The sequence below is a fragment of the Dyella sp. 2RAB6 genome (genome assembly GCF_052115385.1).
Lineage (GTDB): Bacteria > Pseudomonadota > Gammaproteobacteria > Xanthomonadales > Rhodanobacteraceae > Dyella_D.
Window position 1 is genome coordinate 115344 of record NZ_JBFRGP010000006.1, and the last position, 115343, is coordinate 230686.

Genomic DNA, 115343 nt, shown 5'->3' on the forward strand with positions numbered 1-115343 from the left:
CGGGTGAAGGAGATCGCGCTGCAGCTCAACCGCGGCATCACCACCATCAGCAAGCAGAAGAGCGACGCCGCCCGCAAGCTCGGCATCCGCAACGACGTGGAGCTGTTCGACTTCCTGCGCCGCGAGGGCTTTTCCGGCTGAACGCCCCGGCCTGATGACGTGCTTCGACCTTGCAGCGGCGGTGATCGTCACCGCCGCTGCGTACGGCTTCACGATCGCCAGGTGGATGAAGCAAGAATCGCCGCACGCAGCATCTCAGGCTTTGCCTTCAACGCATTCGCGCATGGCACATCGGCCAACGCATGGTTGCCATGCGCGCTGCGGCGAGGAGCTGCCGAGTGGTGATAGGAATCCTCCCAAAAGCTGCGTGGGCACCGGATTCGACTCATTTTTACAATTCGTACTATGGATGAAAACGGAAGGCGTTTCCTATCATTCGGCCATCCAAACCCAGCAGGGATACAGCGCCTCGCGATGTATGCATGCCGAGCCGGAAACGCTACTGCTTCGAGCTGTCCATCCACACCTGACGTGACATGCGCCCGCACCAACGAACCGTGTGGCTGCCCAGGTTTTGGCCTGCGGAAGATGGACAGCAGGAACGAAGCAGGATGCCCCAGCCTTTGTCTTCGTGGCATTGCCGACGGACGACGAGGAACGCCGCGGAGGCGGTAGCAACACCCCACCCGATCCATCTCATTCAATGGAGCAACCATGAAGTACATCAAGACGGCCGTTCTCGCTCTCTCGCTTGCCGCCGCCGGTTCGGCCAGCGCCGATTCGGGACTCATCACCTTCGTCGGCTCGGTGTCCGACAGCACCTGCGTCGTCACCGGCGGCAGCGGCAGCAACGGCGCCCTGGGCAACTTCAGCGTGCCGCTGGATCCGGTGAAGACCACCGCGCTGAACGCCGCCGCCAAGACCGCTGGCCGCCGGGGCTTCGAAGTGGTGTTCAGCAACGGCCAGGGCGGCACCTGCGCCACCGCGGCGATCACCAAGGCGCATTTCCGTTTCGTCGGCAGCAGCCCCAGCGTCAATATCGATGGCCGCATGAAGAACGTGCTGGGCTTTATCGGCGCGGAGAACGTCGACCTGCAGATGCTCGACGAGAGCAATGCCGTGATCAACCTCACCAACCACACGCGCAAGGACGTCACGCTGGCCACCACCGGCCCGACGGCGATCAAGTTCGGCGTGCAGTACTACGCCACGGGCGTGGCGACGGCCGGCAACGTCCGTTCGGACGTCATCTACGAAGCCAGCTACGACTGAACCCGGCTTCGCCCGACCCGCGGGCGGCCTTGCGGCCGCCCGCGACCTGCACCTACGAGAAGTCTATGAAAAGCATGCTACGCAGCGGCCTGGCCGGCCTGTTGTGGCTGGCCGCGTCCTGGCCCGCCAGCAGCGAAGCCGACGTGATCATTCTGGGTACCAGGGTGATCTATCCCGCCGCACAGAACGAGGTGAGCGTGCAGCTCTCCAACCAGGGCGAGCGGCCGGCGCTGGTCCAGTTATGGATCGAGGAAGACGGCGTCATCACCACGCCGTCGGCAAGCAAGGCGCCTTTTATCGTGTCGCCGCCGCTGGCGCGCATGGAGGGCCACAAGGGTCAGGTGGTCCGCGTGCTGCATCGGCCGTCCGCGTTGCGCACGGACCGGGAGAGCCTGTTCTGGCTCAACATGCTGGAGGTTCCGCCCAAGCCGGCCGTCGAAGCGGAACAGAACCTGATGCAGTTTGCGGTAAAGACACGCATCAAGCTGATCTATCGCCCCGACGGCCTGCCCGGCGATCCCGCCGAGGCGCCCGGCCAGTTGCGCTGGTCGCTGGTCAGCGGCGGGCATGGCCAGGCGGTGCTGCAGGTAAGCAACCCGACCCCCTATTACGTGAACTTCGCGAGCATCGGCGTGCAGCTCGGCGCAGGCGAGGTGCTGCAGCGCGAAGAGGGCGGCGGCAAGGTTGAGCCGGGCGAGACCGGACGCTTTGCGTTTCCGGCGCTTTCCACGCATGGCGGCGGCGAGCTGAAGGTGGTCTTCACCGCGCTTTCCGATCTGGGCGGTCCGCTCACGCTTACCCAGCCGGTGGCCCGCTAGCGCTGTCGCTGCGCAGGGCCTGCCCATGGCGACTTCAAGATCTTCGTCTCCGCGCACGTGGGAATGGCGCGGATGGAATGCTGGCCTCTTCCCGGAGAACCGTTTGCTCACCCCGATCCATGCCGCATCGAACGGCAACCGTCACGGTCCGGCGCTGCCGCGCCCGAACCTGCGGCATGCTTTGCTGCCGGCCTTGATCCTCGGCGCCCTGGTCCGGCCGGCGCACGCTGCCGGCGAGGCGGCAGCGCCGGCGAATGCCGCCGCCAGGGCGGTGTCCTTCCATGAGGGGCTGCTCAACATGGGCGTGGGTCCGCAGGTGGACATCTCGCGCTTCGAGAAACCCAACGCCGTGCTGCCGGGACGCTACGCCAGCAACATCCTGCTCAACGGCGAATGGCGCGCGCGCATCGAGCTGCGCATCGCGGACGAGCCGGATCACCAGGGCACGCAACCGTGCTTCGAGCGGGACATGCTTGCGCGTATCGGCATCGCGCTGGCCAAGGTGGATGCTGTCGAGCCGGCGGCCGGCCAGCGCCAGGCCATGCCCGCCACCAGCGAGTTCTGCGGTCCGCTCGGCGATTACATACCCGGCGCGAGCGCGGCTTTCGACGGCAGCGACCAGACCCTCACCTTGAGCGTGCCGCAGATCTATCTCAGCCATGACGCGGGCGGCTATGTGGACCCGAAGTACTGGGACGCGGGTATCAACGCCGGCGTGGTCAATTACAACGCCTCGCTCTATCGCAATCGCGCCGGTCCCGGCGGTGCGCGCCTCAGCGGCTACGTCGGCATCAACGCCTCGGCCAACCTGGGCTCCTGGCACCTCAGCCACCTGAGCTCGTTCAACTGGACCGAGCGCGGCCGGACCAGCTACGAGACGGCCGCCAACTATCTGCAGCACGACGTGCCTTCGCTGATGTCGCAGTTGTACGTGGGCGACCTGTATACCTCGGGCACGCTGTTCAACAGCGTCAACCTGCGCGGCGCCGCACTGCTTGCGGACGACCGCATGCTGCCGGAATCGCTGCGCGGCTATGCGCCCAGCGTGCGCGGCATCGCCGAAACGCAGGCGCGCGTGGTGATCCGCCAGCGGGGTTACGTGCTGCTGGACACCACGGTGGCGCCTGGTCCATTCGTGATCGACGATCTCTACCCGACCGGCTACGGCGGCGATCTCGAGGTGGAGATCCACGAGGCCGACGGGCGGATCAAGCGCATCAGCGTGCCGTACGCCGCGGTACCGCAACTGCTGCGCGCGGGGCAGAGCCGCTGGGAGCTGGCCGCGGGCAAAGTCCGCCAGCCGGGACGTAGCCGCACGCCCGTGCTGGCCACGGCCACCTATCAACGCGGCATCACCGACCAGCTGACCGCCTACGGCGGCACCACCCTGGCGACCGGTTATCGCGCCGCGCTGATCGGCGGTGCGCTCAATACCGGCCTGGGCGCGTTCTCGCTGGATGCAACGCACACGCATGCGAGGATTGCCGGCCTGCCGCCCACCGAAGGCAGCAGCGTGCGCCTCGGCTACAGCCGGAACCTGCCGGAACTGGGCACCAGTTTCTCGCTCGCCGCGTATCGCTATTCCACGCGCGGCTACGTCGACGTGGCGGACCTGGTCGACCTGCGCGACGCGTCGAGCCGAGGCGGTGCTCCCGCCGGTGCTTCCCTGCGTTCCCGCGCGCGCAGCCAGCTCACCGTCAGCATCAACCAGCGCCTGGGTAACCGCGGCGGCCAGCTCTTTCTCAATGGGGTGCGGCGGGACTACTGGTCCAGGGATGGCCGGCAGCTCGACTTCACCGTGGGCTACTCCAATCAATGGCGCTCGCTGAGTTATTCGCTGTCGGCTCAGCGCACGCGCGAAACCATTCAGGGGCTGCGCCCGTCCGACGCGGCGCTGAATACCATTCCCGGCCTTGGCCTGTCCGGCGCGCGTCCGGGCTCGCGCCTCACCCGGAGCGATACCCGCGTCTTCTTATCCGTCAGCGTGCCGCTGGGACACAGCAGCGCAGCGCCGAATCTCTCCGCGCTGGTCGAGCGATCGAACCTGGCGGGCCGCAGCGGGCAGCTGGCCCTGAACGGGCTCGCCGGCGCCGAGCAGCAGCTCAGCTATAACGCCGCGCTAGCCCGCCAGGGCGGCAGCAACGCTTTCAACCTTTCCGGCCAGTACAACGGCGGACACGGCAATGTCCGCGCCGGCTACGGCCGGGGCGATGGCTATACGCAGGCCAGCCTGGGGCTGAGCGGCGGCCTGGTGCTGCACGGCGGTGGACCGACCTGGTCGCCGCCGCTGGGCGAAACCATCGGCCTGGTCCACGTGCCCGGCGGTCGGGGCGCGCACGTGGATGGCGGCCAGCGTTCGGTGGTGGACGCCAACGGATTCGCCGTGGTCCCCAGTCTCATCGCCTATCAGAGCAATCGTGTGGCTATCGATCCCCGAGGCATGTCGATGGACACCGAGCTGCAGATGGCTTCCCAGCAGACGGCGCCACGCGCTCGCGCGGTGGTGCTGCTCGACTACAAAACCACCGGCGGCCGCCCGCTGCTGATCGACGGCATGCTTGAAAGCGGCGAGCCGCTGCCTTTCGGTGCTGAAGTGTCCGACGAACAAGGCGCCGTGGTGGGCGTCACCGGCCAGGGCGGCCAGGTGCTGGTGCGCGGTGTCGAGCGCGCCGCCACGCTCACCGTGCGCTGGGGCGAAGGAGCTGGAGACAGGTGTCTTCTACGCATCGATCCGGCATCGACGCGCAAGCATGACGGTGAGCTCGAGCATATGCAGCGATCGTGCGAAGCGCCGCGGCCGCCGCATTGATCTCCTGCGCGACCTTCACTCGCAGTGTTCATGACCGCTGCGAACGCACACCGGTATCGCAGGGCACTCCATCAGGACGATAAGACATCGGTGTAGTCCGAAGTTCACTGCATTTAAGAGTGCTCTGATGGTCTTGCCTAGGTTCACTCGCTCAGAATCAACCCACTCGATGCAAGCACCGCTTGCCGCGAAACATCCCATCCATGCAGCACTGCGCTTCGCTTGGAATTTTCCACTGTCCAGCTGCTTCAACCACCTCATGTCTGTCCAACGCACGCCACTCGGATCTCATGCAACACCGCCGCACGCCAGGTCTGCGCCTGGCATTGCCGGCGATCGTCTTGAGCGCGGCTATCCCATGCGGACGTTGCCGCTGCTGCTCGCCCTGCTCGTGGCCAGCATCGCGCTCCCGGCGCGCGCGGGAATACTGATCAGCGGTACCCGTTTCGTGTATCCATTTCGCGCGCGGCTGCAACGCACGACCGGCAGCGTTACCGCGGGGCGTATCAACCGGCCGATCGCCGTGCGCGTCACGTTCCGCTGAGATGGCATCGCGCTGGTGGCGTGCCGGTGCTGGGGGATTGCACTGCGTCTGCGTCGGCTTGTTCGGCGCGTTGCTGGCCGCGCTGGTCCTGCTGGAGGCCGGCTATGCCATGGGCCTGCGCCTGAACTTCACGCGCAGCCTGCCGCTGGGCCTGTACCGGGTGGTGAACCGTCCGGTGGAGCGTGGCGCTTATGTGCGTTTCTGTCCGCCGCGCGGCGGCGCGATTGCACTCGGGATGGAGCGCGGTTACCTGCACGCCGGCGAAGTCTGCGCCAACGGCTACCTGCCCTTGCTCAAGCGGGTGGCGGCGGTGGGCGGCGCATGGGTCCTCGCACAGGACGATGGCGTGCGGGTGGATGGGCGGTTGCTGCCGCTCAGCGCTCACCTGGCGGTGGACGCGGCGGGCCGGCCGATGCCTAGACCTTCGCCGACGCAGTTGCAGCTGGCGCCGTCCCAGCTATGGGTGATGTCCGACACCAACAGTCATTCCTTCGACAGCCGCTACTTCGGGCCAATCGATCGTGCGTGGGTGATGGAGGTGATCGAACCCGTCGCGACCTGGGGGCCGGGCGGCACCTGGTCGGGCTAGCGCAACCGAAGGCCTGTGTCAGGTCGCGTTTCTTATCGAGTGAGATAAAGCTTCATGCGTAGCATCATGGTTCTTGCCGTACTCGCGGCATTGTTATCCGGCTGCCGTTCGTCGGAAGACTCGCACACCGCCCTGGCGGACGCGCCGCCGATGCCGGATATCCCCGCCGCTCCGTCCGGCGGCGAGACTGCGGTATCCGCGGCCGATCAACCGGACGCCGAGGATGCCCTCGACGCCGGCATGGACATGGTGGCCGCGCGCGACGTGTGCAAACTCCCCGCCGCGGAGCTGGCCAAGTTCGCGGCGTATAGCGAATGGGTCGTGCAGGGCGATCCGCAGCGCAAGGCGATCTTCATCACGGCGGCGAAAGAGGCGACGAAGCTGCACGAGTCCATGCTCAGCCAGGGCCGGCAGGAGGCCTATCGCAAGCAGACCTGCGCACGCCTGCGGCGCGTGCTTGCGACGATCGAGCAAGGCATCAGGACTTATCCGGCGCCGGGACACACATCGGGCAAGCCATGACAGCTACGCACGCTTTTGAAACCAAGTGGCTTATCCGATTTGCCGATACAGGCATGGCGTATGCAGAACCCGGCCATGCCGGCGCGGGCACGGCCGGTGGGATAGGCGCATGGCGTCGCACCGATCGCCGGATGCCGGTCCTGGCGCGCATCCTCCCGGCGCCCCCCGCCGGTCCCGAACGCCATCGCCGTTCGGCCGGCATGGACGGAGCGATGCAGGATTTCCTGCGCACCGTGCAGCGTTGCCGTGCGGTGGCGGGCGCCGGCCTGGCTTGCCTGCCGCTGGCGATCCAGGCTGCGGACGCTCCGAATCCCCGCGCGTTGTCCGCCGCTGGCGGCGTGGACGTTGCGCTGTGGTCGAGCGCGCGGCTGGCCCAAGGCGAGTTGATGATGGATGGCCTGCATCGCCGCCTGGGCGAGATCCGCAACGTGATGCCGACGCGCGATATCGGCGGTGAGGCGTTCGTGCGCCATGTCGGCGGCCATGTCGATCGCCTCGCTGGCGCCGGAGGCCGCGATGCGCATTCGCATGCCGGCGCCGTGCAACTCGGTGGCAGCCTGGCTGATTGGGACGAGGATGGTGCCAACCAGCGCATCGGCTGGGCGCTGGATCGGGGCAGGTTGAGCGTGCGAAGCGGGGGCATCGGGCATGCCGACGACCGGATCGACGGCCTTGCCGCCTGGTACACCCGCCAGCGCGATAACGGCGCCTATCTGGATGCCGTGGTGAGGCGTGCCAGCTACACCGGCCGGGTGCGCGGCGACGGCACGGCTGGCGCGCGAGTCAGGGCGAGCCAATGGCTGATCTCGGCCGAAGTCGGCGCCCCGCTGTCGATCAGCGAGAACGTGGCGGTGGAGCCGCAGGTCCAGTGGAAGCACCAGACGCAGCGCGCCGGTGCGCTGCGTGATGGCGGCGCCCTTCGCGCGCACCAGGCCACCCTTCGGCTGGGCGCGCGCGTCGCGCGCATCGACAACGAGCGCTTCGTGCCCTACGCGCAACTCGATCTGGAGCGCCAGTTCGCCGGGCGAAGCCGTGCTGCGGCCGCCGGTGTCGCGGCGAGCGACGCCTCCGCCATCGTGCGCAATGGCACGGTCATGCGATTGAGTGCCGGCGTGACCATCAAGGTCCATCGTTCGGTGGATATCTACGCGGATGCCGGGATACAGCGGGGCCTGGCCGATGGTGGCCGCTCGGGCGGATCGTTCAACACGGGCTTACGCATTAATTTCTGAGCGATCCAGCGACGCTCCATCGCGCTCCGCCAACGCACCCAGTCGCCCGGCCAGCACGCGCAGCGCCGTGCGCAAGCCCTCCGGCGCGCGCACGGTGAAATCGAACGGCTGCCGCGCAAGCTGGCGCGCGAACCAGTCCAGCTCGTCGACCTGCGCGCGCAGCAGCACGCCTGCTTCGATCGGTTCGAACAGGCCCATGGTGCCGCCCAGCCGTTCCAGCGCGTCCTGCAGCGTGGTGTGCAGGATCACTTCGGCGGTATGCGCGCGCGGCAGCGTGGCGATGCTGAAGGTCAGGTGCGCCACGGCGTCGAAATTGCGCGGACGCATGAACAGGCTTTCCTGCGCCACCACGTCCGCCACGCGATCGAGCCGGAACGAGCGCAGCCCGCGGCGCAGATGGCAGTGGCCCGCCATGTACCAGAAGCCGCCGCTGTGCGCGAGGCCGTAGGGATCGACCTCGCGTTCGCTCTCCACACCGTTCGCCGCGCGATAGCGCAGGCGCACCCGCCGGCATTGCTGCGCGGCGGCGCTCAAGGCGAACAAGGTGTCGCTGGTGCCGGCGGCCGCGGAGCGGGCCACGTCGAGCATCACCGTGTCGGCTACCGCGCGGGTGCGCGCCATCAGGCGCTCCGGCATCACGCGTTCCAGCTTGGCCTGCGCGCTGGCCACCGCCGCGGAAGCCTCGGTCAGCCCCATGCTGCGCGCCGCCAGCAGGCCGACCGACAGCGCCAGCGCCTCGTCGTCGGTGAACATCATCGGCGGCAGCTTGAAGCCGGCCACCAGCAGGTAGGCGCCGTAGCGGCCGCGCTCGGCCAGGATCGGGATGCCCAGCTCCTCCAGCGCGGCGATATAGCGCCGCACGGTGCGGCCATCCACGCCCAGCCGTTGTGCGATCTCGACGCCGCTGATGCGGCGATGCGTCTGGAGCAGTTCCAGCACTGCCAGGGCGCGGGTGGCGGGTCGGTACATGGCGCGCAGGTTAGCCGATAAACAGGACTGTCTTCGCCCTGATTCATGCCTAGGCTGTGAGCGTCTCCCGCGAGGTTGCCGCCATGATTCCTTCCATGCAGCTGGGCCTGTTCTTCCTGCTGGTGCTGGGCATCGTGGCGCTGCCCGGGCTGGACATGGCCTATGTGCTGGGCAGTTCGCTCAGCGGCGGGCGGCGCGGTGGCCTGGCGGCGGTGGCGGGGATCATGGCCGGCGGCGTTTGCCACGTCGTGCTGACCGGGCTGGGCATTGGCGTGCTGCTGCAATGGTCGCCGCTGTTGTTCCAGGCCATGTTGTGGATCGGCGCGGCCTATGTGGCCTGGATCGGCTACGGCATGTGGCGCAGCGAAGGCGGCGCGTTGCACGCCGCCGAAGTGGCCGGCCAGTCGCGCTGGACCACGTTCCGCCGCGGCGCCGTGACCTGCCTGCTCAATCCCAAGGCCTACCTGTTCATGCTGGCGGTGTTTCCGCAGTTCATGCGGCGCGAGCACGGGGCGTTATGGCCGCAGGCGGCAGTGTTGGGCCTGGTGATCGTACTGACCCAGCTGGCCGTGTATGGCGCGCTGGCCTGCGCCGCGGGCGGGGCGCAGGGGTGGCTGGCGGAGCGGCCGGGTTATACGCGGACGGCCTTGCGTGCGGTGGGTGCGCTGTTGATCGGGATCGCGCTGCTTACCGTGGCGGAGGGCATTCGCCGCCTGGCGTAGGTTGGGGTGAGCCGCAGGCGAACCCCAACATGGCTAGCTCCAAACGCATCGCATCGTTGGGGTTCGCCTGCGGCTCACCCCAACCTACGCCGGTCGTTTCACTCCAAAGGGAGGCTGTAATCGAACGTGTACGAATGCGCACCCTTGGCGTCGATATGGATCACCAGCGTCCCGCTCAGGCCGTCGAGCTCGCCCGTGCCGGAATCGGGCACCACCGTGATCGTCATGGCCGGCGCGCCGCGCGTCATCGTCGCGCTGTGCATCAGCACGAAGCTGCCCTGCCTGCCGCCCAGCGTGCCGGTGACCCGCTCCAGCGCCACATAGGCGCCGGAGCCGGTGGCCTTGTCCATCACCGCGAGCATCTCGCCCAGGCTGCTGCCATCCAGGTCGCCGTGGAAGCGCTTGTCGATGGTCTGCCGGCCCAGGGCGGCGGCTTCGATGCTCGGCGGTGCCGGTTGCGCGGCGAGCTTGACCTCGAACGTACCTTGGGCGTGTTTCATGCTGCTCTCCAATGCGTGGGATACCACCGGCGCGATCGCCAGGGCGAGTACGGCGACGGCGACAGGTAAGCGAAGACGAGGGAACATAGCGTGCTCCACGGGTGCGGGCCATCGCCGCGTTGGACGGCATTGCAACAGGAAGCCTCCTTGCATGATTGGAAAAACGCGACAGCCATGAACGCGAACGCACCCGAACCGCGCGGCGTGCTGCATCCACGCCTGCCGCACGGCGAGTTCCGGCACGAGCGCCGCCTGCCCGGCGCCGCGCTGGCCGGCTTGATCGAGCATTACTGGTACGTGGCCTGGGACCTGCGCGGCCTGCCGCCGCAGACCCAGGAAACCCTGCCGCATCCGAGCGTGCACCTGGTGGTCGAGCCGCCGCAGGCACGGCTCTACGGGGTGCACCAGGGGCGCTTCGAGCGCGTGCTCGAAGGGCAGGGTTGCGTATTCGGCATCAAGTTCCGGCCAGGCGGGTTTCGTCCGTTCCACACCGCGGAAGTGGCCAGGCTGATGGATAGCTCGATCGCCGCACGCGACCTGTTCGGCACAGCGGCTGATCGCTTCGAAGCCGCCGTGCTCGCCACCACCGACATGAACGAGATGGCCGCCGCCGCCGAACACCTGCTGCTGGCGCACCTGCCCGCGCCCGATGCCAACGTCGAGCGCGTCGCCAGCCTGGTCGCCGACATCGCCACCGACCGTTCCATCACCGCCGTCGAGCAGCTCTGCGAGCGCAGCGCACTCAACGCGCGCGCCCTGCAACGCCTGTTCAAGAACTACGTCGGCATCGGCCCCAAGTGGGTGATCAACCGCTATCGCCTGCATGAGGCGATCGCACAATTGCAGCAAGGGCAGCAGGCGGACTGGGTGGAGCTGGCGCTGTCGCTCGGCTACTTCGACCAGGCGCATTTCATCCGCGATTTCCGCGCCCTGGTCGGCTGCACGCCGGCGCAATACGCCAGGCGGCTTCAATCCACCGGATAAGGCATCTCGCCGAACGTCGCCGCGTGATAGCCCTTCGCACCCACGGCCAGCGCGAGCGGGCTGCGGAAATCGCGATCCGCCGCCAGGCAGGCCAGCACCTGGGCGAAGTGGTGGCGCGGTTGCCAGCCCAGTTCATGCCGGGCCAGGGCATTGACGTAGACGCGATCGATGCGCGGGAACATCCGCCAGCCGCGCGCGCCGTACAGCGCCTCGAACGCGGGAAACAGCCGCCGCAGCACGGCCGGCGCATCGCGGTGCAGCAGCGCGAGATCTTCCTGCGCGAACGGCGTGGTGGCCGAGACGATATAGCGGCCGAAGCCGAGCGCCGGTGCGCGCTCCAGCGCCAGCAAATGCGCGTTCGCCACGTCCTCGATATCCGCGCGGCGATACAGCAGTTCGTTGGCCTGTGCATTGGCGAGGTCATAGGCGGCGCGCTTGCCCGCATCGTCGTCCGCCTCGGGAAAGAAGCGCGAGGTGCGCAGTATCAGCAGCGGCAGGCCGTGGCGGCGGTGATACAGCTCGCATAGCTGCTCGGCGGCGAGCTTGGTGGTGCCGTAGATGTTCTTCGGTACCGGCGCCACGTTTTCCGTGATCCACGCGGCTGGTGCTTCCGCGGCCGGCGTCAGCGCCGCACCGAACACGCTGGTGGTGCTGGTGAACACGAAGGCCCGCACGCCTGCCGCCACCGCCTCTTCCAGCAGCGCCAGGGTGCCACTGATATTGGTGTCGACGAAATCCTGCGCCGGGTGCGTGGCGACATGCGGCTTGTGCAAGGTGGCGGTGTGGATCACGGCGCTTGCGCCGCGCATCGCCTCGCGCACGAAGACGCGGTCGGCGATGTCGCCGGTGTGCTGCGTAAACGGCGATGGCTTCAGATCGATGCCGACGGCCTCGCGCGAAGCGGCGCGCAGGCAGCGCATCAGCGCCTCGCCGAGATGGCCGGCGCTGCCGGTCACCAGGATGGTCATGGCTTGTTCCCGCGTGATGCTGGGAGCAAAAGCGTAGCGGGCGAGGCAACGCGTCCGCCACGCATAAAATATGCGCCGCTCAGGCCAGCGTGGTGACCAGCCGCCCCATGCTGCCGTCCGCCAGTGCGATGCGCTCCCACAGTGCGGTGCCGGGGCGGATCGGCAACTCCGCATTGGTGCCGGTGGCGATGCGCAGCGAGCCCTGCCGATCTTCGTACCAGCCGCGCGCGTCCAGCGTGGCTTCGGCGGCAAGGATTTCCGGCGTCGCGTAGACCAGCATGCAGGTGCCGATCAGCTCGGCGGCGGGCCGGCGCCAGTCGGCAAAACGCGCGGGCGAGACCGCCAGCAAGCGGTGGGTGCGGTCGCAGACCAGGTGCACCTTCTGCGTCGAGGTTTCCACCAATCGCTTCAGCGCCGCGTCCTGCGCCGGATCGGGCCGCGCCTCCAGCAGGCGCTGCACGGCCAGCCGCTGCGCCGCCGACAGCTCCAGGTCGCCGCGCTCCCAGCGCGACACGGTGGATTGGGTGACGCCGAGCAGGTCGGCGAGGTGGCTTTGTTTCATCCCGCGCAGCTGGCGCAGCCGCCGCAGGGCGCGTCCGAAGGGTGCCATGGCGGCCTCCGTCATCCGGTCAGTGACAGAAAGATAGCGCGAGCAGCCGCTCCAGCGTGCCGAGCCGGCGCGCGCGCTCGATCCACCAGCGCAGCGCGGCGCCGTCCTCGCCGGTGCGCCAGGCCAGGTAGAAGGTTTCGGCCGGCTTGGGTTCCTCCACCGCCTTCACGATCAGCTCGCCGCTCTGGATGGCGGGGCGCGCATACGGTTCGGGCAGGAAGCCGAAGCCCAGCCCGGCGCGCTGGAAGTCAAGCTTGCTGCGGATATCCGGCACGGTCATCGCGTCCTGCCCGTAGGCCAGGCCGACCGTGCGCGAGACCAGCTTGCGCGCGCTGTCGGCGACCGCGATGGCGCGGTATTGCTGCAGATCGAGCCGGCCCAGCGGCCGCTCGATCGCCGCCAGCGGATGCTCCGGCGCCACCGCGAACACGAACGGCAGCGAACCCATCGGCTCGGCCACGTAGCCGCCGCCGGAGGGGCCTTCGCCGGCCGCGCCGATGAGCAGGTCCGCACGGCGCTCCAGCAGTGCCTCCCAGGTGCCGGACAAGGCTTCCTGTCCCACCCGCAGGCGCGTGCGGTCGGCTACCGCGCAGAACGCCTCGATGTCCTCGCGCAGCGCGATGGGGGCGAACATCGAGTCGATCTCGATGGCGAATTCGGTTTCCCAGCCGGACGCCACGCGGCGCACGCGCGCTTCCAGGTCCTGCGCGGCGCGCAATAGATGGCGGCCTTCCTTCAGCAGCACGGTGCCGGCCTGGGTCAGGTCGGCGCGCGGGCCGGCGCGCTCGAACAGCTGCACGCCCAGTTCCTCCTCCAGCTTGGCCACCGTGTAGGAGATGGTGGAGGGCACTTTGTGCAGCTCCTTGCCGGCCGCGGCGAAGGAGCCGCGGCGGTCGATGGCGTCCAGGATCTGCAGGGCGTCGAGGCTCAGGCGCAACATTCGAATTTCTCGATGATAGGCCGGCAATCTATTCGCTTTTGGCTGCCGGGCAGGGCGCCCATACTCTCTCCATCAGGGCGCGATGACAAGCAAAACCGGGGCCTGTAGGTCGTTCTAGACCGGGCCGGCGAGTCATCGAATCCATTGCACATCACTACGGAGGCATCCCATGTTGGAAGTCCGCAAGAGCCAGGAACGCGGCCACGCCGAGCACGGCTGGCTGTCTTCCCGCCACAGCTTCTCCTTCGCCGAGTACCACGACCCGCGCCACATGGGCTTCGGCCCGCTGCGCGTGATCAACGAGGACCGCGTGACCGGCGGCCAGGGTTTCGGCACGCACGGCCACCAGAACATGGAGATCATTTCCTATGTCCTGGGCGGCGCGCTGGAGCACAAGGACAGCCTGGGCACCGGCTCGGTGCTGCGCTACGGCGACGTGCAGCGCATGAGCGCCGGCACCGGCGTGCGCCACAGCGAGTTCAACCACGACGCCGAGGAGCCGGTGCACTTCCTGCAGATCTGGATCATGCCGCAGCGCCAGGGCGTCGAACCCAGCTACGAGGAAAAGCATTTCGACGAGGCCTCCAAGCGCGGCCAGCTGCGCCTGATCGTCTCGCCCGACGGCCGCGACGGCTCGCTGCGCATGAACCAGGACGCGTATCTGTACGCCTCGATCCTGTCGGCCGGCGACAAGCTCAGTCGTGAGCTCGCCCCGGGCCGCCTCGGCTATGTGCACGTGGCGCGCGGCAGCCTCAGCGTCAACGGCACCGCGCTGAATGCGGGCGATGCGCTGAAGCTCGCCGATACCGCGTCGATCGAGCTCGAAGGCAGCGGCGACGCCGAAGTGCTGGTGTTCGACCTGCCGCGCTGAGCGCCAGCGCCTCCCCGTTTCCCGCCGCTTCCGCAGGCGGGACTTTCCGACCCTTCGCTCCGCATTGAGGAATCCGCCATGTCACAGCCAAAGACCGTTTCCGACGTCAGCCACGGCCGCCGTGCCCTGCTCGGCCAGGCCGCGCTCGCCACCACCGCGGCGATCGCGATGCCCGCACTGGCCGCAGCCGCCGAAGCTTCCAAGGGTGGCGCCGCCAGCCACGCCGGCAAGACCCCCGGTTCGCGTTTCGTCACCAAGGACGGCACCGAGATCTTCTACAAGGATTGGGGCAACGGGCAGCCGGTGCTGTTCTCGCATGGCTGGCCGCTCAGCGCCGACGCCTGGGACGGGCAGATGCTGTTCCTGGGCCAGCACGGCTACCGCGTGATCGCGCATGATCGCCGCAGCCACGGCCGCTCTGCGCAGACCTGGGACGGCAATCACATGGATCGCTACGCCGACGATCTGGCGGAGCTGATCGAGAAGCTTGATCTGCACGACATCGTGCTGGTCGGCCACTCCACCGGCGGCGGCGAGATCGCCCACTACGTCGGCCGCCATGGCACCAAGCGCGTGGCCAAGATGGTGCTGATCGGCGCGGTGCCGCCGATCATGCTCAAGACCGCCAGCCATCCCAACGGCCTGCCGCTGGAAGTGTTCGACGGCATCCGCAAGGGCGTGTCCGATGACCGCTCGCAGTTCTACAAGGATCTGACCCTGCCGTTCTACGGCTACAACCGCGCTGGCGCGAAGATCTCCGAGGGTGCGCGCGAATCGTTCTGGCTGCAGGGGATGATGGGCGGCATCAAGGGCCAGTACGACTGCATCAAGGAATTCTCGGAAGTCGACTACACCGAGGACCTGAAGAAGATCGACGTGCCCACCCTGGTCATCCATGGCGACGACGATCAGATCGTGCCCATCGACGGCTCCGCGCGCCTCACCGCCAAGCTGGTCAAGCACGCCACGCTCAAGGTGTATCCGGGCGCGCCGCACGGCCTGGCCACCACGCACCAGGATCAGCTCAACAACGACCTGCTGGCTTTCATCAAGAGCTGAGGAACGACCATGTCCATTACCGCCAGACCCACCCCCGGCAAGCTGCTGCTGACGCCCACCGATCATGCGTTGATCATGATCGACTTCCAGTCGCAGATGGCCTTCGCCACCCATTCCATCGACGCGGTCAACCTGCGCAACAACGCCGGCCTGGTGGCCAAGGCCGCGGCCAGCTTCAAGGTGCCGGTCATTCTCACCACGGTGGCGGAGAAGAGTTTTTCCGGCCCGATGTTCAGCGAAGTCACCGAGCCCTTTCCGGGCCAGGCGCTGCTCGACCGCACGTCGATGAATACCTGGGAAGACGCAGCCGTGATCGCCCGGGTCAACGAGATCGGCAAGAGCCGCATCGTGCTGGCCGGGCTGTGGACTTCCGTGTGCATCGTCGGCCCGGCGCTGTCGGCGCTCGACCAGGGCTTCGAGGTGTATGTGGTCGCCGATGCCTGCGGCGATGTCTCGACCGAAGCGCATAACCGCGCGATGGACCGCATGGTGCAGGCCGGCGCCCGCCCGATCACCTCGCTGCAATACCTGCTGGAACTGCAGCGCGACTGGGCGCGCGGCGAGACCTACGACAGCACCACCGGCATCGCCAAGAGCAATGGCGGCTCGTACGGCCTGGGCGTGATCTATGCCAAGACCATGTTTGGAGCGCACGAGGGCTGAGCCTCAGTACCCAAGCGTGAACCCTTCCCCCTTCGGGGGAAGGTGGCGGCAGCCGGATGAGGGTACGGCCGGAGCGAAGCACATCACCCTTGCGCTCCGCCCGTACCCTCACCCCAACCCCTCTCCCGGAGGGAGAGGGGCTCTAAACCTCACACTGAGGAAACACCGATGAAGCCCTACATCCTTTCCCTCGCCGCCGGCCTGCTGGTGGGCATCGTCTACGCCCTGCTCAAGGTGCGCTCGCCGGCACCGCCGGTGATCGCCTTGATCGGCCTGCTGGGCATCCTGGTGGGTGAGCAGATCCCGCCACTGGTCAAGCAGCTGCTGCATCGCGACAGCACGCAGACCACCTGGCTGCGCGGACAAGTACGCCCGCACGTGTTCGGCCAGCTGCCGCAAGGCCCGCACACTTCGCACGACACCGGCGCCACGGAACCGAAAGCATGAACGCCGCCGCGAAGACCCCCGAGCTGATCCTGCACCACGGCCTGATCACCACGCTGGACCGCACCCGCCCCACCGCCAGCGCGGTGGCGATTGCCGACGGCCGCTTTGTCGCGGTCGGCGGCGACGCCGAGGTGATGGCGCTGGCCGGTCCGGCCACGCGGGTGATCGACCTGCACGGTCGCCGCGTGTTGCCTGGCCTGATCGACAACCACCTGCACATCATCCGCGGCGGCCTGAACTACAACCTGGAGCTGCGCTGGGACGGCGTGCGCTCGCTGGCCGATGCGATGGCGATGCTCAAGGCACAGGTCGCCATCACGCCGCCGCCGCAGTGGGTACGCGTGGTCGGCGGTTTCACCGAACACCAGTTCGCCGAGAAGCGCCTGCCGACCATCGACGAACTCAATGCGGTGGCGCCGGATACACCGGTATTCCTGCTGCATCTGTACGACCGCGCCTTGCTCAACGCCGCCGCGCTGCGCGCTGTCGGCTACACGCGCGATACGCCGGAGCCGCCGGGCGGCCAGATGGTGCGCGACAGCGACGGCAACCCCACCGGCCTGCTGCTGGCCAAGCCGAATGCGGCGATCCTCTATGCCACGCTGGGCAAGGGCCCGAAGCTGCCGCTCGACTACCAGCTCAATTCCACGCGCCACTTCATGCGCGAGTTGAATCGACTGGGCGTCACCGGCGCCATCGATGCCGGCGGCGGTTCGCAGAACTACCCTGACGACTATGCGGTGATCCAGCAGCTGGCCGACGATGGACAGCTCACCATTCGCCTGGCGTACAACCTGTTCACGCAGAAGCCCAAGGCGGAGAAGGACGACTTCCTCAACTGGACGCGCACGTCCAGGTACAAGCAGGGCGACGATTACTTCCGCCATAACGGCGCCGGCGAAATGCTGGTGTTCTCCGCGGCGGATTTCGAAGATTTCCGCCAGCCGCGTCCGGACATGCCGCCCGAGATGGAAGGTGACCTGGAAGGCGTGGTGCGCATCCTGGCGGAGAACCGCTGGCCATGGCGCATGCACGCCACCTATGACGAGACCATCAGCCGCGCGCTGGACGTGTTCGAGCGAGTCAACCAGGATCTTCCGCTGCAAGGCCTGAACTGGTTCTTCGATCACGCCGAAACCATTTCCGACGAATCGATCGACCGCATCGCGGCGCTGGGCGGTGGCATCGCCGTGCAGCACCGCATGGCTTACCAAGGCGAATACTTCGTCGAGCGCTATGGCCCTGGCGCCGCCGAAGCCACACCGCCGGTGGCGCGCATGCTGGAGAAGGGCGTGCGCGTTTCCGCCGGCACCGATGCCACCCGCGTGGCCTCGTACAACCCATGGGTATCGCTGGCGTGGCTGATCACCGGCCGCACCGTGGGTGGCCTGCGCCTGTATCCGCAGCGCAACTGCCTGGATCGCGAAACCGCGCTGCGCATGTGGACCGAGTACGTCACCTGGTTCTCCAACGAGGAAGGCAAGAAGGGCCATATCCAGGTCGGCCAGCTGGCGGACCTGATCGTGCCGGACCGCGATTTCTTTGCCTGCGCGGAAAGCGAACTGGCTGACATCACCTCGGAACTAACCATGGTCGGCGGCAAGGTCGTCTATGGCGCCGGCCGCTTTACCGAGCTGGATGAAGCAGCGATTCCGGTGGCGATGCCGGACTGGTCGCCGGTGAACCGCTACGGCGGCTACGGCGCGTGGGCGGATCGAGCGCAAGCCCGCGTGGCCGCACCGGCGGCCTGCGGCTGTTCGCACGCTTGCGGCGTCCACGGGCATGACCACGCCACCGCCTGGTCCAGCCGCTTGCCGATTGCCGACCTGAAATCGTTCTGGGGCGCGCTGGGTTGCGCGTGCTGGGCGCTATGAACGCGGCACCCTTCACTGGCTGGAAAGTCGCGCACGCGATCGCGTTGCTGCTGCTGTGCGCCGCCTATCTGCAGGGCGGCATCGACAAGGCGCTGGACTTCACGGGTGCCCAGGCCGAGATGACGCACTTCGGTTTGTCGCCGCCGGCCTTGTTCGCGGCCTTGGTGATCGCGCTGGAACTGGGCGCGTCGCTGGCCATCCTCAGCGGCGTGCTGCGCTGGGCTGGTGCACTGGCGCTGGCGGTGTTCACGCTCGGCGCGACCTTCCTCGCCGCACGTTTCTGGGAACTGCCGCCAGCGCAGCGCATGCCGGCGGCCAACACGTTTTTCGAACACCTGGGCCTGGCCGGCGGCTTCCTGCTGGTGGCCTGGCACGATTGGCGCGAACGCCGCGCCGCCCGCTGACCGCATCATCGACACAAGGAGTTCTTCTCATGCACAAGGCTTCTCTTTTCTCTGTGCTCGCCCTGTCGCTGGGCCTGCTGGCCGCGCCGGCCGGTGCCCGCGAAACCACGTTGCCATCCGTGGCGGTGGCGCCGCAGTACGACACCACCCACGTGTACGTCGACCCCGCCGATGTCGATCGCTTCGTGCAGAGCTTCACCGCCACCTTCGGCGGGCAGAGCACCAGGCAGGTAGTGGTGCAGGTGACGCCCACGCCCAGCCAGACCAGCTCGCAGTTGCTGCAGACGCCGGCCGGCACGGTGTCGCTGTTCGGCTTCCGCACGCCGATCCCGTATCCGTTCGGCGCGGAGCGCACGGGTTATCTGGTGAAGGACATGGATGTGGCGATCCGTGCCGCGCGCGCGGCAGGCGCCGACGTGCTGGTGGCGCCGTTTCCCGATCCGATCGGCCGCGACGCCGTCATCCAGTGGCCCGGCGGCGTGAACATGCAGCTGTATTGGCATACCACTGCGCCGGATTACAAGGCGTTCGGCACGGTGCCGGAGAATCGCGTGTATGTCTCGCCGGATCGCGCCGATGCGTTCGTGCATGCCTTCCTGGCGTTCTCGCACGGCAAGCTGGTGTCCGACGACAAGCAGGCGCCCGGTGTGGAGATCGGCCGCGCCAGCGATCACTTCCGCCGCATCCGTATCGAATCGGACTTCGGCAAGATGTCCGTGCAGGTCACCGACGGCCTGTTGCCCTGGCCCTATGGCCGCGAGATGAGCGGTTATGAAGTGGCCGATCTGGCCGCCACGCTGGCCAAGGCGACGGCCAGCGGCGCGAAGGTGGTGGTCGAGCCGTACGAGGCCGGTGGGCGGCGGATCGCGATGGTGTCGTTCCCGGGCGGCTATGTCGCCGAGATCCACGCGTCGTCCAAGGGCGGTTGAGCATGCGTCGGCGGCTGCTGGCGGTTGCGCTGTTCGCATACGCCAGCACCGTTGCCGCGCAGGAGGCCGGACGGCCGGCCTTCGCCTCGAACCGCTGGCAGGAGGACTGGTCGGCGCTGGCCGATCCGGCACGGCGCACCGAACCGGGCGACGGGCTGAAGTACATCGCGCTGGATGAAGGCGATGCGGCCAGCTATCTCTCGCTCGGCGCCAACCTGCGCGAGCGTTTCGAGCGCAACGATGCAGCCGGTTTCGGCGCGAGCGGTGCACGTGCCGATGGCTATGTGATCCAGCGTGCGCAGGTCCATGCGGACCTGCGCATCGGCAGCCACTGGCAGGCGTTCGTGCAACTGGAGGATGCGCGCGCCTATGGCAAGCGCAACCCCATGCCCACGGATCGCAACCCGCTCGACGTGCGGCTGGCCTTTATCGCCTACGTGCACAGCTTCGACACGGGCACCTTCAAGGCCCGTGCCGGACGGCAGGAATTCGCCTTCGACCTGCAGCGCTTCGTCTCGCTGCGCGATGGCCCGAATGTGCGGCAGGCCTTCGATGCGGTGTGGGCGGATTGGGAAACCGGGCGCTGGCGCTTCATCGGTTTGCTCAGCCAGCCGGTGCAGTACAAGGACGACGCGCATTTCGACGATACGTCCAACCGGCACGTGCGCTTTCATCTGCTGCGGGTCGAGCGGCTGATCGATGGCAAGCACGAGCTGTCTGCCTATGCGGCGCTGTACCGGCGCGACAACACGCGTTTTATCGACGCCGCTGGACGCGAATCGCGCCAGGTGTTCGACACACGCTACGCCGGCAACGCGAACGGTCTGGATTGGGATCTGGAAGCGATGGCGCAGCGCGGTTCGGTCGGCGGCAAACGCATCCGTGCATGGGCCATCGGCACGCGCGGCGGCTATACCTTCGCGCAGCTGCCGTGGACACCGCGCTTCGGCCTGCAACTGGATGCCGCCTCCGGCGACAAGCGCCGTGGCGACGGCACGCTGGGCACCTTCAATCCGCTGTTCCCCAATGGCTATTACGTCACCTTGGCCGGGTATACCGGCTATGCCAACTTCATCCACCTGAAGCCGTCGATCAGCGTGAAACCCCTGACCGGCCTGTCACTGACTGCCGCCGTCGGTCTGCAATGGCGCCAGACCACCGGCGATGCGGTGTACACGCAGCCGAACCTGGCGGTGCCGAATACGGCGGGCCATGGCGGCCGCCGCAGCGGCAGCTATGGCCAGCTGCGCGCCGATTACGCCGTCAATCGCCATGTGGCGACGGCGTTGGAGCTGGTGCGTTTCGAGGTGAGCGACGCGCTTCGCCGCGCAGGCGGCCGCGACAGCGACTATCTTGGCGCCGAGCTCAAGTTCACCTGGTAACCCGTCACCGCACCCCCAGGAACCTCATGAAACTCACCGTCCCCACCCTGCTGAGCTTCGCCGCCGGCTACACCGACACCGCCGGCTACCTGGCCATGCATGGCCTGTTCACCGCGCACGTCACCGGCAACTTCGTCACCATCGGCGCAGCCCTGGTGATGGGTGCGACCGGCATCGTCACCAAACTGCTGGCGCTGCCGACGTTCTGCGTGGCGGTGATCCTGGCGCGGCTGCTGCGCTACCGGCTGATTGCCGCCGGCAAGCCGGTGTTCCGCACCTTGCTGGCGATCCAGCTCGCCCTGCTGGTGCTGGGTGGCGGGGTGGCGATCTGGCATGGCCATTTCGAACATGGCGATGCGCCGGCGGCAATGTTCGCCGGCCTGGTGCTGGTGGCTGGCATGGCGGTGCAGAACGCGGTGCAGCGCGTGCATCTGGGCAGCGCGCCGCCGACCACCATGATGACCGGCACCACCACGCAGTTGATGCTCGATGTGGGTGACTTGCTGCATGGCGTGCCGGACGAGCAGCGTGCGGCCGCGCGTGGGCGGATGGCACGGATGGGTGGGGCGGTGCTTACATTCGCCGCGGGCTGTGCGATGGCCGCGTTGTTGTATCGCTACGTGGGCATGTGGTGTTTTGCGCTGCCGCCGGTGTTGGTGTTGGCGGCGTTGTGTCATGGCGATACGGCGGGCGATGCCTGAGCGCCTGTCATCGCACCACACATGCCATCGACGCAGGTTGGGGTGAGCCGCAGGCGAACCCCAACGTGTGCGACGGCCATGCGCACCGCAGCGTTGGGGTTCGCCTGCGGCTCACCCCAACCTACGCCTGCGTCATTCTTCCACGGGGACCAGCACGCCGCGCTTCAGCGTTCCCAATGCCACGCGCGTCTGGAACCGCCGCACGTTGGCGTTCTCCGCCACCAGCTTCTGCATCAGCGCGTCGTAGTCCTCAACATCGCGCGCGCTGACCACCAGCACGTAGTCACCTTCGCCGGTGACGTACCACGCCTCTTGAACCGCCGGTTCCAGCGCGATCCATTGCTTCAGGCTGGCCAGCAGTTCCGGTCGCTCGCGCTCCACTTCCACGTCGACGATCAACGTGAGCGGACGCCCTGCGCGCTTGGCGTCGACGATCGCCACTTCGGCCACGATCACGGCTTCCTCGCGCAAGCGTGCGATGCGTCGCTGCACGGCTGACGCGGACAGGCCGATCTCCGCGCCAATCAGCTCGGCCGAGCGGCGCGCATCGATCTGCAGGATGGCCAGGATGCGGCGGTCGAACTTATCCAGTGCGGTGGGCATGGCCGCGTCACCTCGTCGAAGATCAGGGAGAAAACCCGCCGCTCTCGCAGCGGACGCGGCCCCGCCGCGCGGCGCCACCCTAGCATGGTCAGCCTTCGTCACCGAAGTGAGCGCATCGCATGGCCACCCCGCTGGATCTGGACGGAGTCTTCGCTGCCCCGTCGCTGATCGACCCCGTCTTCCTGCGCACGCCGATGCGTGTCAGCCCTGCACTCGACACGGCGCTCGGTTGCCGGTTGCTCGCCAAGGACGAAACCGATAATCCGATAGGCTCGTTCAAGGGGCGCGGTACCGAGCTGTTCGTCGCTACCGCCTTGCATCCCGGGGAGGCCGTTGTGTCCGCTTCGGCCGGCAATTTCGGGCAAGGGCTGGCGCGTGCTGCCACACGCCGTGGCCATGCCTGCACGGTGTTCGCCGCGGAAGCCGCCAACCCGGCGAAGCTCGATGCGATGCGCGCGCTGGGTGCGGATGTACGTCTTGCGGGTGCGGACTTCGATGCGGCAAAAGCGGCGGCGCGCCGGTATGCGGAGGAAATGAAGTTGCGCTTCGTCGAGGATGGCGCCGAGCCCGCGATTGCCCAGGGCGCCGGCACCATCGCGCTGGAACTGCTCGCCGAGGCCGCGCCGGAGGTGGTGCTGGTGCCGCTGGGCAACGGTGCGCTGCTCGAAGGCATTGGCTCGGTGCTGCGCGCACGCTTGCCTTCCGCCGAGATCGTGGCGGTGGTGGCGGCGGGCGCGCCGTCGATGAAGCTGTCGCTGGAAGCTGGGCGCGCCATCGAAACCGAACGCGCGGATACCATCGCCGACGGCATCGCGGTGCGCGTGCCGATCGCTTCGCGCCTGGCGCAGTTGCGCCGCTGCTGCGACCGCATCGTTGCGGTGGACGAAGCACAGCTGATGCGTGCGATGCGCCTGCTGCATCGTCATCTGGGCATGGTGGTCGAGCCGGCGGGCGCCGCTGGCGTGGCGGCCATCCTTGCCGAGCCGAAGCGCTATACCGGCCGCCTTGTCGCCACGGTGCTGTGCGGCAAGAACATCCATCCCTCGCTACGCCAACCACTGCTCGCCGACTGACTTATGAAACTTCTCTATCAGACGCACTCTCCCTACGCGCGCAAGGTTCTCGTCGCCGCCCACGAGATCGGCCTGGCATCGCGCCTTGAAGTGATTCATCACGAAACCAGTCCCACGCGACGCAACGAGGCGGTGTATGCGGTGAATCCGCTGGGCAAGGTGCCGGTGCTGCTGCGCGACGATGGCAGCGTGCTGTTCGATTCCAACGTGATCTGCGAGTACCTCGATGGCCTGCACGACGGGCCGAAGTTGATTCCCGCGCAGGCCACGGCGCACTACGGCGTTCTGCTTATTCAGGCCTTGGCGCAGGGCATTTCCGATGCAGGCATCGCGGCGCGTTGGGATATCGAGCGCAGGCCGGAAGCCTTGCGCTGGCCCGTGCTGGTCGAGGCCTATCGCGAGAAGATCGCCGCGACCTGCGATTACCTGGAGCGTGAGTTCGACGTCGATGCTGTCGATCTCGGCGCCATCGCATTGGCCACTGCGCTGAGCTGGATCGAATTCCGCGAGGTGTACGACTTTCGAGTCAGGCGCCCGCGCCTGGCTGCCTGGTACGAACGCTTCGCGCAACGGCCTTCGATGCGCGCCACCGCATTGAGCGGCGCGACACACGACTGACTGGAGCCCATCCATGACCTCAGATTCCCGCAAGCCTTCGCTATGGACAGCGCTGCTGTTCCTGCATGGCTACATCGTCGATCCGCAGCTGGCGCAGGGCCTGGTGGCCGAGGAAGCCACCGAACCGACCGATGCCGCGCCGGTCACCACCGGTGAAGCCATGCGTCATCTGCTCGAGCACGGTCGCAAGCTTTCGCTGCGCCTTTGTCAGGGTATCGGCAGCGGTCTGGTGCATCTGCAATAGCGCTTGATCGACACGCGAATCGCCACCGCTTCTGTGCGACACTCGGCGCCTTCCATCAGCGGCGTAAAGGGGGCGGCGCGATGCAATTCTTTGCTTTGGACCATTTCGCGGGGCACGTGGGCGAGACCTTCACGGTCGCCCTGGATCACGACGGCAACGCGCCGTTCGCACTGATGGAGGCGCGGCCCTTGCCGGTGCAGGAATACCAGGGGATGGTGCGTTCGCCGTTCTCGCTGCTGTTCCGCCACGAGGCGGCGATCGTGTTTCCGCAGAAGATCTATCAGATGAAGCACGCCAGCATCGGCGAGTTCGGCATCTTCCTGGTGCCGATCGCACGCGACCGCACCGGCTTTATCTACCAGGCGCTGTTCAACTGAGCTCGATCGCGGCGGCCATCCAGCGCATGCGCAGATGGCTGCCGATGTCTTCCTCGAGAGCGAAGCCCATGCGCTCGTAGAGCCGGCGCGCGCCGCTGTTGCGGTGCTCGACATGGAGCACGACGCTGGGCAGGCCGCCATGCTGCGCGGCTTGCTGCACCAGCCTCAAGAGTGCCGATCCGATACCGCGGCCTCGCGTTGCGGACAGCAGCGCGATGTCGATGACGTTGGCTTCGTGCTCGTTGCAATAAACGTACAGGCGGCCGATCGGCTCGCCGCCATCCTCGATCACCAGGTAATCCGCCGGCTGGTAGTGCGCGGTGTAGTGCTGGTGCTGCAGCACGAATTGACTGTCGAGAAAGGACTGGCGCACGGCGTCGGGCCATGGCGTGAACGCGAGTTCGGCGGCGCGGATGTCGGCGTAGAGGAGGCGGAAGAACGGCAGGTCGTCGTTGCGTGCCTCGCGCCAGCTCAGGCCTGGCGGAAGGTCCTTCCCTGTTGCGGGCAGCCAGGCTGCCCGCAACGAGGGAAAGGTCAGTGCATGGGCCGTGCTCACGGACGCTGCGGGAAGACACCCGACAGGCAGATGCAGAAGTTCAGTGTGAGGTAGGGCTGCTGGTTTTCGTGTGCCACGCCGCCACCGGCAACGCCGATCGTACCGATGGGGAAGGTCGAGTTGACAGTATTGGTGGTGGTGAACGGCGTCACCGTATCCGGCACGGTAAGGGCATAGTTAGCCGCCGGCGTGCCTTGCCGCTTGCTGGGATCGGTCTGGTTGTAGATGCGTGCGCCGTGGGTATGCGACGGCATCTCGTTCGACAGCAGCGTGACGCTGTCCGAGCCGAAGGTTTCGCCCATGACACGCGGCGTCAGTCCGGGCCCGCTGCCCTGGCCGCAGGCGATGTTGCCGATGTAGTTCGGCAACTGGTAGTTGGACGTGCCATTGCCGCCGAAAGTGGTGCCCAGCAGGGAGAAAAGAGCCGTATTTTGTTGAATAGGCATCAACTGTCCCGAGCATGCGGCCCAGTTGTAAGGCGCAAAATTAAAAGCGTAGATCTGGATCTCGCCAGTGAAGGGATCGCTCATGATGTGGGTCCTTGTAATCGATCGATGAGCGTCAGCCCTGCGACGGGAAGACGCCAGCCCATGCGATGCAGAAACGAGCGACCAGCGAAGGCATGGTGTTGTCGTGGGGCTGGTTGCCGACGGTGGAGCTGACGGCGGTCGATGCCAGGTCGGAGCTGTTGATGCTCGCTGTGCTGGTCGTATAGAGCGTGTTTCCGCTCACCGCACCCAGCTGGAGATTCGCTGCCGGCGTATTGGCGCTCCCGGTCGAATCCACGGCGTTGAAGGCGTGGGTGTGGGCCGGCATCTGGCTGGAAATCAGGGTGACCTCCTCGGTGCCGGCCAGTTGGCCCAGCACGTAGGTGCCCATGCCCAGTCCGGTGCCTTGGTGGATCGGCACGCGGCCGGACAGGTTGGGCAGGCCGAAGGTGGTCACGCCGTCGCCGCCGTAGGTGGTGCCGAGCAAGGTGTAGAGGACTTCATACTCCGCGATCGAAAGCAGACTGCCGTTGCAGTCGAACCAGCCGTTCGGCGCGAAGTTGTAGGGAAACAGACGGATCTCGCCAACATAAGGTTGAGACATGACAGACGCTCCGGTCAGCTGCGCGAGGGATAGATGCCATTGAGCGCGATGCAGAAATTCAGCACCAGGTATGGCTGCAGGTTGGGATGCGGGAGCGTCTGACCCGCGTTGTCGAGCACGTTGATCGGAATCTGCGTGCCGCCGGAACTGCCATACATCTTGAGCGCGCCCGAGCCGGAAAACACGCCATTGGTGGGAATGCGCGCGGCGCCGGCGGCCGTGTTCGCGTTGAAGGTGTGGTTGTGCTGCGGCAGGTTGTTGGTCAGCAGCGTGACGTTCTCGACGCCGCCGGTCTGGCCGATGTCCTGGCCATTGTTGGAACCCAGCGGCGTGCGGCTGCGCAGATCGGGAAGCTGGAAATTCGTGGTGCCGTTGCCGCCGTAATACGTGCCTAGCAGCGAAAACAGTGCCTGGTTTTGCGCGATAGGCAGCAGCTGTCCATTGCAGAAAGCAAATCCCTTGGGCGCGAAATTGAACGCCACGGGCATTACCTGCCCGAGAAAGGGTTGTGACATGAGTTATTCCCCCCTTGGTTGTGCCGGCGAAAAGATCCCCTGGCCGGATCGCTTAACTTTTGCGCATGATCCGGCATCTTGACAAGCACTTCGTGACGCAGCTCACAATATCGGGGTGCTTGCCCAAGGAGGGTAAGCACTTAGGGGAAGGTGCAGGACCGCCAGGCAAGGCTGACAGCTGTCCGGCGGAGGGGGGTCCGGTACCGCGGCTGCTCGTTAACGAGCCACGGCAGCTTTCACTTTGCGCCGCCAGGCGCACCGCCCGTTGGGAAGACGGGCAAGCAGGGGACAAGTCATGTGGCATACGGAGTCGAAGCATCGCGACGCGATGCGCCATGGGCTCGGCCGTCATTTATTCGGCCGTTGGACAGCATTCCTGCTGCTTTGCGTCATGCTGGCGATGCCAGGCATATCGCGAGCCGCCTGCACCAGCTTCACGGCACCCAATGCCACGGCCGGATCGCCGATGCCGTCGGGTACCCAGATCAGTGTGGACGTGAGCGCCTGTGACCTGGGCTTCGGCGTGACCAAGATCGCGGATCCTCAGCACGGATCCATCGTGATCAACAACGGCGTCCACTCAACGATTACCTACACGAACAATGGCGACGGCATTTCGCCGGACCATTTCTCGTTCGATGACGGCTCGGGCACCAACACCGTCGTCGTCACCGTCTATATCGCCGCGCCGACCTCGCCGATTTCCATCTCGCCGGGAACGATGCCCTCGATGACGGTAGGCGCTTCCTTCAGCGTCAACCTGAGCGCCACCGGCGGCACCGGGCCCTATACCTTCGCCGTGACCGGCGGAACCCTGCCCGCCGGTTTGACGCGCAGCGGAAACACCATCTCCGGCACGCCCACCACGCAAGGCGCTTATTCGTTCACGATCACCGCGACCGACAGCGCCAGCATTACCGGCAACCTGAGCTATTCCGGCACCGTCGACGCGCCGAACATCAACGTCACCAACTCGCCTACCACGGCGGCCCTCGCCACGCCCTACAGTTTCACGCTGACCGCGTCCGGCGGCACCGCGCCCTACACCTATGCGTTGGACGGAGGCACCACCCTCCCGCCCGGCCTGGTCCTGGCGAGCAACGGTACGATCAGCGGCACGCCGACCGGCTCCACAACCGGCGTGAAGAGCTTCACGGTGAAGGTGACCGACAGCAGCTCGCCCACGCCATTCTTCTCGGCCAACAACCTCACCATCAACGTGGTGACCCTGCCGCCCCCGATCGCCAACCCGGTCAGCGCGACAGTTGCCTACAACAGCACCAACAACCCGATCACGCTGAACCTCACCGGCGGTGCGGCGGCTTCCGTCGCCGTCGGCACCCAAGCCGCGCACGGCACGGCCACGGCAGCGGGCACCTCGATCACGTATACGCCCACGCCCGGCTACGCCGGCCCGGATAGCTTCACGTATACGGCCACCAACACCAGCGGCACGTCGGCACCCGCCACGGCAACAATCACCGTCTCCCCGCCGACCATCACCTACACGCCATCCAGCCCCGCGGCAGGCACGGTCGCCACGGCGTACAGCCAGTCGCTCGCCGGCGCCACCGGTGGCGCCACGCCGTACACCTACACGATCGCCTCCGGCGCCCTGCCGGCCGGCATCACGCTGGCGGCTAACGGCACACTGTCCGGCACGCCCACCGCGAACGGCAGCTTCAACTTCACCGTGAAGGCGACCGACAGCAGCACCGGCACCGGACCGTTCAGCGCCACCAGCGGCACGCTGACGCTGACCATCGCCGCGCCGACCGTCGTCTACACGCCAACCAATCCGTTGCCGGCGACCGTGGGCGTCGCCTACAGCCGCTCCCTGGCGAGCGCCACTGGCGGCACCGCGCCGTACACCTACACGATTGCCACCGGCAGCCTGCCGGCGGGCGTCACGCTGGCCAGCAACGGCACGCTGTCGGGTACGCCGACAGCGGGCGGTACCTTCAACTTCACCGTGAAGGCCACCGACAGCAGCGGTGGCACCGGACCGTTCAATGCCACCAGCGGTGCGCTGACGCTGACCGTGAGCGCGCCGACCATCACGATCTCGCCAACCTCGCTGCCCAACCCGACGGTAGCCACGGCCTACTCGCAGAACGTGACGGCCTCCGGCGGCACCAGCGCGTATACCTACGCGATTACCGCAGGCTCGCTGCCGCCTGGCCTGAGCCTGAGCGGCAGCGGTGCGATCACCGGCACGCCCAGCGGCGCCGGCACCTACAACCTGACCATCACCGCGACCGACAGCAGCACCGGCACGGGTCCGTATACCGGCAGCCGCGCCTACGCCATCACGGTGAACGCACCGACGCTGACGCTGACGCCTGCGTCCGGCGCCACCATCAACGGCACGGCCGGCGTGGCGGTGAGCGGCAGCTTCACCGCGGCCAACGGCATCTCGCCCTACACCTATGCGATCACCACGGGCGCGCTGCCGCCGGGCGTGACGCTGTCGTCCACGGGCACGCTGTCCGGCACGCCGACCGCGGCCGGCAACTTCAACTTCACGGTGGACGCGACCGACAGCTCCACCGGCACCAGCGCACCGTTCCATGTGTCGGGCAGCTACACGCTGGCCATCGTCGCGCCGACCATCACGCTGTCGCCGGGCACCTTGCCGTCGCCGGTGATCGGCACCGCCTATAGCCAGACGATCACCGCGTCCGAAGGCCATCCGACCACGTTCAGCTACAGCGTGACTTCCGGCATGCTGCCGGTGGGCCTGCAGCTCGACCTCAACTCCGGCGTGGTCAGCGGCACGCCGACGGCCGCGGGCATCTTCAACTTCACCGTTACCGCCACCGACAGCGGCGGCTTCACCGGCGGCCAGGCCTACGTCATGACGGTAGGCGCGGGCACGGTGGTGTTCACCTCCGCCGCGCCGGCCGGCGGCACGGCGGAAGTGGCCTATAGCCATACCTTCACCGCCAGCGGTGGCACGCCGACCTACGGCTACACGCTCAGCGTGGGCACCTTGCCGGCAGGCCTGTCGCTGTCCTCGGCCGGCGTGCTGTCCGGCACGCCGACGGTCGCCGGCACCTTCAACTTCACCGTGAAGGCGACCGACAGCAGCACCGGCACCGGCGCGCCGTTCACGGCGACCCAGCCGGTGGCGCTGGTGCTGGCCGCGCCGACGGTCATCGTGGCGCCGACCACGCTGCCGGCAAGTACCGGCGGTGTCGCTTACAACCAGACGATCACCGCGAGCGGCGGCAACGGCACCTATACCTACAGCCTCACCACCGGCGCGCTGCCGCCGGGCATCAGCCTGACCAGCGCCGGCGCGCTATCCGGTACGCCGACCACGGCCGGCAGCTACAACTTCACCGTGACCGCGACCGATGGGGTCGGCTTCACCGGAAACCGGGCCTATGCATTCACGGTGAACGCGCCGGCGATCACGCTCACCCCGGCCACGCTGCCGGCGGGCACCGGCGGTGCCCCTTACAGCCAGACGGTATCGGCCAGCGGCGGCAACGGCGGCTACACCTACAGCCTCACGGCAGGTTCGCTGCCGGCGGGTATCAGTCTGAGCAGCGCAGGCGTCGTGTCGGGTACGCCGACCACGCCGGGCTCCTACAACTTCACTATCAGGGCGACCGACGGTTTCGGTTTCACCGGCAGCCAGGCCTACAGCTACACGGTCAATGCGCCGACGATCAGCATCACGCCAGCCACGCTGCCCGCGGCCCCCGGCGGTGTCGCCTACAGCCAGACGGTCACGGCCACCGGCGGCAACGGCGGCTACACCTACAGCCTCGCGACGGGCGCGCTGCCAGCCGGCATCAGCCTGAGCAGCGCTGGCACGGTGTCCGGCACGCCGACCACGGCCGGCACCTACAATTTCACCATCAAGGCGACCGACGGCTTCGGCTTCACCGGCAGCCAGGCCTACACCCTCACGGTGAATGCGCCGACGATCGCCATCTCACCGGCCACGCTGCCGGCGGGCACGGGCAGCATCGCGTACAACCAGACCCTGACCGCCACCGGCGGCAACGGTGGCTACACCTACAGCCTGCTGTCGGGTGCGCTGCCGCCGGGTATCTCCCTGAGCAGCGCCGGTGTCATCAGCGGCACGCCGACCACCATCGGCCCCTACAGCTTCACCATCAGGGCGACCGATGGCTTCGGCTTCACCGGCAGCCAGGCCTACAGCGTCACGGTGAATGCGCCGGCCATCGTGTTCACCCGCACCACCTTGCCGGGTGGCCAGGTCTCCGTCGCCTATAGCCAGACGGTGAGCGCGAGCGGCGGCAGCGGCAGCTTCACCTACAGCCTCACCACCGGTGCGCTGCCGGCGGGTATCGCCTTGAGCAGTGCCGGCGTGATCAGCGGCACGCCGACCACGGCAGGCAACTTCAGCTTCACCATCACGGCGACCGACACCTTCGGCTTCACCGGCAGCCAGGCCTACACGGTCGGCATCAACCAGCCGGTGCCGGTGGTGGTCAACGACACCGCCAGCACGCCTGCCAACGCGCCGGTCACCATCAACGTGACTGCCAACGACACCGGCCCGATCACCAGCATCACGGTGGCGACGGCGCCCGCGCATGGCACGGCGACGGTCAACGGCCTCAATGCGCTGTACACGCCGACGAGCAATTTCTTCGGCACCGACACCTTCACCTACACGGCCACCGGTCCCGGCGGCACCTCGACGCCCGCCACCGTCACGGTCACGGTGACGCCGCTGGCCGTGCCGGTCGCGGCGGCGCAGAGCGGCACGGTGCTGGCCGGCCAGTCGGTCACCATCCATGCCACGGCTGGCGCCACGGGCTCGCCGTTCACCGGCGTGGCCATCACCACGCCGCCCGCCAAGGGCACGGCGGCGGTGAGCGGTACCGACATCGTGTACACCGCGCCGCAGGACGCCTCGGGCGCGGTGGGTATCGACTACACGCTGTCCAACCCGTTCGGCACTTCGACGCCGGCGCACATCACCGTCACTGTGAATCCGATCCCGCTGCCGGCGGCGCTGACCGCCAACGTGGTGGCCGGCCGCAAGGTGCAGGTGGATCTCACCACTGCGGCGCACGGCGGTCCGTTCACCGGCGCCACGCTGATCGCGGTATCGCCGGCGGGTGCGGGCAATGCGCACATCCACAACAGCGGCACCTCCGGTTACACGCTGGAATTCACCGCGGCCAACACCTACAGCGGCCAGGCGCAGGTCAGCTACACGCTGAGCAATGCCTACGCCACCTCGGCCACGGCGACGGTGACCATCACCGTGACCGGCCGCAGCGATCCGTCGAAGGACGCCGAAGTGCTCGGCATCCTGCAGGCGCAGGCCGATTCAGCACGGCGCCTGGCGGTGGGCCAGATCGACAACTTCCAGCGCCGCCTGGAAAGCCTGCACACCGGCGCCGGTGGCGGCGGCTTCAGCAACGGCATCAGCTTCAGCTCGGCCAGCGCACGGCAGAACCGCGATCCGATGGCAGGCCTGCGTGGGCGCGACGACGACTGGGGCCGCCGCTTCCTGGTGCAGCCGGACGAGCCGACGCCGGGCCAGGGCCAGAACCAGCGCTCCGGTTCGGCAGGCCAGCCGGGTACGTGGTCGGTGTGGACCGGCGGTGCGGTGAACTTCGGCAAGACCTTGCCGGGCAGCAGCACCGACGGCATCGACTTCACCACCTCCGGCGTCAGCCTGGGTGCGGATCGGGCCTTCGGCGACAAGTTCGCGGCGGGTGCGGGCATCGGCTACGGCCATGACTCCTCCGACATCGGCAAGCACGACAGCCGCAGCACGGTCGACGCCTACAGCGCGGCGGCGTACGGCAGCTATCGCCCGGTGCCGCTGGTGTATGTCGACGCGCTGATCGGCTACCAGAAGATGTCGTTCGACTCGCGCCGCTATGTCACCGACAACGGCAACACGGTGACCGGCAGCCGCGACGGCAAGCAGCTGTTCGCCTCGCTCTCGGTGGGCTACGAGCACCGCACCGAGGACGGCATGCTGATCTCGCCCTACGGCCGCTTCGACTTCGCCCGCGCCACGCTGGACAGCTACACCGAGCACGGCGACGACGTGTACGCGCTGCACTACGAGCGCCAGACCGTGAAGACCAGCACCGGCGTGCTGGGCCTGCGCGCGCAGTGGGTGGTCAAGCGCGACTACGGCGTGTGGATGCCGCAGCTGCGGGCGGAGTTCCGCCACGACTTCCAGGGCGCGAGCGTGGCGGCGATGCGCTACGCGGATCTGCTGGGCGGCCCGCTGTACCAGGCGGTGCTGGGCAACACCTCGCGCAACCACACCTTGGTCGGCGCCGGCGTGATGCTGCAGACGCTGAAGGGCTTGTCGGTACGCCTGGAGTACCAGAACCTGCTGGACAACAGCACGCGCGACAACCAGTCGATCCAGTTGGGGATCGAGAAGAAGTTCGATCCGTAATACGGAAGGCCGCGAGCGCGTCGCGCTCGCGGCCTCTGCGGCAAAACTTCCAAGAGCCGTCATTCCGGCGCAGGCCGGAATCCAGCAGCGATAATGCACGACTGTCGCGAAGGCGCCGGCTAGGCTCTTGGCGAAAATCAGGCGATATCGTTACTGGATTCCGGCCTGCGCCGGAATGACGGCCACGGGGGCGATCGCGCGTACCCCCTCGCCATGCCGCACCGCGGCGAATCGATAGCATCCCTATCGTTTGAACAAGCCAGCGCTGTACCGATCGCACGGGATCGCTGCCGCACACTACGGGCATGCCGATCCCGCCGCCGATCCTCCATGCGTAGCAAGCTGTTCGTGCCCGGAGGGCGGCCGGAGCTGTTCGCCAAAGCCTTGGCCGGCGAGGCGGACGCGCTATCGTTCGACCTCGAGGATTCGGTCACGCCCGAGCTCAAGGGCGCCGCGCGCACCGCGGTGGCGTCGTTCCTCGCCACCGAAGCGGTGCGGCAATCGCCCAAGCTGATGATCGTGCGCACCAATGCGCCGTCCACGCCGTACTTTGCCGACGACGTGGAAGCGGTGGTCGGCGACGGCGTCACCCTGATCAACCTGCCCAAGATCGAATCCGCCGAGGAGGTACGTGCGGCGGTGGACATCATCGCGCGGGTGGAAGCGGCGCGCGGTTGGCAGCGCCGCACGCGGCTGCTGGTGAATATCGAGACGCCGCGTGCGCTGGCCCGCGCCGCATCCATTGCCGGCGCGCATCCGCGCGTGGCGGGGTTGCAGCTGGGCCTGGCAGACATGTTCGAGCCGTATGGCATCGAGCGGCATGACCTGGGCAATGTGCATTCCGTGTTGTTCACCCTGCGCATGGCCGCGGCACAAGCGGATGTATTCGCGCTGGATGGCGCCTATGCCGACATCGCCAACAGCGACGGTTACTGCGCCGAAGCCGCACTGGCGCGGCGGCTGGGCTATCTGGGCAAGAGCTGCATCCATCCGCGCCAGGTGGCGCTGGCCAATGAAGTGTTCGCCGTCTCCGAGGCGGAGATCGCCAGCGCGCGCCGCATCGTCGAGGCCGCGCGCGAGCCGGCCAACCAGGGTCGCGGCGCCTTCATGGTCGATGGCAAGATGGTCGACCTGCCGTTCCTGAAACGGGCGCAGGCCTTGCTCGCCGCGGCACACAAGTCGTGACGGCGGCAGGCCCGTCGAGGGAATCCGCTCCGCGAACGTATCGAGAGGCCCGGCGCCACGTGTTCCGCTTGTGCATGTTCTTCCTGGCCTGGCTGGTGCTGGCGCCGCCATTGCATGCCGAAAGCCTCACGCCCTTGCGTGTGGCCGGGCTGCCCGCGCTGACGACTGCGCAACCGCTGCTTGGCATGGCGGTGATCGACGGGCGGACCGTGGCGGTTGCATCGGGGCAGGCGTGGCGCCTCGACGATGCGCGCAAGCAGTGGACTGCGCTGGCCTGGCCGGCAGCGACACCGAATGAGGTGTCGCTGATCCAGGATGGCACTCGCGCCTATCTGCTGTGGTCGGACCAGGGGCGCACCAATCTGGCGGAATTGCATCTGCGCAGCGATCGCCTGGAGGCAACCGGCTGGCCCGCGTTGCCCGCATCCGCGACGAACCCGCACGGCGCCGTTTCCGCCGACGCATTGTTCGTCGCCGGTATCGGCACTGACGGCAAGCCACGCGTATGGCGGGCAAATCCCGCCGATCCGCATGCGGGATGGAGCGATGTCCCCGCCTGGCCCGGCAACGCGCCCGCGCTGTCGCTGGTCGCGCAAGGTTCGAATCTATTCGTCGCCGTGCCACACGAAGGCAAGCAGCAACTGCTGCGCTGGTCGGCCACGAAAGGCTGGACCGAAGCCACCCTCGTCCCCGGCACACTGCTGCCGGCGGCCCCACGCGCGCTGGGCCAGGCGCATCTGCTCTACCTGGTCGATACGCCGCAAGGCGTGCGGCCGATGACCTTCCACAGCATCACCGGCTCCTGGGCCACGCTGCCGGGCGCGACGCCGGCGGCCGACGTCGTGATGGCCGCGTCGCCGGACGGTTTCACCTGGGCGCAGCGCGATGGCGGCGGCTACGCGGTACGGGCCGCGCAACTGCAGTCCGGCAAGCTGCTGCTGAAGTGGCTGGACTGGATCGTGATCCTGGTCTATCTCGCCGCGATGTTCGGCATCGGCCTGTACTTCTACCTGCGCGAGAAGCGCAACAGCACGGCGAACTTCTTCGTCGGCGGCCGCAGCATTCCGTTCTGGGCCGCCGGCGTCAGCCTGTATGCGGCCAACACCAGCTCGATCAGCTTTATCGCCATCCCCGCCAAGTCCTTCGAAAGCAACTGGACCTACCTCACCAACAACCTGATCGCCGTGCTCGGCCTGGCCTTCGTGGCGGTGTGGATCGTGCCGCTGCTGCGGCGGCTGGACCTGATGTCGGTGTTCGCGTACCTGGAAACGCGCTTCCATCCGGCCATCCGCATGCTGGCCAGCGCGCTGTGCATCGTCACCCAGATCGGCAGCCGCATGAGCGTGATCCTGTTCCTGCCGGCGCTGGCCATCGCCACCATCACCGGCATCAGCGTGACCTTGAGCGTGGTGATGATGGGCGTGTTCACCATCGTCTACACCGCGATGGGCGGCATGAAGGCGGTGATCTGGACCGATTTCGTGCAGGTGCTGGTGAAGATGGGCGGCGCGCTGTTCGTGATCGGTTTCATCGTGTGGCATCTGCATGGGGGCTTGAGCCAGTTCATGTCCACCGCCGCCGCCAACCACAAGATGCACCTGCTCGACTTCAGCTTCGACCTGACCAAGGCCACGGTATGGGGCTTCGTGTTCCTGGTGTTGTTCGACGTGGTGTTGACCTTCCCCAAGGACCAGGTGCTGATGCAGCGCACCTTGTCGACCGGGTCGGACAAGGAGGCAGGGCGTTCGATCTGGATGTTTGCCGCGATCATGATTCCCGGCGGCTTCGTGTTCTACCTGATCGGCACGGCGCTGTTCGTGTTCTACAAGGACAACCCGGACCGGCTCAATCCACTGCTGCCGATCGACGCCACGTTCCCGCTGTTTATCGCGGCGGAACTGCCGATGGGTGTGACCGGCCTGATCATCGCCGGCATCTTCGCTGCGGCGATGGCGACTCTGTCGGGCATCATGAACAGCGTGGCGACGCTGATCTCGGTCGACTTCTACGAGAAGCTGGTGAAGCAGCCGTCGCCGAAGAAAAGCGTGCTGATGGCGGAGATCATGACGGTGGCGGTGGGCTTGGTCGGCATTGCCACGGCGTTGTTGCTGTCGCGTTTCGATATCCACTCGTTGTTCGATGTGTCGATCGAGCTGGCGGGGCTGCTGGGTGGTGGTTTTGCGGGCGCTTATACATTGGGGATGTTTACGCGGCGGGCGAATTCGCCGGGCGTGGCGATCGGCATTGCTTCCAGCATCGTGCTGACCTTGATCGCCTGGTCGTTCCACCTGGTGCATCCGTACTTCTATCTCGCCATTTCGATCCTGCTGTGCATCGTGATCGGTTACTTGGCGAGCCTGCTGTTTCCAGCGCCGACGCGGTCGCTGGAAGGCTTGACGATCTACTCCCGCAAACCGAACCGTCCGCCGTAGGTTGGGGTGAGCGCAGCGAACCCCAACAATGCGGGGCGCCCGGCAATGTCGGGGTTCGCTGCGCTCACCCCAACCTACGACCCTTGACGGATGCCGAGGCGCTCTCCCATCGTCCCATTGGGGGCAAGACCGATGAGGGCGGCAAGTGGAAACGCAATTCCTGAATACCTTTGTCACCGTCGTCGACCAGGGGTCGATGGCGGCAGCGGCACGCGTGCTCAACGTGACGCCAGCAGCCGTGGCACAGCAGATCCGCACGCTGGAACGCGAACTCGGCGCCAGCCTGATCGCGCGCGTCGGCCGCACCGTCAGCGTCACCGAACAAGGCTCACGCATCCTCGAACGCGCACGCGAACTGCTGCGCAGCGTGTCCGACCTGCGCAGCGTGGCCAACGACAGCGCGGTGTCCGGCGAGCTGCGCCTGGGCGCCTGTCCCACCGCGCTGGCCGGCATGCTGCCGGACGTCCTGGCGCGAATGGTGGATGCCTTTCCGCAGATCAACGTCTTCATCAAGCCCGGCTATTCGGTCGACCTCTATCGCGCGGTGGAAGCCGGCGACCTGGATGCGGCCGTGGTGCTGCAGGCGCCATTCCCGCTGCCCAAGACCTGCGAATGGCTGCTGCTGCGCGAGGAACCGCTGATCGTGCTGGCGCCCAAAAGCATGGCCGGGCGCGATCCGCACGAACTGCTCGCCACCCAGCCGCTGATCCGCTACGACCGCAACCAATGGGGCGGGCGGCAGGCGGACGACTATCTGCGCGCGAACGACATCGTGCCGCGCGAACGCTTCGAACTGAACGCGCTCAATGCGATCGCCGTGATGGTCGACCGCGGCCTGGGCGTGTCATTGGTGCCGGACTGGGCGCAGCCATGGCCGGAAGGTCTGCAGCTGGTGCGCATTCCGCTGCCTAATCCCGCGGTGCCGCGGCGCATCGGCATCGTGTGGTCGCGCTCCAGCGTGCGCGTGCGCCTGGTCACCGTGTTGCTGCAGGAAAGCAGAAAGGCCATGCAAGTAAAGGCGCACTGATAAGAGCAGCGCTGACCCAGGCACATCGCCTGCTGCAATGCCGCATGGCAGAGCTTCCTTCGTAAGCAACAAAAACTAGCCTCTGAACATAGTCCGCGACGGTTCTACGCCGACAGCGAAGCGCATAGGCTCGCTCGCAATCCAACGTGGTTGCAGTACAGCCGCAGCAAAGCGGTTCGCATAAGAAGACATGGGCCGTCGGGACACCTGGGGGAGGGTGTCGCCAGTTCGAAGACGCAGCACCGTCCCCGGCGCGCCACGCGCGCCGACCCGCCGCAAGGCGGTACCAAGACGAGACAACAGATGATCAAGCCACTCACCGCCGCCATCAGCGGCATCCTGCTGGCCTACGCCGTCGGCGCGCCGGCGCAGGATGCGCCCGCCAGCGGCGCCGCGCAGACCGATGCCACGACCAGGAAGGACGACAAGGCCAAGGAAGCCGTCAACCTGCAGCAGGTGATCGTCACCGGCACGCGCAGCCCCAAGGCGATCGACGAGATCCCGGGCGCGATCACGGTGATTTCGAAGGAAGAAATCCAGCACACCTTGCTGGTGACGGAGGATGCGACCGCGGTGCTGGCGCGCTCGGTGCCGGGTTATGCCGAGTCGTCGCAGGCCATGAGCAACACCGGCGAGACCTTGCGCGGGCGCATTCCGCTGCGCCTGTTCGATGGTGTGCCGCAGGGTTCGCCGCTGCGCGAAGGCACGCGCAACGGCACCTTCACCGATATGGGCATCATCGGCCGCGTCGAGGTAATCAACGGACCGTCGGCCTCTGAAGGCATCGGCGCGGCCGGCGGCATCATCAACTACATTTCCAAGACGCCGACCAGGGATGGCGACGAAGTCACCCTGACCACGCGCTACCAGACCCAGGCCCATAGCGACAGCGCGGGCTGGAAAGTCGGCGCCACCTATTCGCACAAGCAGCAGGAGTTCGACGCGCTGCTGGCGGCTTCGTACATCGACCGCGGCATCAGCTACGACGGCAATGGCCGCCGCATCGGCTTGAATACCAGCGGTTCGCTGGCCGATTCCGAAACCAGGAACTTGTACGCCAAGGTCGGCTTCAACTTCGGCGCCGACAACGAGCAGCGCCTGCAGGCCAGCGTCAGCCGCTTCCGGATCGAGGGCAAGGGCGAGTACGTCCAGGTGCTCGGCTGCCGCGGCCCCACCGACGTCCCGCCATGCGCGGTACCGCGCACCAACACGTCGGAGAAGGGCCATATCTTCGGCGCCAAGGATGCATTCAACGACTTCAAGCAGTACCAGCTGCAATACACCAACGACAAGTTCTTCGGCGGCTATCTGGACATCAACGCCTACAAGGCCGACCAGTCCATGCGCTACCTGCCGGAAAACACCGAAGACAAGCAGGATCCGCTGATCGCCCCGCTCGGCACGCTGTACGACCAGTCGGAAATCGTGGTGCACAAGAAAGGACTGCGCACCTCGTGGACGCGGCCGGATATCTTCAACATCACCGGCCTGGAGCTGCACACCGGCATCGACTTCGGCAAGGACCAGGCGCTGCAACGCCTGGCCCTCAGCAACCGCCTGTGGGTGCCGCCGATGCACTACAAGAGCGTGGCGCCGTACGCCCAGCTCTCGTGGGATATCGGCCCGGTCACGCTCAGCGGTGGCTACCGCCGCGAGGACGACAAGCTGACCGTCAACAGCTACACGACTACGTATTACCGCAACCGCGTATTCGTGCAGGGCGGCGGGCTGAAGTACAAGGAAGGGCTGAAGAACCTTGGCGCGATCTGGCGCGTCGACGAGCAGTGGTCCACCTTCCTGTCCTACAGCGAAGGCTTCACCTTGCCGAACATCGGCATCCCGCTGCGCAATATCAATACGCCGGGGCAGTCGGTGGACAAGATCCGCGATCTCAATGCGATCGTGTTCAAGAACTACGAGGGCGGCTTCAACTGGCACGGCGAGCATGGCGCGTTCGGCGCCACGCACTACGTGTCCAAGTCGCCGTTCGGTTCTTCGCTGGCGGTGGACCCGCATACCGCCGACTTCATCCTCAGCCGCGCGCCGGTGCGCATCGAAGGCACCGAGCTGACCGGCGAGTGGCGCTTCGACAAGGACTTCAAGATCACCGGCCTGTACTCGCGCATCCGCGGCAAGACCGCGTTCTGGTCGGCCGATCCGGCCGGGCGCTACGGCTCCGGCGGCTTGAACAAACCGCTGGGTGTGCTGGATATCAATCCGGATAAGTTCGCCGCGGCGGCGACCTGGAGGTTCCTGCCGAACGCCGATGCCACGCTGGGCTTCACCACGCTGTTGAGCCGCCACGTCTCCGGCGATGACACGCGCGCCTACGACGGCGCCAAGTTCAGCTACTCCGAACAGACCAAGGGCTACACCTTGTTCGACCTGGGCGTGAACTACGACCTCGGCAAGCACGGCAAGCTGTCGCTGGGCGTGGAGAACCTGTTCAACCGGCAGTACATCCTCAGCTGGTCGCAGCTGGCGGGCTACCAGAACTACTGGGCGGGCCGCGGCCGCATGACCTCGCTGACCTACACCGTCACGCTGTGACGAAGTGGTTGGCGCATGGGCGAGGAGCCGTCCTGGTGGCGGCTTTCGCCTTTAGCGCGTGGCCGGCGGGGGCGGCGCAGATGCCGCTGCCTACCGCCACGGCGAAGCAGGAGGGGTTTTCTGCGGAGCGGATGGAACGTCTGCAGGCCTATCTGCGCGAGGCCACGGGTAGCGACGGCTATGTCGGCGCGGTGGCCTTGGTTGCACGCCATGGCCACGTCGTCGACTGGCAGGCTTATGGCTATCGCGATCTGGCCCGGCGCGAACCGCTGCGCCGCGATGACATCTTCCGCATCTACTCGATGACCAAGACGGTCACCACGGTGGCCGTGTTGATGCTGATGGAAGAAGGCAAGCTGGCGCTGGACGATCCGCTGTCGCGCTACTTGCCGGGCTTCGAGCATCCGCAGGTGCTGACGGATGGCGCTGCCGGGCGCCCGACGATCAAGCCGGTCACCCTGCATGCGCTGCTTACGCACACGGCGGGCTATCCGGCGGGATTGAAGGGTGACGAGCCGGCGGTGAAGCGCATGGAGCGGATTGATCCGCATGGCGCAAAGGACTTGCGCGGCTTTGCCGAACGCATGAGCCGCGTGCCGCTGGCGGCCGATCCCGAGACGCGCTTCGGTTATGACGGCGCTTCGCTGGAACTGGCGGCGCGCGTGGTCGAAGTGGTGTCCGGGGAAAGCTTTGAGCGCTTCCTGCAGGAGCGCATCTTCCAACCGCTGGATATGCACGACACGGGTTTCGCGGTGCCTGAAGCGAAGCGTGCGCGGGTGGTGGATATCACCACCATGGCCAGCAACGGCAAGTTGCGCATCGCCGATGGCGCCAGCGCAACGCACCCCGGCGCGCCGCTCAACGCCTACACCAGCGGTGCGGGCGGCTTGTATTCGACCGCGGCCGACTACGCGCGTTTCGCGCAGATGCTGCTCGACGGCGGCACGCTGGACGGCCACACCGTACTCGGCCGCAAGACAGTGGCGCTGATGCTGCGCAACCAGCTGACCATGCTCGATCCGCCGGTGAACCAGTTCAACGCGGGCGAGGGCTTCGGCTTCGGTGGTTACGTGGTGCTGGACCCTGCCAAGCGCGGCCAGCCCGGTTCGCCGGGGCAGTTCGGCTGGTCCGGCGCGGCGTCGACCTATTACATGATCGATCCGCGAGAAGACCTGCTCGCCATCCTGCTGCTGCAACACCTGCCGCGCGAAGACGGCGGCAAGGATCTGCCGCGCCTGAGCCGCAGCTTCTACGCGCGGGTCTACCAGGCGCTGCGGCCATGAGGCACGGCGTGCTGGTGGCCGGCTCGGCCAATCTCGATTTCGTGGTGTGCGCGGGACATGTACCGGCACCAGGCGAAACCGTGCTTGGCCATGGCTTCGCCACCTTTCCCGGCGGCAAGGGCGCCAACCAGGCGGTGGCCTGCGCGCGCGCCGGCGGTGCACCGACCCGCATGTTGCTGGCGCTGGGCGACGACCCGCATGCGGCACCGATCGAAGCTTCGCTGCGTGCGGCCGGCGTCGGCCTGGACATCCTGCGTGTGCGCGGCACGGCGACCGGCGTCGCCTTCGTCTGCCTCGCCGACGATGGCGAGAACGCGATCACCGTGGCGCCGGGCGCCAATGCCACGCTGCGCCCCGAGCACCTGCCGCCGCTGGCCGGCGTCAGCCATTTGTTGTTGCAACTGGAAACGCCAATGCCCACGGTCGAAGCCTGGGCCCGCAGCGCCGCCCGCGCCGGGGTCCAGGTGGCGCTCAACGCCGCGCCAGCCCAGGCTTTGCCGCGCAGCCTGCTCGGCGACTGCCAGTTGCTGATCGTCAACGAAGGCGAGCTTGCCGCGATCACCGGCAGGCAAGGCATCGGGGCCGGTCTCGACGCGCTGGATGCCGCCGCCGTGGTGGTCACCCTCGGTGCGCGCGGCTGCTGCGCGCGGGTCGGTGGCCAATATCTGCTGCAGCCGGGTTTCGCGGTGGACGCCATCGACACTACCGGCGCCGGCGATACCTTCTGCGGCACCCTGGTCGCCGGCCTCAGCCTCGGCCTGCCTTATCCCGCCGCCCTGCGCCGCGCCTGCGCCGCATCTGCGCTAGCCTGCACCCGGCTGGGTGCACAGGCCGGCGTACCGCGGCAGGACGAAGTACGGCGCCTGCTCGCGGCGCGTCCCGGCGACGCTGTCGATGCGCTCGCCGCGTACGTCGGCATCGCCTGATTCCTTTCATTAACGATCACGCTTCCCATGAGCCATACCGACCAACCGCACGACGTGGATTCCGACGACGCCAACCCGCCGCCGGTGAAGACCGAATACAAGTTCTCCCACGTCACCACCGGCCGCTATCTGCCCACGCCGGGCAAGGCGCCGGGCTGGCCGTTCGCCGAGATCGGCCATTGGAAGATGGAGGTGGACGGCACCGCCGCCGACTGGATCGCCGAGCTGAAGGACTGGCGCCGCGAACACCTCACGCGCATCGGCTACGACGACGCCAACTACCGCCGCCCCGAGCTGCAATGGGCGCAGCGCAATTTCGTGCACGCGCAGATGATGGTGGAGGATCGCTACTTCTACGATCCGGACACCGGCCGCTACACCGTCGACCGTTACCTGGACGATCTCGAACAGCGCTACGGCGGCCTGGACAGCGTGCTGCTCTGGTACGTCTACCCGAACATCGGCATCGACGACCGCAACCAGTTCGATCTCGCCCGCGACCTGCCCGGCGGCCTGGATGGCCTACGCAGTGCGGTCGAGGATTTTCACCGCCGCGGCGTGCGGGTGTTTCTGCCCACCATGCCGTGGGATAACGGCACGCGTCCGCAAGGCCAGCACGATTGGGATGCGGCGGCGGCGCTGGTGAAGGTGGTCGGCGCCGACGGCCTCAACGGTGATACCTACAATGGCGTGCCGCGCGCCTTCTTCGACGCCTGCGCCGCCGCCGGCCGCCCGGTGGTGCTGCAGCCGGAATCCACCATCAGCGCCGAGGAGCAGCTGATCTGGAACGTGCAGAGCTGGGGCAAGAAGGCACCGAACGAGGCGGTGCCGCCGGTAGCCAAGTTCAAGTGGCTGGAACCGCGCCACATGATCAATTACGAGAACCGCTGGGGACGCGAGCGCAACCACGACCTGCAGTACATCTTCTTCAACGGCGTCGGCTATAACGCGTGGGAGAACGTGTGGGGCATCTGGAACCAGCTCACGCCGCGCGATGCAGAATCGCTGCGCCGGATCGCGGCGATCGAGCGGCAGTTCGCGCCGGCGATGGTGAGCATGGCCTGGCGGCCGTACGAGCACACGTTGCAGCATGGCGTATTCGCTTCGCGCTTTCCGCTGGACCACTACACCGTGTGGAACCTGGTCAATCGCCACGAGTACGACATCGACGGCGAGCAGCTCGCCGTGCCGCATCGCGAAGGCACGCGCTACTTCGATGCGTGGCATGGGGTGGCGCTGGAGCCGCGCATCGAGAACGATCGTGCGGTGCTGTCGTTTGCGATGGAAGCGCGCGGGTTTGGCGCCGTACTGGCGCTGGCAGCCGGTGCGTCGGTCGAAGGACTGGATAGCTTCCTCGCGCGCATGCACCAACTCGCGGCGACAACGCTTAGTGCTTATTCCGCAACGTGGAAGCCGTTGCCGCAGCAGTTGCGCGCGATCGCCCCCACGACACCGGCGGCGTCGGCGCCGGACGGCATGCTGGCGATCCCCGGCGGTACATTCGACTTCGCCGTCGGCGGCATCGAGATCGAAGGCCAGACCTGGGCCGGCAACGACGTGCAATACCCGTGGGAGAGCACGCCGCGCCGCGGCCACCGCCGCCGCATGCAGCTCAAGCCCTACTTTATCGACCGCACGCCGGTTACCAATGCGCAGTTCCATGCCTTCCTGCAGGCCAGCGGTTGGCATCCTGCCGACCCGCATCATTTCCTCCACCATTGGATCGACGGTGCGCCGCCGTTCGGTTGGGACCACAAGCCGGTGACCTGGGTGTCGATCGAGGATGCGCGCGCCTACGCCGCATGGGCCGGCAAGCGCCTGCCGCACGAGTGGGAATGGCAGTACGCGGCGCAAGCCGCGGACGGGCGTTTGTATCCCTGGGGCAATACCTGGGACGAGGGCAAGGTGCCTGCCATCAACCGCGGCCGCACGCTGCGCGCGCCGGACGACGTGGACGCGCATGCCGACGGTGCCAGCCCGTTCGGCCTGCTCGACCTGGTCGGCAACGTATGGCAGTGGACCGACGAGTATCTGGACGAACACACCCGCGCCGCCGTGCTGCGCGGCGGCAGCAGCTACCAGCCGGGCACTTCGCACTGGTATTTCCCGCAGGCGTACCGGCTGGACCAGCACGGCAAGTACCTGTTGATGGCCCCGAGCAAGGACCGCTCCGGCAGCATCGGTTTCCGCTGCGTGGTGGACGCCTCGTGAGCATCGCCGTGCATCTGGACGGCTTGCTGGGCGAAGCGCTGGCCGCGAACGCGCGCGGGCGGCTGTCGCACTTCATCATCGACGAACACAGCCCCGCCATCGCGTTGTTCGCGCCGGAGCGGCGCGAGCAGAACAGCGAAGGCGACTGGTATGGCGAGCACGCCGGCAAATGGCTGTATGCCACCGCCAAGGCCGCGGCGCGCACCGGCGATGCCGAGCTGACCGCGCGGTTACATCGCGTTGCCGATTTCCTGGTGTCGGTGCAGGAGCCGGATGGCTACCTCGGCACTTATGCGCCGGAGCGCCGATTCATGCGTCCGCAACCGCCCAAACCGCCGAGCTGGAACGGCGAGCCGAGCGTGCGCACCTGGGATATCTGGACGCATGCCTACCTGATCCTCGGGCTGGTGGAGGCGCATCGGCATGTCGGCGAAGCGCGCTGGCTCGATGCCGCACGGCGCATCGGCGACCTGTGCTGGCGCACGCTGACCGAGGGCGGCATCGATATCACCGAGCTGGGCAATCACTTCGGCCTGTCGGCCACCGTGTTGCTGGACCCGGCGATGGAGTTGCACTTCGCCACCGGAGAAGTGCGCTACCTGGAATTGGCCAGGCACGTGCTGGCGCAAGCCAACGCCCAGCGCGACCTGGCGCTGCTGCCGCGCATCGAAGCGGGCGCAGACGCCGCGGAAATCGCCACCGGCAAGGCTTATCAGCTGGCCTGGAACCTGGTCGGCCTGGCCAAGCTGTACAAGGCGACCGGCGAGGCGGCGTATCGCGATGCGCTGCAGCGCATGTGGGAAAGCATCCGCACGCACCACCTCACGCTGGGCGGCGGCCCCTGGGGTGGCGTGGCGCACCGTTCGCGCGAAGTGTTCAACGCGCCGGGTTCGTTCAGCCCCCATGGCTATGTCGAGACCTGCTCCAGCCTCGCCTGGATCCAGCTCAACCGCGAACTGCTGCTGATCGAAAGCGAGCCGAAATACGCCGAGGAGATCGAGCGCACCGCCTATAACGACCTGCTCGGCGCGCAGGCACCGAATGGCGAGGACTGGTGCTACTACGTCTTCCCCAATGGCCGGCGCGTGCACACCACCTACTGGCGCTGCTGCAAATCCAGCGGCGCGATGGCGCTGGAGGAACTGCCTGGCGTGGCGTATCTGCGCGAGGCGCGTGGTGTGGCGGTGAATCTCTATGGCCCCGGCAGCGCCAGCTTCGAGTGGCCTGGCGCGGGCCAGATCACACTGGAACAGCACACCGCCTATCCCTTCCAGGGCGGCGTGATCCTGCGCCTGCGCATGCAGGCACCGGCGCGCTTCCAGCTGAAGCTGCGCGTACCCTCATGGGCCGAGGGCGCCCGGGTGCGCGTCGGCGGCGAAAGCATCGTCGCGGCACCTGGGCGCTACGCCGCCATCGAACGCGAATGGCATGACGGCGACGAAGTGGTGCTGGACTTCCCCATGACTGCGCGCGTCCACCGCGCCGTCAACCGCAACGTGCAGGAGTCGCGGGCGCCCGACGGCGAGACCGTGCGCCAGCAGGTACTGTATTTCGAATACCTCGGTCTCACGCGCGGCCCGCTGGTCTACGCCACGGGGCTGATCGACGGCTTCAAGACGGAAGAAACGCTGCGCCTGCCCTCCAGCGATGCCACCGACTGGCTCACCGTATTGCCGCCGCAGGAAGGCGATGCCGCACCGCTGCTGGAACTGCGCCCGTTGCAGCGCGCACCGCTGCGCTTCGAACCGTATTACCGCGCCGGCGGCCGTGCCGATGGCGTATGGCGGCTGACCTGGATGTCACTGGCGCCGGAGCCCGCGCGGTGAAGCAAGCGATCGTGCTGACAGAACATATCGGGCGCGCCTGTTTCGATGCGCGGCCCAGGCGCAAAGTAAGGACGACACGACATCGGGAATCACGCGGACACGCGGCGTATGGAAAGCACCAGCACTGATCCGGCCAGCGCGCCGCGCGGTCCCTTGCACGGCATCCGCGTACTCGACCTGAGCGCCTATATCGCCGGCCCCTATGGCTGCACCCTGCTCGCCGACCAGGGCGCGGACGTGCTGAAGATCGAACCGCCCGGCGGCGACAACCTGCGCCAATACCCCTCCACCCTGCCCAGCGAGAGCCGCGCCTTCCTCGGCGTGAACCGCAGCAAGCGCGGCATGGTGCTGGACCTGAAAGACCCCGCCGACCACGCCGTGCTGCTGCGCCTGGTGCGCGACGCCGACGTGCTGGTGCACAACTTCCGACCCAACGTGCCCAAGCGGCTGGGCATCGACTTCGACCAGCTCTGCGCCATCAACCAGCGCCTGATCTATTGCGCCATCACCGGCTACGGCGAATCCGGCCCGATGCGCGACAAGGCCGGCTATGACCAGGTGCTGCAGACCATGACCGGCATGTGCGCGCTGCAAGGCAAGCGCGGCGGCCCGCCGGAAATCATCTACGGCTCGGTGGTGGACTACTACGCCGCCGCCCTGCTCGCCGCCGGCGTGTCTTCCGCGCTGTACGAGCGCGAACGCAGCGGCCTGGGCCAGTTCGTCGGCGTGTCGCTGCTGCGCGCGGCGCTAACCATGCAATCGGCACGGCTGATCTGGGCCAAGGGTGAATCGCTGGATATCGGCCGCGACATGCGCTCCGGCGGCGTCACCGGCATCCATCCCACCGCCGACGGCCATATCTACATCTCCGCCAACACCCCGCGCTTCTGGCGTGCGCTATGCGAGAAGACCGGCCTGCACGCGCTGGCCGGCAATCCCCGCTACGACACCGTGCGCAAACGCGCCGAACACGCCGCCGAAATCCTGCCGCCACTGCACGAAGCACTCGCCACCCGCCCCGCGCTGGCCTGGGAAACGCTGTTCGGCGACGAGGTCCCCAGCGCCGCCGCGCGGCGCATCGAGGACATGTTCGAGCATCCGCAGGTGCTGGCCGAGGGCATCGTCGGCACCATCGATCACCCCGTGGTAGGCCGGTATCACGGCGTCGCGCAGTCGATCAAATTCGGCCGCACGCCCGGCCCCGAGCCGTTCGCGGCGCCGATGCTGGGGCAGCATACGGACGAGGTGATGCGGAACTTGTAAGCGGCATGTCGAAAGGCGCCGGCTTCGTTCGTCGATCAGGCAGACCACCCCCGATCCTCCAAGGAGACCTGCCATGCTTATCGTCGTTGCCGTCCTCGTCATCGCCCTGGTCATCGTCCTGGCCATCGCCGCCGGGCGCCCGGACCGGTTCCGCATCGAACGCACCGCCACCATCGGGGCACCGCCCGAAAGCATCTTTCCCCTGATCGAAGATTTCCATCGCTGGCGCACCTGGTCGCCGTATGAGGAACGCGATCCGGCGATGCAGCGCGACTACAGCGGCGCGCCGCACGGTCGAGGCGCCATCTATGCCTGGGACGGCAACAAGCAGATCGGCAGCGGCCGCATGGAAATCATCGAAGCCACGCCCGCGTCGCGCGTCGCGATCAAGCTGGATTTCTTCCGGCCCTTCAAGGCAAACAACGTGGCGGAGTTCGTGCTCGAACCGACCACGGCAGGCACCCGCGTGACCTGGACCATGTCCGGCGCCAGCCCCTTCATGTCGAAGCTGATGGGGCTGGTATTCAATTTCGACCGGATGGTGGGCAAGGATTTTGAGGTGGGGTTGGAGAAGCTGAGGGCGGTGACGGAAGGGTAAGAGCGCTTGCGTCCGGCCTTCGGCGGAGGCGCTATCGCAAGCCCCGCCCCCTCTCCCCAGCCCTCGCCAAGAGCCAAGCGGCGCAGCCGCTGCGTTCCGCTTGTGCGCTTTCGCCGTTGCTCTTGATCTACCGGGTCCCCTTGGCGCCGGCGGTGAGGGCTGGACGAAAAGGCCCCCGCAGGGGGGCGGGGACAGGACGTCCCCGCCTTTTTGATCAGGGCATGGATGCCCTGTCAAAAAGCCCGGCCAGCCCTCACGAACCCGTAGGTGGCGTAGCCACCGGAGGGCGCCAAGCAGGGTGCCCTTCTCTTTGCTTACGTTCTCTTGGGCAAGCAAGAGAAAGTAAGTCGCCCCGCGGCAGCGGGGCGAAACACTCGCCGAAGGCGAGCCAACCTGGCGTCAGCACGACAATCAAGCGCCACCACTACTGGATGATTCGCTTCGCTCACCCCTTCGGGGCCGCCCTGCGGGCGTTCTTCGCGCTACGCGCTCGTCCGGCCTGCGCCGGGATGACGAAAAGCCCTCATTTGTCACGATCCATGTGGCAACCGCAAACGAAGAAACATTACCCCCAACATTCAATTTCGTAATTGTGCGCAGCCCGCCGCCATCCCAGCATGCGAACCACCGCAGCCCGGCATGGCTGGTACCCAGCCGTCGATAGGGGAAATCGGCCGGACCTGCGCAAAGCCGAAGGACGCAAGTCCACGGACACAAAAATCTGTTGGGGAGTCGAAAGACCATGATCGAAAGATTGCATGGCGGGGCACTGCGCCGCCCGTCCAAGGCACCCGCGCGCCTCGTCATGGCCGCCGCCATCGGGCTGGCCTTGCTTTACGCTGCCAGCGCCTCCGCGCAGCAGACCGAACCCGTGCAGGACAACGGCGCCCCAGCCAAGACCGGCGCACCGGCCAAACCCAAGGCCAAGCCGAAGAAAGACGAGAAATCCGTGCAGGAGCTTGCCGGCGTCACCGTCACCGGCGTGCGCGCCAGCCTGCAATCCGCCCAGCAGTTGAAGCAGAACGCCGACCAGATCGTCGACTCCGTCACCGCCGTGGACATCGGCGCACTGCCCGACCGCAGTGTCACCGAAACCCTGCAGCGCATCAGCGGCGTCACCATCGATCACTTCATGGCGCGCAACGACCCGGACCACTTCTCCGCCGAAGGCAGCGGCGTGATGATCCGCGGCCTGACCCAGGTGCGCGGCGAACTGAACGGGCGCGACGTATTCAGCGCCAACTCCGGCCGCGGCCTCAGCTTCGAGGACGTGCCGGCCGAGCTGATGGCCGGCGTGGACGTATACAAGAACCCGTCCGCCGAAATCATCGAAGGCGGCATCGGCGGCACGGTGAACCTGCGCACGCGCCTGCCGTTCGACTCGCCGGGGCGGGTGATCGGTTTCACCGGCGGCATCAACGAAGGCGATTTCGCCAAGAAGAGCAAGCCGTCCGCTTCGTTCCTCTACAGCAATGTGTGGAAGACCGAGAATCATGGCGAGTTCGGTGCATTGTTCGACGTGGCTTTCTCCGAGCTGGCCACGCGCTCGGACGGCATCCAGATGGAGCCTTACGTCAAGCGCAACGACGATGCCGTGCTCAAGGGCACCAACTTCGCCAATGTCTATGTGCCCGGTGGTGCCGACTGGCGCACGCTGGATTTCCAGCGCCGCCGCATCGGCCTGGCGGGCGCGCTGCAGTGGCGCCCGACCAAGGACCTGGAGCTGACCAGCCAGGTGTTGCGCTCGGACTACCGCATGCAGTGGGACGAGTTCGGCGGCATCTTCAATGACAGCAGCAACAACGTGCATCCGGCCGACGGCGGCACCTTCAACTACGACAGCAATGGCGTGTTCCAGAGCGGCACGCTGGCGTCCGATTCGTGGCGCGGAAACCTGAATACCAATGGCGTGCGCTTCATGGCCGACCGCCGCTATGCGACTCAGCGCACCATCACCACCGACTGGTCGAACAGCCTCAAGTACAACATCAACGACCAGATGGTGCTGTACGCCGATGCGCAGTTCGTCAAGTCGACCAGCCAGTCGCTGGACTTCACCGTGTTCGACGCCGCCTACCTGCCGGGCGTCACCTTGAACGTGCCCACCGGATCCAAGCCGACCATCACCTCCAACCCCGCCGCCTACGGCAGCAATCCGGCGAATTACTTCTGGAGCGCGGCGATGGATCACCACGAGCGGAACAAGGGGCTGGAGCGCGCCCTGCGGCTGGATCTCGAATACAACTTCGAGGACAACAAATGGCTGCGCTACGTGAAATTCGGCGTGCGTGCCACCAGCCGCAGCGAGCTGAACAAGAACAACGGCTACAACTGGGGCGTGGTTTCGGACAACTGGGCCACCATCAACAGCCCGAGCGGGCTGGCGGACCTGGCCACCTATCTGCCGGGCATGTCCTCGCTGTACACGTATTCGAACTTCTTCCGCGGCAACGCGAGCATGCCGCCGCAGCTGTACTTCCCCAGCGACAAACTGGTCCGCGACTATCACTACGCCTACCAGCAGCTGCATTCGGTGGGCTCGCCCACGGGCTGGGCGCCGCGCGATATCTATCGCAAGCAGGACGTCAACGATCAGAGCGAGCAGACCAAGTCCGCCTACGGCGTGCTGTACTTCGGCAGCGACGATGCGCTTGGCGTGCCGGTGGACGGCAACGTGGGCATCCGCCTGGTGCGCACCGACGTGACAGCTAGCGGCTACGGCCAGTATCCGGACCTCACCACCAGCGGCGTCGACCCCAGCCTGAAGGCCATCTACAACGGCGCGTATTTCCCGCTGAACTCCAGTGGGCACTACAAGAACGCGCTGCCCAGCTTGAACCTGCGCTTCAAGTTCACCGACAGCCTGCAATGGCGACTGGCCGCCTCCAGGGCGATGACCCGTCCGGACTTCACCCAGTTGCAGCCGTATGTGCAGATGGGCGCCACGCTCACCTCGGACAACACCGCGGTGACCAAGTGGACCGGCACGGCCGGCAATCCGGACCTCAAGCCGATGCGCGCCAACCAGTACGACACCGCGCTGGAATGGTATTTCGCACCCGCCGGCCAGCTGTACACCACCTTGTTCTACAAGGACGTGCGTGACTACATCTCCAACCAGACGCGCACCGAGACCTACAGCGGCCAGCCGTTCGAGGTGACCCGCCCGTACAACATGAGCAAGGGCAAGATCCGTGGCGCCGAACTCGGCTACCAGCAGTTCTTCGACTTCCTGCCCGGCTGGCTGAAGGGCTTTGGCGTGCAGGCCAACTTCACCTATGTCGACAGCAAGGGCGGCACCAACAGCGCCACCGATCCGTACTCCAACACCACCGTCACCGGCGTGGCCCTGCCACTGGAAGGCCTGTCCAAGCGCAGCTACAACCTGGTGGGCATGTACGAATACGGCGACTGGTCGATGCGCCTGGCCTGGAACTGGCGCTCGCGCTATCTGCTGACCGCCAGCGACGTGGCCACCAAACTGCCGACCTGGTCGGACGATTACGGCCAGCTCGATGGCTCGATCATGTACCGCCTCAACAAGAACGTGCAGGTGGGCCTGCAGACCAACAACCTCACCAATGCCACCACCAAGGTCCTGATGGGACCGACCAGCTATGCCGACGGCACGATCGACCACCGCCTGTATAACCGTGGCTGGTTCGTCAACGACCGGCGCTATGAGCTGGTGGTGCGCGCGACGTTCTGATGGCGGGGCTGGCGGGCAAGGGCATGCGGAGCCGCCACGCGCGGCTCGGTTTGAAGGCGGTGCTGGCGCTGTGCGCGCTGGCGTTGGCCGTCGTCGCGATGGCGGAGGAAGCGGTGCCCTACCGCTACTCCGGCGTGCGCATCGGCGGCGGCGGCTTCGTCAGTGGCCTGGTGTTCCATCCGCGTGAGAAGGGCCTTTACTACGCCCGCACTGACGTCGGTGGCGCCTATCGCTGGGATGATGCGGCCAGGCGCTGGCTACCGCTCACCGACTGGATCGAGGCGAAGGACGACAACCTGCTGGGCATCGACAGCCTCGCGGTCGATCCGTCCGATCCCGCCCGCGTTTACCTGGCCGCTGGTACCTACACCGCGCCGCAGGTCGGCAATGGCGCGATCTTGCGTTCTGCCGACAGCGGCAGGCATTTCGAGCGCGCCGATCTGCCGTTCAAGCTGGGCGGCAATGAACTAGGTCGTGGCAACGGCGAACGCCTGGCCGTCGATCCGCATGATGGCCGTGTGCTGTTCTTCGGTTCGCGCGGTGCGGGGCTGTGGCGCAGCGATGACCGCGGCGCGCACTGGTCGAAGGTGGAGAGCTTTCCGGCCGTAGCGACCTCGCCGGGCGCGAGCGCGGAAAATCCGTGGCGCCGCCAGGCCATCGGCATTGTCTTCGTGGTGTTCGAGCCGGCCAGCGGCCAACCGGGGCGGCCCACGCCCACGCTGTATGCCGGCGTCTCCACGCAAGCCACCAGCCTGTTCCGTTCCGACGACGGCGGCCGCAGCTGGCAAGCGGTATCCGGCCAACCCGTGGGCTTTCGTCCCAACCATATGGCGCGCGGCAGCGACGGTACGTACTACCTCAGCTATGGCGACGAACCCGGCCCCGACACCATGCACGACGGGGCGGTGTGGAAGTTCGAGCCGGCACGGGCGCGCTGGAGCGAGATCACGCCCTGGAAAAACCAGCGCAGCGGCTGGGGTGCGGTGACGGTCGATCCGAGCGATTCCAAGGTGCTGATGACCGCCACCTTTGCGCACTACACGCCGAAGGACGAGCTGTTCCGCAGCGTCGATGGCGGCGCGCATTGGACGCCGGTGTTCCCGCGTTCCGAATTTGAGCATGGCAGCGCCACCTGGACGCGCGATCACACGCCGCACTGGCTGGCCTCCATCGAGATCGACCCTTACGACCCGGACCACGTGCTGTTCGTCACCGGCTACGGCATCTGGGCTTCGCGCGACATGCGGGCGCTGGAGCGCGGCGGCACCGTGCATTGGACGTTCCAGGACGCAGGCCTGGAAGAGACCGTGGCGCTGGGCCTGATCAGCCCGCCGGAGGGCGCGCACCTGCTCAGTGCGATCGGCGATCTCGATGGCTATCGCCACGATGAACTGGATACCGCGCAACTGCAGTTCGCCGCACCACCGCGCTACGCCAACGGCGAGAGCATCGACTTCGCCCAGGCGAAGCCCGCGTTGATCGTGCGCAGCGGTTTCCTGCGCAAGCCATTCGGCGCGGCGGTCCGGGCGGCGTGGTCGGAGGATGGCGGCAGGCAGTGGCAGGCGTTCGCGAGCGAGCCGCCGGAGGGTGAAGGTGCGGGGAGTATCGCGGTTGCGGCGGATGGCGCTGCCGTGGTGTGGGCGCCGCGTAACGCTCAGCATGTGTATCTCACGCATGATTTCGGCAAGACCTGGGCTGCCGTCGAAGGGCTGGGCACGGGCTTGCGGGTGCTGGGCGATCGCATCGACGCGAAGCGGTTCTACGCTTACGACCGTATGAGTGGCGCCTTGTATGTCAGCCACGATGGCGGTGAGCATTTCGCGGCGATCGGTGGTGCGCTTGGCGATGCGTCGCGTGGCCGTGCGCAGACGCGGGTGCAGGCCGCGCCGGATGAGGCGGGCGTGCTGTATGTCGGCAGTCGCGAAGGCGAATGGTTGCGCGGTAACGACACGGGCCGCGTACTCAAGCGCTTTGAAGGCGTGACCGGCACCGATGCTTTCGGCTTCGGCAAGGCGGCACCGGGGTCGTCGAAGCCGACCCTGTTCCTCGCCGGCCGCGTGCGCGGCGCGCAAGGCATCTTCCGCTCGTTGAACGACGGCACGAGCTGGCAGCGGATCGACGATGTCGATCATCGCTATGGACGGATCAGCCATCTCGTCGGCGATCCGCGCGTGTTCGGGCGGCTGTATTTCGCGACCAGCGGGCGCGGGATCTTCTATGGCGATCCCGCCGCCGGTGCGGGAAAACGTCCATGAGGATACCGATGCGATATCTGCTCTGCGCCTGGCTATGCCTTGCGCTCCCTGCCTTCGCCGAAGAGATTCCTCGGATTGCCACCGACCACGGCCGCCACACCCTCCTCGTCGACGGCAAGCCCTTCCTGATCCTCGGCGCCCAGGTCAACAACTCCAGCAATTGGCCGGCCATGCTCGACCAGGTATGGCCCGCCATCGACAAGCTGGACGCCAACACGGTGCAGATGCCGATCGCGTGGGAGCAGATCGAGCCGAAGGAAGGCCAGTTCGACTTCGCCTTCCTCGACACCGTGGTCAGCCAGGCCCGCGAGCATCGGGTGCGGCTGGTCCTGCTGTGGTTCGCCACCTGGAAGAACAACGGCCCCAGCTACGCGCCTTCGTGGGTGAAGCTGGACGATCGCCGCTTTCCGCGCGTATTCAATCGCGAAGGCCGTCGCCTGAATTCGCTGTCGCCGCTGGCCGCCGCCACCCTGGAGGCCGACCGCAAGGCGTTCGTCCAGTTGATGACGCACCTGCGCAAGATCGATGGCGACAAGCACACCGTGATCATGGTGCAGGTGGAGAACGAAGCCGGCACCTACGGCACCGATCGCGACCACTCGCCGATGGCCGACCAGGTCTTCGCCGGTCCGGTGCCCGAGGCACTGCTGCGCGCGGCCGGCAAGTCGGCTGGCAGTTGGAGCCAGGTGTTCGGCAACGACGCCGCGGAGTTCTTCCATGCCTGGCACGTCGCGCATTTCATCGGCCAGGTCGCGCAGGCGGGCAAGGCGGTCTATCCGCTGCCGATGTACGCCAACGCGGCACTGCGCGATCCATTCAAGCCCGGCCCGCCGGGCAGTTACGAGAGCGGCGGCCCCACCGACAACGTGCTGCAGGTATGGAAGGCCGCCGCGCCCGCGCTGGACGTACTGGCGCCGGATATCTACAAACCCGACTACGCGCGCTACGCCGCGTATCTCGAACGTTACGCCCGCAAGGACAATCCCCTGTTCGTCGCCGAAACCGGCAACGACAAGGTCTATGCGCGCTATGTCTATGCCGCGCTCGGCGCGGGAGCCATCGGCTGGTCGCCGTTCGGCATGGATTTCACCGGCTACAGCAACTATCCGCTGGGCGCGCGCAAGCTGGACGACGAGACCGTCGACATGTTCGCCGCCAACTACCGCGTATTGGCGCCGATGGCCGGCGAGCTGGCTGCGGCAGCCCAGGCCGGCAAGCTGTGGGGAGCGTCGGAACCGGACGACACCCACGAGCAAACGCTGGAACTGGGCGACTGGCAGGTCCACCTCGGCTACGGGCAGTTGCAGTTCGGCACCGAACCGCCCAAGGGCAATCCCGATCACTCCGGTGGCGCCTTGATCGCGCAGCTGGCGCCGAACGAATACCTGGTGGTCGCCCGCGATGTGCGCGTGAACTTCCAGCCGGCGCGCGGGCGCAAAGTCGACTTTCTGCTCGACCGCGTCGAGGAAGGCCACTACGACCACGGCCGCTGGATCTTCCGCCGCCTGTGGAACGGCGACCTGACCGACTGGGGCTTGAATGTCATCGGCGAGCCGCGCGTGCTGCGCGTGCGGCTGGCCACGTACTGAAGGAACGAGATGCGCCTGTCTGCTATCGCTACCCGCCCATGGCTGCCCCTCTGCGCGCTGACGCTGGCCATGCTCGCCGGCTGCGGCAAGGCACCGGAACAGAGCGCGGCGGTCAGCGCCGGCCATGCCGAGAAACTGGCCGACGGCGTGATCGTCCATCTGAACCAGTCCACCCAGCAGGTGCGCCTGCAGGCGGTGGACGAACGCATCGTGCACGTCACCGCCGTGCCTGACGGCAAGTTCGACTTGCCGGCCAGCCTGATGGCGGTGAAAACCGGCGGCGACACGCACTTCACGGTGGACGAAACGCCCGAAGCGGTCACGCTGAAGACAGCGCAGCTGTCCGCCCAGGTCTCGCTGCGCGACGGCGCGGTGCGCTTTCTCGATGCCGCCGGCAAGCCGTTGCTGGCCGAGCGTGCCGATGGACGCTCGTTCCAGCCGGAGACGGTGGAAGGCAAGCCGTACTACACGGTGCGCCAGCGTTTCGAATCGCCCGCGGATGAGGCCTTCTACGGTCTGGGCCAGCACCAGAATCGCCAGATGAACTACAAGGGCGAGGATGTGGAGCTGGCGCAGCACAACATGGACGTGGGTATTCCGTTCGTAGTGTCGTCGCGCAACTACGGCCTGCTGTGGGATAACAACTCGATCACCCGCTTCGGCGATGCGCGCGAATACCAGCCGCTCGGCCAGTCGCTGAAACTGTACGACGCCGAGGGCAAGGCCGGCGGCCTTACTGCCAGCTACTACGACGCCGGCGGCACCTTGAAGCTCAAGCGCGTGGAGAAGCAGCCGGACTATCAGTACCTCAAGGATCTGGCGCAATGGCCCGCCGAATCGCCGGCCAAGACCACCGGCAAGGTGGTGTGGGAAGGCAGCATCGAGCCGGCCGTTTCCGGCGTGCACAAGCTGCGCCTGTACGCGAGCAGCTATGCCAAGGTCTGGCTGGACGGCAAGCTGGTTTATGACGACTGGCGGCAGAACTGGAACCCCTGGTACCACAACCTGCGTCTGCCGATGGATGCGGGCAGCAAGCACCAGTTGCGTATCGAGTGGTTGCCGAACGAGGGTTACCTGACCCTGCTGCATCTCGATCCGCTGCCCGGCGACGAGCAGAACGAGCTGTCGCTGTTCTCCGAGGTCGGCCATGCGGTGGACTACTACTTCGTCGCGGGCGACAACCTCGACCAGGTGATCGCCGGCTATCGCCAGGTCACCGGCAAGGCCACCATGCTGCCGCGCTGGGCCTATGGCTTCTGGCAAAGCCGCGAACGCTACAAGACGCAAGCGGAAATCCTCGACACCGCCAGGCGCTATCGCGAACTGGGCCTGCCGCTGGACAACGTGGTGGAGGACTGGAGCTACTGGCCGGAAGACGCCTGGGGCTCGCACGACTTCGACAAGTCACGTTTCCCCGACGCCAAGGGCCTGGTCGACCAGCTCCATGCCATGCACGTGCAGCTGATGATCTCGGTATGGCCGAAGTTCTATCCGAGCACGAAGAACTATCAGGAGCTGGACGCCAAGGGTTATATCTATCGCCGCAATGTCGAGAAGCGCGAGGTCGACTGGATCGGCAAGGGCTATCTCAACGCCTTCTACGATCCGTACGCGGAGGAGGCGCGGCGCATCTACTGGCGGCAGATCGAGGAGAAGCTCGGCGCGGTGGGCGTCGATGCCTGGTGGCTGGATGCGTCGGAGCCGGATACGCATTCCAATCTCGATATCGCCGAGCGCAAGCTGCGCATGGGGCCGACCGCGCTGGGCCCGGGCGCCGCGTTCTTCAACTCGTATCCGCTGATGCACAGCGCTGGCGTGTATGACGGCTGGCGCCGCGATCACGGCGACCGCCGCGCCTTCATCCTCACCCGTTCTTCTTTTGCCGGACAGCAGCGCAATGCGGCGGCGACCTGGAGCGGCGACGTGGCCTCGCGCTGGAGCAACCTGCACGACCAGATCTCCGCGGGCGTCAATTTCTCGCTGGCAGGCATCCCCAACTGGACCACCGATATCGGCGGCTTCGCGCTGGAGCCGCGCTACGAGAAGCCCGGCGCGGCGGACCTGGACGAATGGCGCGAGCTCAATCTGCGCTGGTTCCAGTTCGGCGCGTTCAGCCCGCTGTTCCGCTCGCACGGGCAGTTTCCGTATCGCGAGATCTACAACCTGGCCGCGCCCGGTACGCCGCTCTATGAAGCCCTGGCCTACTACGATCGCCTGCGCTATCGCCTGATGCCGTACGTCTACACGCTGGCCGGCGACACGTATTGGAAGGACGGCACCATCATGCGTGGCCTGGTGATGGATTTCCCGGGCGATGCGAAGGTGCGTGGCACCGATGACGAATACATGTTCGGCCCGGCCTTCCTGGTGGCGCCGGTGACCGAGTACAAAGCCACCTCACGCGCGGTGTATCTGCCCGCCGGCGCCGGCTGGTATGAGTTCCACACCGGCAAGTACCACGAGGGTGGTGCGATGCTGCAGGCCGATGCACCGCTGGCGCGGATGCCGCTGTTCGTACGCGCCGGTTCGATCGTGCCGACCGGGCCGGATATCCAGTTCACAGGCGAGAAGCCGGATGCACCGGTGACGCTGCTGGTGTACGCCGGTGCCAACGGGCAGTTCTCGTTGTACGAGGACGAGGGGACCACGTATGGCTACGAGCAGGGGCGTTATTCGCGCATTGCGCTGAGCTATGACGACAAGGCAAAGACGTTGACGCTCGGCAGGCGCGAAGGCGATGGCAGCGGGGCGCCGGCGAAGCGGCAGTTCGTGGTTCGGGTGATTCGCGCGGATAAGGCGAATGCGGACGGGGTTGATCCGGCGGGCGACGTCAAAGTCGATTACGACGGATCAGCGCAGACCGTAAAGCTATAACGCCACCTACCCCCTCTCCCCTCCGGGGAGAGGGTTGGGGTGAGGGGCCGGGCGGAGTGGTGGGCGGAGGGTCGCCAAAAGCGCAAAAGCTTTTTTTCGCTCCGAAGAAGCACTGGCGCTAGAGCGACCCCTCATCTGCCTGCCGGCATCTTCTCCCCGGCGGGGAGAAGAGTTCCATGATGGTTACGCCCGAGCAGCACCCAAAAACTGCCGCGGCGTGCAATTGAACTCGCGCCGGAACACCGCGTACATGTATTGCAACGAGGTGAAGCCGCAGCGCACGGCCACGTCGGCCAGCGGAATCGAATTGTCCACCAGCATCGACCGCGCCATTTCCAACTTATGCTCCAGGATCGCCTGGTGCACCGTCTGCTTCAGCTCGCGCTTGAAATGCTCTTCCAGCAAGGTGCGCGAGATCCCGACGTAATCGGCCACCTGCTCGGTTTTGATGCCCAGGCAGGCGTACTGCCGGATGTAATGCTTGGCCCGCATCACGTAGGGGCTGCGCAAGGGCTCATGCTGGCTGCTGGCCTGCACACTCAAGCCCACCGGCGGCACCAGCACGCGCGTGCTGGAACAGTCGCCGCCGTGCAGCATCTGGTGCAGCACCTGCGCCGCCATGCGGCCCATCTCCTCCGCACCCTGGATCACCGAAGTGAGCGGGATACGGCTGAGCAACTGCGCCATCGGGTCGTTGTCGATGCCCACCACGGCGATCTGTTCCGGAATCGGCACATCCGCCACCACGCAGGCCTGCAGCAACTGCCGCGCGCGCGCATCGGTCACCGCCACCACGCCGATCGGCTTGGGCAGCGAGCGCACCCAGGCCACCATGTCCTCCTGCGCGCGGCCCCAGCCGCCGGCGCTGGTCGGCGAGCCGCGGTAGACCGTGCCCTCCAGGCCATCGGCGGCGATCATGCGCAGGAAGGCGTCCTCGCGCTCCTGCGCCCAGCGGTTGCCGGGCGAAGGCGGCAGGCCGAAGAAGGCGAAGCGCTGCAGGCCCTGCTCGATCAGGTGGTCATAGGCCACGCGCACCAGCTTGGCGTTGTCGGTGGCCACGTAGGGGATGTTGGCCGGATAGCGGTTGTCGTCCGCGTAGGAGCCGCCGATCGCCACCACCGGGATGGTCAGGTGGGCCAGCGCCTCTTCCACCGTGGGGTCGTCGAAGTCGGCGATGATGCCGTCGCCGCGCCAGTGCTGGATGCCCAGGGTGCGGCAGCGGAAATCCTCTTCCAGGAACAGGTCCCACACCACGCGGGTGGATTTCAGGTACTGGCCGATACCGGCGATCACTTGCCGGTCGTAGACCTTGTTGGCGTTGAACAGCAGGGCGATGCGATGGGGTGACATGGGCGTACCACTGACAGTAACCGACGGCACCTGCCGTAGATCGCGGACGCTACCAGTTCGCCCTCGCGCCCGCATGTCGCAACGCGACAGGGAAAAAGACTGCCGTAGTGATGGATTTCGCAATTGCACCCATCCGGCGCCGCTTGCAGCATCCGAAGCATCCGCAGCCGACCCTGAATCCCCCGGGCGGCTCGCTAGGGAGACTTCCATGAGTTACTTCGAGCATGTGGCGCCCATTCGTTACGCGGGCGCTAAGACGGACGATCCGCTCGCCTTCCGTCACTACGATCCGTCGCGGGTCATCCTGGGCAAGCGCATGGACGAGCACCTGCGCCTGGCCGTGTGCTACTGGCACAGTTTCGTGTGGCCGGGCATGGACATGTTCGGCGCCGGCACCTTCCAGCGGCCCTGGCAGCAGGCCGGCGACCCGCTGGCGCAGGCGCGTGCCAAGGCCGACGCGGCGTTCGACTTCTTCCAGCGCCTGGGCGCGCCGTTCTATACCTTCCACGACACCGACGTGGCGCCGGAAGGCGCCAACCTGGCCGAGTACTCGCGCAACTTCGCCGCCATGGTCGAGGTGCTGGAAGCCAAGCAGGCGCAGACCGGCATGAAGCTGCTGTGGGGCACCGCCAACCTGTTCAGCCACCCGCGCTATGCCGCGGGCGCGGCCAGCAGCCCGCAGCCGGAAGTGTTCGCTTATGCCGCCAGCCAGGTGTTCCAGGCGATGGGCGCGACGCATCGCCTGGGCGGCGCCAACTATGTGCTGTGGGGCGGACGCGAGGGCTACGACACCCTGCTCAACACCGACCTGCGCCGCGAGCGCGCGCAGCTGGGCCGGTTCTTCCAGATGGTGGTCGAGCACAAGCACAAGCTGGGCTTCCAGGGCACCATCCTGATCGAGCCCAAGCCGCAGGAACCGACCAAGCACCAGTACGACTACGACACCGCCACCGTGTACGGCTTCCTCAAGGAGTTCGGGCTGGAGCAGGAGGTCAAGGTCAACCTGGAAGCCAACCACGCCACCCTGGCCGGGCATTCCTTCCACCATGAAGTGGCCACGGCGATTGCGCTCGGCGTGTTCGGCAGCATCGATGCGAATCGTGGCGACGCGCAGAATGGCTGGGACACCGACCAGTTCCCCAACAGCGTGGAGGAACTGACCCTGGTGATGTACGAGATCCTGCGCGCAGGCGGCTTCAGCACCGGCGGTTTCAACTTCGACACCAAGGTGCGCCGCCAGAGCGTGGACGCGGCCGACCTGTTCCATGGCCATATCGGCGCGATCGACGCGCTGGCGCTGGCGCTGGAGCGCGCGGCGAAGATGATCGACGACGACCGCTTGGCCGCGTTCAAGGCGCAGCGCTATGCCGGCTGGGAGGGCGAGCTGGGCCGGCAGATTCTCGACGGTGGCTACACCCTGCAGGGCCTGGCGGACGAAGCGGCGAAACGCGATCTGCAGCCCAGCCATGTCTCGGGCCAGCAGGAGCGGCTGGAGAACCTGGTCAACCGCTACATCTACGGTTGAGTCCGATGTTCCTCGGGCTGGACCTGGGCACGTCCGCGGTCAAGGCCGTGCTGGTCGACGCGGCCGGCGCGGTGCGCGCGGTGGCTTCGCAGCCGCTCACGGTGTCGCATCCGCGGCCGCGCTGGTCCGAGCAGGACCCGGTGGACTGGTGGCGCGCCGCGATGGCCGCCATCGACGAGCTGCTGCAGACGGCGGCGCGCGAAGGCATCGCTGCCAACCGCGTGGCCGCGATCGGCCTCAGCGGCCAGATGCACGGCGCCACCCTGCTGGACCGCAGCGACCGCGTGCTGCGCCCTGCCATCCTGTGGAACGACGGGCGCAGCGATGCGCAATGCCGCTGGATGGAAACGCTGCCGGACTTCCACGCCATCACCGGCAATCTCGCCATGCCCGGCTTCACCGCGCCCAAGCTGGCCTGGGTGCGCGAACACGAGCCTTCCGTTTTCGAAGCGGTGGCCAAGGTGCTGCTGCCGAAGGACTACCTGCGCCTGTGCCTGACCGGCGACTACGCCACCGACGTCTCCGACGCCGCCGGCACGCTGTGGCTGGACGTGGGCAAGCGCCAATGGAGCGACGCCATGCTCGCCGCCTGCGGGCTGGGCCGCGAGCACATGCCCAGCCTGCATGAAGGCAGTGCACCCGCCGGGCGCCTGCGCGCCGAACTGGCCGAACGCTGGGGCATGGCGCGCGTGCCGGTGGCCGCCGGTGGTGGCGACAATGCCGCCGGCGCGGTGGGCGCGGGCATCGTGCGGCATGGGCAGGCCATGTTGTCGCTTGGCACGTCCGGCGTGTACTTCGCCGTGTCCGATGGTTTCCTGGCGCGGCCGCAACAGGCCGTGCACAGCTTCTGCCATGCGCTGCCGGGCACCTGGCACCTGATGTCGGTGATGCTCAATGCCGCCAGCTGCCTGGATTTCACCGCGCGCCTCAGCGGCCACGCCGAGGTCGGCGCGATGCTGGCGGAGGCCCAGGCCGCGCCGCGGCGCGATGATGGCCCGGTGTTCCTGCCCTATCTCACCGGCGAGCGCACTCCGCACAACGACGTGCACGCCACGGGTTCCTTCACCGGCCTGCGGGCCGACACCACGCGCGCGGATCTGGCCAACGCCACCCTGGAAGGGGTCGGCCTGGGCCTGCTCGACGGTATCGAAGCGGTCGACGCTGCCGGCCTGCGCGCGGACAGCGTCGCGGTGATCGGCGGCGGCACGCGCAGCGCGTACTGGTTGCAGATGCTGGCCGACATCGCCGGCCGCCCGCTGGAGCTGCGTGCCGGCGGCGACGTGGGGGCAGCACTTGGCGCGGCACGGCTGGCGCAGCTGGCTGTCGAGCCCGGCGCGCGGGTCGAAGAAGTGTGCGCCATGCCACCGCTCGTCACGGTGCACCTGCCTGACGCCGCCCGACATGCCTACTATCGCGAACACCGGCAGCCGTTGTTCCGCCAGACGTATGCGCGCCTGCGCGCGGCGGCGATGCAGTGAACGGCCCGGCCATCCATTCGAGGAAAGATCCATGAAGCGTCTGTTCGTGCGGGCCATGCTGGCCCTGGTGACGGTCGGCCTGGCTGCCGCCGTCCTTACCGCCTGCAGCGGCAAGGCCTCCGACCAGCCGAAGATCGGCTTCTCCATCGACGACCTGCGCCTGGAGCGCTGGACGCGTGACCGCGACTACTTCGTGGCCGCGGCCGAGAAGCTGGGCGCCAAGGTCTATGTGCAGTCCGCCGATGGCAACGAGCAGCGCCAGGTGCAGCAGCTGGAGAACCTGATCTCGCGCGGCGTGAACGTGCTGGTGATCGTGCCCTACAACTCCAAGGTGCTGGATAACGTGATCGCCGAGGCCAAGCGCAACGGCATCAAAGTGATCTCGTACGACCGCCTGATCCTGGGCGCCGACATCGACGCCTATATCTCCTTCGACAACGAGAAGGTCGGCGAGCTGCAGGCGCAGGGCGTGCTCGACGCCGTGCCGAAAGGCAACTACTTCCTGCTCGGCGGCGCGCCGACCGACAACAACGCCAAGATCCTGCGCGAGGGCCAGCTGAAGGTGCTGCAGCCGGCGATCGACCGCGGCGACGTCAAGGTGGTCGGCCAGCAGTGGACGCCGGAGTGGGATGCCTCCAAGGGGCTGCGCATCGTCGAGGACGCGCTCACCGCCAACCACAACGACATCCAGGGCATCGTCGCCTCCAACGACGCCATCGCCGGCGGCGCGATCCAGGCGCTGGCCGCGCAGCAGCTGGCCGGCAAGGTGGCGGTATCCGGCCAGGACGCGGACCTCGCCGGCGTGCGCCGGGTGGTCGACGGCAGCCAGGCGATGACCGTGTACAAGCCGCTGAAGACCATCGCCACCACCGCGGCCGAGCTGGCGGTGAAGCTGGCCAAGGGCGAGACGCCCGCGTACACCGGCAAGATGAACAACGGCAAGAAGGACGTGGACTCGGTGCTGCTGCAGCCGACCCTGCTGACCAAGGACAAGGTGGACGACACCGTGATCAAGGACGGCTTCTACACCCACGAACAGATCTACGGCGCGAAGTAAGCGCCATGGCCGCGCAGAGCTGCCTGTTCGAGATGCGCGGCATCGCCAAGTCGTTCGGTGGCGTGAAGGCGCTGGACGGCATCGATCTCACGCTGCGTGCGGGCGAATGCCTGGGGCTGTGCGGCGAGAACGGCGCCGGCAAATCGACGCTGATGAAGGTGTTGTCCGGCGTCTATCCGCATGGCAGCTGGGACGGCGAAATCCTGTGGCAAGGGCAGCCGCTGCGCGCGCGTTCGGTGCGCGACAGCGAGCGCGCCGGCATCGTGATCATCCACCAGGAGCTGATGCTGGTACCGCAACTGTCGGTGGCGGAGAACATCTTCCTCGGCCACGAGATCACCCGTCCCGGCGGGCGCATGGACTACGACGCGATGTATGCCAAGGCGGCCGCGCTGTTGCAGGAGCTGGGCCTGCATGACGTCAACGTGGCCTTGCCGGCGATGCACTACGGCGGCGGCCACCAGCAGCTGTTCGAGATCGCCAAGGCGCTGGCCAAGGAAGCGAAGCTGCTGATCCTGGACGAGCCGACCTCGTCGCTGACCTCCAGCGAGACGCAAGTGCTGCTGGGCATCGTGGAGGATCTGAAGCGCCGCGGCGTCGCCTGCATCTATATCTCGCACAAGCTCGACGAAGTCGAACGCGTGTGCGACACGGTCAGCGTGATCCGCGACGGTCGCCATATCGCCACCCAGCCGATGCGCGAGCTGGATGTCGACACGCTGATCACCCTGATGGTGGGCCGCAAGCTGGAGAACCTGTATCCGCGGGTGGAGCATGCGATCGGCGGGGTGATCTTCGAGGCGCGCCATGTCACTTGCCTGGACCCGGTCAATCCGCAGCGCAAGCGCGTGGACGATGTGTCGTTCCAGCTGCGCCGCGGCGAGATCCTCGGCATTGCCGGCCTGGTCGGTGCAGGCCGCACGGAACTGGTGAGCGCGATCTTCGGCGCCTATGCCGGCAAGCACTCGGCAGAACTATTTCTCGAGGGCCAGCCGCTGAAAATCCGCTCGCCCGCCGAGGCGATCCGCGCCGGTCTCGGCATGGTGCCGGAGGACCGCAAGCGCCACGGCATCGTGCCGCTGCTGGGGGTGGGCGACAACATCACGCTGGCCACGCTGGAGCACTACTCGCGCGCCGGCCATATCGACCGCCAGCGCGAACTCGCCACCATCGAAGCGCAGATCGCCGCGCGCCAGGTGAAGACCGCCAGCCCCGCCCTGCCAATCGCCCGCCTGTCCGGCGGCAACCAGCAGAAGGCGGTGCTGGCCAAGATGCTGCTGGCGCGGCCCAAGGTGCTGATCCTGGACGAACCCACGCGCGGCGTGGACGTGGGCGCCAAGGCCGAGATCTACCGGCTGATCTTCGAGCTGGCCGCGCAGGGCGTCGCCATCATCCTGGTCTCCTCGGAGATGCCGGAGGTGCTCGGCATGGCCGACCGCGTGCTGGTGATGGGCGAAGGCCGCCTGCGCGGCAATTTCCTCAACCAGGACCTGACCCAGGAACAGGTACTGGCCGCGGCGATCGACGCTTCAGCGCGCGCCGCCTGACTCTCTCTACGGAAACCGCATGCCTGCCCAGTCCATCCAGCAACTGTTCGCGCGCTACAAGATCCTGGCCTTGCTGCTGGCGGTGGCGGCGATCTGGATCTTCTTCCACGCGGCGACCGGCGGCGACTTCGTCACGGCGCGCAACGTATCCAACCTGTTCCGGCAGATGGCGATCACCGGCATGCTCGCCTGCGGCATGGTGTTCGTGATCATCGCGGGCGAGATCGATCTCTCGGTCGGCTCGCTGTTGGGACTGCTTGGCGGCGTGGTCGCGGTGCTGACGGTCAACCATGGCTGGTCGACGCCGGTGGGGATCGCCGCGGTATTGCTGCTGGGCGTGCTGATCGGGCTGTTCAACGGCCTGTGGGTGACGCGCATGCGCGTGCCTTCCTTCATCGTCGGGCTGGGCGGGATGCTGGCGTTCCGCGGCGTGCTGCTGGGGACGACACATAGCGCGACGATCTCGCCGGTGCCGGCGGACCTGGTCTACCTGGGCCAGGGTTATGTGTCGCCGCTGTTGTCCAGCGTGCTTGGCGTAGCGATCTTCGTAGCGGTGGCGGCGCTGGCCGTGCTGCGCCGCCGTCGCCGCGCGCAGTTGCAGATACGGCAGCTGCCATGGTGGATGGATGTACTCAAGGTGCTGGCGATCGGCGTGGCCCTGGGCATCTTCGTCGCCACGCTCAACAGCTATGGCGGCATTCCGCTGCCGGTGCTGATCCTGGTCGCGCTGCTGGCGGTGTTCTCCTACCTCGCTTCGCAGACCGTGCTGGGCCGCCATATCTACGCGGTGGGCGGCAACCTGGAAGCCACGCGGCTGTCCGGCGTGAACGTGGCGCGGGTGAAGCTGGTGGTGTTCGGCATCATGGGCTTGATGTGCGCGTTCGCCGGCATCGTCAACACCGCGCGGCTGGCCGCGGGTTCGCCATCGGCCGGCACCAATGGCGAACTGGATGCGATCGCCGCGTGCTTTATCGGCGGCGCTTCGATGCGCGGCGGTGCGGGCACGGTGCATGGCGCCTTGATCGGCGCGCTGGTGATGGCCAGCCTCGACAACGGCATGTCGATGATGGATGTCGATACGTATTGGCAGTACATCGTGAAGGGCGCGATCCTGGTGCTGGCGGTGTGGGTGGATGTGTTGTCGCGCCCGCAGCGGGACTGATCGCTGCAGATCGGGCGCGTAGGTTGGGGTGAGCCATAGGCGAACCCCAACATCGGCACTTCGAGGCGCACCACGACGTTGGGGTTCGCCGGTGGCTCACCCCAACCTACAGCAGCCGCTCGCCCACGAAATCCACGAACGCCCGCAGCTTCGGCAGCATGTGCCGCCCCGACGGCCACAGCAGATAGAAGGTGCCGCAGACCTTCGCGTAGTCGTCCAGCACCGGCACCAGTTCGCCCGCGGCCAGCGCCGCGCGCACCGCATGTTCCGGCACGTAGGCGATGCCGCGGCCGCGCTGGGCGAAGCAGACGCGGGTGTCGACGTCGTTGCACACCATGCTGACGGGGATCGACACCTCCGGCGGCGTCGGCCATAGCTCCAGCTTGCCGCTGGTGGGAAAGCGGTAATGCAGGCAGTCGTGCTGCAGCAGGTCGGCCGGCTCGCGCGGCGTGCCCTTGCGGGCGAGGTAGTCGGGCGCGGCGACGAGGCAGCGGCGGAAAGTGCCGATGCGGCGGGCGCTGAGGCGCGAATCGCCGGGCTCGCCGACGCGCAGCACCGCATCGAAGCCTTCCTCGATCACGTCGACCAGGCGGTCGTCGAAATCCAGGTCCAGGCGCACCTGCGGATAGGCCTGCTTGAAGTCCGACAGCACCGGCAGCAGCAGGCTGCTGGCCAGCGGCAGGCTCACCCGCAAGGTGCCGCGCGGTGCACTGGATTGATCGGTCAGTTCGGTCTCGGCCAGTTCCAGCTCGTCCAGCGCACGCCGGCAGCGCGCCAGGAACAGCTCGCCCTCGGCGGTAAGCGCCACGCTGCGCGTACTGCGATGGAACAGGCGCACGCCGAGCTGCTGTTCGAGCCGGGCGATCGCCTTGCCCACGGCGGAGGCGGAAACGCCCTGCAGGCGCCCGGTCTCCACGAAGCTGAGGGTGTCGGCAACCTGCACGAAGGTCTGCAGGACGCCCAGGCTGTCCAGGGTTTTCATGGATTGCGGAGTTATTTGTCCGGAAAGCCTGGAACTCTACCCGTCTTTTTCCGCCGGCGCGCGGTATCTAACTTAGGGCTCCTCTCAAGGCGAAGGAGCCTTTCCATGAAGTCGACACCCGAGGCGCGGCCATGAGCGCCGCCGACGAAGCCCTGCCCTACCAGGCCTGCGAGCCCGCCCCGTCGCGCCTGCCCATGCTGGGCTTGCTGGCGCTGGCCTGCGCATCGTTCATCACCGTGCTTACCGAATGCATCGTGGCTGGCCTGCTGCCGGCGATGAGCCGCGACTTGGGGATCAGCGCGGCGGCGGTGGGCCAGCTCACCACCGTCTATGCGCTGGGTTCGCTGCTGACCGCGGTGCCGATGGTGAAGCTCACCAGCCATCTGCCGCGCCGGCCCCTGCTGATGGCGGCGATCCTCGGCTTCGCGCTGGTCAACAGCGTGATGGCCTGGACCGGCTCCTACACGTTGATGCTGGTCTCGCGCTTCCTGGGCGGCGTGGCCGCCGGCCTGCTGTGGGCACTGCTGGCCGGCTATGCCAGCCGCATGGTGGCGCCGCAGTTGCAGGGGCGTGCCATTGCGGTGGCGATGGTGGGCACGCCGCTGGCGATGTCGATCGGCATTCCCGCGGGGACGTGGTTGTCGCAGCTGATCGGTTGGCGCTGGGTGTTCGGCTTGATGTCGATCCTGAGCGTGGCCCTGGTGGCGTGGTCGCGCGCCGCCTTGCCGCCGGTGCCTGGCGTGCCGGCGCAGCAGCACGGCAGCTTGCGCGAGGTGCTGGGGCGGCCGGGCCTGCTGGCGGTGTACGTGGTGATGCTGCTGGCCGTGCTGGCGCACAACGTGCTGTACACCTATATCGCGCCGTTCGTGGCGCTGTCCGGAGCGCAGGACGCGCTGGATCGGCTGCTGCTGCTGTTCGGCGTGTCGTCGGTGGTGAGCATCGCGGTGACCGGTGCGCTGATCGATCGCTGGATGCGCGCATTGATGGGGCTGGGCATGGCGCTGTTCCTGCTCGCGGCGGTGGCGATGGCGCTGTGGCCTTCGTCGCAAGTGGTGCTGATCGGCGCGGTGGCGATCTGGGGCCTGGGCTTCGGTGGCGCGGCCACCTTGATCCAGACCGCCGTGGCCCGCCGCTCGGGCGAGCAGCAGGACCTGGGCCAGTCGCTGGTGGTGGTGGGCTGGAATCTCGCCATCGCCGGTGGCGGCGTGCTGGGTGGCGTGATGCTGAAGTCGGCGAGCGCGGCGTTGTTGCCGTGGGTGCTGGTGGTGTTGCTGGTGCTGACGCTGTGGGTCGCCGTGCCGGCGAAGAAGGCGTGGGCTTGAACGCCTTGCTCCCTCTCCTCTCTCCCTCTTCTCTCCGGGGAGAGGGAGTCCGTGCGTTGCGGCGAGAAAAAACCAACCGTTTGTTTTTCTCGCCGCGCCTACGGATACCCCCACTTCCACATCAAATCATTCGCCCGATTGATCAAGGCCTTGCGATACGCATCGATGATCATCCGTGCATCCGTACTGAGGCCTGTATCCCATCCAAGATCCATCGCTTCGAACAACGCATGCGCTACCGCTGCGTCGTACTCGATCTTGGTGGGGTCGAAATCCTCGGGCGAGGGTCGGAAGTTCCCTTCGACACAACGCATCGGTGCTTTCAAGCGCATCGTACTGTCCTCCGCCGGGTGTGGAGGTCGGCGATTACAGCAAGCGCGAGCGTGAGCGTGTAGTAGCCATAAGGCCGAGGCGATTCATTCGACGGCGCGCAACTCGGCGTCGGGGCTGTCCGCCATATGCGTGGCCCACAACTTGCGTGCGAACGCGCGAAATGCCTCGGGCGCCGCCATGAACGCCGGATCGAAGCCGTAGCTGCCGCCTTCGCCGCCCGCATCCTTGGTCTCGCCGCGCATCGCGTACTTCTGCGCACCCTGGTAGACGATCACCTTCATCGTGTCGGAGGAGATGTCGCCGCGGCACATCAGGCGATAAGCCATCCACACCTCGGCCGTGCCGTTGTCGTCCAGGTCGGTGACTTGCGCCGCCGCGCCGCGGAAGAACGTGGCCTGGTGATCGACGCCGCAGTCGTGGACGTAGTCGTGCAGGTTCCAGCGCACCTGCGCCTTGCCGTCGGCGATGGTGTAGCGCACGGCATAGAGGTCGTCGTTGGAGCCGTACTCGCTGTTGTCGTCGCTATGCGTGCTGACCACGACGAGGTTGTCGCCTTCGGCATCGGTCCAGCGGAGGGCTTGTTTGAAATCGCCCTTGAAGCTGATGCCGGCCGGCAACTGCGCGGCGGTGACAGGCGTGACGGAAGGAGCGGCCTGCGCTGCGACGGCGAGGGCCGACAGCAAAACGACGCCTGGCAGTTTCATGAATTCGTCCTTGAAAGATGCAACCGGCGGCATTGTCCATGAAGGCGGGCGCGGCGGGTACCCGCCGCGCCCGTGGCATGCAGTCCGCTCAGAGATCGGAGAAATGCGGATCCAGCGGCCGCAGCTCGCACTCCACTTCCCACTGGTCGCCGTGCGCCTCCAGGAAGCGCTCCATCCAGCGCGCGGCTTCCTCGGTACTGGCCGCCTTGAGCATGAAGTAGCCGCCGACCACTTCCTTGGCCTCGGTGAACGGACCGTCCGTCGACTTGACGCGGCCCTTCGAAAGACGCAGCCGCTTGCCGTCCTTGGTCGGCGCCAGCCCGGCGGTGTCGATCAGCACACCGGCCTCCTTCATCTCTTCGATCAGCTTGCCCATCTCGCTCATCAGCCGCTCGTCGGGGACCTGGCCGGAGTTTTCGTTGATGTGGATGAGGGTGAGAAAACGCATGGTTACGCTCCTGGGTGGGGTTGGAATGGTGGCAGCGTTAGCCTTCAGGGCCATGCTTCCACCCAGGCGACGAACGGATGGTGGGGGAATCGACAATCGTCCGACAGCCGCTATCGCCAGCTCACCGTCTGCCACCCCTGACGGCTTTGCAGGCCAAACCCTACATACCGGTGGAGCCGCTTGCTTTAGTTTGAATCCTTCTCCGGTACATTTTTTGGGCACATAGGCCTAGCCACTCGATGGATCGGCCAACCGTGAAGGAACACGAGCATGGCAACGTCAAGGATGGAGCGCATCCTGATTCTCGCCAAAACCTATCCGTCTCCCAGTACACACTATGTGGAGACCTCCTGTGTGGCGGGAATCACCGAACACGGCAGCATGCGCCGGTTGTATCCCATCCCGTTTCGATTGATCGAAGACGGGCAGCAATTCAGGAAATGGCAATGGATCGATGTCCGCGTCGAGAAGGCCACGACCGACCACCGGCCGGAAAGCCATCGGGTCTATGTGGACACCGTGGTTTGCGGTCCTCAGATAGACACCAGGCAAGACTGGGCCGGACGCCGCGCCTGGCCTGGCCAAATGCCCGGGTTTGAGGGCTATGCGGGGATGGACGCTGCGCGCGTCAAGGAAAACGTTTCATTGGCGCTGCTGCGGCCTTCGCGAGTTATCGGCCTGGAGATCAGGCCGGCAAGACATGCTGAATGGACTGCTGATGAAAGAGAGAAGCTGGCTCAGTCGCAGATGGAACTCTTCGCTGAGAGCGAGGCACGAAAGGAAGTCAGGCAACTCCGCAAGATACCTTTCGATTTCTACTATCACTGCGAATACAGCGCGTCAGATGGCGAAGTGACCCGTCACCATAAGATCGTGGATTGGGAGGCCGGCGCGCTTTACTGGAACTGCCTCAGGCTATACGGCCCCACTTGGGAAGAGCCTTTCCGCGCGAAACTGGAAGGCGACCTTCTTGGGAAGGATCTTATGTTCCTGATGGGCAATCAGCATCGCTTTCAAGACCAATGGCTGATCGTGAGCCTGATCTATCCGCCTAGGCTGCCACCCTTGCAGAACGCGCAGGGCGCGTTGTTTTAGCAGCGGCCTTGGTGATGTGCCGAACCGTGGCGCCTGAGCGTGCTTGAACCGCATCCGCGACGAAGGATCGATGGCAAAAACGGTAGTCGGCCTCGAAGCACAGCAGTGCGCAGTTTGAAGCCGTGGCTCTGCCGGCGAGCTCATCGATGGCTTCATCCTGGCTGTCCAGATACCGAAGAAAGCCTTTGGTGTAGTGCCCCCAGTCGCCATCGTGCTTGTAACGATCGCGCACCGGTCGAGGGCAACCGAGGGCGACCATATGCACATAGGCCAGGCCCCCGGTCTTGAGGGCCTCCGATAACGATCGCTTCGAAAAACCAGGCTTGCGCGACAACGGAAGTTCACGGATGTCGACTACGGTTTCGATCCCGTGCTTTTTCAGCAATTCGATGAACGAATCGATGTCGAGGCCTTCGTAGCCGATGGTGAAGATAGTCATGCAGGCGCCCTCAGATACGGGAAGTTTAGCGGGCTATCCCGATCGAGAATACGTCTGCGAACGCATGCGGTGCATGTAGTCCCTGTGCCCATGCTTTCAGGCCAGGCCCCACAATTGCCGGGATTCTTCCGCAATGATCTCCGGATACTCCTCCTGGAAGAACAACCTCCCTTCCGCCACGCGCCGAATCCCGCGCGACTGCGCAAACGTCCGATCCAGATACTCCGCGTCCGCCAGCGCGAAGATATCGTCGCTCGCGCCCCACACCATCCGTACCGGCACCTGGCTGCGCTTGAGCGTGGCTTCGATGCCCGCCAATGGATTCGGCTCCAGCGCCAGATGGAATGCGTGGTACTGCTTGCGCCGCAGCGGTGTGCTCACCAGTGGCGTGACGTAGTAATCGATGGTCTCGTCGGCAAAGCGGCTGGGATCGTGGAACACCGCGGCGCCAAACGTGGAGCGGGCCAGTGCGCGATCGGTCAGCCACTTGGCAGTCGCGTCGGCGAGCGTGCCGTTGCGGGCCATCTCGATGGCGGGTTTCACCTTCGCTGGCGGGCTGTCGATTTCCACGTCGCCGTTGCTGAGCAGCAGGGTGCGCACGCGCTCCGGGTGGCGGGCGAGGAAGAGCTGGGCGACGGCGGTGCCGCTGTCGCTGGCGACGATGTCGACGTCGTGGATGGAAAGCTTGTCCAGCAAGGCGGCGAGCATGGCGGCCTGGGCGGCGGCGGCGAGCGATTGGCCTGCGGGAATGTCCGAATAGCCCAGGCCCATGAAATCCGGTGCGATGCAGCGGCGGTGGGTGGCGAGGCGGTCGATGGCGCCGCGCCATTGGTAGCTGTTGAGCGGGGCGCCGTGCAGGAACAGCGCGGCCTTGCCGTGGCCGCGATCGGCGTAGGCGATCCGGCCGAACGGCAAGTCGGCGTAGCGGCGCATGGCGCGGAAGGTGGCGGCGTCGGTGGCGTGGGTTTCGCCGGGCAGGCCGCGTGCTCGCACCGGCGCGATCAAGCCGGCGCCAGCGGCCAGGGCGGCGAGGCTGTACTGCAGAAACTGGCGGCGCTGCATGGTCGAACTCCGGCTGGGGAAGGCGGCCATGCTGGCCTGTGCGCCGAAGCCGCACGTGCACCGGCGGCCGGCGCCGGACACCGATGGATGATTTCCGGCACATGCCGCCCGCGCGGGATCGGCGAACGATGGCGGGCATGACTGGCCGGCCCGACTGCTATCCCGCTCCGTCCGCCGCCGCGGACCGGTTGCCGTTGCTGGACGTGCTCACCTCGCCGGTGCCGCAGGGCCGCTTCGATTCCCCGGTCGATCATCGCCACGTGCTGTGCCTGCACCTGGGCGAGCCGGTGCCGGTGTCGTATCGCGCCGGCCGCATCGAGCGGGAAGGCACCCGCCTGCACGGACAGTTCTGCGTGGTGCCGGCCGGATCCAGCACGCGTTGGACCTTGACGGCGCCGGCTACCTCGCTGCTGCTGCGCCTGTCGCCCGGCTTGTTGCAGGAAGCGGCCGAAGCCATGGGCTCCTGCGACACGGCGCTGGCGCCCTCCATCCATATCCGCGACCCGCAGGTCGAACGCATCGGCTGGATGATGCAGGCCGAGGAGCGCGACACGCATCCCGGCGGCCGCCTGTTCGCCGACAGCCTAGCCTCCGCCCTGGCCGCGCGCCTGCTGGTGCTGCAGACGCGCCAGGCCGCGCCGACGCTGACGCGCGCCCTGCCCGCGTGGCGCCTGCGCCGCGTCGTGGAATACATCGAGGCCCATCTCGAGCAGGACCTCACCCTGCCGGAACTGGCCGCCGTCGCCGGCTACAGCCTGTCCCACTTCAAGCCGCTGTTCCGCCAGGCCACCGGCCTGCCGGCGCACCGCTTCGTGATGGAGCGGCGGGTGGAGCGCGCACGGCTGCGCCTGCTGGAGGGCAAGCTGAGCCTGACCGCGATCGCCGCCGAAGCCGGCTTCGCGCATGCCGGCCATATGGCGCGCTGCGTACGGCGGATGCTGGGGGCGAGCCCGGCCGAGATCGCGCAGAGCCGCCGCTGAAACATCCGCTCGCGCCCGTGGCATGAAGCCGTTCACATCCTCGCGTTACGGTTAACCGCATTTACACCCGGCCCCCGGACAAAGCGGCTAAAGTCCCGCCGCTACTGTGATTTCGCAGAAAGCCGACGGTCATGCGAAGGAGACGACAGATGTACAAGATCGCCAGGGCTGGATTCGCCCTATCGGTGCTGCTGCTGGGCCAGGCCGCCTGCGCCGCCCCCGCGCCGGATACGAACGCCATCGTCAAGGCGGTGATGGAAGACCAGTACGGCAAGCAGTACGACGCCAAGCACGCCTGCTGGACCTACACCCACACCACCGAGCAGGGCGACGACCTCACCTACTGCATGCAGCCCGGCAAGCCGGAGCTGGTCGACACGGCCAAGGGCAAGCAGCTGCTGGTGTATGCCGCCAACGCCTACGACATCCACGACGACAACCGCTACAGCTATGGCCAGACCGACCCCGGCCTGCTCGGCGCGTTCCAGGTCAGCGTGGACGCCAAGGGCGGCTGGACCTTCGTGGCGATGGACAGCGCGATGGAGTTCGGCAGCAACGGTTATTGCGGCTGCAACAAGGCCGGCCTCGTCAAGCTGAGCAACCAGGGCGACTACGGCTGGCTGTTCGTCAGCGGCAGCGCGATCCAGGGCAAGGTGGTGGCCGACTACAGCATCGTGATGCCGCGCCAGGCCGGCTTCGTCGACGTCAGCCGCATTCCGCAGACCACGGCTAGCGAGCAGGACGTGACCTACGAGCTGAAGGTCGCCGAGCGTCCCGGCCCGGGCCTGTTCCCGCTGACCGTGACCAAGACCAAGGCGAAGGCCAAGGTGGCGGACTTCACGGTGAACTTCGATCCGAAGAAATACGCGTACCAGCTGCCCGGGGCCAAGTAAGCCGCGCCGGACACCAAAATTCACGGAGGAAACGACATGTCCAAGATCGACGAACGTTGGGAAGCGAACAAGCAGGATCTCGCCGAGGCCGCCGCCAAGGCCGGCATCGAGCCCGGCCTGATGGCCAAGATCGCCGGCTTCGAATCCGGCTACAACCCGCATGCGCGCCCGATCGCCGGCGCCAAGCACGCGGGGCTCAACACGGTGACGCAGTTCGACGGCACCAAGGCGATGTCCTCGGCCTATGGCTACGGCCAGTTCCTGGACGACACCTGGGTCGGCATGGTGCACAAGTACGGCGAGAAGTACGGCGTGCCCAATGCCGACAAGCTCACCGCCGACCAGATCAATTCGCCGGACATGCGCAACAACTCCAAGTTGCAGGCCGGCATGCTGGCGGAGTTCACCAAGCAGAACATGCAGCTCGGCGCCAAGCTCGGCGGCCCGGATGCGGACGCCAACGTCTACGCGCTGCACAACCTCGGCCAGGGCGGCGGCACCAAGTTCCTCGATGCGCTGAAGGCCGACCCCGGCCAGCGGGTGGACCACGTGCTGTCGCACAAGGTGATCGAGCGCAACCCCGGCCTGTACGGCGACGGCAGCATGACGGTGGCCGAGGCCTACAAGGGCATGGGCCAGCAGATGGACAAGTACGCCAAGTACGCGCAGGAGCTGGACAAGGGCGTGCCGGCCAAGGCCGCACCCAGTGCGCCCGGCGCGGCGCCGCCGGCCAAGCCCGAGGCGCCCTCCGCGCAGCCGCCCAAGCATGCCGCGCCGGCCGGCCATGCCGTGCTCAAGGAAGGTGACAAGGGCCACGACGTCAGCGCACTGCAGAAGCAGCTGCACGACCTGGGCTACAAGGGCGCCGACGGCAAGCCGCTGCGCGTGGACGGGCAGTTCGGCCCGGGGACCAAGGGCGCGCTGGAGTCGTTCCAGCACGACCATCACCTGCAGCGCGACGGCGAAGCCGGCCCGCTGAGCCAGAAGCAGCTGCAGCTGCAGACCAAACTGCATGCGCAGGAGCAGGCCGCCAAGCCGCTGCTGAACCAGCCGGGGCATCCGCAGAACGCGCTCTATAACCAGGCCCTGGACGGGGTGCAGAAGCTCGGCGGCGGCGCCTCCAGCGGACAGCGCGAAAACTTCGCCGGCTCGCTGGCCTTAGAGGCCCAGCGCCAGGGCCTGAAGGAAATCAACCACGTGGTGCTCAACGACGACGGCTCGCGCGCCTGGGCGGTGCAGGGCGACCTGCGCTCGCCGTTCAAGCAGCACGCCGAGGTGAACGTCGGCCAGGCGATCAATACGCCACTGGCGCAGAGCAGTGCCTCCAGCGCGCAGTTGCCGGGCGCGCCGGGTCAGGAGCAGGCGAAGAACCAGCAGCAACAGCAGCAGCACCAGCAGTCGCAGCAGCAGGGCTCGATGCCGCGATGAGCCGGCGGCCAGGCGGGAGCGGCACCGGCCGCTCCCGCGCGCCGTTCGCCTCGCTTCGGGCGCTGGCCGCCTGCGGCTCAGCCCAGGCTACGCCGTGGTGGCGCGTGCTCCCGGTGTGCGCCCGGTCAAGCTTTGATCGCCATGGCCGACATATGTTGGCTACAGTGTCCGGCTGAGCCGCTGCGAAAACGCGTCATGGAAACCCATCGAGCCACTTCTCCGCCCCGCCGTTCCGCCGGCCCGCAAGGCACGCGGCTGTTTTCGGCCGAGGAGCTGAAGCGCCTGGCCGCCCAGGCCGAACCCGAGACCGGCGGCCGCGCCAGTGCGACGTCGCCGGTGCTGGAAGGCGCCTCGGAAGGCTTCGAGGGCCGCCGCTTCGCCCTGCATGCCGGGCGCCAGACGGTGGGCCGCGGCGGGCATAACGACGTGGTGATCGACGAGCTCAGCGTGTCGTCCACGCATGCCTGGATCATGAATCAGCAAGGCCACTACGTGGTCATGAACACCCTTTCGACCAACGGCACCTTCGTCAACGGCCAGCGCGTGCACGAGGCGCCGCTGCGCCATGGCGACCGCGTGCGCTTCGGCCAGGCGGAGTTCGTCTTCCTCACCCGCGAACCGGGCGGCCGCATGCGCGCCGTCACCGGCTGGCTGATCGCCGCCGTGCTGGTGGCGGTGGCCGGCGCCGTGGCGCTCACCTGGTGGATGACCACCCGCGCATGAACGCCGTCGCCGCGCCGAGGATGATCGGCCGCTACCGTATCGACGGCGTGCTCGGCGCCGGCGCCATGGCCATGGTCTACGCCGGCTTCGACCCGGGCATCGACCGCCCCGTGGCGATCAAATGCCTGCACCGCCGCGCCGCCGCGCGCGGGCTGGAGGAACGCCTGCTGGCCGAGGCGCGCGCTGCCGGCCAGCTGGTCCATCCCAATATCGTCACCATCTTCGACACCGGACGCACCGAGGACGGGCGCGCCTATATCGCGATGGAACGGTTGCCGGGCGAGTCGCTGTCCACCCGCGTGGCGCGCGAAGGCCTGCCGCCGCTGTCGGTGGTGATCGAGCTGGGTTCGCAGATGGCTGCCGCGCTGGACTACGCGCATGGCCAGGGCGTGCTGCACCACGACGTGAAGCCCGAGAACATCATGCTGGTCGACGACTGGCATTACGCCAAGCTCAGCGACTTCGGCATCGCCGAGCGCCGCGCGGAAGGCGCCGGCGACGGCCGCATCATCGGCGGCACGCCCGCCTATATGGCGCCGGAGCGCCTGCGCGGCGAAGCGGCGGATGCGCGCAGCGACCTGTTCTCGCTCGGCGTGGTGCTGTACTGGCTGATCACCGGCAAGCTGCCGTGGCCGGACATGCCCGACCTGCCGCGCCTGCTGCGCGAACGCCAGCGCCTGCCGCGCCCGTCGATCGACCCGATCGACCCGGCCACGCCGGCGATGCTGGTCGGCGTGGTGCGCACCCTGCTCTCGCCCGTCCCGGGCACGCGCTACCAGCGCGGCGCCGAGGTGATCGACGACCTGCGCCTGGCGCGCCGCGAGTACGAGCGTACGCACGAATCGCCTCTGGCCTCGCGCATCATCTCGCTGCGCACGCGCTGGATCGGCGCGCTGGCGGCGATCCTGTGCGTGGTGCTGCTGGCCGGCCTGGCCGCGATCTACGCCAAGCAGAACACCGCGGTGAACGGACTGGCCACCGACTTCGGCGGCTCGCTGGGCCGCGTAGTCGCCGGCGAGGCGGCGGAGAACCTGCTGCTGCACGACGACGCGGCGACCCGCGCGCTGGTGCAGGACGTCTCGCGCAACCAGCAGATCCATTACCTGGCCATCGCCAACCGCGACGGCGCCGTGGTGGCCAGCACCGCGCCGGCCGAACTCGGCGGCGCGCTGCCCCCGGCACCGCTGTCGCGGCGCGTGCTGACCGAAGGCGTGACCAGCTACCAGAGCCGCATGGGCAGCGCGGGCGAGGCGCCGATGCTGCTGTTCGACGTGCCGATCCGCTACCAGGACAAGGGTGTCGGCACGCTGCGCCTGGGCGTGAGCACGGCGCCGCTGGCGGCCGCGCAGCGCACCACCTTCTGGGTGATCGCCGCGGTGCTGGTGGTGACCCTGGCGGCGATGGTGGGCGCGGCCTATGCGTTGTTCCGCCGCCCGCTGGCGCTGCTGGGCATGCTGGGCGAGGCGATGCTGCGCGTGGCGCGGGGTGAGTATGGCTACCGCATCCGCCTGGTACGGCGCGACGAACTCGGCCGGCTGTTCGCCACCTTCAACCTGATGAACAGCACGCTGCAGGCACGCCAGCCGGGCGAAAGCGCATCCACGCCGGGCGCCGTCGCGGATGCGGCCGCACAGCCGACGCTGATCCTGCAGGGCGACGAGGAAGATCGTCAGGCGCTGGGCTGAGCCGGCAGCCTCAGAGCTGCTTCAACCGCTGCTTCAGTTCCACGGCGCGGGCGCGATAGATGATCGCCCGCTCGTAGCCCGGGTCGATATCCAGCACGTGGTCCCATAGCGCGATCGCCTGGTCCAGCTTCTGGTCGCGGTACAACAGCACCGCGCGCTCGTGATAGGTCGACAGCAACTGGTCGCGCAGCATCTGGTCGCCCGCGGGCTTCAGATGCGGATCGAGCTTGAGTGCCTGGTCCAGCCGCGCCAGCGCGTCAGTCTTGTGGCCCTGGCGTAGCAAGGCCGTGCTTTCCGCCTGCAGGTGCTGGGCGTCGGCGGGGCTTGCAGCCGCAGCGGTGTTGCCGGTGGCGGCCGCGGGCGTGGCGAGCAGATCGTCCGCCGTGGCACGCACCACCAGCGTGTCCGCCGCGGGTGCGCGCGCCGGTGCGGTCGGCAGCCGCACGGTATCGCCCACGTGCAACGCGGACGGATCGTCCGAGCCGTTGTAGCGGGCCAGGATCAGGAAGCGGCTGGCGTCGCCCAGGTAGCGCGAGGCCAGCGTGCTGTACGAATCGCCCTGCTGCACCACGTAGTTGCGCGAGGCCGCGCCCAGCGCTTCGCGCGGATCGGCGGTGAGCTGGCGCAGCAGGCCTTGCGCGGCGCGGTCGCCGGGATAGCGGGCCAGGTATTGGCGCAGGCGGCGCTCGCCGTCGGCGTAGCGGCCGTATTGCAGATAGGTGTTGACCACCGTGGCGGGCGGCATCAGGTCGCCGTCGCGAACGTCGGCGTTGGCGGCAGGCGCCGCTTTCGGCGCGGGCGGGTTGCCCAGGGCCTTGTCTACTTCGGATCGGACCACGCTGACCTGGGCGCAGCCACCCAGCGCGAGCAGGGAAACCACCAGCGCCAGGCGCCTGCCATACAACGAAACCACCACCGTCTTCCCCTGTCTTGTCCGGCGCCGCGTCGCAGGCGTCGCCCCGAGGCGGCGATCTTCCGGATCGCCTGCCCTGCCGCGCCGTTCCTGGCGTTTGCACAGGAACAGCGAAGCGACATTAGCGCCGACACGTCCGGCGCGCGAGAGGGCCATGGCCGTGCGCGGCCGGATTGGCCCGCATTGACCGGCCAGCCATATCGATTTCGCCATCGCTGAAATACGCCTGGGCCGGCTGTTGCGCGATCGATTGCAGGCCTAGCCTGCACTTGCTCCACCACACCACCGAGGATCCCCATGCTTCGTCATCGCACGCTTACGCACCGTACCTTCGTTGCTTCGGGCGCCCTGCTCGTGGCCCTGTTCGCTTCCTTCGCCCAGGCCGCGGCCGCCGCACCGCAGGACCAGGCCAAGCCCGCCATGGCAATGGCAGCGATGCCCGTGCCGGCCTGGCTGGTCGGCACCTGGACCCTGGTCCGCTGCGACAACGTCTATCCGGACGGCCGCCGCGTCGAGCTCTACGGGCACGACCCGCAGGGCCAGTGGATGATCGACTCGCGTGGCCACTACTCGATGGTGATCGCGCGTGCCACCCGCACGCCGTTCGCGGTGAACGACAAGTCCAAGGGCACGCCGGAGGAGTACCGCGCCGCGTCGCTGGACCTCAATGCGCACTACGGCACGGTGGCCGTGCAGGACGACAAGATGACCTCGCATATCGTGCAGGCCACGTTCCCGAACTGGGTCGGGCGCGGCGGAACCACCGGCTTTACGCGGGATGGCGACCAGCTCACCTATATCGTGGCCAAGCCGTCGAGCGGTTCGTCAGATGGTGCGCATGGCGAAGTTGTTTGGCGGAAGGCCGACTGAAACGGGAGAAAGGGGTTGGGGTGAGGGTGCGGGCGGAGCGCAAGCGTGATGTGCACCACTCCGGACGAACCCTCATCCGCCTGCCGGCACCTTCTCTCCCACGGGGCTACCTTCGGGTCGCCGAAGGGAGGCGGGTTCCAGCTTCGACGGCGAAACATTGGCGATCGCCAATTGCTTGAACGAGTCGGCCAGCGTCTGCAGCGCCTGCCGCGAGCGCGGATCGTTGAGCCCCGTGTACAGCACCACGTCCTGCCGCGGCAGCTCCGGCAGCGACAAGGCCGGCCCGATATCGACCGTGCCGGCCGGCGCAGCCCGCCGGGCCAGCACGGCAATCGCCAGGCCGGCCGCGGCGGCAGCGCCAAGCACCGCGGCGCCCTTGCCGATAAACACCTCGGTCCAGGCGATCCCGACCTGGTCCAGCGCGCGCACCGCGGCGGCGCGGATGCTGCACGACTCGCCCTGCGTCGACAGCGGCAGCGGATCGCCGGGACGTGGCCGCCAATGCGGCGCCGCGATCCACGCGAACTGCTCCGCATAGATCACCTCGCCCTCCTGCCGCCGGCTTTCCGGCTGCATCACCAGGATCGCGTCCAGCGCGCCCTCCTCGTACGCCTGCAGCAGCTCGCGCGAACCGCCCACGCGCAGTTCCAGCAGCAGATGCGCGTCGTGCTCGTTCATATGGCGCAGCAGGGCCGGCAGTTCGCTGCCGACGATCAGCTGGCTGATGCCGACGGTGAGCCGGCGCCGCTCGACGTGGAACGAGGACACCGCCCGCTCGTGCGCCCCCACCAGCTCGCGCGCCGCGGCCAGGAACAGCGAGCCTTCCGCAGACAGCCGCACTTGCCGCGGCGTGCGTTCCAGCAGGCGCCGGCCCAGCTGTTCCTCCAGCCGCCGCAGCTTCAGGCTGAGCGCGGACTGGGTGGTGGCGAGCGTCTGCGCGGCGCGCGTAAAGCTCTGCAGGTCGGCGATAAAGACGAAGGCCTTGACGGCATCGAGGTCGAGCGCTTTGGTGGACTTCATCGGGGCATTTCCAGTGGACGGTGTGTGTGGCTGCCGGGCGGCGCGACGGTTCCGCGCGCGCCGGGCGCCTCCTTGTAAAGCGTCCCGCGCGGCAGGCATAGTCCCCCGCGGCAGTCGACGTGGGGAATGGCATGCGGGTCCGCCTGGAAGACGTAGCGCGCGCGACGGGCGTGTCGCCCAAGACGGTATCCCGCGTGCTGAACGAGGAGCCGTCGGTCAAGGAATCCACGCGCAAGAAAGTGCTGGCCGCGATGGAATCGATGAACTACCGCCCCAGCCCCGCGGCGCGCGGGCTGGCGGGCAGCCGCTCGTTCCTGATCGCGATGCTGTACGACAACAACGAGAACCCGGCCTCGACCTATCTGGCCGAGATCCAGGACGGCGTGCTCGACGCCTGCGACGCCCATCGCTACAGCATGATGGTCAGCCCGCTGCGCCTGCGCGGGCACGACCCGATCCGCCGCATCGACGCCCTGGTGGCCGACCACCATATCGACGGCGTGATCATGACGCCGCCGCTGACCGACCACGCGCCCCTGCTGCGCCGGCTGCAGGAGCACGGCGTGCCGTACGCCAGCATCTCGCCGCTGCATCGCGAGGACGCGATCGGCGTATGCATGGACGAGCAGCAGGCGGCCAAGGCGGTGGTGCAGCACCTGGTCGAGCTGGGGCATAAGCGCATCGGCCATATCGTGGGCATCGCCAACCATGGCGCCAGCCGCTGGCGCCTGCAGGGTTACAAGGATGCGCTGGTGGCCGCTGGCCTGCCGTTCGATCCGAAGCTGGTGGTGCAAGGGGAATTCACCTTCGGCTCCGGCGTGATGGCGGCGCGCGGCTTGTTCGAGCTGGCCAAGCGGCCGACGGCGATCTTTGCGGCGAATGACGATATGGCGGCCGGTGTGATGTGGGCCGCCAACGAGCGTGGCCTGAAGGTGCCGCGCGATCTCTCGGTGTGCGGCTTCGACGACACGCCGCTGGCGACGCAGCTGTGGCCGCCGTTGACGACGGTGCGGCAGCCGAGTCGCGAGATGGGCAAGCTGGCGACCTTGCAGTTGATGGACAAGTTGCGCGGGCGCGGCACGGGGTTGTTGCTGCAGGTGCCGTACACACTGCAGCTGCGCGAATCCACCGCCAAGCCGCCACGCAGCCCATGACGTAGGTTGGGGTGAGCCACAGGCGAACCCCAACACGCGATGCGCTCCCGGTGGGCTATGTTGGGGTTCGCCTGCGGCTCACCCCAACCTACGCCGGACGTGCTGCAACGCTCGTTGACAGCGCTGTCATTTCTGGCAGGCTCTCGGCTCTGGAGCCGCTCCAGGGGGAGTGCCGATGGTCTTTATCGTGGAAGGGAGAGAAGCGTGCTGGCATCCGTTCGTCGTTTGCGTGTTGCACCGATCGCATGGGCCGTCGCCTTGGCCTGCCTGCCGCTAGGCGCCGTGCCGGCCGCCGATACGGCCGTCCATCCCGAACAATGGCCGGCGGCCCATTGGCCGCTGCCGCGCGATGCGGCGCTCGAACAGCGGGTCGCCGCGTTGATGGCGAAGATGAGCGTCGAAGAAAAAGTCGGCCAGCTGATCCAGGCCGATATCTCCGCGATCACGCCGGAAGACCTGCGCAAGTATCGGCTCGGCTCAATCCTCGCCGGCGGCAATTCCAAGCCGGACGGCAAGACCACCGCCACCGCGGAACAGTGGAAAGCCATGGCCGACGCGTTCTACCGCGTCGCGATGGACAGCGCCGATGGCCACCAGGCGATCCCGCTGCTGATCGGCATCGACGCCGTGCACGGCCACAACAACACCGTGGGCGCCACGCTGTTCCCGCAGAACTCCGCGCTCGGTGCCACCCGCGACCCGCAACTGATCCGCGACATCGGCGCGGCGACCGCGGCGGAAGTGCGCGCCACCGGCATCAACTGGACCTTCGCGCCCACGCTCGCCGTGCCGCAGGACCTGCGCTGGGGCCGCTCGTACGAAGGCTATTCGCAGGACCCGAAGGTGGTGGCGCAATACGCCGCCGCGATGATCGAAGGGCTGCAGGGCAAGGTCGGCACGCCGCACTTCCTGGATGCCTCGCACGTGGTCGCCTCCGCCAAGCACTTCCTCGCCGACGGTGGCACCAAGGACGGCAAGGACCAGGGCGACGCGCAGGTCAGCGAAGCCGAGCTGCGCGACGTGCATGCCGCCGGCTATCCGCCGGCGATCGATGCGGGCGTGCAGACGGTGATGGCTTCGTTCTCCAGCTGGAACGGCCAGAAGATGCATGGCAACCAGGCCTTGCTTAGCGGCGTGCTCAAGGGCCGCATGGATTTCCAGGGCTTCGTGGTCGGCGACTGGAACGGACATGGCCAGGTGCCCGGCTGCAGCAATGTCGATTGCCCCGCCTCGATCAATGCGGGCGTCGACATGCTGATGGCGCCGGACAGTTGGCGCGGCCTGTACGAGCACACGCTGGCCGAGGCGAAATCGGGCGCCATTTCCGCGGCGCGGCTGGATGACGCCGTGGCGCGCATCCTGCGCGTGAAATTCCGCGCCGGCCTGTTCGAAGCGGGCGCGCCGTCGGCGCAGCCGCTGGCGGCGAAATCGGCCGAGGTGATCGGCAGCCCCGCGCATCGCGCGCTGGCGCGCCGCGCCGTGCGCGAATCGCTGGTGCTGCTGAAAAACAACAACGGCGTGCTGCCGCTGGATCCGCGCAAACGCATCCTGGTGGCCGGCGATGCGGCGGACAATATCTCGCGCCAGAGCGGCGGCTGGACCTTGACGTGGCAGGGCACGGGCCTGAGCAACAGGGACTTTCCCGGCGCGCAATCGATCGGCGCCGGCATCGCCGAGCAGGTGAAGGCAGCGGGCGGGCAGGTGGAGATCGCTGCCGATGGCCGCTATGCGAGCAAGCCCGACGTGGCCGTGGTGGTGTTCGGCGAGGACCCCTATGCGGAGTTCCAGGGCGACCTGCCGAACCTGCTGTATCGCCCCGGTGACGAACACGATCTTGAACTGCTGCGCCGCCTGCACAGCGACGGCATTCCGGTGGTGGCGGTGTTTCTCAGTGGCCGCCCGCTGTGGGTGAATCGCGAGATCAACGTAGCCGACGCTTTCGTCGCCGCCTGGCTGCCGGGCAGCGAAGGCGGCGGCGTTGCCGACGTGCTGCTGCGCAAGCGCGACGGCAAGCTCGCCAACGACTTCCACGGCAAGCTCGCTTATGCGTGGCCGGGCAGCGGCGCGCATGGCCAGGGCGAGTCGCGCTTTCCGCTCGGCTACGGCCTGCGCTATGCCGACCACGCAAACGTGGCTGACTTGTCCGAAGCCTCAGGCATCAGCGGCGAGCAGATCCCGGTGGGCAACTACCTCGACCGCGGCAAATCGGTGCGCGGCTACACCTTCCGCCTGCTCGGCACCGACGGCGTTGCCGCGGTGGTCAGCACGGCGCAGTCCGGCACCAGCGACGGCAGCCTGCGTATGAGTGCCCTCGACTACAAGGCGCAGGAAGACGCGCGCCGCTTCGAGTGGAAGAAGAGCGGCGCCGAGTTGACGATCCAGTCGCGCGCGCCGTTCGATCTCGATCGCCAGACCAATGGCGACGTGCTGCTGGTGACCACGCTGCGCGTGGATGCCTTGCCCGGCAAGGACGCATGGATCGGCATGGGCTGCGGCGCGGGTTGCAAGGGGCGCGTCACGCTCGGCCCGACCCTGGCGGCCTTGCCCGCCGGCACGTGGACACGCATCGGCGTGCCGCTGAAATGCTTCCGCACGGCCGGCGCCGACATGCATCGCATCGACCAGCCGTTCGTGTGGGGCGCGGGTGCGGGCTCGTCGGTGGCGCTGGCGCGCGTGGCGCTCGGCACCGATGCGGACCAGGTCGTGGATTGCGCCAAATAAGGCGCCGAACGGCGGGGAGTCAGGCGCTGGACCGAAGCCGGCTCCCCCGCTACGCAGCATGAGGGCCGCCAGATCCGGCGGTATCGCCTCGCAGAACCAGTCATAGCAAGGGGTTGACGTGGAGTTCACGCGTGCTGCCACGCGTCAAGCTTCCGCGCGAAAGGCGGTCTATCATTCCAAAATGACAGCGCTGTCATTTTGAGATCGAGCCATCACGCCACCGTCGGGGAGACGGGGCGCCCATCTCTAGGACGTAGGGGAGACTTGTATGAAGTTGCGCCACTCAGCTTTGCATCTCGCCTTGGCCCTGGCGCTCGCCGCGCCGGTGGCCTTTGCAGCGGACGATCCGCAGAACGCGCCGAACGCGTCGAACACGCCAGCCCAGGGCAGCACGGCCCCGGACAAGAAGATCAAACAGCTCGACGCCATCGAGGTCAGCGCCACCAAGCGCGAAACCCCGCTGCAGAAGACACCCGTCGCCGTCAGCGCCATCACGCCCGACACGCTCGACAAGGAGCGCGTGATGACGGTGCAGGACCTGACCCGCCTGGTGCCCGGCCTGCAGGCCACCGCGCAGGGCGACCACGGCGTGGTGACGCTGACCATGCGCGGCATCGGCAACGACAGCGCCAAGACCGAATACGCCGACCCGGAAGTGGCCACCTTCGTCGACGGCGTCTACTCGCCGCGTGCCGAAGCCGCCGCCGGGCTGCTGCTGGATATGGACGGCGTGGAAGTGCTGCGCGGCCCGCAGGGCACGCTGTGGGGCCGCAACTCCACGGCCGGCGCGATCAGCTTCCAGACCGCCAAGCCCGATATCAATGCCGGCTTCTACGGCAATGCGCAGATCGAAGCGGGCAACTACAACATGATGGGCGCGCGCGCCGCGGTGAATCTGCCGATCAGCAGCACCTTCGCCATGCGCGTGGCGGTGGTGCACGCCCAGCACGACGGTTACGTCGATTACCAGAATCCGTCCAGCCAGCTGCCCAGCGTGGCGCAGCAGCAGGCCACCTATCTGGCCGCCGGCGGCAACCCCGCCAAGTTCCGCCCGATCGACCCCAGCCTGTTCGTGCAGGGCGGCGACAAATACAGCGCGCAGGATCAGTCCGCCGCTCGCGTCAGCGCCTTGTGGCAACCGAGCGAGGCGTTCAAATGGAATCTCTCGTACGAGTACTTCATCGATCGCGGCACGCTCAACATGGGCCTGATGCAGCAGCCGCGGAAGGGGCAGGAGTTCTGGTCCGCGCTGATCGACACCGCGCCTGACCTGCACCGCAATTCCGGCACGCTGCGCAGCCGCATGGACTGGAATATCGGCAGCAGCATGCAGCTGAGCTACATCGCCGGCTATAACCACTTCTCCGGCAAGAGCCAGTTCGACCAGGACGCTGGCGTGCAGGTGCCGACCAGCTTCGCCACCGGCGCTTCCTCGCAGAACGACCGCACCAACTCGTCGAACTACAAGAGCTACAGCCACGAGTTCGACCTGAAGTCGGTCGGCGAGCAAACGGTCGATTGGATCGTCGGCGCCTACTACGGCTACGAAGACAACAACATCCGCTTCGACATTCCGATCATGAACGGCACGATGGTGTCGGAATCGGTGGCGTGGCAGGGCTCCTTCATCCAGCCCAAGGAGACGGTGAAATCCACGGCGCTGTTCGGCCAGGCGACCTGGCATCTGTCCGACCACTGGCGCCTTACCGGCGGCGTGCGCTGGTCAGACGATGTGAAGAAGAACATCGACGGGCGCGGCTGGGGTTGGGCTTATGACGCGACGGTGCCGCAGATGCCGATCGCGCCGAGCACGTATCCCAGTCCGGCCACCGGCTTCAATATCTCCACCCGCAACGACGCCAAGTACAGCGACGACCGCGTGACCTGGCTGGCGCGCATCGACACCGACATCAGCGAGCACGGCCTGCTCTACGCCAGCGTCTCCACCGGCTACAAGTCCGGCGGCACCCAGGACGCCGGCACGCTGTACAAGCCGGAGACGCTGACCAACTATGAGATCGGCACCAAGTTCGTCTTCCTCGACGGCAAGCTCACCTGGAACACGGCGGCGTACTACGAGGACTTCAAGGACTTCCAGTTGTCCGCGCCGATCACTTATCCGGACGGCAACCGCGGCCTGGGCTTCAACAACGTCAAGGGCAGCACCAAGGTGGCGGGCCTGGAGTCGGAACTGGCGTACCAGGAACAGGACGACCGCGCCAACCTGGTGCTGTCGGTCATTCCGAAGAAGAAACTCGGCACCTTGCTCTATGCCGGCAGCAACGATTACCAGGGCCTGCCGGCGTGCGCGCCGCAGTCGGGTATCTCGGCTTGCATGAATATCACCGGCAACGACTTGCCGCATGCACCGGATGTCGCGCTTACCGCGATCTACGAGCATGACTTCCACCTGGGCAATGGCGGGCGCCTGACCCCGCGCTTCAGTGGCCAGTACCAGAGCGACCAGTGGCTGAGCACGTTCAACCTTGGCGCTGGCGACAAGCAGAAGGCGTATTTCCGCGGCGATCTGGCGCTGCGCTATACCGAACCGCAGGACCGCTGGTGGGTGGCGGCGTTCGTGCAGAACGTCACCGATGGGCGCGTGCGTACCAGCTCGGGGCGGTTCTCGATGCCGGACGGAAGCTTCCAGTACGTGTCGCAGTACCTGCCGCCGCGGACGTTCGGGGTGCAGTTGGGCGTGTGGTTCTGATCGGGTTCCATCCGCTGGCGCAGCGATGGCGCCGGCGTACTCCCCTTGGCCGGGTCCGCGCGACCCGGCCTTTTCTTCAGGGCGAAAGCGGACACGTTGCTGCCGCTTGACGCGTAAGTTGGGGTGAGCCGGAGGCGAACCCCAACAGACCTCCCAAGCGGCCGCATCGTTGGGGTTCGCTGCGCTCACCCCAACCTACGCTGCTGCCATGCGATGTCAGCAGTCCGGCTTCCCTGCGACCGCTTTCACCATGCCTGCTGGCATCATGTACGGACCTCACCCCGTGATGGCCCCCACATGCCACCCCGCACCACCCAGACCCAGGTCGCGCTCGCGATCGGTGTCCTGCTGATCGCCATGGTCTCGTACCAGTGCGGCGCCTCGCTGGCCAAGCATCTGTTCCCGCAGGTCGGCGCGCAGGGCGCCACCGCGTACCGGCTGGGGCTGAGCGCATTGATCCTGCTGCTGTGGCGGCGGCCGTGGCGGCGCGTGCATAGCGGCAAGGACTGGCGTGCGCTGTGGGGTTATGGCCTGGCGATGGGCGCGATGAACCTGGTGTTCTACCTGTCGCTGCGCACGATCCCGCTGGGTATCGCGGTGGCGCTGGAATTCACCGGGCCGCTGGCGCTGGCGATGGCCGGTTCGCGCCGCCTGATCGATTTCGTGTGGATCGCGCTGGTGATCGGCGGGCTGGTGTTGCTGTTGCCCTTGCATGGGCAGGTGCAGTCGCTCGATCCGGTGGGCGTGATGTATGCGCTCGCCGCGGGTGTGGGCTGGGTGTTGTATATCGTGCTGGGCCAGCGCACCGGCGCCGCTTATGGCGCGGATGCGGTGACGCTGGGCACCTCGATCGGCGCCTTGCTGGCGATACCCTTCGGCGTGGCGCATGCCGGCAGCGCCTTGCTGTCGCCCGCGCTGTTGCCGTATGCGCTGGGCGTGGCCTTGCTCAGCTCGGCGCTGCCTTACTCGCTGGAAATGATCTCGATGACGCGCCTGCCCGCGCGCACCTTCAGCACCTTGCTGAGCCTGGAACCCGCGGTCGCGGCGATGGCTGGCGTCACCTTGCTGGGCGAGCACCTGACCACGCTGCAGTGGCTGGCGATCGGCGCGATCATCGTGGCTTCGGCCGGCACCGCCTTGAGCGTGCGCCGGCCGGTGGTGGCCGAGCCCAGGTGAGCCTCGCGCTGAGCCACGCTCAGCGCTCGACCACCGGCAACCACACGGCCGAAGGCTGCGCGCTGGAACGCAGCACGGTGATCTTCGCCGCCTGATAGTCCTGCGGCTTCGCCTCGAAGATATTCGGCACGAAGGTCTGCGGGTTGCGGTCGTACAGCGGAAACAGCGACGACTGGATCTGCACCATCACCCGATGTCCCGGCTGGAACACATGATTCACGTTGGGCAGCTCGAAGCGGTAACGCTGCGGCTGGTTCGCGGGGATCGCCGTCGGATGCTCGAAGCTCTCGCGGTAGCGGCCGCGGAAGATGTCCAGCGCGATCGGCAACTGATAGCCGCCCATCGACGGATCGTGCGTCACCTGCGGCGGATACACGTCGATCAGCTTCACCACCACGTCGCCGTCGGTGCCCGTAGTGGCCGCTCGCACGTCCGCTACCGGAATGCCGCGCACGCGCAGCGGCGCGGTCAGCACCGGCGTCTCGTAGACGAGCACGTCGGTGCGGCCGTCGACGAAGCGCTGGTCGCTCACCAGCCATTTGCTCCAGGGCAGATAGCCGGCATAGGTCAAGCCGTAGGCGAAGAACGGATCCAGCACCGGACGCGGCAGGAACGGCACCGGCCGGGCCGGATCGCTGACATAGCTGTCGCCCGCGTCGGCGTCGGTAGGCGCGGTGAAGGAAAGCCCGTAGTCCTTGCCCAGGTACAACGGCTTCAATCCGCTCGCGCAGCCGTGCTCGCATGCCGCCGGCCAGTCCTGGAAGCGGTCCCAGTGGTTGTCGCCGGTGTTGTAGACCGAGACGCGCGCCAGCGGCGCGACCGGTCCATTGCGCAGGTACTGCTCGAGGAAGGGCAGCACCATGTCGCGGTTGTATTCCTTCGAGGTATCGCCCACCCACTTCAGCGGCCCCAGCGCATAGCCGGTGCCGTTGACCTGGCTATGCGACCACGGCCCGAGCACCAGCCAGTTGTTGGACAAGTGGCCCGCGGCCTTCAGCGCCAGCCACGCGTGGTTCGCGCCCCACATGTCCTCCTGGTCGAACAAGCCCTGTTCCCACAGAGTGGGCACCGACGAAGGGTGCGCAGCCAGCAGCCGCACCAGGTCCTGTCCCTGCCAGAACGCGTCGTAGGCCGGATGCTCCATCACGCGCGCCACGAACGGCAGCCGGTCCAGGCCGCGGCTGCGCACGTAGTCGCCGGTGGAGCCGGCGCGCAGATACTCCTCATACTTGTCGTAGGTGTCGCTGGGCGTGAGCGCGCCCGGTCCCTTCTGCACGGTCTGCATATGCACATAGCCGAGCATCAGGTTGCGAAACGCGCCGTGGTGAAACCAGTCGTCGCCCATGTAAGCGTCGATGACGGGACTCTCCGGCACCGCCGCCTTGAGCGCCGGATGCGGATCGAGCAGGGCCATGGCCGCGGTGAATCCCTCGTAGGACGAGCCGATCATGCCGACGCGCCCATTCGATTCCGGTACATGCTTGACCAGCCAGTCGATGGTGTCCCACGCGTCGGTGACATGGTCGACCTTGGTGGGATTCAGCGGCCCGCGCACGGGCCGCATCATCACGTAGTCGCCTTCCGAACCGTATTTGCCGCGCACATCCTGATAGACGCGGATATAACCGGCCTCGGCGAACACGGCATCGCCCAGCGGCAACGCCGACAGCAGCGACGAACTGGTGGAATTGCCCGCGCGTTCTTCCGCGTTGTACGGCGTGCGGGTCAACAGGATCGGCGCATCGTGCGCGCCCTTGGGCAGCATGATCACCGTGTACAGCTTGACCCCGTCGCGCATCGGGATCATCACCACGCGCTTGACGAAGTCCTGCCCGCCGGGCACCGCATCGTCGAACTTCTTCGGAATATCGTTGACGCCATACAGGGGCGCCGCCTTCCGCGCTGCATCCGTCGGCGCGGCAGCGGCGGCCATCGCGGTCATGGCCACGATGCACAGCAACATGGACCTGCCCAGGGTCATCCTCATGCGTTGGATCCTCTCGCGGGGGTGATCGAAGCCATTCCGTTCGATCTTAGCCACGGCCCCCAAGCGGGCGACAACTAAAAACGCTAATGCCCCATATAAGGTGCGATTATCCGGCGAGGCCCCGGCATCCCCCTCCGTTCCGGGCCACCCACCTGGCAAGGGACCATGGCATGGGCATCCGACTCGATATCGCATTGCTGCGTAACTTCGTGGCCATGGCCGACGCCACCACGGTCAGCCGCGCGGCCGGGCAGGTGGGGCGCACGCAGGCCGCGCTGAGCCAGCAACTGAAGAAGCTGGAGCAGGCCGTGCAGCAGCCGCTGATGATCCGCAGCGGCCGCGGCGTCTCCCTCACCACGCATGGCGAACGGCTGCTGGCGCATGCGCAGCGGATCCTGCATACGCATGACGAAGCGGTGGCCGATCTCACCGGCGAAACCTTGTCGGGCCGCCTGCGCTTCGGTTGCCCGGACGACTACGCCCGCGTGTTCCTGCCCAGCCTGCTGCAGAGCTTCGCCAGTCTTCATCCACAAGTATTTATCGAGGTGGTCTGCGCCACGTCACCGCGCTTGCTGGAGCGCTTGAAGGAGCAGTCGCTGGATATCGCACTGGTATCGCAGCCGGATAGTCCGGAACGCAGCCAGTTCCTGCGCCGCGAGCCGCTCGTATGGGTGGGTAGCAAGGGCGGCGACGCCTTCCGGCGCGAGCCTTTGCAACTGGCGTTATCCGATCCGGACGCGCTCGATCACCTCGCCGCCACCACCAGCCTCGACCGCACGGGACGGCGCTACTGCATCGCCTATGCGAGCGGCAGCGTCGCCGGCCTCACCGCCGTAGTGCGCTCCGGCCAGGCCATCACCGTGATGACCCTTACCGGCGTGCCGCCGGACCTGCACGTACTGCCGCCCTCGAGCGGCCTGCCGGCGCTGCCGTCGATCGGCATCACCATCCAGCACACCGGGCGCCATGCATCGCGCCTGTCGCATCGCTTCGAGGCGCACGTGCGCTCGGTGTTGCCGACGTTGTGATGCCACGCGTCCAAAGTAAAGGGCTTGCATCGCTGCAAGCCCTTCCCATGCATCAGAACCGGATATCCAGATAACCCACCTGGGTCGTCACCGATGCGAACACCCCGGCCGCGCTGAACCACAGCGCGCCGCTGCGTGGGTCCAGTGCGATGTTGTAGTAGCCGCTGTTGGACGGGGTGATCGGAAACTCGGTGATGCGCTTGCTCACCGGATCCAGCACGCCGAGGTAGCCGGCGTCTTCCTCGAACCAGAGCCGGCCATGGCTGTCCACGCGCATGTCTTCCGCGTTGGCATTGGCGATGGGCAGGGGATACTCGATCCAGCCCCGCGTCACCGACGGCTGGACGACGTGGGCGGCGGGCGGCGCCTGCGTGCGTGCAGGCGTCGCGCGTGCCGCCACGGTACGCGCGACGGTCGCGGCCTGATGGTTGGCGCCGTGCGTACCCGGTGCGACCACCTCGTCGGTGTGCGGCGCCACCAGCGGGTCGAGCAGGGCCAGGGCGTTGGCATAGTATTCGGACACCCATACCGTGCCATTGGCGTTGGCGATCACGCCGGCCGGATTGCCGCCGAGGGTCGGCACCAGGTAGGTGCTGATCACGTTGGTGCCGGGATTCAAGCGGCGCACCTTGTTGGTGCCCGCCGCGCCGGACCCGTCGAAGTTGCGTTCGACGAACCACACATCGCCGCGCCGATCGAGGCTGAGCTGCTCGATATTGTCGTCGGGGTGTTCCAGCGTCACCGTCCACTCGGTGATGCTGCCGTCCGGCGCCAGGCGGCCGACGCCGGCCGTCTCGGAAAACCACTTGCTGCCATCCGGCGCGAGCTGGATAAAGAACGGCGCGGCGCCGGAGGGAATCGCGTACTCCACCACCTCGCCGTTATGCGGATCGAGATGGCCGATCGCGTGGTTGGCGCTGTCGGTGAACCAGATGCCGTCCCGGGTGGCCTTGAGGATAAAAGGCTGGCCGCCATTGGGCAGCGGGAACTCCGCGGAGCTGCGATCCGGACGCAGCACGGCGATCTTGCCGGCGGTGGTTTCCGAGTACCACACGCTGCCGTCCGCGGCGACGTCGACGCCCTGGGGCGAGCTGGCCTGGGTGGGTGTGGCGAAGGCGGAGATCACCGGCTTGGCGGGAAGCGCGCCGGGAGCAGCCGAGGACGGTGCGGGAAGCAGGAGGGCAACGGCGCCGAGCATGGCTGGCGCGGCCAGATAGAGCATGCGATGCATCACTCATCTCCTTATGAATGGGCGGGAATGCCCGCGATCCGGACGGCTGTCCGGATCGCGCGGCAAGCTAGCACAGCGCATCGTGAAGGCAGGTGCATGCCGCGCCTGCCTGTTGCCGCTTACCGCTCCGTCGGCTTGCGGAACTTCAGCACGAACTTGTCGGTGTGGCCTTTGATTTCCGGGGCGAACACCGACTTGTCATGCGCGTCCTGCGGATTGTCGAGCACGGTGCTGCGCCCTTCGAGCACGAAACCCACCGCCTTGGCCTGCTCGATCACCGTCGCCGGGTCGATCCGATGCAGTGCATGCGCATCCGCTTCGCCGGCACCGGGCTTGGCCGTGTGATCGACCACCACAAACACACCGCCCGGCTTCAAGGCCTTGAACACGGCGGCATCGAGTTTGGCGGCCGCATTCGTGCCGGTGGTGCCGTCGACGGCGAACACGCTGACCGCGCCGTAGACGTCGTGGTAGTTCTGCGAAATCCACACCACGTCCAGCGGCGCGCCGACATCGAGGCGCTCGTACGGACGGGTTTCCAGGCTGGTGTTGTCGCGATAGGCGGGATCGGCGGCCAGCGTGCGGATCGGCTGCAGTTTTTCCGGCGGCGCCTTGCTGGCGATGCTCTCGGGCAGCACGGCATACACATGCCCGTTCGGCCCGACCACCTTGCTGAAGAGGCGGGTGAAGTAGCCGCCGCCCGGAATGATGTCGGCGACCCGGTCGCCGGGCTTGATGCCCGCGAAGGCGATCAGCTCGGCCGGCTTGCGCGCCGCGTCATTGGCCTTGTCCGTGGCCGGGCGCGCGCTGTCGTCGATAGCAGCCGTGATGTAGGCGGGCACCGCCGCGTTGGCGGTGGCGATCCCCAGGATGCAAAGCGTGGCGAAAGCAAGCAGCTGCTTTTTCATGATGACCTCGGGGCTGGTGGGTGGGCCATCGTAGAAAACCGTCCGTCGGGCCAACAGCCGCGCGATGCAATTTCTATGATGGCGTTTTTAAATGGCGGCTTCTCATCGAGGCGAACGGTTTGCACGTCGGCCGCTCTGCATCCCGGCGAGGCGGCATGGGATAGCAACCGCAACCTGGCTGGTCATAATGGCGCCCATGACGACCACCTACCGGTTCGGTGCATTCGAGCTTCATCCGCAGGCGCGCGAGCTGAGGCAGGACGGGGCAGCCGTCGAACTCACCGCCAGCGCATTCGACTGCCTGGTCTATCTGGTCGAGCATCGCGAGCGCCCGGTCGGCAAGGACGAACTGATCGCGGCGGTGTGGGGCAGCGTCGAGATCAGCGACAACCTGCTGGCCCAGACCATCGTGCGGCTGCGCCGCGCGCTCGGCGACAACGCCGACGAACAGCGCTGCATCAAGACCTTGCCGCGCGTGGGTTATCGCTGGGTGCTGGCTACCTCGATCGTGTCCGACATTGCGCTGCCCCTGGCGGACAGTGTCGGTGACGCGGCTCCGCGCCCTGCGTCGTCATCCTGGCCGCGCCGCCTGCGCCGGGGCGTACCGTTGCTGTTGCTGATCGCGGCGGGCGGCTTCGCGCTGTGGTGGTTCCATGGGCGTGCTGCCCGAGCGTTCCGGCAAGGCACCGCGGTGGTGCTGCCGGCGCAGATTCATGCGCCGGAGGACTGGTCGTGGCTGCGCTTGGGCTTGATGGATCTGATCGTCGGCGATCTTCGCGGCGCCAAGGTCCCGGTGGAGGGCAGCCAGGCGGTGGTCGACCAGCTCGACCAGGCGGACCAGGGCGGCAAGGCGCCGTTCTCGTCCTACGCCCTGGTCATCCAGCCGCAGGTCACCCTGGATAACGGCCGCTGGCAGGTTCAGCTCGATGCCACCGCATCCAACGGCAGCAGCCTGCATGCGGAAGCCTTCTCCGACAACATGCTGAAGGCTGCGCACGAGGCCAATGCATTCCTGCTTGCGCAGCTCGGTGCCGGGGATTCGGACCGCGTCGCCTCCGCGGACGACCAGGAGCAATACCTGCTGCGCATGGAAGCCGCCTCGCACACCGGCACGCTGAAGGTCTTGCAGGCGTTGATCGACAACGCCCCGGCCGACTTGCAGCAGACGTCGGAATTCGCCTACGCCAAGGCGGCCTTCCATTGCGATCAGGGCGAGTACGAGCCATGCAAGAGCGGGCTGGCCGACCTGCTGGACCGGTTGCCGGCGAAGACCCGGCCGCTGCTGCGCGGCCGGGCGCTGGCGAAGCAATGGTATGTCTACTATCGCGAGCACAAGTACCACGAGGGCGCCGAGGTCTTGAGCGAGGCGATCAGGCTGCTGAAGAAGCAGAACGACACCGGCTATCTCGCCTACGCCTATGCGCAGCGCGCCGAGCTGTTGAACATGACGAGCAGGTTCGACGAAGCCGAGGCGGATTTCGGCGACGCACGCATCAACTACGCCTTGGCCGGCGACACCGCGGGGGCGATGGGCGTCGACGAGTCGCTGGCCGACCTGAGCATGCGGCGCGGGCACTTCGCGCAGGCCCTGCCCACGATCCAGCGCGCCTACGACCAGTACCAGCGCATGGGCATGCAGTCGTATCTGCCGCCGCTGCTGATGCACCTGGTCATCTCGCAGAAGATGCTGTTGCAGCATGCCGATGCATTCGCTACCACCGAGCGGTACTGGCCGCTGGATGAAAAGATTCCGGAGTACACCGACAACATCGGCCGCCATATCCTGATGTTCCAGCGTGCCGACGCCTTGGGCGGGATCGGCCGCGCCGCCGACGCCAGCGCACTGCTGGAGCAAGTGCTGGCGCAGATCGAGGCCGATCCCCACGGTGAGCCCGGGCTCAAGGGAACGGTCTATACGCTGCTGGCCAGGCTGGCGTTGCAGCGTGGCGACGTCGCAGGTGCGCAGGCCTGGATCGCCAAAGCCTTATCCGGGCGCCTGCTGGAGTGGGACAGCGACATGCACGACACCGCCGATGCCTGGCTGCTCGACGTGCTGATCGCGCAGCAGGCCGGCAACACACAGGAAATCCAGCGGGCGGCGGCTGCGATGCAAGCCTGGGCGGACAAGCTCCCAGCGCCGGACCGCGACGAGTGGATCGCCATCCAGGGCTTGCGCATCCAGGCGATCCAGGCCCAGGTCGCCGGCCAGCGCGAGCAGGCGCTCGATGCATTGAAGCAGGCCATGAACAAGGCCAGCCGCTACGGCGTGCCGGAACTGATCGCCGATACCGGTCTCGCCTACTGCCTGGCCCTGCTCGAAGCCGGCAAGGCCAGTGACGCTTTCGTGATCAGCGGCCAGCTTTCGGCCTGGGGCGAGCTGGACTGGCGCGTGGCCTGGGCCCAGGCCTGCGTGTACCGCGCCATGGGGCAGACGCAGTCCTGGAATCGCTACCAGCGCAAAGCCAGGGAGCTGGCGGGCGATCGCATGCTGCCGGTACCGCGACCGGCTTCTTGAAGCCAGGGCGCCCGCGGCGGCTATGATGCGGGGCAGCGGGCAGGGGAGTCATCGATCCGGCATGATTTGCAGCACAAGCGACAGGGTTCCCAAGCACCATGGATGAGCGAGGATCGGAAACAGGCCGGATGGCCGCCGTCTTCATCGCTTTGATCGCCCTGTTCACCCTGGGTGCGCTCTACCTTCCGCGCTTCGAGCAGGCCCCTGTCAAGTCCAGGATCGTCACCTCGGCGCGCCCGATCATGCCTTCGGTCGAGCTGTGGCTGAGCACGGAAGACCGCCGGCTGCAGCTCAAGCCGCAGCCCGATATCGACATGAGCATCCGCGACCCGCAGGACGCCGATGTCATCATCGATCCCAAGACCACCTACCAGAGCATGACCGGTTTTGGCGCGGCGCTGACCGATTCGTCGGCCTGGCTGCTGCAGAACAAGCTCAATGCCCTGCAGCGTGCGGCCCTGATGCACGAGTTGTTCGGGCCGCCGCCGAATCTCAACTTCCATATGCTGCGGCTGACCATCGGCGCCTCCGATTTCTCGCTGCAGCCCTATACGCTGGACGACGTGCCGTTCGGCGAAACGGACCCGGCGCTGGCGCATTTCAATGTCACGCCGAACCTGCAGCAGGAAGTGATACCGGCGGTGCGCGAGGCGCTGGCCATCAATCCCGACTTGCTGATCGTGGCCTCGCCGTGGAGCGCGCCAGCGTGGATGAAGACCAGCGAGAACCTGATCGGCGGGGAGCTGCTGGAGCAGTACGAGAGCACCTACGCGGATTATCTCGTCAAGTATCTCGACGCGTTGCGCGGCTATGGCATTCCCATTTTCGCGCTGACCTTGCAGAACGAGCCGAACTTTACGCCGATCACCTATCCGGGCATGGAGGTGGGCGCGGACACGCGCGCGCGCATCGTTGCGCAGTACCTGGGCCCGAAGCTGGCGAACCGCAAGCCCAGAACCCGCATCCTGGAGTGGGACCACAACTGGAGCCATCCGGAGCAACCGACCAGCGTGCTGAGCAATCCGGACGCGGCGCGCTATATCGACGGCGTGGCCTGGCATTGCTACGAAGGCAGCCAGTACGCGCAAGGCGAAGTGCATCGTGCGTTTCCGCAGAAAGATGCCTACCTCACCGAATGCTCCGGCGGCGACTGGGCATCGAGCGTCAATGGCGAGCTGATCTGGTTCACGCGCAATCTGCTGGTGCTGGGGACCAAGCAATGGGCGCGCGGCGTGATCTATTGGAACCTGGCGCTGGACGAGAATCACGGCCCGCATTTCGGCGGCTGCGATCTGTGCAAGGGCGTGGTGACGATCGATTCGAAGACCGGCGCCGTCAGCCGCAATGACGAGTACTACGCATTGGCGCACTTCAGCCGCTTCGTCCTGCCCGGCGCCGTGCGGGTGAAGTCCACCGATACCGATGCCGACAAGGGCATCGCCAACGTCGCGTTCCAGAACGAAGCCGATGGCTCGCTCGTGCTGGTGATGGTGAACAGCCACGCGGCGGCACGCACCGTTTCGGTGGCGGAGGGGCAGATGCGGTTCGAGTACACGATGCCGGGGCGGAGCGTGGCGACGTTTGTGTGGAACTCGGATCGGGCGGGGTCGGTGATCCGGCGGGCGTTCCGGTGGCTGAAGGGAGCCCGGTAGGCTATGAGGTGCGGGTGCGGCTGACCATCTCCACATAGTCGCGGGCAAGGTAGAACGCCTGGCTGACGCTGTTGAAGGTATCGGTTTCCAGCCGTGCACGCGGGAGGCCGGCCTTGCGCATGGCCTCCTCGGCTGCATCCACCAGCGCCCGCGCCACGCCGCGGCGGCGCCCTGCTTGCTGGACATGCACGGCGTCGATGAAATCGTCCCAGCAGATCAAGCCCGGTACCTCGCCATCGATGTCGGCCAGCAGGATCTGCTCGCCGACGCTGGCTACATACTCCGCGAACTGGCTCGTCCGCTATCTCGACGCGGGCTGGGTATCCCTTGCACCGTTGCGCAGGGAATGAAAGCTGCTCACCGGTTCATGCCGGGGAAAGTGCGTTGCCGCGGGACGCGCCATCGTGCGGAATACCGACTCCGGCATCACATAGTAATAGCCGAGCTGGATCGCCTTCTCGATCAGGTCCTGTTTGGTCAGCACGTTGAACTTCTCCTTGAGGAAGGTCACGTACTGCTCGACCGTGCGCGAGGAGATGGACAGGAAGTCGCCGATGCGCTTCGCCGTGGCGCCGCGAAGCATATAGAACAGAACTTCGTACTCGCGCCGGGTGATATCGAGATCCGTGTCACCGCCGGCAATCACATAGCTCACGCCGCCCGGCTGGTTCAGGTCATTGAAGATGCGCGGCGCGTTGCTGCGGTATGGGCCCAGCAGGCCGGTGTTGAGCGCGGACATGTCGGTCAGGTGGAACAGGACGCCGCTGGTGCGGGTTTCCTGGTCCATGAACGGCTTCTTGGTGACCAGGAAGGCGTTGATACGCGCGCATTTCATCCGGTACACGTTGAAGGTGGTCATGGCGGTCTTGCGCTCGAGCACGTACTGGTCCTGCTCGCGAAAGGTCTGCGCATGGACCGCCATGTCGCCCGGCAGATCGAAGTCGGTCAGCCCCGCGATCGGCTCGTCCGGGCGCAGGCCGGCGATCGCTTTGAACTCCTGATTGGCGTAAAGGAAAATCGACTGTTCGTCCTTGCAACCGCAGGCGCCAGGTATCTGGTCGATAATGGACGCTAAATTACTGCTAATGGCTTGCGGCATGGGTTTGGCTCCTTGCGTATCGATATCAATGGCGCGTTATTAATCGCCCGCGGCTTTCCTTTATTTGAAATAAAGTCCAGGCCGGTCGTGATTTTCCTTTTTCATCGGCGCAGGCGGTTATACGCATCAAAAACACCGGCGCCTATCTGTCATTTGTATTACGGCCAAAATGCACAAGCAGGCGGTACTAATGTGTTTCGCGCAGGGCCATACGCTCGCGGTCAGCTCAGCGCTGTCGCGAGTGCCAGGCTCTGTCGAAGCCTCTCGTGGTTACCATCCGGCAGGGTATAAAAGTAAACACGAAACCAGTTTCGGTTTCGTGACGTGATTAACCGTTGCTTTGTTTCAAAAATCCGTCGCGGCCTATCCCGAATGGGATTAATGCTGCGCATCTCGACGGATGCTTCACAAACACGTGTTGACTAATGAACATGCGGTCTTTCGCCCTAATTAATTGAGCGACTATGACTAATGTCGGTGTGAAAACGGCGTGTAATGGAGTGCGCGCCTGCGGGCTCCATCAACGCGAAACGGATTGAATCGATCCAGGCGGCGAACGTCGACAGCCCCCCGACATCGAAAAAAAACAGCTACCGCGACGGTCGGTCGCGATAGCTGTTCGGGCCTGCATGAAGCGATGGTTGGCGAAAGCGCGGTGCGCTCAGGCGATCGGCGTTGCCACGCTGTCGTTCGAAGCAGCCAGCAGCGGCGCGTGAAGGCCGGTGGACGCGAAGCTATAGCCCGCATAGCCGCCGGCCACGATCTCGGCCAGTCGCTCGCGGTAGGCCGCCAGCCCGCCGAAGAAAAACAGCACGCGGTTCGGCCTTCCTTCGATATTCGCGCCGAAGATCCACGACTTCACCTGCGGGAACAGCGTGTACGCGGCCATGTGCTCGCACTGGACCGTCCACTCGTCCTCGGCCGTCGGATCCGTATCGACGACGAGCTGGCCCAGCTGCTCGGACCGCCCGATCAGGTGGCCAATCCAGTCCACCTGCGTTTCGATCGCCGGCGCCAGGTTGCTGAACACGCTGTTGGGCCCCAGCACCATGAACAGGTTGGGAAAGCCGTGCACGGTGATGCCCAGATAGCTGCACGGCCGCGAGCCCCAGTGGTCCACCAGCAACCGGCCGTCGCGGCCGCTGATGCTCATTTCGCGATAGCTGCCTTCCACGCATTCGAAGCCCGTGGCATAGACCAGCACGTCGAGATCGTGCTGCTTTCCGTCGGCCGTGCGGATGCCGTTCCTGTTGACCTCGGCAATCGGATTCGCCTTGAGGTCGACCAGCGACACATTCGGCCGGTTGAAGCTTTCGTAGTAGCCGTCGGCGCAGACGGGGCGCTTGGCGTAGGGCTCGCGCGGCGAGAGCTTCGCTGCCGTGGCCGGGTCGCTGACGATCGCGGCGATCTTCTCGCGGATGAAATCGCAGGCCGCTTCGTTAGCCGCCGGATCGATCGCGATATCGGAGAACGTGCCGAACATGAAGCGGAAGCCGTTGCCCGCCTCCCAATGCTCCTGGAACACGCGGGTGCGTTCTTCGGCGGAGACCGACATCGCCGATACGCCGGCTTCGGCAAAGCCGCAGGCAATCCGGGTCTGGCGCAGCTGGTCCCAATAGCCGGCGAAGTTGGATCGATACTCGCGGATAAACTCCGGCGACAGCTGATCGTTGCCAGCGGGCACGCAGTACTGCGCCGAGCGCTGGAACACCGTCAGATGGCCGGCGACCGCAGCGGCGGCCGGAATGAACTGGACGCCGGTCGATCCGGTGCCGATCACGCCCACTCTCTTGCCATCCAGCGACAGATCGTCGGGCCACGCTCCCGTATGCACCTGGCGTCCTTCGAAGCGATCGAGGCCGGGCAGCGCCGGCTTGTTGAGCTTCGACAGAACGCCTACCGAAGTGACCAGGTAGCGCGCCTCGACCAGTTCGCCGTCACTGGTCTCGACCGCCCATACGCCGCGCCCCTCGTCGAAGTTCGCGGCGACCACGCGGGTGTTGAACTGGATCGACGGGCGCAGGCCATGCCGGTCCACCACGGCATTCAAGTAGGCGAGCATCTGCCCCTGCGCTGCGTACTTCTGCGTCCAGTTCCAGCCGTCGAACGTTTCCTGGTCGAAGGAATAACGATAGACGTAGCTTTCGGTATCCGAGCGGGCGCCGGGATAGCGGTTCCAGAACCAGGTTCCGCCCACGCCGGCCCCCTTCTCGAAGCCGCGCACCTTGAGCTTCAATTCGTTGCTCAGCTTGTGCAGCGCGTAAATGCCGGCGATGCCGGTGCCAATCACGATGGCGTCAATTGCGGGTTTCTGATCGATGTCCACGACACTACCTCCTTGAGAACAGGCTTGGGCCTTGCGTGCAGCACGGAAGAGGGTTGCCTAGCCGTTACGTGAAGACCGCTCGGCAACAGCGTTGTAGGTGCGCGTGATGCGCTCAATTTCGACGGCTTTGTCGGCGCCCGCGGTTACCGCCAGCGAACGCTCGGCGGCGTCGCGCTCGCGGTTGGCCTGGGCGATGTTGCTGGTCGCCGGCTGGCGGCGGATCTCGTAGTCGCGCAGGCCTTCGACGAGATCGGTGCTCGAAGCCAGCGTGTCGGCCAGTTCGAAGCCATCGACAATCGCCTGCGAACCGCCATGCGCGCCGACCGGATACATCAGGTGCGCGGAGTCGCCCAGCAGGGTCACCCGGCCCTTGCCCCACCAGGGCAGTGGCGGACGATCCACCATCGCCTGCCGCAGCACGGTGTCGCTGCCGGCCAGCATCGCCTGCAGATCGAACGACTCCATGTTCCAGTCCGCGTAGTGAGGAAGGATGTCCTGCGCCGACACGCGCTCGCGCGACCAGATATCCGACGTCGGCGGCAGCAGCTCGTCCGGAACCATGCAGACCCAGTTGACGAGCGCCCGGCCCTGTTGCGCATGCCGCGCGGAAATGGGGTACGCGATCAGGCGGCGCTTGCTGCTGTCGTTGGCGACGATCATGGTCTCGCCGTCGAAGAAGGACGGCAGCTCCGTCACGCCGCGGAACATCTGCAGGCCGCCGGAGCGCACCGCCATCGCTTCCGGGTGCAACTGGCGGCGCACGTTCGAATGAATGCCATCCGCGCCGATCAGCAGGTCGCCGGAAATCTGGTCGACGCCGACCGCCGCGCCGGAAGCCAGGCGCACGGTGACGGTGCCGTCGGCTTCAGCGAAGGAGACGACACGCGCTCCGCCGATCACGCTCTCCGGGCCAAGGCGATCGCGCACCGCGTACAGCAGCATCGCCTGCAGATCGCCCCGGTGCAGCGAGTACTGCGCAAAGCGATGCCCCGCCGCGGTGCCGCGCGGCTCGCTGCGATGCTGCTTGCCGAACTCGTCGAGGTAGGCGATGGCGCGCGTGCGGATGCCCGTGCGCTCGAACTCCTCGCCCAATCCCACCAGGCTGAGCTCCGCGATCGCCGCGGGCTGCACGTTGATGCCAACCCCCAGGCGCTCCAGCGTCGGTGCGGATTCCAGCAGGATCACGTCGCGAAAGCCCGCGGCATGCAAGGCCAGCGCGCAGGCGAGCCCGCCGATTCCCGCCCCGGCGATAAGGATTCTCGGCTGTTGGGCGGACGACTTCATGGCATCCCCTCCCAGGGCAAGCAACTGGTCCAGCCGGGCGCCAGTTGGCGCCCGGTTCAAAGCGGTCGATCAGGCCGTGTGCACGGACGACACGGTGAACACGTTCGGCGTGGCCTTGGCGATTTCCGCCATGCGCTTGGCGAACGGCGCCGCGTTGGGATCTTCGCGGGTCGCCTTCACGTCATCGAGCGACTTCCACTGCGCGTAGTTGACGACGCGGGTGCCGTCCTTGCTGGCCAGGATGCTGGCGGAGATAAAGCCCGGACGCTTGCTGATCACCTTCTCGGCGCCTTCGTTCAGAACGTCGATCAGCTGCTGCTGCTTCTCGGGTTCCACGTCGAAGACGCTGATGAAGGTGACGGTCTCGTCGGCGCGAATAACAGCTTGTTTCTTGGACATGATGATTTCCTTGACGATCGGGGGTATGGCCAGTCGATGGCGCGGTAGACACCCGGCACCTTGCTCGGTGCCGGGGCGTACTCGACGGTAACGAGCGCGATGGCGCAGTACATCGGTAATTTCTACGGACTCGTTTCGCTGCATGCGCCAGGCACCATTAACCGCACCAGCGAAGTTCACGACCTGTCGACATCGATGCGTGTCTATCGCGCAGAGCAGCGGCCGCTATTCAGACGGGCACGGCTTCGACGATGCTCATCCCGGTCGGCGTGGGGATGATCCGCTGCAGCTTGAAGCCCGCGGCGGCGAACAGATCGCGGAACTCGTTGGCCGTGCGCTCGCGCGCGCCGAGCAGCACGGCCATGTGCAGGTCCAGCCATTTGCCGAAGAACGGCGTCTGGCCTTCGGGCAGCACCAGTTCCACCACCAGCAGGCGGCCGTTCGGCGCGATCGCGCGGCGGATGTTCTTCAGGATCGTCACGCTGCGCTCTTCATCCCAGTCGTGCAGCAGCAGCGACAGGATGTAGGCGTCGCCGCCGGGCGGAACCGAAGCGAAGAAATCGCCACCCTCGGCCAGACAGCGCCCGCTGAGGCCGGCGGCCTGGATGCGCGTCAGCGCCGCTTCGGCGACGTGCGGCTGGTCGAACAGCACGCCGCGCAGATGCGGGTAGCGGGCGAGCAGCTTCAGCAGCATCGGGCCATAGCCGGCGCCGACGTCGACCACGGTGGCGAACGGCGTGAAGTCGTACGCATCGACGACCGCACCGGCGACTTCCTTGGTGTATCCGGCCTGCGCCTCGTTGAACACGCGGTCGGCTTCCGGATGTTCGGCGAGATAGCCGAAGTAGCTCTTGCCGAACTCCTTCTCGAACGCGACTTCGCCCGTCTTCACGTTGTGCAGCACATCCGACCAGGCACGGTACTGCTCTTCGCCATGCATGATCGCCTGCGGGCGCATGGTGTTGGGCAGGTCCGAACGCAGCAGGTTGGCCAGGGGCGTCAGGCCGTAGCTGTCCTTGCCGTGCGCGGTGAAGACGCCGACGCTGCAAAGCGCACGCAGTACACGGTTGAGCAGATCCGCCTGGGCGCCGGAAGCGCGCGCAAGTTCATCCACCTGGCGCGGACCGTCGGCGACGAGATCGGCGATACCGAGCTTGGCCGCGACATAGATCGATTGCGTCACCCAGTATCCGGTAATCATCTGCAGCAGTTGATAGTGCGGCGGTATCTCGTTGACCGCGTGGGTGTCGCGCACGGCTTCGGCTTGCGTTGACATGTGGCGCTCCTTGGGTTCGTTGGGCCATGGCATAGGCCAGTCGCAATAGCTGGCGTGCGAACCGTAATGCACATGTGGCGATGACGCTTACCGGGTTTTCTACGGTTCTTTGCCTTGATTCGTTTTGCTAATTTGCCGATCGCCGATACGAGTCGGCGCAGCATCGCGCGTCGCCGGTCAGGGGCCGGCGCATCCATGTCGTCGAACACGGAGGTCGGTGAGATGAGCAGTCAGCAAGGCCACACGAGAGAGGATGGCGGCTGGAATCCGTCGTCCTGGCGCTCGCGTCCGGCGCTACACCAGCCAAGCTATGACGATGGCGCCAAGCTCGATGCGGTGGCACGCCGCATCGGCAAATTGCCGCCCCTGGTGACGTCCGGCGAAATCCAGGAACTGAAGCGCGCGCTCGCCGATGCGCAGGAAGGCCGCCGGTTTCTTCTGCATGGCGGCGACTGCGCGGAGAGCTTCGGCGATTGCGATGCAGACACCATCGTCAATCGCCTGAAAGTGCTGTTCCAGATGAGCCTGATCCTCGGGCATGGACTCAAGCAGCCGGTGATCAGGGTCGGGCGCTTCGCCGGGCAGTACGCCAAGCCGCGCTCGAGCGACAAGGAAACCCTGGGCGGCGAAACGCTGCCGAGTTTCCGCGGCGATATCGTCAATGCGCCGGAGTTCGATGCGGTCGCCAGGCAACCCGATCCCGAGCGGATGTTCCAGGCCTACGCGTTCTCGGCGCTGACCTTGAACTTTACGCGCGCTCTGTTCGAAGGCGGCTTCGGCGATCTGCGGCATCCGGAATACTGGCAGCTGGACTGGATCGATCAGTCGCCCCGGGCGATCGAGTACCGCAAGGCGGTCGAGGAGATCGCCAACTCATGGCGGTTCCTGCACACCCTGGGCGGCCAGATGGGAACCGAGCGCGTCAGCGCCGGCTTCTACACCTCCCACGAGGCGCTGCTGCTGCCGTTCGAAGAAGCGGTGACGCGTCGCGTGCCGCATCGCCGCGGCTGCTTCAATCTTTCCACGCATCTGCCGTGGATCGGCATGCGCACCAGCGATATCGGCGGTGCGCACGTCGAGTACTTCCGCGGCCTGCAGAATCCGGTGGCGCTGAAAGTCGGTCCTTCGACGAAGCCGAACGAACTGCTGCAGCTGATCGAAGTGCTCAACCCGCACGAGGAGCCGGGGCGGCTGACCCTGATCACCCGCATGGGCCGCAAGCACATCGCCGAAGCGCTGCCACCGCTGCTCGCCGCCGTACGGCGCGCCGGACGGCACGTGCTGTGGGTCGCCGACCCGATGCACGGCAACACCGAGACCACGCCCACCGGCATCAAGACCCGCCACTTCGACAACATCCGGTATGAACTCGAAACCGCGTTCCAGATCCACGCGGCCGAGGGCACCCGCCTGGGGGGCGTGCATCTGGAAATGACCGGCGAAGACGTGACGGAATGCCTGGGCGGCGCCCGCAGCCTGACCGAGCAGGATCTGCCGCGCGCCTACAAGTCGGCGGTGGATCCGCGCCTGAACTACGAGCAGGCGATGGAGCTGGCCATGCTGATCACCAAGGCGGATCGCTCGGGGCCGACGGTCGGCGCAAGACCCGCCGCCAGCCCCAGGCCGGTTGCCGTTATCTGACCCACCCATCGACGCCACGAGGTTTGCACACGCCATGACCGGGATTCCCTCGATCAGCGCTTATACGTTGCCGGTGTCCGGGCAACTGCCGCGGAATATCCCGCGCTGGACGATCGATCCGGCACGTGCGGTGTTCCTGATCCACGATATGCAGCGTTACTTTCTGCGCCCGCTGCGCCAGGCCGGCCTGGACGTGCCGTTGATCGGCAACCTTCGTGCGATCCGCGAGTTCGCGCTCGATCACGATATGCAGGTGGCCTATACGGCGCAGCCGGGCGGGATGAGCCGCGATGAGCGCGGGCTGCTGCGCGACTTCTGGGGCGACGGCATGCAGGTGGCGCCGGAAGATCGCGCCGTGATCGAGGAGCTGGCGCCGGAGGATCGCGACTGGGTGTTCAAGAAGTGGCGCTACAGCGCGTTCTGGAAATCCGATCTGCAGTCGCGCATGCGCGCGCATGGTCGCGATCAGCTGATCATCGGCGGCGTCTATGCGCACATCGGGATTCTCACCACGGCGCTGGAGTCGTTCTCGCACGACATCGAAACCTTCGTCGTCGCCGACGCGACCGCGGACTTCACGCTGGAGCGGCACCTGATGGCGCTGGAGCACGCGGCCCGATGCTGCGCTGTGGTGCTCACCACCGCGGAGGTGGTGCAATGAGCGCGACCTTGCTGCAACGGATCATCAGCGGAGCGCTGCAGGACAGCGCGTTCGCCTTGATCGTCCGCGACAAAGGACCGGGTGTACGCATGCTGGAAGCCTATGCCGGCCACGCGCGCACCTGCGAATCCTTCGTCGATCTGCCGGATACGGACGAATCCAGGGAAGGCTTGCTGGTACTGATTCCTTATGCCCAGCTGCGCGAGCGCGGCTTTGCCTGCATCGACGACGGCGAGAGGCTTTGCGCCATCGAGATCCGGGAGCGCGAGGCGTATCCGCTGGACGAGGTGCTCGACGTCTTCCCCGAGGTGGCGCTGCATTTGTCGGAAGGTGCGTTCGACATGGACGACGAGGTCTATGCCGAGGCCGTCCGCCGGGTGATCAACGACGAGATCGGGCATGGCGAAGGGGCGAACTTCGTTTTGAAGCGCACCTATCGCGCCAGACTGTACGACTACTCGCTGGCGACGGCCTTGGCGGGGTTCCGCCGCCTGGCCGTGCAGGAATCCGGGGCCTATTGGACCTTCCTGGTGCATGTGGGTGGCCGCAGCTTTATCGGCGCCAGCCCGGAGCGGCATGTGAGTGTCGAGGACGGCGTGGCCACGATGAACCCGATCAGCGGCACGTATCGCTATCCCTCGACCGGGCCGACCCTGGATGGCGTGCTGGACTTCCTGACCAACGAGAAGGAAGTCGACGAGCTCTACATGGTGGTCGACGAAGAGCTCAAGATGATGGCGCACTTCTGTCCGGCTGGCGGTACGGTGCGTGGCCCGTATCTGAAAGAGATGTCGCGGCTGGCGCATACGGAGTACTACATCGAGGGCCGCACGCAGGCCGAGGCGCGCATCGTGCTGCGGCAGACGCTGTTCGCGCCGACGGTGACCGGCAGCCCGATCGAGAATGCGTGCCGGGTGATCGCGCGGCAGGAGCGCGAAGGGCGCGGCTTCTATGCCGGCGTCATTGCCTTGATCGGCAACGACGCGGCGGGCGGCGAGCGGCTCGATTCGGCGATCCTGATCCGCACCGCGGAAATCGCCGCCGACGGCACGATGAAGATCGGCGTCGGCTCCACCATCGTGCGCCATTCGCAACCGCACGCCGAGGCCGAGGAGACGCGCGCCAAAGCCAGGGCGCTGCTGGCGGCGCTCGGGGTGCAGGCGACGCGAAGCTTTGCCGGCGTGCCGGCGGTCCAGGCCGCGCTCGGCAAGCGCAACGGCGCCGTCGCCAACTTCTGGTTGACCGACAGCAGCCAGCGGATCTGCGTGGATCCGTCCTTGCGCGGGCGCCGGGCATTGATCATCGATGCCGAAGATGCGTTTACCGCGATGCTGGCGCAGCAGCTCGAGGCGATCGGGCTGGAAGTGACCATCAAGAGCTGCACCGATCCGGATCTGTTCGACAGCGATTGCGACGTCGCGGTGCTGGGGCCAGGGCCCGGCGACCCACGCGATAGCCGCGATCGGCGGGTGGCGAGCCTGCGCCACGTGATGAGCGAGCTGCTGGCGCGCCGCAAGGCGTTCCTGGCGGTGTGCCTCAGCCATCAGATTCTTTGCCTCGAGCTGGGCCTGGACCTGGTGCCGCGCGCCGAGCCGAACCAGGGCGTGCAGAAGGAAATCGATCTGTTCGGTCACCGCGAGTGGGTCGGCTTCTACAACTCGTTCGTGGCCAAGTGCGAGGCGAGCGCAATCAACGTTCAGGGCGCCGGCAACGTCGAGGTCAGCCGCGACCTGGCCTCGAACGAAGTGCATGCGCTGCGCGGCGACCGCTTCGCCTCCATCCAGTTTCACGCCGAATCGCTGCTGACGCGGCGTGGCGTGGACATCATCGCATCCAACGTCAAGAGAGTGCTCTCATCATGATCGCTACGATAAGTTGGTGGAATCTCGACCGATCGGCCCAGACGATCGAATCGCTGCGCACGTACCTGCATGGCGAAGGTGTGGCGCCGTGGGAGGCGATCGCCGGCATGCGCATGAAGTTCTGGATCTCCGACCCCGCCAACAACCTGTGGGGCGCAGTGGTGCTGTGGGAACACCACGAAGCGATGAGCCAGTCGCTGCCGCCGAATCGCGCGACCGAGCTGGTCGGTTATCCGCCGACCTGGCGTTCGAGCTTCGATGTCGAGGCGCTGATCGACCAGGGCGCGCCCACGGCATGGTTCGGCGCGGCGAGCCTGGGTGTACCGGCACCGGGCCATGCGCCCGTGGGCTTCCTGCAGGGAGGGGCGTGACCATGGCGGAGTACGAAGTCGCCACGGTCGCCGCACGCGACACCAGCGTGTTCGGAACGCCGCCGGCCGACCCGATGGGTGCGATCCGCGGCTGGTTCGACGAGGCGCGTGATCTGGGCGTGCCGGAGTGCGGTGCGATGGCGCTGGCCACGGCCGATCCGCATGGGCGCTCCTCCGCGCGCATGGTGCACGTCATCGAGGTGCGGCCGGACGCGCTGGTGTTCACCACCCATCGGCACAGCCAGAAGGGCCGTGAGATCGACGAGACCCATTGGTCGTCGGGCGTGCTGTACTGGCGGGAAACCAAGCAGCAGATCACGGTGGCCGGGCCGACGCGGCTGGTCTCGGCCGAAGTCTCCGATGCGCTATGGGGCCGGCGGCCGCTCACCACCAATGCGATGTCCTTCGTGTCGCGCCAGAGCGCGCCGCTGGAAGACGAGGCGGCCCTGCGCGACGAAGCGAATGCGCTGCTGGCCGCATCGCTGGGCCTGCCGCGGCCCGACGGTTGGGTGGGTTACGCCATCTATCCGGAGATCATCGAGTTCTGGCACGCCGCGCCGGATCGCCTGCATCAGCGCCTGCGCTATGAGCGCGATGGGCAGGGCTGGCACTGGCGGAGGCTGCAGCCTTGAAATCGATGCCGTATGCGGTGGCCGATGTTTTTACGCAGAACCCGCTGGAAGGGAATCCAGTCGCGGTGTTCTTCGAGGCACAGGGCCTGGAAGCGCATGACATGCAGCGGATCGCGCGGGAGTTGAATCTGTCGGAGACCACGTTTGTGTTTCCTCCTCCGGCGGGTGCCGATGTGCACGTGCGTATTTTCACGCCGGTGAACGAATTGCCGTTTGCGGGGCATCCGACGCTGGGCACGGCCATTGTGCTGGGGCAGCGCGGGCACCGCGGCACGCTGCGGATGGCGACCGCGATGGGGACGATACCGTTCGAGCTGGAGCGGGACCTGGAAGGTGTGGTGTGTGCCGCGTCGATGCGGCAACCGGTACCGACCTGGTTGCCGTATGAGCACGCCGAGGTGCTTATCGATGGGCTGGGGCTCGAAGGTTCGACGCTGCCCGTCGAGGTTTATCACATCGGTCCGAGGCATGTTTTCGTCGGCCTGCCGACGATCGAGGCGCTCTCGGCGGTGAAGCCGGACTTGCGCGTGCTGGCGACGCTGCCGGACGTGGCGGTCAACTGTTTCGCGGGCGAAGGCCGGCATTGGCGCATGCGGATGTTTTCGCCGGCTTATGGCGTAGCGGAAGACGCGGCGACGGGTTCGGCAGCGGGGCCGTTGGCGTTGCATCTGATACGCCATGGGTTGCTGGAGTTCGGCACCACCATCGAGATTCTCCAAGGTGTGGAGATGGGGCGGCGCTCGTTGATGCGGGCGACGGTGGGTGGGTCGATGGATGCGATCGGGCCGGTTGAGGTCTCGGGCGCGGCGACGGTGGTGGCGCGTGGGGAGCTGTTGCGCTGGAAGGCTTGAGTAAAGCCCCTCTCCCGTTGGGAGAGGGGTTGGGGTGAGGGTACGGGCGGAGTGGGGCGTCGCACTCCGCCCGTACCCTCATCCGGCTGCCGCCACCTTCCTCGCTCCTCAAAACCGCGCACATCCCTGTGCGCTCCCCGCGTGCTCCCGAGGGGAGAAGGGTTCTCTTTTGCAGGTAGATGGATTGACCAGAGGAATGTCCATGTCGAACACGAACCAAGCGCAGTCGATCACCGGCGACCACGAACTGCGCGCACTCCACCGCCGCGTCATCGAGGACTACTTCAGCCGCCGCGGCGAAGGCCGCCTCACCCGCTACCAGCTCTTCACCGAAGACGGCAGCGGTGGCCTGTGGACCAACGATACCGGCGGCCCGATCGCCTCCTACGGCCATGAAGCCCTGAAAGCCCACGGCGCCTGGTCGCTGAAGTGCTTCCCGGATTGGCAATGGCTCAACGTGCAGATCTTCGAGACGCAGGACCCGAACCGTTTCTGGGTCGAATGCGATGGCGAGGGGCAGATCCTGTTTCCGGGCTATCCGCCGGGCATCTATCGCAACCACTTCATCCATTCGTTCTTGATGGAGAACGGGAAGATCAAGCAAGGGCGCGAGTTCATGAACCCGTATGAGCAGATGCGCGCGCTGGGCATTCCGTTTCCGGCGATCAAACGCGAAGGCATCCCCGCCTGAGAACCGGCGGGGATGCGCGACGAAGCGCTTCAGACCTGCGGCTGATGATGCGTGACGCAGTGGATGCCACCACCACCGGCCGCGATCGGATCGATATTGAGCTGGATGATCCGGTGCGACGGGTACAGCGAATGCAGCAGGTCTTTGCAGTATTTGTCGGCATGCGCGTCGCCGAACTCGGGTGCGATCACGGCGCCGCGCACCACCACAAAGTTGATATAGCCGGCGGCAAAGGCATCGTTGCCGTTGATAAAGCGGTTCTTGCGCAGCCGTTCCGGCGGCGGCAGCGCATGGATGGTCAGTGGATGGCCGTTCGCGTCGGTGGCGCTGCGCAGGATGTCCAGGTGGGTCCGGGTCACGGCGTAGTCGTACGACGACGGGTCATTGTCCAGGTTGGCGATGACCACGCCGGGTTTGACGAAGCGCGCGTAGAAGTCCACGTGGGCGTCGGTGATGTCCTTGCCCTTGATGCCCGGCAGCCAGATGATCTTCTTCAGGCCAAGCACGGCCTTCAGCTCGTCCTCGATCTGGCTGCGGCTCCAGCCCGGGTTGCGGTTGGCGTTGACCCAGCAGCTTTCATTGAGGATGGCGGTGCCCTGGCCATCCACTTCGATGCCGCCGCCTTCGCCGGTCAGCTCGCTGCGGATGTATTCGGCGTGCGCATCGTTGGCGACCAGGCGCGCCACTCGCGCATCCATGTCGTGTTCCTGCTTGCCACCCCAGCCGTTGAAATTGAAATCGACGGCGCCGACTTCGCCATGGCGGCCGATAACGAAGTTGGCGCTGATGTCGCGCATCCAGATGTCGTCGAGATCCGTGGTGATGAACCGCGTGTTGTGGGTGCCGCAGAGTTCCCTGGCCAGATCCAACTCGTCTTCCCGGCACAGGATGGTTACCGGCTCATAGGCGGCGATGGTGCTGGCGACCAGGCCCAGGCAGGCCTGCACGTCAGGTGTCCAATCGCGCCAGTTCGAGCTCTGCGCGCCGAACGCCATGAACGTGCGCAGGTGCGGATGTTCCTCTTCCGGCATATACAGGTCGCCGTCGGCGGCATTGCCCAGCCACGACGACAGGTTCGACGAGCCGAACACCAGCGGAGAAACCAGGCCGAGGCCGATCAGGGAAGAAGCTTGGGTTATGAACTGCCTGCGCGTAGCCACAGTGGCACCTCGTTCGCCGGGTTTGAATCAAGGGTGGAAACGAAGGCTAGGGCTTGGCGGGTAACAGGCAGGTAACGGCCGCTTCGGGGTCGTGCTCAGGTATCGGCGTAGATCACCTGGACCTGGAACAGCTGTTCGGTCTGCGTCACTGCCACCCGCCATCCCATGCGCTCGGCAATGCGCTCGACCAGATGCAGGCCGACCCCAAAGCCGTGCGCATCGCCATCGCCCGGCTCGTCCCTGCCCAGTGCATTGCTGATACGAAGGCTGCCGGTATCCGCCTGGATTCGAATGACGCCCGGGGCGCCATGCTGCAGGGCATTGCGTAGCAGGTTGTGCATGGTCATCTGCAGCAGGGTCGGCATCGCGCGCACACTCAGGTCCGCGGCGACATCAAGCTGCAGGCTGAAAGTCTGCTCCGAAACGCGCGCGCTGAGATCGCGCCAGGCCTGCTCCACCAAGGGCTGCAGCGGCACCGGAACCAGCGGCAGCTCTTCGTGCCCTTCGCGCCAGAGCCACAGCAGGGTCTCCGTCATGGCGCGCATATCCCCATGGGCGCGGCGGAGGCGGTCGAGCTGGTGCTGCCATGGGGTCATGGCGCTGTCGCGTTTCTTGTCCAGCAGGTCGAGGGTTGCCCCGGTGACCGCCAGCGGCGTGCGCAGCTCGTGGCTGAGGGTCTGCAGGAAGTACTGCTCGCGCTGATGGGTGGCGGCCAGTTCGTTCATGGCGCCCTGCAGTTGCGCGGCGAGGGTGTCCAGTTCCTCGATCGGCAGGGCCGGGGCCTGGTGCGGCGCCCCGGCCGGCTGGCCGGGCAGGGTCTTGGCCCAGGCGGTAAGCCGTTCGATCGGGCCGCCCACGGAGCGGAACATCTCGAACGCCACCACGCCCACGATAGGCAGCGACAGCAGCAGCAGGACCAGCGCCACCATGGTCAGGCTGGGGCCGCCGTGCCCCGCATCGTCCTCGGGCAGGAAGCGGTGCACCACGAAGGCGGGCTCGTGCCCCGGCCCCAGCTCGAACGGCATGACGTAGAAAAAGGCCTGGCCGGTATCGAAGGTCGCGGCCTGGCCCGGCGTCCAGCGGGCTTTCGTCAGCGCCTGGCCATAGCGGGCGGAAAGCGCCTTGGCGTCGACGAAGTACTGGCGGAACCCATCGCCGGCCGGGAGCCGGCCGGTCGACTCGTACAGGGCGCCGGCCTGCTCGGCGTCCTTCGACAGATAGAACTCGCTGCTGTCGTCCAGGCCCCAGTTGTAGAGGCGGTAGATGGCGTAGCCGTTCAAGCCGCTGACCAGCAGGACCAGCACCAGCAGGCGTCCGGCGAACAGGCGCCGCAGCTTCATGGCTGCGGTGCCTGGGCCCGCAGCGCCACGCCGTGGCCCCGGATGGTATGCACCAGGGCCTGCGCTTCGCCGTCATCGACCACGTTGCGCAGCCGGTAAAGCACCATCTTCAAGGCGTCGGCGGAGGGGGCTCCGTTCGGCCACAGCAGGTCCTCCAGCTGCTCCCGGGTCACCACCTCGGGGCTCTTGCGGGCCAGGTGGACCAGCACCTGCCACTCCCTGCCGCTGAGCGACAGCGGCCGGCCATGGCGCGCTGCCGTCCGGGTGGCCAGGTCGATGGCCAGGTCGGCCACCGCCAGGCGCTGCAGGTGGCGCCCCCGCTGGGACAGGGCCCCCAGGCGGGCCGACAGCTCGGCCATGTCGAAGGGCTTGACCAGGTAATCGTCGGTCCCGCTGCGAAAGCCGTTCAGCTTGTCGGCGAGGCTGTCCCGGGCGGTCAGCATCAGGCAGGGGGTGGCCACGCCGGCCTCGCGCATGGCTTTGCACAAGGCAAAACCGTCCATCCGCGGCAGGTTCACGTCGAGCACGATGGCCGCATAAGCCTGCGCCTGGAGCAGCTCCAGGGCGGCCTTTCCGTCGGGGGCGTGGTCGCACTCGTAGCCGTCGGATTCCAGGTATTCCA

General features: G+C 66.8%; 95 protein-coding genes and 1 pseudogene (2 of these 96 cut by a window edge). 65 read left to right on the top strand and 31 right to left on the bottom strand.

Going from position 1 to position 115343, the window contains the following annotated elements; genetic code table 11:
* The 8 genes from AB4083_RS11645 to AB4083_RS11680 form a co-directional block, all read left to right on the top strand.
* Positions 1 to 141, top strand: partial view of a response regulator gene (locus tag AB4083_RS11645; RefSeq protein ID WP_441607971.1) — the end only. It extends 504 nt beyond the left edge of the window; 141 of the gene's 645 nt are visible here — the last part of the coding sequence; the start codon falls outside the window, past its left edge; the stop codon is at positions 139 to 141.
* A 573-nt stretch (positions 142 to 714) separates the two neighbouring features.
* Positions 715 to 1272 (top strand): fimbrial protein, encoded by a 558-nt coding sequence (locus AB4083_RS11650; RefSeq protein WP_441607972.1) that lies wholly within the window; start codon positions 715 to 717, stop codon positions 1270 to 1272.
* A 65-nt stretch (positions 1273 to 1337) separates the two neighbouring features.
* A complete protein-coding gene (locus tag AB4083_RS11655; protein ID WP_441607973.1) occupies positions 1338 to 2090 on the top strand; it encodes a fimbrial biogenesis chaperone in 753 nt (250 codons plus the stop codon).
* 103 nt (positions 2091 to 2193) lie between these two features.
* Positions 2194 to 4899, top strand: a complete 2706-nt coding sequence (locus tag AB4083_RS11660) for a fimbria/pilus outer membrane usher protein (RefSeq protein WP_441607974.1) — start codon at positions 2194 to 2196, stop codon at positions 4897 to 4899.
* Positions 4900 to 5068: 169 nt separating this feature from the next.
* The gene (locus AB4083_RS11665; RefSeq protein ID WP_441607975.1) at positions 5069 to 5443 is read left to right on the top strand and encodes a hypothetical protein; all 375 of its coding nucleotides are present in this window, start codon (positions 5069 to 5071) and stop codon (positions 5441 to 5443) included.
* 37 nt (positions 5444 to 5480) lie between these two features.
* Positions 5481 to 6032: a conjugative transfer signal peptidase TraF gene (gene traF / locus AB4083_RS11670; protein ID WP_441607976.1), complete on the top strand. Its 552-nt coding sequence runs from the start codon at positions 5481 to 5483 to the stop codon at positions 6030 to 6032.
* 54 nt (positions 6033 to 6086) lie between these two features.
* Positions 6087 to 6554 (top strand): hypothetical protein, encoded by a 468-nt coding sequence (locus AB4083_RS11675; protein ID WP_441607977.1) that lies wholly within the window; start codon positions 6087 to 6089, stop codon positions 6552 to 6554.
* Positions 6555 to 6607: 53 nt separating this feature from the next.
* Entirely contained in the window at positions 6608 to 7786 is a 1179-nt protein-coding gene (locus tag AB4083_RS11680; RefSeq protein WP_441607978.1) for an autotransporter domain-containing protein, read from the top strand.
* On the opposite strand, the gene AB4083_RS11685 is transcribed toward AB4083_RS11680, so the two are convergent.
* Positions 7769 to 8755 carry a helix-turn-helix transcriptional regulator gene (locus tag AB4083_RS11685; RefSeq protein WP_441607979.1) on the bottom strand — a complete coding sequence of 329 codons (987 nt, stop codon included), beginning with the start codon at positions 8753 to 8755 and terminating at the stop codon, positions 7769 to 7771. The genes AB4083_RS11680 and AB4083_RS11685 overlap by 18 nt on opposite strands.
* Positions 8756 to 8838: 83 nt before the next feature.
* On the opposite strand from AB4083_RS11685, the gene AB4083_RS11690 reads away from it, so the two are divergent.
* Positions 8839 to 9477, top strand: a complete 639-nt coding sequence (locus AB4083_RS11690; RefSeq protein ID WP_441607980.1) for a LysE family translocator — start codon at positions 8839 to 8841, stop codon at positions 9475 to 9477.
* Positions 9478 to 9575: 98 nt separating this feature from the next.
* Here the strand turns inward: AB4083_RS11690 and AB4083_RS11695 are convergent, their stop codons facing one another.
* Positions 9576 to 9977, bottom strand: a complete 402-nt coding sequence (locus AB4083_RS11695; RefSeq protein ID WP_441607981.1) for a DUF3224 domain-containing protein — start codon at positions 9975 to 9977, stop codon at positions 9576 to 9578.
* Positions 9978 to 10151: 174 nt separating this feature from the next.
* Here AB4083_RS11695 and AB4083_RS11700 point away from each other — a divergent pair, with 174 nt between their 5' ends.
* Positions 10152 to 10961: an AraC family transcriptional regulator gene (locus tag AB4083_RS11700; RefSeq protein WP_441607982.1), complete on the top strand. Its 810-nt coding sequence runs from the start codon at positions 10152 to 10154 to the stop codon at positions 10959 to 10961.
* Here the strand turns inward: AB4083_RS11700 and AB4083_RS11705 are convergent.
* From AB4083_RS11705 to AB4083_RS11715, 3 genes are all read right to left on the bottom strand, one after another.
* Positions 10946 to 11929, bottom strand: coding sequence for an NAD-dependent epimerase/dehydratase family protein (locus tag AB4083_RS11705; protein WP_441607983.1), 984 nt, complete (start codon positions 11927 to 11929; stop codon positions 10946 to 10948). The two genes, AB4083_RS11700 and AB4083_RS11705, sit on opposite strands and share 16 nt — an antisense overlap.
* A gap of 79 nt (positions 11930 to 12008) precedes the next feature.
* Positions 12009 to 12539 carry a helix-turn-helix transcriptional regulator gene (locus tag AB4083_RS11710; RefSeq protein WP_441607984.1) on the bottom strand — a complete coding sequence of 177 codons (531 nt, stop codon included), beginning with the start codon at positions 12537 to 12539 and terminating at the stop codon, positions 12009 to 12011.
* 19 nt (positions 12540 to 12558) lie between these two features.
* Entirely contained in the window at positions 12559 to 13479 is a 921-nt protein-coding gene (locus AB4083_RS11715; RefSeq protein ID WP_441607985.1) for a LysR substrate-binding domain-containing protein, read from the bottom strand.
* Positions 13480 to 13648: 169 nt separating this feature from the next.
* On the opposite strand from AB4083_RS11715, the gene AB4083_RS11720 reads away from it, so the two are divergent.
* The 9 genes from AB4083_RS11720 (at position 13649) to AB4083_RS11760 (ending at position 21809) form a co-directional block, all read left to right on the top strand.
* Positions 13649 to 14350, top strand: coding sequence for a pirin family protein (locus AB4083_RS11720; protein ID WP_441607986.1), 702 nt, complete (start codon positions 13649 to 13651; stop codon positions 14348 to 14350).
* Positions 14351 to 14428: 78 nt separating this feature from the next.
* On the top strand, positions 14429 to 15409 hold the full coding sequence (locus AB4083_RS11725; protein ID WP_441607987.1) for an alpha/beta fold hydrolase: 981 nt from the start codon (positions 14429 to 14431) through the stop codon (positions 15407 to 15409).
* 9 nt (positions 15410 to 15418) lie between these two features.
* Entirely contained in the window at positions 15419 to 16072 is a 654-nt protein-coding gene (locus tag AB4083_RS11730; protein ID WP_441607988.1) for a hydrolase, read from the top strand.
* A 168-nt stretch (positions 16073 to 16240) separates the two neighbouring features.
* Complete coding sequence (locus AB4083_RS11735; RefSeq protein ID WP_441607989.1) at positions 16241 to 16519, top strand: XapX domain-containing protein; 279 nt, start codon at positions 16241 to 16243, stop codon at positions 16517 to 16519.
* Positions 16516 to 18393, top strand: a complete 1878-nt coding sequence (locus AB4083_RS11740) for an amidohydrolase (RefSeq protein WP_441607990.1) — start codon at positions 16516 to 16518, stop codon at positions 18391 to 18393. The genes AB4083_RS11735 and AB4083_RS11740 overlap by 4 nt, the downstream gene beginning before the upstream one ends.
* Positions 18390 to 18797: a DoxX family protein gene (locus tag AB4083_RS11745; RefSeq protein WP_441607991.1), complete on the top strand. Its 408-nt coding sequence runs from the start codon at positions 18390 to 18392 to the stop codon at positions 18795 to 18797. The genes AB4083_RS11740 and AB4083_RS11745 overlap by 4 nt, the downstream gene beginning before the upstream one ends.
* 29 nt (positions 18798 to 18826) lie before the next feature.
* Positions 18827 to 19726 carry a glyoxalase gene (locus tag AB4083_RS11750; protein WP_441607992.1) on the top strand — a complete coding sequence of 300 codons (900 nt, stop codon included), beginning with the start codon at positions 18827 to 18829 and terminating at the stop codon, positions 19724 to 19726.
* A gap of 2 nt (positions 19727 to 19728) precedes the next feature.
* Positions 19729 to 21108 (top strand): alginate export family protein, encoded by a 1380-nt coding sequence (locus AB4083_RS11755; protein WP_441607993.1) that lies wholly within the window; start codon positions 19729 to 19731, stop codon positions 21106 to 21108.
* A 26-nt stretch (positions 21109 to 21134) separates the two neighbouring features.
* A complete protein-coding gene (locus tag AB4083_RS11760; protein WP_441607994.1) occupies positions 21135 to 21809 on the top strand; it encodes a YoaK family protein in 675 nt (224 codons plus the stop codon).
* A 132-nt stretch (positions 21810 to 21941) separates the two neighbouring features.
* On the opposite strand, the gene AB4083_RS11765 is transcribed toward AB4083_RS11760, so the two are convergent.
* The gene (locus tag AB4083_RS11765; RefSeq protein ID WP_441607995.1) at positions 21942 to 22412 is read right to left on the bottom strand and encodes an Lrp/AsnC family transcriptional regulator; all 471 of its coding nucleotides are present in this window, start codon (positions 22410 to 22412) and stop codon (positions 21942 to 21944) included.
* Positions 22413 to 22531: 119 nt separating this feature from the next.
* Here AB4083_RS11765 and AB4083_RS11770 point away from each other — a divergent pair, with 119 nt between their 5' ends.
* The 4 genes from AB4083_RS11770 (at position 22532) to AB4083_RS11785 (ending at position 24724) form a co-directional block, all read left to right on the top strand.
* A complete protein-coding gene (locus AB4083_RS11770) occupies positions 22532 to 23485 on the top strand; it encodes a threonine ammonia-lyase (RefSeq protein ID WP_441607996.1) in 954 nt (317 codons plus the stop codon).
* A gap of 3 nt (positions 23486 to 23488) precedes the next feature.
* Entirely contained in the window at positions 23489 to 24103 is a 615-nt protein-coding gene (locus AB4083_RS11775) for a glutathione S-transferase family protein (RefSeq protein ID WP_441607997.1), read from the top strand.
* 13 nt (positions 24104 to 24116) lie between these two features.
* Positions 24117 to 24347 carry a hypothetical protein gene (locus tag AB4083_RS11780; RefSeq protein ID WP_441607998.1) on the top strand — a complete coding sequence of 77 codons (231 nt, stop codon included), beginning with the start codon at positions 24117 to 24119 and terminating at the stop codon, positions 24345 to 24347.
* Between the two features lie 80 nt (positions 24348 to 24427).
* A complete protein-coding gene (locus tag AB4083_RS11785; RefSeq protein WP_441607999.1) occupies positions 24428 to 24724 on the top strand; it encodes a DUF6916 family protein in 297 nt (98 codons plus the stop codon).
* On the opposite strand, the gene AB4083_RS11790 is transcribed toward AB4083_RS11785, so the two are convergent.
* From AB4083_RS11790 to AB4083_RS11805, 4 genes are read right to left on the bottom strand one after another with little or no spacing between them, the layout of a single operon-like run.
* On the bottom strand, positions 24717 to 25280 hold the full coding sequence (locus AB4083_RS11790) for a GNAT family N-acetyltransferase (protein WP_441608000.1): 564 nt from the start codon (positions 25278 to 25280) through the stop codon (positions 24717 to 24719). The genes AB4083_RS11785 and AB4083_RS11790 overlap by 8 nt on opposite strands.
* A complete protein-coding gene (locus AB4083_RS11795) occupies positions 25277 to 25810 on the bottom strand; it encodes a phage tail protein (RefSeq protein WP_441608001.1) in 534 nt (177 codons plus the stop codon). The genes AB4083_RS11790 and AB4083_RS11795 overlap by 4 nt, the downstream gene beginning before the upstream one ends.
* A gap of 31 nt (positions 25811 to 25841) precedes the next feature.
* Positions 25842 to 26372 (bottom strand): phage tail protein, encoded by a 531-nt coding sequence (locus AB4083_RS11800; RefSeq protein ID WP_441608002.1) that lies wholly within the window; start codon positions 26370 to 26372, stop codon positions 25842 to 25844.
* A gap of 14 nt (positions 26373 to 26386) precedes the next feature.
* Positions 26387 to 26887, bottom strand: a complete 501-nt coding sequence (locus AB4083_RS11805) for a phage tail protein (RefSeq protein ID WP_441608003.1) — start codon at positions 26885 to 26887, stop codon at positions 26387 to 26389.
* A 466-nt stretch (positions 26888 to 27353) separates the two neighbouring features.
* Here AB4083_RS11805 and AB4083_RS11810 point away from each other — a divergent pair, with 466 nt between their 5' ends.
* The 15 genes from AB4083_RS11810 (at position 27354) to AB4083_RS11880 (ending at position 59030) form a co-directional block, all read left to right on the top strand.
* A complete protein-coding gene (locus AB4083_RS11810; protein WP_441608004.1) occupies positions 27354 to 33302 on the top strand; it encodes a putative Ig domain-containing protein in 5949 nt (1982 codons plus the stop codon).
* Between the two features lie 330 nt (positions 33303 to 33632).
* Positions 33633 to 34487 (top strand): HpcH/HpaI aldolase/citrate lyase family protein, encoded by an 855-nt coding sequence (locus tag AB4083_RS11815; protein ID WP_441608005.1) that lies wholly within the window; start codon positions 33633 to 33635, stop codon positions 34485 to 34487.
* 59 nt (positions 34488 to 34546) lie between these two features.
* A complete protein-coding gene (locus AB4083_RS11820) occupies positions 34547 to 36919 on the top strand; it encodes a sodium:solute symporter family transporter (RefSeq protein ID WP_441608006.1) in 2373 nt (790 codons plus the stop codon).
* Positions 36920 to 37064: 145 nt separating this feature from the next.
* Positions 37065 to 37946, top strand: coding sequence for a LysR substrate-binding domain-containing protein (locus tag AB4083_RS11825; protein WP_441608007.1), 882 nt, complete (start codon positions 37065 to 37067; stop codon positions 37944 to 37946).
* 303 nt (positions 37947 to 38249) lie between these two features.
* Positions 38250 to 40496, top strand: coding sequence for a TonB-dependent receptor (locus AB4083_RS11830; RefSeq protein ID WP_441608008.1), 2247 nt, complete (start codon positions 38250 to 38252; stop codon positions 40494 to 40496).
* A 131-nt stretch (positions 40497 to 40627) separates the two neighbouring features.
* Positions 40628 to 41779, top strand: coding sequence for a serine hydrolase domain-containing protein (locus tag AB4083_RS11835; RefSeq protein WP_441608009.1), 1152 nt, complete (start codon positions 40628 to 40630; stop codon positions 41777 to 41779).
* Complete coding sequence (locus AB4083_RS11840) at positions 41776 to 42705, top strand: ribokinase (RefSeq protein WP_441608010.1); 930 nt, start codon at positions 41776 to 41778, stop codon at positions 42703 to 42705. Before AB4083_RS11835 ends, AB4083_RS11840 begins: the two co-directional genes overlap by 4 nt.
* 27 nt (positions 42706 to 42732) lie before the next feature.
* Positions 42733 to 44916 (top strand): formylglycine-generating enzyme family protein, encoded by a 2184-nt coding sequence (locus tag AB4083_RS11845; protein ID WP_441608011.1) that lies wholly within the window; start codon positions 42733 to 42735, stop codon positions 44914 to 44916.
* Positions 44913 to 46742, top strand: coding sequence for a glycoside hydrolase family 127 protein (locus AB4083_RS11850; RefSeq protein ID WP_441608012.1), 1830 nt, complete (start codon positions 44913 to 44915; stop codon positions 46740 to 46742). Before AB4083_RS11845 ends, AB4083_RS11850 begins: the two co-directional genes overlap by 4 nt.
* A gap of 108 nt (positions 46743 to 46850) precedes the next feature.
* A complete protein-coding gene (locus tag AB4083_RS11855) occupies positions 46851 to 48005 on the top strand; it encodes a CaiB/BaiF CoA transferase family protein (RefSeq protein WP_441608013.1) in 1155 nt (384 codons plus the stop codon).
* A gap of 73 nt (positions 48006 to 48078) precedes the next feature.
* Positions 48079 to 48603 (top strand): SRPBCC family protein, encoded by a 525-nt coding sequence (locus AB4083_RS11860; RefSeq protein ID WP_441608014.1) that lies wholly within the window; start codon positions 48079 to 48081, stop codon positions 48601 to 48603.
* A 742-nt stretch (positions 48604 to 49345) separates the two neighbouring features.
* A complete protein-coding gene (locus AB4083_RS11865; RefSeq protein WP_441608015.1) occupies positions 49346 to 52312 on the top strand; it encodes a TonB-dependent receptor in 2967 nt (988 codons plus the stop codon).
* Between the two features lie 23 nt (positions 52313 to 52335).
* The gene (locus AB4083_RS11870; protein ID WP_441608016.1) at positions 52336 to 54567 is read left to right on the top strand and encodes a cellulase; all 2232 of its coding nucleotides are present in this window, start codon (positions 52336 to 52338) and stop codon (positions 54565 to 54567) included.
* Between the two features lie 8 nt (positions 54568 to 54575).
* Complete coding sequence (locus AB4083_RS11875) at positions 54576 to 56156, top strand: GH35 family beta-galactosidase (RefSeq protein ID WP_441608017.1); 1581 nt, start codon at positions 54576 to 54578, stop codon at positions 56154 to 56156.
* Between the two features lie 9 nt (positions 56157 to 56165).
* On the top strand, positions 56166 to 59030 hold the full coding sequence (locus tag AB4083_RS11880) for a TIM-barrel domain-containing protein (protein ID WP_441608018.1): 2865 nt from the start codon (positions 56166 to 56168) through the stop codon (positions 59028 to 59030).
* A gap of 183 nt (positions 59031 to 59213) precedes the next feature.
* Here the strand turns inward: AB4083_RS11880 and AB4083_RS11885 are convergent, their stop codons facing one another.
* Positions 59214 to 60380 carry a XylR family transcriptional regulator gene (locus AB4083_RS11885; protein ID WP_441608019.1) on the bottom strand — a complete coding sequence of 389 codons (1167 nt, stop codon included), beginning with the start codon at positions 60378 to 60380 and terminating at the stop codon, positions 59214 to 59216.
* Between the two features lie 208 nt (positions 60381 to 60588).
* Between AB4083_RS11885 and xylA the strand changes: the two genes are divergently transcribed.
* Genes xylA through AB4083_RS11910 form a run of 5 tightly spaced genes read left to right on the top strand, consistent with a single transcriptional unit; the run spans position 60589 to position 67149 of the window.
* A complete protein-coding gene (gene xylA, locus AB4083_RS11890; protein WP_441608020.1) occupies positions 60589 to 61905 on the top strand; it encodes a xylose isomerase in 1317 nt (438 codons plus the stop codon).
* A gap of 5 nt (positions 61906 to 61910) precedes the next feature.
* Positions 61911 to 63383, top strand: a complete 1473-nt coding sequence (xylB, locus tag AB4083_RS11895) for a xylulokinase (protein ID WP_441608021.1) — start codon at positions 61911 to 61913, stop codon at positions 63381 to 63383.
* 31 nt (positions 63384 to 63414) lie between these two features.
* Positions 63415 to 64440, top strand: a complete 1026-nt coding sequence (xylF, locus tag AB4083_RS11900) for a D-xylose ABC transporter substrate-binding protein (RefSeq protein ID WP_441608022.1) — start codon at positions 63415 to 63417, stop codon at positions 64438 to 64440.
* Between the two features lie 5 nt (positions 64441 to 64445).
* Positions 64446 to 65987, top strand: coding sequence for a D-xylose ABC transporter ATP-binding protein (gene xylG, locus AB4083_RS11905; protein ID WP_441608023.1), 1542 nt, complete (start codon positions 64446 to 64448; stop codon positions 65985 to 65987).
* 19 nt (positions 65988 to 66006) lie between these two features.
* A complete protein-coding gene (locus AB4083_RS11910) occupies positions 66007 to 67149 on the top strand; it encodes a sugar ABC transporter permease (RefSeq protein ID WP_441608024.1) in 1143 nt (380 codons plus the stop codon).
* A 106-nt stretch (positions 67150 to 67255) separates the two neighbouring features.
* On the opposite strand, the gene AB4083_RS11915 is transcribed toward AB4083_RS11910, so the two are convergent.
* Positions 67256 to 68131, bottom strand: a complete 876-nt coding sequence (locus AB4083_RS11915) for a LysR family transcriptional regulator (RefSeq protein ID WP_441608025.1) — start codon at positions 68129 to 68131, stop codon at positions 67256 to 67258.
* 131 nt (positions 68132 to 68262) lie between these two features.
* Here AB4083_RS11915 and AB4083_RS11920 point away from each other — a divergent pair, with 131 nt between their 5' ends.
* Complete coding sequence (locus AB4083_RS11920; protein ID WP_441608026.1) at positions 68263 to 69453, top strand: MFS transporter; 1191 nt, start codon at positions 68263 to 68265, stop codon at positions 69451 to 69453.
* A gap of 98 nt (positions 69454 to 69551) precedes the next feature.
* Here AB4083_RS11920 and AB4083_RS11925 read toward each other — a convergent pair whose 3' ends face one another.
* From AB4083_RS11925 to AB4083_RS11935, 3 genes are all read right to left on the bottom strand, one after another.
* Complete coding sequence (locus tag AB4083_RS11925; protein WP_441608027.1) at positions 69552 to 69785, bottom strand: hypothetical protein; 234 nt, start codon at positions 69783 to 69785, stop codon at positions 69552 to 69554.
* 84 nt (positions 69786 to 69869) lie between these two features.
* Positions 69870 to 70490, bottom strand: coding sequence for a M949_RS01915 family surface polysaccharide biosynthesis protein (locus AB4083_RS11930; protein ID WP_441608028.1), 621 nt, complete (start codon positions 70488 to 70490; stop codon positions 69870 to 69872).
* A gap of 88 nt (positions 70491 to 70578) precedes the next feature.
* Positions 70579 to 70938, bottom strand: a complete 360-nt coding sequence (locus AB4083_RS11935; RefSeq protein WP_441608029.1) for a YciI family protein — start codon at positions 70936 to 70938, stop codon at positions 70579 to 70581.
* A 270-nt stretch (positions 70939 to 71208) separates the two neighbouring features.
* On the opposite strand from AB4083_RS11935, the gene AB4083_RS11940 reads away from it, so the two are divergent.
* Entirely contained in the window at positions 71209 to 72033 is an 825-nt protein-coding gene (locus AB4083_RS11940) for a hypothetical protein (protein WP_441608030.1), read from the top strand.
* On the opposite strand, the gene AB4083_RS11945 is transcribed toward AB4083_RS11940, so the two are convergent.
* Complete coding sequence (locus AB4083_RS11945) at positions 71990 to 72472, bottom strand: DUF488 domain-containing protein (protein ID WP_441608031.1); 483 nt, start codon at positions 72470 to 72472, stop codon at positions 71990 to 71992. The genes AB4083_RS11940 and AB4083_RS11945 overlap by 44 nt on opposite strands.
* A 96-nt stretch (positions 72473 to 72568) precedes the next feature.
* Positions 72569 to 73534: an alpha/beta fold hydrolase gene (locus tag AB4083_RS11950; protein WP_441608032.1), complete on the bottom strand. Its 966-nt coding sequence runs from the start codon at positions 73532 to 73534 to the stop codon at positions 72569 to 72571.
* Positions 73535 to 73671: 137 nt separating this feature from the next.
* On the opposite strand from AB4083_RS11950, the gene AB4083_RS11955 reads away from it, so the two are divergent.
* The 5 genes from AB4083_RS11955 (at position 73672) to AB4083_RS11975 (ending at position 79243) form a co-directional block, all read left to right on the top strand.
* Positions 73672 to 74514, top strand: a complete 843-nt coding sequence (locus AB4083_RS11955; protein ID WP_441608033.1) for a helix-turn-helix domain-containing protein — start codon at positions 73672 to 73674, stop codon at positions 74512 to 74514.
* A gap of 149 nt (positions 74515 to 74663) precedes the next feature.
* A complete protein-coding gene (locus AB4083_RS11960) occupies positions 74664 to 75407 on the top strand; it encodes a hypothetical protein (RefSeq protein ID WP_441608034.1) in 744 nt (247 codons plus the stop codon).
* 36 nt (positions 75408 to 75443) lie between these two features.
* Positions 75444 to 76835: an XVIPCD domain-containing protein gene (locus AB4083_RS11965; RefSeq protein ID WP_441608035.1), complete on the top strand. Its 1392-nt coding sequence runs from the start codon at positions 75444 to 75446 to the stop codon at positions 76833 to 76835.
* Between the two features lie 195 nt (positions 76836 to 77030).
* Entirely contained in the window at positions 77031 to 77558 is a 528-nt protein-coding gene (locus AB4083_RS11970; RefSeq protein ID WP_441608036.1) for an FHA domain-containing protein, read from the top strand.
* The gene (locus AB4083_RS11975; RefSeq protein WP_441608037.1) at positions 77555 to 79243 is read left to right on the top strand and encodes a protein kinase domain-containing protein; all 1689 of its coding nucleotides are present in this window, start codon (positions 77555 to 77557) and stop codon (positions 79241 to 79243) included. The genes AB4083_RS11970 and AB4083_RS11975 overlap by 4 nt, the downstream gene beginning before the upstream one ends.
* Before the next feature lie 10 nt (positions 79244 to 79253).
* Here AB4083_RS11975 and AB4083_RS11980 read toward each other — a convergent pair whose 3' ends face one another.
* A complete protein-coding gene (locus AB4083_RS11980; protein ID WP_441608038.1) occupies positions 79254 to 80156 on the bottom strand; it encodes a LysM peptidoglycan-binding domain-containing protein in 903 nt (300 codons plus the stop codon).
* A gap of 297 nt (positions 80157 to 80453) precedes the next feature.
* On the opposite strand from AB4083_RS11980, the gene AB4083_RS11985 reads away from it, so the two are divergent.
* On the top strand, positions 80454 to 81026 hold the full coding sequence (locus tag AB4083_RS11985; RefSeq protein WP_441608039.1) for a lipocalin-like domain-containing protein: 573 nt from the start codon (positions 80454 to 80456) through the stop codon (positions 81024 to 81026).
* Between the two features lie 72 nt (positions 81027 to 81098).
* On the opposite strand, the gene AB4083_RS11990 is transcribed toward AB4083_RS11985, so the two are convergent.
* The gene (locus AB4083_RS11990) at positions 81099 to 82046 is read right to left on the bottom strand and encodes a LysR family transcriptional regulator (RefSeq protein WP_441608040.1); all 948 of its coding nucleotides are present in this window, start codon (positions 82044 to 82046) and stop codon (positions 81099 to 81101) included.
* Positions 82047 to 82177: 131 nt separating this feature from the next.
* On the opposite strand from AB4083_RS11990, the gene AB4083_RS11995 reads away from it, so the two are divergent.
* From AB4083_RS11995 to AB4083_RS12010, 4 genes are all read left to right on the top strand, one after another.
* The gene (locus AB4083_RS11995; RefSeq protein ID WP_441608041.1) at positions 82178 to 83200 is read left to right on the top strand and encodes a LacI family DNA-binding transcriptional regulator; all 1023 of its coding nucleotides are present in this window, start codon (positions 82178 to 82180) and stop codon (positions 83198 to 83200) included.
* Positions 83201 to 83404: 204 nt separating this feature from the next.
* The gene (locus tag AB4083_RS12000) at positions 83405 to 85921 is read left to right on the top strand and encodes a glycoside hydrolase family 3 N-terminal domain-containing protein (protein WP_441608042.1); all 2517 of its coding nucleotides are present in this window, start codon (positions 83405 to 83407) and stop codon (positions 85919 to 85921) included.
* Between the two features lie 268 nt (positions 85922 to 86189).
* Positions 86190 to 88631, top strand: a complete 2442-nt coding sequence (locus AB4083_RS12005) for a TonB-dependent receptor (RefSeq protein ID WP_441608043.1) — start codon at positions 86190 to 86192, stop codon at positions 88629 to 88631.
* A 297-nt stretch (positions 88632 to 88928) separates the two neighbouring features.
* Positions 88929 to 89807, top strand: coding sequence for an EamA family transporter (locus tag AB4083_RS12010; protein WP_441608044.1), 879 nt, complete (start codon positions 88929 to 88931; stop codon positions 89805 to 89807).
* 19 nt (positions 89808 to 89826) lie between these two features.
* Here AB4083_RS12010 and AB4083_RS12015 read toward each other — a convergent pair whose 3' ends face one another.
* Positions 89827 to 91794 carry a CocE/NonD family hydrolase gene (locus AB4083_RS12015; RefSeq protein WP_441608045.1) on the bottom strand — a complete coding sequence of 656 codons (1968 nt, stop codon included), beginning with the start codon at positions 91792 to 91794 and terminating at the stop codon, positions 89827 to 89829.
* A gap of 170 nt (positions 91795 to 91964) precedes the next feature.
* Between AB4083_RS12015 and AB4083_RS12020 the strand changes: the two genes are divergently transcribed.
* Complete coding sequence (locus AB4083_RS12020; protein WP_441608046.1) at positions 91965 to 92822, top strand: LysR substrate-binding domain-containing protein; 858 nt, start codon at positions 91965 to 91967, stop codon at positions 92820 to 92822.
* Between the two features lie 52 nt (positions 92823 to 92874).
* Here AB4083_RS12020 and AB4083_RS12025 read toward each other — a convergent pair whose 3' ends face one another.
* Positions 92875 to 94053 (bottom strand): Vgb family protein, encoded by a 1179-nt coding sequence (locus AB4083_RS12025; protein ID WP_441608047.1) that lies wholly within the window; start codon positions 94051 to 94053, stop codon positions 92875 to 92877.
* Between the two features lie 119 nt (positions 94054 to 94172).
* Positions 94173 to 94961: a class I SAM-dependent methyltransferase gene (locus AB4083_RS12030; RefSeq protein ID WP_441608048.1), complete on the bottom strand. Its 789-nt coding sequence runs from the start codon at positions 94959 to 94961 to the stop codon at positions 94173 to 94175.
* Positions 94962 to 95157: 196 nt separating this feature from the next.
* On the opposite strand from AB4083_RS12030, the gene AB4083_RS12035 reads away from it, so the two are divergent.
* Positions 95158 to 97476: a winged helix-turn-helix domain-containing protein gene (locus AB4083_RS12035; protein WP_441608049.1), complete on the top strand. Its 2319-nt coding sequence runs from the start codon at positions 95158 to 95160 to the stop codon at positions 97474 to 97476.
* A gap of 128 nt (positions 97477 to 97604) precedes the next feature.
* Entirely contained in the window at positions 97605 to 99128 is a 1524-nt protein-coding gene (locus tag AB4083_RS12040; protein WP_441608050.1) for a glycoside hydrolase family 30 protein, read from the top strand.
* Position 99129: 1 nt separating this feature from the next.
* On the opposite strand, the pseudogene AB4083_RS12045 reads toward AB4083_RS12040, so the two are convergent.
* The 6 genes and pseudogenes from AB4083_RS12045 to AB4083_RS12070 all read right to left on the bottom strand — a co-directional run.
* Positions 99130 to 99408: pseudogene (locus AB4083_RS12045) on the bottom strand (GNAT family N-acetyltransferase); the annotation flags it as partial.
* Between the two features lie 21 nt (positions 99409 to 99429).
* Complete coding sequence (locus AB4083_RS12050; protein ID WP_441608051.1) at positions 99430 to 100227, bottom strand: PAS domain-containing protein; 798 nt, start codon at positions 100225 to 100227, stop codon at positions 99430 to 99432.
* A 661-nt stretch (positions 100228 to 100888) separates the two neighbouring features.
* Positions 100889 to 102553 carry a flavin-containing monooxygenase gene (locus AB4083_RS12055; protein ID WP_441608052.1) on the bottom strand — a complete coding sequence of 555 codons (1665 nt, stop codon included), beginning with the start codon at positions 102551 to 102553 and terminating at the stop codon, positions 100889 to 100891.
* A 57-nt stretch (positions 102554 to 102610) separates the two neighbouring features.
* Complete coding sequence (locus tag AB4083_RS12060) at positions 102611 to 103837, bottom strand: FAD-dependent monooxygenase (RefSeq protein ID WP_441608053.1); 1227 nt, start codon at positions 103835 to 103837, stop codon at positions 102611 to 102613.
* A 69-nt stretch (positions 103838 to 103906) separates the two neighbouring features.
* A complete protein-coding gene (locus AB4083_RS12065) occupies positions 103907 to 104236 on the bottom strand; it encodes an antibiotic biosynthesis monooxygenase family protein (protein WP_441608054.1) in 330 nt (109 codons plus the stop codon).
* Between the two features lie 229 nt (positions 104237 to 104465).
* A complete protein-coding gene (locus tag AB4083_RS12070; protein ID WP_441608055.1) occupies positions 104466 to 105512 on the bottom strand; it encodes a methyltransferase in 1047 nt (348 codons plus the stop codon).
* Between the two features lie 222 nt (positions 105513 to 105734).
* Here AB4083_RS12070 and AB4083_RS12075 point away from each other — a divergent pair, with 222 nt between their 5' ends.
* From AB4083_RS12075 to AB4083_RS12105, 7 genes are all read left to right on the top strand, one after another.
* Complete coding sequence (locus AB4083_RS12075) at positions 105735 to 107153, top strand: class II 3-deoxy-7-phosphoheptulonate synthase (RefSeq protein ID WP_441608056.1); 1419 nt, start codon at positions 105735 to 105737, stop codon at positions 107151 to 107153.
* A 34-nt stretch (positions 107154 to 107187) separates the two neighbouring features.
* On the top strand, positions 107188 to 107814 hold the full coding sequence (locus tag AB4083_RS12080) for an isochorismatase family protein (protein ID WP_441608057.1): 627 nt from the start codon (positions 107188 to 107190) through the stop codon (positions 107812 to 107814).
* On the top strand, positions 107811 to 109676 hold the full coding sequence (locus AB4083_RS12085) for an anthranilate synthase family protein (protein WP_441608058.1): 1866 nt from the start codon (positions 107811 to 107813) through the stop codon (positions 109674 to 109676). The genes AB4083_RS12080 and AB4083_RS12085 overlap by 4 nt, the downstream gene beginning before the upstream one ends.
* A complete protein-coding gene (locus AB4083_RS12090) occupies positions 109673 to 110047 on the top strand; it encodes a hypothetical protein (RefSeq protein ID WP_441608059.1) in 375 nt (124 codons plus the stop codon). The genes AB4083_RS12085 and AB4083_RS12090 overlap by 4 nt, the downstream gene beginning before the upstream one ends.
* 2 nt (positions 110048 to 110049) lie before the next feature.
* Entirely contained in the window at positions 110050 to 110679 is a 630-nt protein-coding gene (locus AB4083_RS12095) for a pyridoxal 5'-phosphate synthase (protein ID WP_441608060.1), read from the top strand.
* Between the two features lie 5 nt (positions 110680 to 110684).
* Positions 110685 to 111530 carry a PhzF family phenazine biosynthesis protein gene (locus AB4083_RS12100; protein WP_441608086.1) on the top strand — a complete coding sequence of 282 codons (846 nt, stop codon included), beginning with the start codon at positions 110685 to 110687 and terminating at the stop codon, positions 111528 to 111530.
* A gap of 202 nt (positions 111531 to 111732) precedes the next feature.
* Complete coding sequence (locus tag AB4083_RS12105) at positions 111733 to 112221, top strand: PhzA/PhzB family protein (protein WP_441608061.1); 489 nt, start codon at positions 111733 to 111735, stop codon at positions 112219 to 112221.
* A gap of 29 nt (positions 112222 to 112250) precedes the next feature.
* On the opposite strand, the gene AB4083_RS12110 is transcribed toward AB4083_RS12105, so the two are convergent.
* From AB4083_RS12110 to AB4083_RS12120, 3 genes are all read right to left on the bottom strand, one after another.
* Positions 112251 to 113381 (bottom strand): agmatine deiminase family protein, encoded by a 1131-nt coding sequence (locus tag AB4083_RS12110; RefSeq protein ID WP_441608062.1) that lies wholly within the window; start codon positions 113379 to 113381, stop codon positions 112251 to 112253.
* A 95-nt stretch (positions 113382 to 113476) separates the two neighbouring features.
* Positions 113477 to 114721, bottom strand: a complete 1245-nt coding sequence (locus AB4083_RS12115; RefSeq protein WP_441608063.1) for a sensor histidine kinase — start codon at positions 114719 to 114721, stop codon at positions 113477 to 113479.
* Positions 114718 to 115343 carry the 3' portion of a response regulator transcription factor gene (locus AB4083_RS12120; RefSeq protein WP_441608064.1) on the bottom strand. The gene runs 49 nt beyond the window's last position, so only the last 626 of its 675 coding nucleotides appear in the window; the start codon falls outside the window, past its right edge — the gene reads right to left on this strand; the stop codon is at positions 114718 to 114720. The genes AB4083_RS12115 and AB4083_RS12120 overlap by 4 nt, the downstream gene beginning before the upstream one ends.

Coding starts and splice junctions, on each gene's coding strand:
- AB4083_RS11765 (WP_441607995.1), bottom strand. CDS start 22,412: ATGCCCACCGCACTGGATAAGTTCGACCGCCGCATCCTGGCCATCCTG.
- AB4083_RS12080 (WP_441608057.1), top strand. CDS start 107,188: ATGACCGGGATTCCCTCGATCAGCGCTTATACGTTGCCGGTGTCCGGG.
- AB4083_RS12070 (WP_441608055.1), bottom strand. CDS start 105,512: ATGTCAACGCAAGCCGAAGCCGTGCGCGACACCCACGCGGTCAACGAG.
- AB4083_RS11830 (WP_441608008.1), top strand. CDS start 38,250: ATGATCAAGCCACTCACCGCCGCCATCAGCGGCATCCTGCTGGCCTAC.
- AB4083_RS11815 (WP_441608005.1), top strand. CDS start 33,633: ATGCGTAGCAAGCTGTTCGTGCCCGGAGGGCGGCCGGAGCTGTTCGCC.
- AB4083_RS12095 (WP_441608060.1), top strand. CDS start 110,050: ATGGCGGAGTACGAAGTCGCCACGGTCGCCGCACGCGACACCAGCGTG.
- AB4083_RS11965 (WP_441608035.1), top strand. CDS start 75,444: ATGTCCAAGATCGACGAACGTTGGGAAGCGAACAAGCAGGATCTCGCC.
- AB4083_RS11975 (WP_441608037.1), top strand. CDS start 77,555: ATGAACGCCGTCGCCGCGCCGAGGATGATCGGCCGCTACCGTATCGAC.
- AB4083_RS11735 (WP_441607989.1), top strand. CDS start 16,241: ATGAAGCCCTACATCCTTTCCCTCGCCGCCGGCCTGCTGGTGGGCATC.
- AB4083_RS11920 (WP_441608026.1), top strand. CDS start 68,263: ATGAGCGCCGCCGACGAAGCCCTGCCCTACCAGGCCTGCGAGCCCGCC.
- AB4083_RS12030 (WP_441608048.1), bottom strand. CDS start 94,961: ATGAAAAAGCAGCTGCTTGCTTTCGCCACGCTTTGCATCCTGGGGATC.
- AB4083_RS11680 (WP_441607978.1), top strand. CDS start 6,608: ATGGCGTATGCAGAACCCGGCCATGCCGGCGCGGGCACGGCCGGTGGG.
- AB4083_RS11845 (WP_441608011.1), top strand. CDS start 42,733: ATGAGCCATACCGACCAACCGCACGACGTGGATTCCGACGACGCCAAC.
- AB4083_RS12100 (WP_441608086.1), top strand. CDS start 110,685: ATGCCGTATGCGGTGGCCGATGTTTTTACGCAGAACCCGCTGGAAGGG.
- AB4083_RS11710 (WP_441607984.1), bottom strand. CDS start 12,539: ATGGCACCCTTCGGACGCGCCCTGCGGCGGCTGCGCCAGCTGCGCGGG.
- AB4083_RS12105 (WP_441608061.1), top strand. CDS start 111,733: ATGTCGAACACGAACCAAGCGCAGTCGATCACCGGCGACCACGAACTG.
- AB4083_RS11720 (WP_441607986.1), top strand. CDS start 13,649: ATGTTGGAAGTCCGCAAGAGCCAGGAACGCGGCCACGCCGAGCACGGC.
- AB4083_RS11740 (WP_441607990.1), top strand. CDS start 16,516: ATGAACGCCGCCGCGAAGACCCCCGAGCTGATCCTGCACCACGGCCTG.
- AB4083_RS11840 (WP_441608010.1), top strand. CDS start 41,776: ATGAGGCACGGCGTGCTGGTGGCCGGCTCGGCCAATCTCGATTTCGTG.
- AB4083_RS11860 (WP_441608014.1), top strand. CDS start 48,079: ATGCTTATCGTCGTTGCCGTCCTCGTCATCGCCCTGGTCATCGTCCTG.
- AB4083_RS11925 (WP_441608027.1), bottom strand. CDS start 69,785: ATGCGCTTGAAAGCACCGATGCGTTGTGTCGAAGGGAACTTCCGACCC.
- AB4083_RS11760 (WP_441607994.1), top strand. CDS start 21,135: ATGAAACTCACCGTCCCCACCCTGCTGAGCTTCGCCGCCGGCTACACC.
- AB4083_RS11955 (WP_441608033.1), top strand. CDS start 73,672: ATGACTGGCCGGCCCGACTGCTATCCCGCTCCGTCCGCCGCCGCGGAC.
- AB4083_RS12040 (WP_441608050.1), top strand. CDS start 97,605: ATGGCCGCCGTCTTCATCGCTTTGATCGCCCTGTTCACCCTGGGTGCG.
- AB4083_RS11970 (WP_441608036.1), top strand. CDS start 77,031: ATGGAAACCCATCGAGCCACTTCTCCGCCCCGCCGTTCCGCCGGCCCG.
- AB4083_RS11910 (WP_441608024.1), top strand. CDS start 66,007: ATGCCTGCCCAGTCCATCCAGCAACTGTTCGCGCGCTACAAGATCCTG.
- AB4083_RS12060 (WP_441608053.1), bottom strand. CDS start 103,837: ATGAAGTCGTCCGCCCAACAGCCGAGAATCCTTATCGCCGGGGCGGGA.
- AB4083_RS11935 (WP_441608029.1), bottom strand. CDS start 70,938: ATGCGTTTTCTCACCCTCATCCACATCAACGAAAACTCCGGCCAGGTC.
- AB4083_RS11800 (WP_441608002.1), bottom strand. CDS start 26,372: ATGTCTCAACCTTATGTTGGCGAGATCCGTCTGTTTCCCTACAACTTC.
- AB4083_RS11865 (WP_441608015.1), top strand. CDS start 49,346: ATGATCGAAAGATTGCATGGCGGGGCACTGCGCCGCCCGTCCAAGGCA.
- AB4083_RS11945 (WP_441608031.1), bottom strand. CDS start 72,472: ATGACTATCTTCACCATCGGCTACGAAGGCCTCGACATCGATTCGTTC.
- AB4083_RS12010 (WP_441608044.1), top strand. CDS start 88,929: ATGCCACCCCGCACCACCCAGACCCAGGTCGCGCTCGCGATCGGTGTC.
- AB4083_RS11745 (WP_441607991.1), top strand. CDS start 18,390: ATGAACGCGGCACCCTTCACTGGCTGGAAAGTCGCGCACGCGATCGCG.
- AB4083_RS11855 (WP_441608013.1), top strand. CDS start 46,851: ATGGAAAGCACCAGCACTGATCCGGCCAGCGCGCCGCGCGGTCCCTTG.
- AB4083_RS11685 (WP_441607979.1), bottom strand. CDS start 8,755: ATGTACCGACCCGCCACCCGCGCCCTGGCAGTGCTGGAACTGCTCCAG.
- AB4083_RS11700 (WP_441607982.1), top strand. CDS start 10,152: ATGAACGCGAACGCACCCGAACCGCGCGGCGTGCTGCATCCACGCCTG.
- AB4083_RS11730 (WP_441607988.1), top strand. CDS start 15,419: ATGTCCATTACCGCCAGACCCACCCCCGGCAAGCTGCTGCTGACGCCC.
- AB4083_RS12035 (WP_441608049.1), top strand. CDS start 95,158: ATGACGACCACCTACCGGTTCGGTGCATTCGAGCTTCATCCGCAGGCG.
- AB4083_RS11755 (WP_441607993.1), top strand. CDS start 19,729: ATGCGTCGGCGGCTGCTGGCGGTTGCGCTGTTCGCATACGCCAGCACC.
- AB4083_RS11725 (WP_441607987.1), top strand. CDS start 14,429: ATGTCACAGCCAAAGACCGTTTCCGACGTCAGCCACGGCCGCCGTGCC.
- AB4083_RS12115 (WP_441608063.1), bottom strand. CDS start 114,721: ATGAAGCTGCGGCGCCTGTTCGCCGGACGCCTGCTGGTGCTGGTCCTG.
- AB4083_RS11715 (WP_441607985.1), bottom strand. CDS start 13,479: ATGTTGCGCCTGAGCCTCGACGCCCTGCAGATCCTGGACGCCATCGAC.
- AB4083_RS11835 (WP_441608009.1), top strand. CDS start 40,628: ATGGAACGTCTGCAGGCCTATCTGCGCGAGGCCACGGGTAGCGACGGC.
- AB4083_RS11930 (WP_441608028.1), bottom strand. CDS start 70,490: ATGAAACTGCCAGGCGTCGTTTTGCTGTCGGCCCTCGCCGTCGCAGCG.
- AB4083_RS11780 (WP_441607998.1), top strand. CDS start 24,117: ATGACCTCAGATTCCCGCAAGCCTTCGCTATGGACAGCGCTGCTGTTC.
- AB4083_RS11940 (WP_441608030.1), top strand. CDS start 71,209: ATGGCAACGTCAAGGATGGAGCGCATCCTGATTCTCGCCAAAACCTAT.
- AB4083_RS11870 (WP_441608016.1), top strand. CDS start 52,336: ATGCGGAGCCGCCACGCGCGGCTCGGTTTGAAGGCGGTGCTGGCGCTG.
- AB4083_RS11885 (WP_441608019.1), bottom strand. CDS start 60,380: ATGTCACCCCATCGCATCGCCCTGCTGTTCAACGCCAACAAGGTCTAC.
- AB4083_RS11810 (WP_441608004.1), top strand. CDS start 27,354: ATGCCGTCGGGTACCCAGATCAGTGTGGACGTGAGCGCCTGTGACCTG.
- AB4083_RS11675 (WP_441607977.1), top strand. CDS start 6,087: ATGCGTAGCATCATGGTTCTTGCCGTACTCGCGGCATTGTTATCCGGC.
- AB4083_RS11795 (WP_441608001.1), bottom strand. CDS start 25,810: ATGAGCGATCCCTTCACTGGCGAGATCCAGATCTACGCTTTTAATTTT.
- xylF (WP_441608022.1), top strand. CDS start 63,415: ATGAAGCGTCTGTTCGTGCGGGCCATGCTGGCCCTGGTGACGGTCGGC.
- AB4083_RS11690 (WP_441607980.1), top strand. CDS start 8,839: ATGATTCCTTCCATGCAGCTGGGCCTGTTCTTCCTGCTGGTGCTGGGC.
- AB4083_RS11705 (WP_441607983.1), bottom strand. CDS start 11,929: ATGACCATCCTGGTGACCGGCAGCGCCGGCCATCTCGGCGAGGCGCTG.
- AB4083_RS12020 (WP_441608046.1), top strand. CDS start 91,965: ATGGGCATCCGACTCGATATCGCATTGCTGCGTAACTTCGTGGCCATG.
- AB4083_RS12075 (WP_441608056.1), top strand. CDS start 105,735: ATGAGCAGTCAGCAAGGCCACACGAGAGAGGATGGCGGCTGGAATCCG.
- AB4083_RS12085 (WP_441608058.1), top strand. CDS start 107,811: ATGAGCGCGACCTTGCTGCAACGGATCATCAGCGGAGCGCTGCAGGAC.
- AB4083_RS12025 (WP_441608047.1), bottom strand. CDS start 94,053: ATGCATCGCATGCTCTATCTGGCCGCGCCAGCCATGCTCGGCGCCGTT.
- AB4083_RS11770 (WP_441607996.1), top strand. CDS start 22,532: ATGGCCACCCCGCTGGATCTGGACGGAGTCTTCGCTGCCCCGTCGCTG.
- AB4083_RS11805 (WP_441608003.1), bottom strand. CDS start 26,887: ATGTCACAACCCTTTCTCGGGCAGGTAATGCCCGTGGCGTTCAATTTC.
- AB4083_RS11665 (WP_441607975.1), top strand. CDS start 5,069: ATGCAAGCACCGCTTGCCGCGAAACATCCCATCCATGCAGCACTGCGC.
- AB4083_RS11650 (WP_441607972.1), top strand. CDS start 715: ATGAAGTACATCAAGACGGCCGTTCTCGCTCTCTCGCTTGCCGCCGCC.
- AB4083_RS11880 (WP_441608018.1), top strand. CDS start 56,166: ATGCGCCTGTCTGCTATCGCTACCCGCCCATGGCTGCCCCTCTGCGCG.
- AB4083_RS11655 (WP_441607973.1), top strand. CDS start 1,338: ATGAAAAGCATGCTACGCAGCGGCCTGGCCGGCCTGTTGTGGCTGGCC.
- xylG (WP_441608023.1), top strand. CDS start 64,446: ATGGCCGCGCAGAGCTGCCTGTTCGAGATGCGCGGCATCGCCAAGTCG.
- AB4083_RS11785 (WP_441607999.1), top strand. CDS start 24,428: ATGCAATTCTTTGCTTTGGACCATTTCGCGGGGCACGTGGGCGAGACC.
- xylA (WP_441608020.1), top strand. CDS start 60,589: ATGAGTTACTTCGAGCATGTGGCGCCCATTCGTTACGCGGGCGCTAAG.
- AB4083_RS12050 (WP_441608051.1), bottom strand. CDS start 100,227: ATGCCGCAAGCCATTAGCAGTAATTTAGCGTCCATTATCGACCAGATA.
- AB4083_RS12065 (WP_441608054.1), bottom strand. CDS start 104,236: ATGTCCAAGAAACAAGCTGTTATTCGCGCCGACGAGACCGTCACCTTC.
- AB4083_RS11950 (WP_441608032.1), bottom strand. CDS start 73,534: ATGCAGCGCCGCCAGTTTCTGCAGTACAGCCTCGCCGCCCTGGCCGCT.
- AB4083_RS11995 (WP_441608041.1), top strand. CDS start 82,178: ATGCGGGTCCGCCTGGAAGACGTAGCGCGCGCGACGGGCGTGTCGCCC.
- AB4083_RS11875 (WP_441608017.1), top strand. CDS start 54,576: ATGCGATATCTGCTCTGCGCCTGGCTATGCCTTGCGCTCCCTGCCTTC.
- AB4083_RS12015 (WP_441608045.1), bottom strand. CDS start 91,794: ATGAGGATGACCCTGGGCAGGTCCATGTTGCTGTGCATCGTGGCCATG.
- AB4083_RS11985 (WP_441608039.1), top strand. CDS start 80,454: ATGCTTCGTCATCGCACGCTTACGCACCGTACCTTCGTTGCTTCGGGC.
- AB4083_RS11775 (WP_441607997.1), top strand. CDS start 23,489: ATGAAACTTCTCTATCAGACGCACTCTCCCTACGCGCGCAAGGTTCTC.
- AB4083_RS12090 (WP_441608059.1), top strand. CDS start 109,673: ATGATCGCTACGATAAGTTGGTGGAATCTCGACCGATCGGCCCAGACG.
- AB4083_RS11915 (WP_441608025.1), bottom strand. CDS start 68,131: ATGAAAACCCTGGACAGCCTGGGCGTCCTGCAGACCTTCGTGCAGGTT.
- AB4083_RS12005 (WP_441608043.1), top strand. CDS start 86,190: ATGAAGTTGCGCCACTCAGCTTTGCATCTCGCCTTGGCCCTGGCGCTC.
- AB4083_RS11960 (WP_441608034.1), top strand. CDS start 74,664: ATGTACAAGATCGCCAGGGCTGGATTCGCCCTATCGGTGCTGCTGCTG.
- xylB (WP_441608021.1), top strand. CDS start 61,911: ATGTTCCTCGGGCTGGACCTGGGCACGTCCGCGGTCAAGGCCGTGCTG.
- AB4083_RS11695 (WP_441607981.1), bottom strand. CDS start 9,977: ATGAAACACGCCCAAGGTACGTTCGAGGTCAAGCTCGCCGCGCAACCG.
- AB4083_RS11750 (WP_441607992.1), top strand. CDS start 18,827: ATGCACAAGGCTTCTCTTTTCTCTGTGCTCGCCCTGTCGCTGGGCCTG.
- AB4083_RS11990 (WP_441608040.1), bottom strand. CDS start 82,046: ATGAAGTCCACCAAAGCGCTCGACCTCGATGCCGTCAAGGCCTTCGTC.